This is a genomic window from Streptomyces sp. NPDC017246, assembly GCF_044331325.1.
Classification (GTDB): domain Bacteria; phylum Actinomycetota; class Actinomycetes; order Streptomycetales; family Streptomycetaceae; genus Streptomyces.
Genome location: NZ_JBIRMW010000002.1, coordinates 213,950 through 329,292, shown reverse-complemented (window position 1 = coordinate 329,292; position 115,343 = coordinate 213,950). Strand labels below are relative to the sequence as shown.

The 115,343-nt window shown below is 70.9% G+C and carries 92 protein-coding genes and 1 riboswitch; of the genes, 48 read left to right on the top strand and 44 right to left on the bottom strand.

Annotation, left to right across the window (positions count from 1 at the left end):
- Positions 1-41 precede the first annotated feature (41 nt).
- From ACH4MY_RS06200 to dnaA, 5 genes are all read right to left on the bottom strand, one after another.
- Positions 42-596: a DUF721 domain-containing protein gene (locus tag ACH4MY_RS06200; protein WP_397998245.1), complete on the bottom strand. Its 555-nt coding sequence runs from the start codon at positions 594-596 to the stop codon at positions 42-44.
- A complete protein-coding gene (recF, locus tag ACH4MY_RS06195) occupies positions 593-1,714 on the bottom strand; it encodes a DNA replication/repair protein RecF (protein ID WP_397998242.1) in 1,122 nt (373 codons plus the stop codon). Before recF ends, ACH4MY_RS06200 begins: the two co-directional genes overlap by 4 nt.
- Positions 1,715-1,774: 60 nt before the next feature.
- Positions 1,775-2,653, bottom strand: a complete 879-nt coding sequence (gnd, locus tag ACH4MY_RS06190) for a phosphogluconate dehydrogenase (NAD(+)-dependent, decarboxylating) (RefSeq protein ID WP_397998239.1) — start codon at positions 2,651-2,653, stop codon at positions 1,775-1,777.
- A 109-nt stretch (positions 2,654-2,762) separates the two neighbouring features.
- Positions 2,763-3,893 (bottom strand): DNA polymerase III subunit beta, encoded by a 1,131-nt coding sequence (gene dnaN / locus ACH4MY_RS06185; protein ID WP_030205035.1) that lies wholly within the window; start codon positions 3,891-3,893, stop codon positions 2,763-2,765.
- Between the two features lie 830 nt (positions 3,894-4,723).
- The gene (dnaA, locus tag ACH4MY_RS06180) at positions 4,724-6,484 is read right to left on the bottom strand and encodes a chromosomal replication initiator protein DnaA (RefSeq protein WP_397998236.1); all 1,761 of its coding nucleotides are present in this window, start codon (positions 6,482-6,484) and stop codon (positions 4,724-4,726) included.
- 396 nt (positions 6,485-6,880) lie between these two features.
- On the opposite strand from dnaA, the gene rpmH reads away from it, so the two are divergent.
- The 9 genes from rpmH to ACH4MY_RS06135 all read left to right on the top strand — a co-directional run bounded on the left by rpmH (position 6,881) and on the right by ACH4MY_RS06135 (position 13,611).
- Positions 6,881-7,018 (top strand): 50S ribosomal protein L34, encoded by a 138-nt coding sequence (rpmH, locus tag ACH4MY_RS06175; protein WP_030205020.1) that lies wholly within the window; start codon positions 6,881-6,883, stop codon positions 7,016-7,018.
- A gap of 20 nt (positions 7,019-7,038) precedes the next feature.
- On the top strand, positions 7,039-7,410 hold the full coding sequence (gene rnpA / locus ACH4MY_RS06170; RefSeq protein ID WP_397998233.1) for a ribonuclease P protein component: 372 nt from the start codon (positions 7,039-7,041) through the stop codon (positions 7,408-7,410).
- Positions 7,407-7,733: a membrane protein insertion efficiency factor YidD gene (yidD, locus tag ACH4MY_RS06165; protein WP_215065479.1), complete on the top strand. Its 327-nt coding sequence runs from the start codon at positions 7,407-7,409 to the stop codon at positions 7,731-7,733. The genes rnpA and yidD overlap by 4 nt, the downstream gene beginning before the upstream one ends.
- 3 nt (positions 7,734-7,736) lie before the next feature.
- Positions 7,737-9,062, top strand: a complete 1,326-nt coding sequence (yidC, locus tag ACH4MY_RS06160; RefSeq protein WP_397998230.1) for a membrane protein insertase YidC — start codon at positions 7,737-7,739, stop codon at positions 9,060-9,062.
- A gap of 29 nt (positions 9,063-9,091) precedes the next feature.
- Entirely contained in the window at positions 9,092-9,601 is a 510-nt protein-coding gene (locus ACH4MY_RS06155) for a protein jag (RefSeq protein WP_397998228.1), read from the top strand.
- Between the two features lie 117 nt (positions 9,602-9,718).
- Positions 9,719-10,435: a 16S rRNA (guanine(527)-N(7))-methyltransferase RsmG gene (gene rsmG / locus ACH4MY_RS06150; RefSeq protein WP_397998225.1), complete on the top strand. Its 717-nt coding sequence runs from the start codon at positions 9,719-9,721 to the stop codon at positions 10,433-10,435.
- A 236-nt stretch (positions 10,436-10,671) separates the two neighbouring features.
- Positions 10,672-11,745 (top strand): ParA family protein, encoded by a 1,074-nt coding sequence (locus ACH4MY_RS06145; protein ID WP_397998222.1) that lies wholly within the window; start codon positions 10,672-10,674, stop codon positions 11,743-11,745.
- The gene (locus tag ACH4MY_RS06140) at positions 11,742-12,833 is read left to right on the top strand and encodes a ParB/RepB/Spo0J family partition protein (RefSeq protein ID WP_397998219.1); all 1,092 of its coding nucleotides are present in this window, start codon (positions 11,742-11,744) and stop codon (positions 12,831-12,833) included. Before ACH4MY_RS06145 ends, ACH4MY_RS06140 begins: the two co-directional genes overlap by 4 nt.
- Before the next feature lie 160 nt (positions 12,834-12,993).
- The gene (locus tag ACH4MY_RS06135; protein ID WP_397998216.1) at positions 12,994-13,611 is read left to right on the top strand and encodes a GNAT family N-acetyltransferase; all 618 of its coding nucleotides are present in this window, start codon (positions 12,994-12,996) and stop codon (positions 13,609-13,611) included.
- 122 nt (positions 13,612-13,733) lie between these two features.
- Here ACH4MY_RS06135 and trxA read toward each other — a convergent pair whose 3' ends face one another.
- The 7 genes from trxA to ACH4MY_RS06100 all read right to left on the bottom strand — a co-directional run bounded on the left by trxA (position 13,734) and on the right by ACH4MY_RS06100 (position 23,480).
- The gene (gene trxA / locus ACH4MY_RS06130; RefSeq protein ID WP_189833694.1) at positions 13,734-14,066 is read right to left on the bottom strand and encodes a thioredoxin; all 333 of its coding nucleotides are present in this window, start codon (positions 14,064-14,066) and stop codon (positions 13,734-13,736) included.
- A 46-nt stretch (positions 14,067-14,112) separates the two neighbouring features.
- Positions 14,113-15,078, bottom strand: a complete 966-nt coding sequence (gene trxB, locus ACH4MY_RS06125; RefSeq protein WP_397998212.1) for a thioredoxin-disulfide reductase — start codon at positions 15,076-15,078, stop codon at positions 14,113-14,115.
- 139 nt (positions 15,079-15,217) lie between these two features.
- A complete protein-coding gene (locus ACH4MY_RS06120) occupies positions 15,218-16,156 on the bottom strand; it encodes a zf-HC2 domain-containing protein (RefSeq protein ID WP_397998209.1) in 939 nt (312 codons plus the stop codon).
- Complete coding sequence (gene sigM, locus ACH4MY_RS06115; RefSeq protein ID WP_397998206.1) at positions 16,153-16,863, bottom strand: RNA polymerase sigma factor SigM; 711 nt, start codon at positions 16,861-16,863, stop codon at positions 16,153-16,155. Before sigM ends, ACH4MY_RS06120 begins: the two co-directional genes overlap by 4 nt.
- A gap of 108 nt (positions 16,864-16,971) precedes the next feature.
- Complete coding sequence (locus ACH4MY_RS06110; protein ID WP_397998203.1) at positions 16,972-18,696, bottom strand: protein kinase family protein; 1,725 nt, start codon at positions 18,694-18,696, stop codon at positions 16,972-16,974.
- Positions 18,697-18,815: 119 nt separating this feature from the next.
- A complete protein-coding gene (gene murJ, locus ACH4MY_RS06105; protein WP_397998200.1) occupies positions 18,816-21,053 on the bottom strand; it encodes a murein biosynthesis integral membrane protein MurJ in 2,238 nt (745 codons plus the stop codon).
- Positions 21,054-21,098: 45 nt separating this feature from the next.
- The gene (locus ACH4MY_RS06100) at positions 21,099-23,480 is read right to left on the bottom strand and encodes a DUF6049 family protein (protein WP_397998198.1); all 2,382 of its coding nucleotides are present in this window, start codon (positions 23,478-23,480) and stop codon (positions 21,099-21,101) included.
- Positions 23,481-23,692: 212 nt separating this feature from the next.
- On the opposite strand from ACH4MY_RS06100, the gene ACH4MY_RS06095 reads away from it, so the two are divergent.
- The gene (locus tag ACH4MY_RS06095; protein ID WP_397998195.1) at positions 23,693-25,159 is read left to right on the top strand and encodes a CCA tRNA nucleotidyltransferase; all 1,467 of its coding nucleotides are present in this window, start codon (positions 23,693-23,695) and stop codon (positions 25,157-25,159) included.
- 81 nt (positions 25,160-25,240) lie between these two features.
- On the opposite strand, the gene ACH4MY_RS06090 is transcribed toward ACH4MY_RS06095, so the two are convergent.
- The 3 genes from ACH4MY_RS06090 to ACH4MY_RS06080 form a co-directional block, all read right to left on the bottom strand.
- A complete protein-coding gene (locus ACH4MY_RS06090; protein ID WP_397998192.1) occupies positions 25,241-26,500 on the bottom strand; it encodes an MFS transporter in 1,260 nt (419 codons plus the stop codon).
- Positions 26,501-26,575: 75 nt separating this feature from the next.
- The gene (locus ACH4MY_RS06085) at positions 26,576-27,658 is read right to left on the bottom strand and encodes an inositol-3-phosphate synthase (protein WP_397998189.1); all 1,083 of its coding nucleotides are present in this window, start codon (positions 27,656-27,658) and stop codon (positions 26,576-26,578) included.
- A 48-nt stretch (positions 27,659-27,706) separates the two neighbouring features.
- Positions 27,707-28,387 (bottom strand): helix-turn-helix transcriptional regulator, encoded by a 681-nt coding sequence (locus ACH4MY_RS06080; RefSeq protein WP_397998186.1) that lies wholly within the window; start codon positions 28,385-28,387, stop codon positions 27,707-27,709.
- 371 nt (positions 28,388-28,758) lie between these two features.
- Between ACH4MY_RS06080 and ACH4MY_RS06075 the strand changes: the two genes are divergently transcribed.
- Together ACH4MY_RS06075 and ACH4MY_RS06070 are read left to right on the top strand one after the other, a co-directional pair.
- Complete coding sequence (locus ACH4MY_RS06075; protein ID WP_397998184.1) at positions 28,759-31,515, top strand: transglycosylase domain-containing protein; 2,757 nt, start codon at positions 28,759-28,761, stop codon at positions 31,513-31,515.
- Positions 31,516-31,626: 111 nt separating this feature from the next.
- Positions 31,627-33,141 carry a glycosyltransferase family 87 protein gene (locus tag ACH4MY_RS06070; RefSeq protein ID WP_397998182.1) on the top strand — a complete coding sequence of 505 codons (1,515 nt, stop codon included), beginning with the start codon at positions 31,627-31,629 and terminating at the stop codon, positions 33,139-33,141.
- 15 nt (positions 33,142-33,156) lie between these two features.
- On the opposite strand, the gene ACH4MY_RS06065 is transcribed toward ACH4MY_RS06070, so the two are convergent.
- The 3 genes from ACH4MY_RS06065 to ACH4MY_RS06055 form a co-directional block, all read right to left on the bottom strand.
- Complete coding sequence (locus tag ACH4MY_RS06065; protein WP_397998179.1) at positions 33,157-34,188, bottom strand: alanine racemase; 1,032 nt, start codon at positions 34,186-34,188, stop codon at positions 33,157-33,159.
- Positions 34,189-34,291: 103 nt separating this feature from the next.
- Positions 34,292-35,410, bottom strand: a complete 1,119-nt coding sequence (locus ACH4MY_RS06060; protein ID WP_189833680.1) for a peptidoglycan bridge formation glycyltransferase FemA/FemB family protein — start codon at positions 35,408-35,410, stop codon at positions 34,292-34,294.
- Between the two features lie 119 nt (positions 35,411-35,529).
- Positions 35,530-35,844 carry a hypothetical protein gene (locus tag ACH4MY_RS06055; protein WP_150268224.1) on the bottom strand — a complete coding sequence of 105 codons (315 nt, stop codon included), beginning with the start codon at positions 35,842-35,844 and terminating at the stop codon, positions 35,530-35,532.
- Between the two features lie 285 nt (positions 35,845-36,129).
- Between ACH4MY_RS06055 and rpsF the strand changes: the two genes are divergently transcribed.
- From rpsF to rplI, 4 genes are all read left to right on the top strand, one after another.
- On the top strand, positions 36,130-36,420 hold the full coding sequence (rpsF, locus tag ACH4MY_RS06050) for a 30S ribosomal protein S6 (RefSeq protein ID WP_015034882.1): 291 nt from the start codon (positions 36,130-36,132) through the stop codon (positions 36,418-36,420).
- Between the two features lie 74 nt (positions 36,421-36,494).
- A complete protein-coding gene (locus ACH4MY_RS06045) occupies positions 36,495-37,097 on the top strand; it encodes a single-stranded DNA-binding protein (RefSeq protein ID WP_397998174.1) in 603 nt (200 codons plus the stop codon).
- A gap of 55 nt (positions 37,098-37,152) precedes the next feature.
- The gene (gene rpsR / locus ACH4MY_RS06040; protein WP_003956534.1) at positions 37,153-37,389 is read left to right on the top strand and encodes a 30S ribosomal protein S18; all 237 of its coding nucleotides are present in this window, start codon (positions 37,153-37,155) and stop codon (positions 37,387-37,389) included.
- Between the two features lie 18 nt (positions 37,390-37,407).
- Positions 37,408-37,854 carry a 50S ribosomal protein L9 gene (gene rplI / locus ACH4MY_RS06035; RefSeq protein WP_364278207.1) on the top strand — a complete coding sequence of 149 codons (447 nt, stop codon included), beginning with the start codon at positions 37,408-37,410 and terminating at the stop codon, positions 37,852-37,854.
- Between the two features lie 85 nt (positions 37,855-37,939).
- Here rplI and ACH4MY_RS06030 read toward each other — a convergent pair whose 3' ends face one another.
- The gene (locus ACH4MY_RS06030) at positions 37,940-39,277 is read right to left on the bottom strand and encodes an MATE family efflux transporter (RefSeq protein WP_397998171.1); all 1,338 of its coding nucleotides are present in this window, start codon (positions 39,275-39,277) and stop codon (positions 37,940-37,942) included.
- Positions 39,278-39,699: 422 nt separating this feature from the next.
- Between ACH4MY_RS06030 and dnaB the strand changes: the two genes are divergently transcribed.
- Both dnaB and ACH4MY_RS06020 read left to right on the top strand, forming a co-directional pair.
- A complete protein-coding gene (gene dnaB / locus ACH4MY_RS06025) occupies positions 39,700-41,181 on the top strand; it encodes a replicative DNA helicase (protein WP_397998168.1) in 1,482 nt (493 codons plus the stop codon).
- Between the two features lie 198 nt (positions 41,182-41,379).
- Positions 41,380-42,831: an amidase gene (locus tag ACH4MY_RS06020; protein ID WP_397998165.1), complete on the top strand. Its 1,452-nt coding sequence runs from the start codon at positions 41,380-41,382 to the stop codon at positions 42,829-42,831.
- Positions 42,832-42,991: 160 nt separating this feature from the next.
- On the opposite strand, the gene ACH4MY_RS06015 is transcribed toward ACH4MY_RS06020, so the two are convergent.
- A complete protein-coding gene (locus ACH4MY_RS06015) occupies positions 42,992-43,717 on the bottom strand; it encodes a dienelactone hydrolase family protein (protein ID WP_397998163.1) in 726 nt (241 codons plus the stop codon).
- Between the two features lie 150 nt (positions 43,718-43,867).
- Here ACH4MY_RS06015 and ACH4MY_RS06010 point away from each other — a divergent pair, with 150 nt between their 5' ends.
- A complete protein-coding gene (locus tag ACH4MY_RS06010) occupies positions 43,868-44,254 on the top strand; it encodes a VOC family protein (protein ID WP_397998160.1) in 387 nt (128 codons plus the stop codon).
- 72 nt (positions 44,255-44,326) lie between these two features.
- A complete protein-coding gene (locus ACH4MY_RS06005; RefSeq protein WP_397998157.1) occupies positions 44,327-45,709 on the top strand; it encodes a serine hydrolase domain-containing protein in 1,383 nt (460 codons plus the stop codon).
- A gap of 67 nt (positions 45,710-45,776) precedes the next feature.
- Here the strand turns inward: ACH4MY_RS06005 and ACH4MY_RS06000 are convergent, their stop codons facing one another.
- From ACH4MY_RS06000 to ACH4MY_RS05990, 3 genes are all read right to left on the bottom strand, one after another.
- Positions 45,777-46,229, bottom strand: coding sequence for a GNAT family N-acetyltransferase (locus ACH4MY_RS06000; RefSeq protein ID WP_397998154.1), 453 nt, complete (start codon positions 46,227-46,229; stop codon positions 45,777-45,779).
- A 153-nt stretch (positions 46,230-46,382) separates the two neighbouring features.
- Positions 46,383-46,841, bottom strand: coding sequence for a MarR family winged helix-turn-helix transcriptional regulator (locus tag ACH4MY_RS05995; RefSeq protein WP_397998151.1), 459 nt, complete (start codon positions 46,839-46,841; stop codon positions 46,383-46,385).
- A gap of 175 nt (positions 46,842-47,016) precedes the next feature.
- The gene (locus ACH4MY_RS05990; RefSeq protein ID WP_397998149.1) at positions 47,017-47,880 is read right to left on the bottom strand and encodes a GNAT family N-acetyltransferase; all 864 of its coding nucleotides are present in this window, start codon (positions 47,878-47,880) and stop codon (positions 47,017-47,019) included.
- A gap of 99 nt (positions 47,881-47,979) precedes the next feature.
- Here ACH4MY_RS05990 and ACH4MY_RS05985 point away from each other — a divergent pair, with 99 nt between their 5' ends.
- Positions 47,980-48,633 (top strand): HAD family hydrolase, encoded by a 654-nt coding sequence (locus ACH4MY_RS05985; protein WP_397998146.1) that lies wholly within the window; start codon positions 47,980-47,982, stop codon positions 48,631-48,633.
- A gap of 107 nt (positions 48,634-48,740) precedes the next feature.
- Positions 48,741-50,027, top strand: a complete 1,287-nt coding sequence (locus ACH4MY_RS05980; protein WP_397998143.1) for a globin domain-containing protein — start codon at positions 48,741-48,743, stop codon at positions 50,025-50,027.
- Here the strand turns inward: ACH4MY_RS05980 and ACH4MY_RS05975 are convergent.
- From ACH4MY_RS05975 to ACH4MY_RS05955, 5 genes are all read right to left on the bottom strand, one after another.
- Positions 49,970-50,449, bottom strand: coding sequence for an NUDIX domain-containing protein (locus tag ACH4MY_RS05975; protein WP_397998140.1), 480 nt, complete (start codon positions 50,447-50,449; stop codon positions 49,970-49,972). The genes ACH4MY_RS05980 and ACH4MY_RS05975 overlap by 58 nt on opposite strands.
- Before the next feature lie 56 nt (positions 50,450-50,505).
- Positions 50,506-51,402, bottom strand: a complete 897-nt coding sequence (locus ACH4MY_RS05970; RefSeq protein ID WP_397998137.1) for a LysR family transcriptional regulator — start codon at positions 51,400-51,402, stop codon at positions 50,506-50,508.
- 234 nt (positions 51,403-51,636) lie between these two features.
- Positions 51,637-52,770 carry a cystathionine gamma-lyase gene (locus tag ACH4MY_RS05965; RefSeq protein WP_397998134.1) on the bottom strand — a complete coding sequence of 378 codons (1,134 nt, stop codon included), beginning with the start codon at positions 52,768-52,770 and terminating at the stop codon, positions 51,637-51,639.
- Positions 52,767-53,258, bottom strand: a complete 492-nt coding sequence (locus ACH4MY_RS05960) for a low molecular weight protein-tyrosine-phosphatase (RefSeq protein WP_397998131.1) — start codon at positions 53,256-53,258, stop codon at positions 52,767-52,769. Before ACH4MY_RS05960 ends, ACH4MY_RS05965 begins: the two co-directional genes overlap by 4 nt.
- Before the next feature lie 9 nt (positions 53,259-53,267).
- Positions 53,268-53,645 carry a phage holin family protein gene (locus tag ACH4MY_RS05955; RefSeq protein ID WP_397998128.1) on the bottom strand — a complete coding sequence of 126 codons (378 nt, stop codon included), beginning with the start codon at positions 53,643-53,645 and terminating at the stop codon, positions 53,268-53,270.
- A 51-nt stretch (positions 53,646-53,696) separates the two neighbouring features.
- Here ACH4MY_RS05955 and ACH4MY_RS05950 point away from each other — a divergent pair, with 51 nt between their 5' ends.
- The 4 genes from ACH4MY_RS05950 to ACH4MY_RS05935 all read left to right on the top strand — a co-directional run bounded on the left by ACH4MY_RS05950 (position 53,697) and on the right by ACH4MY_RS05935 (position 55,966).
- A complete protein-coding gene (locus ACH4MY_RS05950) occupies positions 53,697-54,014 on the top strand; it encodes a cupin domain-containing protein (RefSeq protein WP_397998125.1) in 318 nt (105 codons plus the stop codon).
- A 143-nt stretch (positions 54,015-54,157) separates the two neighbouring features.
- Entirely contained in the window at positions 54,158-54,376 is a 219-nt protein-coding gene (locus ACH4MY_RS05945; RefSeq protein WP_386474668.1) for a DUF5326 family protein, read from the top strand.
- 237 nt (positions 54,377-54,613) lie between these two features.
- Positions 54,614-55,384, top strand: coding sequence for an IclR family transcriptional regulator (locus ACH4MY_RS05940; RefSeq protein WP_397998122.1), 771 nt, complete (start codon positions 54,614-54,616; stop codon positions 55,382-55,384).
- 138 nt (positions 55,385-55,522) lie between these two features.
- Positions 55,523-55,966 carry an SsgA family sporulation/cell division regulator gene (locus ACH4MY_RS05935; protein ID WP_055599121.1) on the top strand — a complete coding sequence of 148 codons (444 nt, stop codon included), beginning with the start codon at positions 55,523-55,525 and terminating at the stop codon, positions 55,964-55,966.
- 40 nt (positions 55,967-56,006) lie between these two features.
- Here ACH4MY_RS05935 and ACH4MY_RS05930 read toward each other — a convergent pair whose 3' ends face one another.
- The gene (locus ACH4MY_RS05930; protein WP_397998119.1) at positions 56,007-57,407 is read right to left on the bottom strand and encodes a YibE/F family protein; all 1,401 of its coding nucleotides are present in this window, start codon (positions 57,405-57,407) and stop codon (positions 56,007-56,009) included.
- 71 nt (positions 57,408-57,478) lie between these two features.
- A riboswitch (TPP riboswitch) is annotated at positions 57,479-57,625 on the top strand.
- Between ACH4MY_RS05930 and thiC the strand changes: the two genes are divergently transcribed.
- A complete protein-coding gene (gene thiC, locus ACH4MY_RS05925; protein ID WP_397998116.1) occupies positions 57,619-59,421 on the top strand; it encodes a phosphomethylpyrimidine synthase ThiC in 1,803 nt (600 codons plus the stop codon). It overlaps the preceding riboswitch by 7 nt.
- Positions 59,422-59,484: 63 nt before the next feature.
- On the opposite strand, the gene ACH4MY_RS05920 is transcribed toward thiC, so the two are convergent.
- From ACH4MY_RS05920 to ACH4MY_RS05910, 3 genes are all read right to left on the bottom strand, one after another.
- Entirely contained in the window at positions 59,485-60,150 is a 666-nt protein-coding gene (locus ACH4MY_RS05920) for a hypothetical protein (RefSeq protein ID WP_397998113.1), read from the bottom strand.
- A 160-nt stretch (positions 60,151-60,310) separates the two neighbouring features.
- Entirely contained in the window at positions 60,311-61,786 is a 1,476-nt protein-coding gene (locus ACH4MY_RS05915) for a metallophosphoesterase (RefSeq protein ID WP_397998110.1), read from the bottom strand.
- A gap of 392 nt (positions 61,787-62,178) precedes the next feature.
- Positions 62,179-63,285 (bottom strand): LacI family DNA-binding transcriptional regulator, encoded by a 1,107-nt coding sequence (locus ACH4MY_RS05910; RefSeq protein WP_397998107.1) that lies wholly within the window; start codon positions 63,283-63,285, stop codon positions 62,179-62,181.
- 393 nt (positions 63,286-63,678) lie between these two features.
- On the opposite strand from ACH4MY_RS05910, the gene hisC reads away from it, so the two are divergent.
- Entirely contained in the window at positions 63,679-64,776 is a 1,098-nt protein-coding gene (gene hisC / locus ACH4MY_RS05905) for a histidinol-phosphate transaminase (RefSeq protein ID WP_397998104.1), read from the top strand.
- Between the two features lie 72 nt (positions 64,777-64,848).
- Here the strand turns inward: hisC and ACH4MY_RS05900 are convergent, their stop codons facing one another.
- Positions 64,849-65,229, bottom strand: coding sequence for a cyclophilin-like fold protein (locus ACH4MY_RS05900; RefSeq protein ID WP_397998101.1), 381 nt, complete (start codon positions 65,227-65,229; stop codon positions 64,849-64,851).
- 203 nt (positions 65,230-65,432) lie between these two features.
- Here ACH4MY_RS05900 and ACH4MY_RS05895 point away from each other — a divergent pair, with 203 nt between their 5' ends.
- The 4 genes from ACH4MY_RS05895 to ACH4MY_RS05880 are packed head-to-tail and all read left to right on the top strand — an operon-like array spanning position 65,433 to position 73,386.
- Complete coding sequence (locus ACH4MY_RS05895; RefSeq protein ID WP_397998098.1) at positions 65,433-66,941, top strand: cytochrome ubiquinol oxidase subunit I; 1,509 nt, start codon at positions 65,433-65,435, stop codon at positions 66,939-66,941.
- An 18-nt stretch (positions 66,942-66,959) separates the two neighbouring features.
- Positions 66,960-67,961, top strand: coding sequence for a cytochrome d ubiquinol oxidase subunit II (gene cydB / locus ACH4MY_RS05890; protein ID WP_397998095.1), 1,002 nt, complete (start codon positions 66,960-66,962; stop codon positions 67,959-67,961).
- Between the two features lie 29 nt (positions 67,962-67,990).
- Complete coding sequence (cydD, locus tag ACH4MY_RS05885) at positions 67,991-71,653, top strand: thiol reductant ABC exporter subunit CydD (RefSeq protein ID WP_397998092.1); 3,663 nt, start codon at positions 67,991-67,993, stop codon at positions 71,651-71,653.
- Positions 71,654-71,673: 20 nt separating this feature from the next.
- A complete protein-coding gene (locus ACH4MY_RS05880) occupies positions 71,674-73,386 on the top strand; it encodes a GAF domain-containing sensor histidine kinase (RefSeq protein WP_397998089.1) in 1,713 nt (570 codons plus the stop codon).
- A 9-nt stretch (positions 73,387-73,395) separates the two neighbouring features.
- On the opposite strand, the gene ACH4MY_RS05875 is transcribed toward ACH4MY_RS05880, so the two are convergent.
- The 4 genes from ACH4MY_RS05875 to ACH4MY_RS05860 all read right to left on the bottom strand — a co-directional run bounded on the left by ACH4MY_RS05875 (position 73,396) and on the right by ACH4MY_RS05860 (position 76,714).
- A complete protein-coding gene (locus ACH4MY_RS05875; RefSeq protein WP_397998086.1) occupies positions 73,396-74,277 on the bottom strand; it encodes a Cof-type HAD-IIB family hydrolase in 882 nt (293 codons plus the stop codon).
- A 118-nt stretch (positions 74,278-74,395) separates the two neighbouring features.
- Positions 74,396-75,046 (bottom strand): NAD(P)-dependent oxidoreductase, encoded by a 651-nt coding sequence (locus tag ACH4MY_RS05870; protein ID WP_397998084.1) that lies wholly within the window; start codon positions 75,044-75,046, stop codon positions 74,396-74,398.
- Positions 75,043-75,987 carry an SGNH/GDSL hydrolase family protein gene (locus ACH4MY_RS05865; RefSeq protein ID WP_397998081.1) on the bottom strand — a complete coding sequence of 315 codons (945 nt, stop codon included), beginning with the start codon at positions 75,985-75,987 and terminating at the stop codon, positions 75,043-75,045. Before ACH4MY_RS05865 ends, ACH4MY_RS05870 begins: the two co-directional genes overlap by 4 nt.
- Before the next feature lies 1 nt (position 75,988).
- Complete coding sequence (locus ACH4MY_RS05860) at positions 75,989-76,714, bottom strand: hypothetical protein (protein ID WP_397998078.1); 726 nt, start codon at positions 76,712-76,714, stop codon at positions 75,989-75,991.
- A gap of 69 nt (positions 76,715-76,783) precedes the next feature.
- On the opposite strand from ACH4MY_RS05860, the gene ACH4MY_RS05855 reads away from it, so the two are divergent.
- Entirely contained in the window at positions 76,784-77,299 is a 516-nt protein-coding gene (locus ACH4MY_RS05855; protein ID WP_397998075.1) for a MarR family winged helix-turn-helix transcriptional regulator, read from the top strand.
- 107 nt (positions 77,300-77,406) lie between these two features.
- Positions 77,407-77,622 (top strand): hypothetical protein, encoded by a 216-nt coding sequence (locus ACH4MY_RS05850; protein ID WP_397998072.1) that lies wholly within the window; start codon positions 77,407-77,409, stop codon positions 77,620-77,622.
- Between the two features lie 143 nt (positions 77,623-77,765).
- Here ACH4MY_RS05850 and ACH4MY_RS05845 read toward each other — a convergent pair whose 3' ends face one another.
- Both ACH4MY_RS05845 and ACH4MY_RS05840 read right to left on the bottom strand, forming a co-directional pair.
- Complete coding sequence (locus tag ACH4MY_RS05845; protein ID WP_397998070.1) at positions 77,766-77,906, bottom strand: hypothetical protein; 141 nt, start codon at positions 77,904-77,906, stop codon at positions 77,766-77,768.
- A gap of 139 nt (positions 77,907-78,045) precedes the next feature.
- Complete coding sequence (locus tag ACH4MY_RS05840) at positions 78,046-78,357, bottom strand: hypothetical protein (protein ID WP_397998068.1); 312 nt, start codon at positions 78,355-78,357, stop codon at positions 78,046-78,048.
- 158 nt (positions 78,358-78,515) lie between these two features.
- Here ACH4MY_RS05840 and ACH4MY_RS05835 point away from each other — a divergent pair, with 158 nt between their 5' ends.
- From ACH4MY_RS05835 to ACH4MY_RS05825, 3 genes are all read left to right on the top strand, one after another.
- Positions 78,516-79,511 (top strand): helix-turn-helix domain-containing protein, encoded by a 996-nt coding sequence (locus ACH4MY_RS05835; protein ID WP_397998065.1) that lies wholly within the window; start codon positions 78,516-78,518, stop codon positions 79,509-79,511.
- 218 nt (positions 79,512-79,729) lie between these two features.
- Complete coding sequence (locus tag ACH4MY_RS05830) at positions 79,730-80,314, top strand: response regulator transcription factor (RefSeq protein WP_397998062.1); 585 nt, start codon at positions 79,730-79,732, stop codon at positions 80,312-80,314.
- Positions 80,311-80,523 (top strand): MbtH family protein, encoded by a 213-nt coding sequence (locus ACH4MY_RS05825; protein WP_397998059.1) that lies wholly within the window; start codon positions 80,311-80,313, stop codon positions 80,521-80,523. The genes ACH4MY_RS05830 and ACH4MY_RS05825 overlap by 4 nt, the downstream gene beginning before the upstream one ends.
- On the opposite strand, the gene ACH4MY_RS05820 is transcribed toward ACH4MY_RS05825, so the two are convergent.
- Entirely contained in the window at positions 80,483-81,292 is an 810-nt protein-coding gene (locus ACH4MY_RS05820; protein WP_397998056.1) for a 4'-phosphopantetheinyl transferase family protein, read from the bottom strand. The two genes, ACH4MY_RS05825 and ACH4MY_RS05820, sit on opposite strands and share 41 nt — an antisense overlap.
- A 346-nt stretch (positions 81,293-81,638) precedes the next feature.
- Between ACH4MY_RS05820 and ACH4MY_RS05815 the strand changes: the two genes are divergently transcribed.
- The 11 genes from ACH4MY_RS05815 to ACH4MY_RS05765 all read left to right on the top strand — a co-directional run bounded on the left by ACH4MY_RS05815 (position 81,639) and on the right by ACH4MY_RS05765 (position 111,280).
- Positions 81,639-82,460: a TauD/TfdA family dioxygenase gene (locus ACH4MY_RS05815; RefSeq protein WP_397998053.1), complete on the top strand. Its 822-nt coding sequence runs from the start codon at positions 81,639-81,641 to the stop codon at positions 82,458-82,460.
- 31 nt (positions 82,461-82,491) lie between these two features.
- Positions 82,492-83,859 (top strand): serine hydroxymethyltransferase, encoded by a 1,368-nt coding sequence (glyA, locus tag ACH4MY_RS05810; RefSeq protein WP_397998050.1) that lies wholly within the window; start codon positions 82,492-82,494, stop codon positions 83,857-83,859.
- Positions 83,860-83,977: 118 nt separating this feature from the next.
- Complete coding sequence (locus tag ACH4MY_RS05805; RefSeq protein WP_397998047.1) at positions 83,978-98,791, top strand: amino acid adenylation domain-containing protein; 14,814 nt, start codon at positions 83,978-83,980, stop codon at positions 98,789-98,791.
- The gene (locus tag ACH4MY_RS05800; RefSeq protein ID WP_397998044.1) at positions 98,788-103,362 is read left to right on the top strand and encodes an amino acid adenylation domain-containing protein; all 4,575 of its coding nucleotides are present in this window, start codon (positions 98,788-98,790) and stop codon (positions 103,360-103,362) included. Before ACH4MY_RS05805 ends, ACH4MY_RS05800 begins: the two co-directional genes overlap by 4 nt.
- Positions 103,359-104,636, top strand: coding sequence for a diaminobutyrate--2-oxoglutarate transaminase (locus tag ACH4MY_RS05795; protein ID WP_397998041.1), 1,278 nt, complete (start codon positions 103,359-103,361; stop codon positions 104,634-104,636). The genes ACH4MY_RS05800 and ACH4MY_RS05795 overlap by 4 nt, the downstream gene beginning before the upstream one ends.
- A gap of 55 nt (positions 104,637-104,691) precedes the next feature.
- Complete coding sequence (locus ACH4MY_RS05790) at positions 104,692-105,741, top strand: cupin-like domain-containing protein (RefSeq protein ID WP_397998038.1); 1,050 nt, start codon at positions 104,692-104,694, stop codon at positions 105,739-105,741.
- Positions 105,742-105,743: 2 nt separating this feature from the next.
- On the top strand, positions 105,744-107,090 hold the full coding sequence (locus ACH4MY_RS05785) for an MFS transporter (protein ID WP_397998036.1): 1,347 nt from the start codon (positions 105,744-105,746) through the stop codon (positions 107,088-107,090).
- A complete protein-coding gene (locus tag ACH4MY_RS05780; protein WP_397998033.1) occupies positions 107,087-107,278 on the top strand; it encodes an MbtH family protein in 192 nt (63 codons plus the stop codon). Before ACH4MY_RS05785 ends, ACH4MY_RS05780 begins: the two co-directional genes overlap by 4 nt.
- Before the next feature lie 9 nt (positions 107,279-107,287).
- Positions 107,288-108,034, top strand: a complete 747-nt coding sequence (locus ACH4MY_RS05775; RefSeq protein ID WP_397998031.1) for a thioesterase II family protein — start codon at positions 107,288-107,290, stop codon at positions 108,032-108,034.
- Between the two features lie 2 nt (positions 108,035-108,036).
- Complete coding sequence (locus ACH4MY_RS05770; protein WP_397998028.1) at positions 108,037-108,903, top strand: alpha/beta fold hydrolase; 867 nt, start codon at positions 108,037-108,039, stop codon at positions 108,901-108,903.
- A 154-nt stretch (positions 108,904-109,057) separates the two neighbouring features.
- Positions 109,058-111,280, top strand: a complete 2,223-nt coding sequence (locus tag ACH4MY_RS05765; RefSeq protein ID WP_397998025.1) for a M28 family peptidase — start codon at positions 109,058-109,060, stop codon at positions 111,278-111,280.
- Between the two features lie 69 nt (positions 111,281-111,349).
- Here the strand turns inward: ACH4MY_RS05765 and ACH4MY_RS05760 are convergent, their stop codons facing one another.
- The 4 genes from ACH4MY_RS05760 to ACH4MY_RS05745 all read right to left on the bottom strand — a co-directional run bounded on the left by ACH4MY_RS05760 (position 111,350) and on the right by ACH4MY_RS05745 (position 115,117).
- Entirely contained in the window at positions 111,350-112,927 is a 1,578-nt protein-coding gene (locus tag ACH4MY_RS05760) for an aldehyde dehydrogenase family protein (RefSeq protein ID WP_397998022.1), read from the bottom strand.
- Between the two features lie 81 nt (positions 112,928-113,008).
- Entirely contained in the window at positions 113,009-113,461 is a 453-nt protein-coding gene (locus ACH4MY_RS05755) for a hypothetical protein (protein WP_397998019.1), read from the bottom strand.
- A 15-nt stretch (positions 113,462-113,476) separates the two neighbouring features.
- Positions 113,477-114,037: an RNA 2'-phosphotransferase gene (locus ACH4MY_RS05750; protein ID WP_397998017.1), complete on the bottom strand. Its 561-nt coding sequence runs from the start codon at positions 114,035-114,037 to the stop codon at positions 113,477-113,479.
- 132 nt (positions 114,038-114,169) lie between these two features.
- Positions 114,170-115,117, bottom strand: coding sequence for a MerR family transcriptional regulator (locus tag ACH4MY_RS05745; protein ID WP_397998015.1), 948 nt, complete (start codon positions 115,115-115,117; stop codon positions 114,170-114,172).
- Positions 115,118-115,343 lie beyond the last annotated feature (226 nt).

Below are 115,343 nucleotides of genomic sequence, written 5' to 3'. Positions count from 1 at the left end.
CGCACCGGACAGCCGGCCCCGCGCTCCAGCCCGCCGGCCCTCTAGCCGTACGTGTCTCCCGGCCCCACGGACCCCGGCGCCCGCAGCGGCCCGTACCCCCGCCGCGGCGCTCCCGGCCCGAGCACCTTGATCACCCGCACCGTCCCGTGCCCGAGGTCCTCGTTCAGCCGCGCCACAAGCCGCGGCGCGAGCAGCCGCAGCTGTGTGGCCCACGCGGTCGAGTCGCACTGCACGGTGAGCACGCGCGCGTCCGGCTCGTCGTCGAACTTCAGCGGTACGCAGTGCTTCGCCAGGTCCTCGCCGACGATCTGCGGCCAGCGGCCCATGACCCCGCCGACGGCGGCCGGTGTCTCCCAGCCCCGCTCGGTGATCAGCCGGTTGATCGCCGCGCCGAGCGCCATCGGGTCGCGGCCGTCGGCGCGCGCGCCGGAGCGCAGTCCGCCCCCGCGCCGGGCCTGCTTCTTCTGCTGGGCGGCCGCGCCCTTGGCCTTGGCCTGTTCCTTGGCGGCGCGCAGCGCGACCCGGGCGAGATCGACACCCGAGGGTTCGGGGACCGAAGGCTTGTCCACAGGCTGGGGAAGCTTTTCCTCGCTCATACGCGCTCCACCGTCCCTCCGGCCACCTCGTACCGCGTCCCCGCGAGGACTCCCGGTACGTCGTCGTCCACCGCGGCCGTCACCAGGACCTGCTCGCCGCCGGCCACCAGCTCGGCCAGCCGCTCGCGCCGCCGCGCGTCCAGCTCGGCGAAGACGTCGTCGAGGACGAGGACGGGCTCGTTGCCCTCGGACCGCAGCAGGTCGTACGAGGCGAGACGCAGCGCGAGGGCGTACGACCAGGACTCGCCGTGGCTCGCGTACCCCTTGGCCGGGAGGTCGCCGAGCTTCAGCAGCAGTTCGTCGCGGTGGGGGCCGACCAGCGTGACGCCCCGTTCGATCTCCTGCTTGCGCACCTCGGCGAGCGCGGCGATCAGCTGGGCGTACAGCTCCTCGCGGGTGTGCCCGGTGCCCGGCGCGGAGGGCCGGTACTCCAGCAGGATCGGTCCGCCGCCGGGTGCGAGCTGTTCGTACGCCTTGTCGGCCAGCGGCTGCAGTACGGCGATCAGATCGAGCCGCTGGGCGAGCAGCTCGGCCCCGGCGTGTGCCAGGTGCTGGTCCCAGACGTCGAGGGTGGAGAGGTCCATGCCGCGGCCGCCGTGCCGCCGGGCCATCGCGGCCGACTTGAGGAGCGTGTTGCGCTGCTTGAGCACGCGCTCGTAGTCGGAGCGCACGCCCGCCATGCGCGGCGTGCGCGCCGTGATCAGCTCGTCGAGGAAGCGCCGGCGCTCGCCGGGGTCGCCCTTCACCAGGGCGAGGTCCTCGGGCGCGAACAGCACGGTGCGTACGATGCCGAGCACATCACGCGGTCTGACCTGCGAGGACCTGTTGATACGGGCGCGGTTGGCCCGGCCAGGGTTGAGTTCGAGCTCGACCAGCTGGGAGCGCTCGCCCTGGGTGACGGCGGCGCGGACGATCGCGCGTTCCGCGCCCATCCGGACGAGCGGGGCGTCGGAGGCGACGCGGTGGCTGGAGAGGGTCGCGAGATAGCCGACGGCCTCGACCAGGTTGGTCTTGCCCTGGCCGTTGGCGCCCACGAAGGCGGTGACGCCCGGGTCGAGCGGGACCTCGACCCGGGCGTAGGAGCGGAAGTCGGCCAGCGACAGATGCGTGACGTGCATGGTTGGGCGCCGACCTTCTTCCCCCGGCGGCTGTGCACCGCGGGGTGCACAGCCTGTGGATTACTTCTTCGTCTCGACCGCGTGGCCACCGAACTGGTTGCGCAGCGCGGCGATCATCTTCATCTGCGGGGAGTCGTCCTGGCGGGAGGCGAACCGCGCGAAGAGCGAGGCGGTGATCGCCGGCAGCGGTACGGCGTTGTCGATGGCGGCCTCGACGGTCCACCGGCCCTCGCCGGAGTCCGACGCGAAGCCGCGCAGCCCGTCCAGGTGCTCGTCCTCGTCCAGGGCGTTCACCGCGAGGTCGAGCAGCCAGGAACGGATGACCGTGCCCTCCTGCCAGGAGCGGAAGACCTCACGCACGTCGGTGACGGAGTCGACCTTCTCCAGGAGCTCCCAGCCCTCGGCGTAGGCCTGCATCATCGCGTACTCGATGCCGTTGTGGACCATCTTCGCGAAGTGGCCGGCGCCGACCTTGCCCGCGTGGACCGAGCCGAACTCGCCCTCGGGCTTGAGCGCGTCGAAGATCGGCTGGACCTTCGCGACGTCCTCGGCGGAGCCGCCGTACATCAGCGCGTAGCCGTTCTCCAGGCCCCAGACACCGCCGGAGACGCCGCAGTCGACGAAGCCGATGCCCTTGGCCGTGAGCTCCTCGGCGTGCTTCTCGTCGTCCGTCCAGCGCGAGTTCCCGCCGTCCACGACGATGTCGCCGGGGGAGAGCAGTTCGGCCAGCTCGTCGATGGTCGACTGGGTCGCGGCACCGGCCGGAACCATGACCCACACGACGCGGGGCCCCTTGAGCTTGCCCACAAGCTCTTCGAGGCTGTGGACATCGGCGAGGTCCGGATTGCGGTCGTATCCGATGACGGTGTGGCCTGCGCGGCGGATGCGCTCACGCATGTTGCCGCCCATCTTGCCGAGACCGACGAGACCGAGCTCCATCAGAGATTCCTTAAGCGTCGTGTGCGGTTTACCCGGGTCCGAGCCTACGCCGGGACCCGGGTGCACACCTGTGGGGTCAGCCGCTCAGGCGACGCCCCGGAGCAGGGGCTCAGCCGCTGAGGCGCACCGGCATGATCAGGTACTTGTACGCCTCGTCCGCCTCGGCGTCCACGGCCGGCTTGCCGCTCAGCAGCGCGGGCTTGGTGGAGGTCGTGAAGGAGAGCTGGGCGACCGGGGAGTCGATCGCGCTCAGGCCGTCCAGCAGGAACGTCGGGTTGAAGGCGATCGAGATGTCGTCGCCCTCCAGCTGCGCGTCCACACGCTCCACAGCCTGTGCGTCGTCGCTGGAGCCGGCCTCCAGGATCAGCACGCCCTGCTCGAAGCTCAGGCGGACCGGGGTGTTGCGCTCGGCCACCAGGGCCACACGCTTGACGGCCTCGACGAACGGCGCGGTCTCGATCACCGCGACCGAGTTGAACTCGGTGGGGAAGAGCGTCCGGTACTTCGGCAGGTCGCCCTCGAGGAGACGGGTGGTGGTGCGGCGGCCCGCGCCCTCGAAGCCGATGAGGCCCTCGCCCTTGCCGGAGCCCGAGAGCGCCAGGGTGACCGTGTCGCCGCTGGTGAGTGCCTTGGCGGTGTCCAGGAGGGTCTTCGCGGGCACCAGGGCGACCGCGGAGGCGTCCGGGGACTCCGGCTTCCACAGGAACTCGCGGACCGCGAAGCGGTAGCGGTCGGTGGAGGCCAGGGTGACCGTGTCGCCCTCGATCTCGATGCGCACACCGGTGAGGACGGGCAGCGTGTCGTCACGGCCGGCGGCGATGGCCACCTGGGCGGCGGCGGAGGCGAAGACCTCACCGGGGACGGTGCCGGTCGCGGTGGGCATCTCCGGCAGCGCCGGGTACTCCTCCACGGGGAGGGTGTGGAGGGTGAAGCGGGAGGAGCCGCAGACCACGGTCGCCCGTACACCGTCTGTGGAAATCTCCACCGGACGGTTGGGGAGGGCGCGGCAGATGTCGGCGAGCAGCCGGCCGGAGACCAGGACGGTGCCGTCCTCCTCGACCTCGGCCTCGACGGAGACACGGGCCGAGACCTCGTAGTCGAAGCTCGAGAAGCTCAGCGCGCCGTCCTCGGCCTTCAGCAGAAGGCCTGCGAGAACGGGAGCCGGCGGACGGGCCGGGAGGCTGCGGGCCACCCAGGCCACCGCCTCGGCAAGTACGTCGCGCTCCACCCGGATCTTCACCGGAACCGCCTCCTGCTTGTTGCTGGCTCTTCGTCGACTGCGGGAACCAGTCTGACGTACGCCGCCGACACTCGGTGCTGCTCGGGGTCAAGTCGCGACAAGAGCGCGTCGGAGCTCCGGCGCCGAGTTGTGCACAGGTCCCACTTCGAAGCGAATTCCGGGCTAACTCTATGTGGGAGTAGTAGTAGGGCCTGTGGAAACGGTGGATAACGTCGTTTTCGCAGGTCAGGCCCGGTTTTTTGTCCACTGCGCCTGTGGGTGGAGCCGGTGGACAACTGGGGTTCTCTGTGGACACCCGAAAGTTCTGCACACCCGGTACACAGGCCATGGGGAGTTCTCCCCAGCGCTGTCCCCAGCTTTACCCACGTTCCCCACAGCCCAACCGTCCCCCTTGGTGTGACGGCTTTCACTCGACGCGGTGAGCGGGGGTGATTCGTTGCCGAACAGTGGACAGGGGTGTGGAGAAGCTGTGGGCAACGGACCCCTCCCTGTGGGCAGCCAGTGGACAACCCTCGGGGCCCCCTGTGGACGAAAGATTCATCCACAGGCTGTGGAGATCTTTTACCAACAATTCCACAGGGGCCTGACCTGGGGTGATGATCTGTCAGCAGGTGGACCTGTGGACACAATCCGGATAACTCGACAGTCCCCACCCTGTGGACGGGAGATCATCCCCCAATCTGTGGAGAACCCGCCACCGGAACGGAGTAATCGAACACCCCGGTCGGCGCAACGGGTCCCGGCGAGGCCCCGGGGAGCGTCCGGGAACGCCGAAGGGCGCCCCGGGAAGGTGTCCCGGAGCGCCCTTGGGAGGCCGCTGAGGCGGTTCGTCAGCCGTTCTTGATGCGGTTGGTGAGCTCGGTGACCTGGTTGTAGATGGAGCGCCGCTCCGCCATCAGAGCGCGGATCTTCCGGTCCGCGTGCATCACCGTCGTATGGTCGCGGCCGCCGAACTGCGCGCCGATCTTCGGCAGCGACAGATCCGTGAGCTCACGGCACAGATACATGGCGATCTGCCGGGCCGTCACCAGGACGCGGCTGCGCGAGGATCCGCAGAGGTCCTCCACCGTCAGACCGAAGTAGTCGGCGGTGGCCGCCATGATCGCCGGTGCGGTGATCTCCGGCGACGAGTCCTCGCCGCCCGGGATCAGGTCCTTGAGGACGATCTCGGTGAGCCCGAGGTCCACCGGCTGCCGGTTGAGGCTCGCGAAGGCCGTCACCCGGATCAGCGCGCCCTCCAGCTCACGGATGTTCCGCGAGATCCGGGAGGCGATGAACTCCAGCACCTCCGGCGGGGCGTTCAGCTGGTCCTGCACCGCCTTCTTGCGGAGGATCGCGATACGCGTCTCCAGCTCGGGCGGCTGCACATCGGTGGTGAGGCCCCACTCGAAGCGGTTGCGGAGCCGGTCCTCCAGGGTCACCAGCTGCCGGGGCGGCCGGTCCGAGGAGAGCACGATCTGCTTGTTGGCGTTGTGCAGGGTGTTGAAGGTGTGGAAGAACTCCTCCTGCGTCGACTCCTTGCTCGCGAGGAACTGGATGTCGTCGACGAGCAGGATGTCCACATCGCGGTAGCGCTTGCGGAAGGCGTCGCCCTTGCCGTCGCGGATCGAGTTGATGAACTCGTTCGTGAACTCCTCGGAGCTCACGTACCGCACGCGGGTGCCCGGGTAGAGGTTCCGCGCGTAGTGCCCGATCGCGTGCAGCAGGTGGGTCTTGCCGAGGCCCGACTCCCCGTAGATGAAGAGCGGGTTGTACGCCTTCGCCGGCGCCTCGGCCACCGCCACGGCGGCCGCGTGCGCGAAGCGGTTCGAGGAACCGATGACGAAGGTGTCGAAGAGGTACTTGGGGTTGAGCCGCGCGTGCTGCTCGCCGGGAGCGCCGGCGCCCTGACCGGAGGACGGGGAGCTGTGGCCGCCGCCCGGGACACCCATCGGACCGCCCGGCCGGGGGCCGGGACGGGCGCCGTGGTTCTGCGGGTCGGGGAGCTCGGCGCGCTCGGGCCGCTGCTGCTCGTAGCCCCGGGGCGGCTCGTCGTAGCGCGACTGCCGCGGTTGCTCGGGGCCGGTGTACGGAGCCCGCTCCTGGTAGCCGCCCAGCCGGGGCTGCTGCCAGGACAGGTCCTCCTGGGTGCGCGGCCACGAGCCGGGGTCGGGTCGCTGCTGCGAGTAGTCGGGGTAGGCGGGACGCGCGGTGGGCAGCCCGTCGTCGGGCATCGGCCGGTGGCCGTAACCGTCGTACTTCTCGTACGGCTCGGGCTGCTGGCGCTCGTCGTAGCGGGACTGCTGCTGCGACGGGGGCGCGGGGGGCGTCGGCTCGCCGACGGAGTCGTCGACGGTGATCGCGATCCGGATCGGCCGGCCGCACTCACGGCTGAGGGTCTCGCTGATCAGCGGGGCGAGCCGGCCCTCGAGGACGCGCTTGCCCCATTCGTTGGGCACCGCGAGGAGCGCGGTGTCGGCGACCAGGGCGAGAGGCTGGCAGCGCTCGATCCACTGCTTGTCCTTGGGCTCGATTCCCTGCTGGCCCTCGGCGAGGAGCTGCTCGAGGACGCGTGGCCACACTGCGGCAAGATCGGCAGGTACGTCAGCCACAGGGCACGCTTTCTCGCAGGTCCCGCGATGGTGTGGTTCTCGGGGGACAGTGGGTCGATGTCCGTGAGGACAGGTCCGTGAGGACAGGTAAGGACAGAACGGAAAAGATTGTGGAGTCCATCCACGGTAGTCGCGGCGGCTGACGTGGTTCAAGTTGTTGTCCACAGCCTGTGCACAATGGGAGGCGGCGACAGGTCGGTTTGACCGGATGGCGTAGCCGCGCGTACCGTAACCAGGTCGAGTTGTCGATGGCTGCTGCCGCCTGCCTCCGATGGGCAAAGATCACGGTCTGTGATCGTGAAGCGGTGCACTCGGGCGTATTGCGAGCTACTCGTGGGCGCACGGTGACAGCCAGGCGATGTCCCGCCATCTACGAATCATTTCTGGAGCCCCCGAGTGAGCAAGCGCACCTTCCAGCCGAACAACCGTCGTCGCGCCAAGACCCACGGCTTCCGCCTGCGGATGCGTACGCGTGCCGGCCGAGCCATCCTTGCGAACCGCCGTTCCAAGGGTCGCTCTGAGCTGTCCGCCTGATCTGCTTAACAGGTCATGACGTGCTGCCTACCGAGAATCGGCTGAGGCGGCGCGAGGACTTCGCAACCGCGGTACGCCGAGGGCGCCGGGCCGGTCGCCCGCTCCTCGTCGTCCACCTACGCAGCGGTGCAACGAACCCGCACGCGCCTGGGGAGAGCGCTCCCCCGACGCGTGCGGGTTTCGTCGTGAGCAAGGCCGTGGGTGTTGCGGTCGTTCGCAACCAGGTGAAGCGTCGTCTGCGCCATCTCGTCCGCGACCGACTCACCGAGCTGCCCCCCGGTAGCCTGGTGGTCGTACGGGCGTTGCCCGGAGCCGGTGACGCCGACCACGCACAGCTGTCCCGAGACCTGGACGCCGCTCTCCAGCGGCTGCTGGGAGGGGGCGCGCGATGAAGTACCCGCTGCTGGCTCTCATCAAGCTGTACCAGTGGACGATCAGCCCTCTTCTGGGACCCGTCTGCCGGTACTACCCGTCGTGTTCCCACTACGGATTCACGGCCATCGACCGGCATGGCGCGATCAAGGGCACGGCCCTGACCGCCTGGCGCATCCTGCGGTGCAACCCGTGGTCGCCCGGCGGTGTGGACCATGTCCCCGCGCGCAAGCGCCCCCGCTGGCACGAAATGCTGAGGAACGCGCTGCGCGGCGACAAGGGCGGGTCCACCGCCGAGACGAGCCCGGCCGCAGAGACCTCGCCCAATGCTCAAGGAGCCTGATTAGTGGACACGATTGCCAGTCTGTTCAGCTTCATCACCTGGCCCGTTTCCTGGGTCATCGTCCAGTTCCACAAGGTGTACGGGGCGATCTTCGGCCCGGACACAGGCTGGGCCTGGGGCTTGTCGATCGTGTCCCTTGTGGTGCTGATCCGTATCTGCCTGATCCCGCTGTTCGTCAAGCAGATCAAGTCGACCCGGAACATGCAGGCGCTCCAGCCGAAGATGAAGGCGATTCAGGAGCGCTACAAGAGCGACAAGCAGCGTCAGTCCGAAGAGATGATGAAGCTGTACAAGGAGACGGGTACCAACCCGCTCTCCTCGTGCCTTCCCATCCTTGCTCAGTCGCCGTTCTTCTTCGCGCTGTACCACGTGCTCTCCGCCATCGCCTCCGGCAAGGAGATCGGTGTCATCGACGGGCCGCTGCTGGCCAGTGCCCGTCAGGCGCACATCTTCGGTGCTCCGCTGGCCTCGAAGTTCACGGACAGCGCCGCCGAGGTCGCCGCTCTCGACGCCTCGATCACCTCGGTCCGTATCGTCACCGCGATCATGATCGTCATGATGTCGGCCTCGCAGTTCTTCACCCAGCGCCAGCTGATGATGAAGAACGTCGACCTCTCGGTGAAGACCCCGTACATGCAGCAGCAGAAGATGCTCATGTACATCTTCCCGGTGATCTTCGCCGTCATGGGTATCAACTTCCCCGTCGGTGTCCTCATCTACTGGCTGACCACCAACGTGTGGACCATGGGTCAGCAGATGTACGTGATCAACCAGAACCCGACGCCGGGCAGCAAGGCGCAGGACTCCTACCTCCAGCGCCTGCTGAAGAACGTCACGCAGCACGGTGAGGTCCGCGGCCGTCGCCGCAAGACCATCGTCAAGGTGATCGTCGCCAAGGGCAGCGACCGCAACGACAACGAGCGCCGCTTCTTCGCGGGTCTGAACAAGGCCGGCTTCGCCGCCCAGGCCGACGGCACCGTGATCAAGAGCGACACGCTCGTGGCCGAGGCCGAGGGCGGTGCCGCCGCGAAGCGTCAGCAGCCCAAGCGCCAGACCAAGGCCCAGCGCCAGGCCGCCGCGGCCCAGCACGCCGTGGTGAAGGACACCGAGGAAGTCTCCGAGCCGGCCGCCGAAGAGGCGCCCACCACCTCGCTCGAGAAGAAGCCTCAGGATCCGGCCGAGACCGCCGCCAAGGATGAACCGCAGGACGAGGCGCCGGGCGAGAAGCCCACGCGTCCGAGCCGCGCCAACTCCGGAGGCTCCCGTCAGGGCAAGTCCGGTCAGCGCAAGGGCCAGCAGCGGCCCAAGCACCCGTCCTCCAAGAAGTAAGCCTCGCCCAAGCAAGAAGGAGTCCATCCGTGACGGAAGGCACCATCTCCGCCGCCGCCGAGGGTGGCGACACCCTGACCCGCCTGGAGCAGGAGGGTGAGATCGCGGCCGACTACCTCGAGGGTCTGCTCGACATCGCCGACCTCGACGGCGACATCGACATGGACGTCGAGGCGGACCGGGCCGCGGTTTCGATCATCAGCGAATCGGCCCGTGAGCTGCAGAAGCTCGTGGGCCGCGACGGTGAGGTCCTGGAGGCGCTCCAGGAGCTGACCCGGCTGGCCGTGCACCGGGAGACCGGTGACCGCAGCCGTCTGATGCTCGACATCGCGGGCTTCCGCGCCAAGAAGCGCGCCGAACTCGCCGAGCTGGGCGCCAAGGCGGCGGTCGAGGTGAAGTCCACCGGTCAGCCGGTGAAGCTGGACCCGATGACGCCGTTCGAGCGCAAGGTCGTGCACGACGCGATCGCCGCCGCCGGTCTGCGCAGCGAGTCCGAGGGCGAGGAGCCGCAGCGCTTCGTCGTTGTGCTTCCGGCCTGAACCCTCACGTAGTGTCGGCCCCGTCTGTTCGCAGGCGGGGCCGATCTTTGTCAGCCTGATAGTCAGCCACCACAGTGCGCTCGCACGCGATGCGTGCGGTACGGAAGGACGGTTCCCGTGACGGAGGCAGCGGAGCTCCCCGAGGCTCCGGAGCAGGCGCGGACAGTCTTCGGTGAGTACTTCCCGGAGGCCGTGCGGTACGCCGAGCTCCTCGCGGACGCGGGTGTGAAGCGCGGCCTGATCGGCCCGCGTGAGGTCCCGCGACTGTGGGAGCGCCATCTGCTGAACTGCGCCGTCCTCTCGGAGGTCGTCCCCGAGGGCGTCACCGTCTGTGACGTGGGCTCGGGCGCCGGTCTTCCCGGCATCCCCCTGGCTCTGGTCCGCCGCGATCTGAAGATCACGCTCCTGGAGCCGCTTCTTCGTCGGACGAACTTCCTCCAGGAGGTCGTCGAGCTGCTCGGTCTCGACCATGTGACCGTGGTCCGGGGACGCGCCGAGGAGATGCTCGGCAAGATCACGCCGGTGCATGTGGTGACCGCCCGCGCGGTGGCGCCGCTCGACCGGCTGGCCGGCTGGGGAGTTCCCCTGCTGCGTCCGTACGGGGAGATGCTGGCGCTCAAGGGCGACACCGCAGCGGAGGAGATCGTCGGTGCTCGCGCCGCGCTCTCCCGGCTCGGTGTGGTGGAGACCTCGGTGCTGCACGTGGGCGAGGGGATCGTCGATCCGCTCTCCACGGTCGTCCGCGTGGAGGTCGGGGAGAGCCCGGGTGGTGTGAGGTTCGCCGCCAAGCGGGCGAAGGCTGCCCGGACCAGCAAGACCCGCCGACGCCGCTGAGCGTCGCATTCGTACCATTTCGGAGTGTCGAACGGTCCCGGCCGGGCAGCAGGGGCATGGTGTTTCACGTGAAACGTCGCTCACTGCTGCAGGGGATCATCAGCCGCGGTCGCGCGGCTGCCGTGCCCCGGGACCGTAGACCCCGCGTGAAGCCACCCGCGAGGGTTACGGAGATGTCCACAGAGGTGGATTCACCCACAGAACCACCGACCTCGCTGGTTCGCGACCCCGAAAGCATGGCAGGCTCTCCCCATCGCGAGCCTGAAGCCGAGGAGAGTGAATCCTTGCGGTCCGACGCCAACATCGCGGGACCGATGACCGATCCGGTCCCCGGTCCCCGAACCGAATCGGTGGGGGAGGATGTTTCACGTGAAACACCGCCCCCGATGGACGACACCCCCATTGGTCGTGCTGCCCAACTGGCAGTAGAAGCCTTGGGTCGTGCCGGTGAGGGACTTCCCCGCCCGGCTCAGACTCGCGTGATGGTGGTCGCCAATCAGAAGGGCGGCGTGGGCAAGACGACCACGACGGTCAACCTTGCCGCGTCCCTGGCCCTGCACGGTGCTCGGGTCCTGGTCATCGACCTCGACCCGCAGGGCAACGCCTCCACGGCGCTCGGCATCGATCACCACGCCGAGGTCCCCTCGATCTACGACGTTCTCGTGGACAGCAGGCCGCTCTCCGAAGTGGTCCAGCCGGTCATGGACGTCGAGGGCCTCTTCTGCGCCCCCGCCACCATCGACCTCGCCGGCGCGGAGATCGAGCTGGTCTCGCTGGTGGCGCGTGAGAGCCGCCTGCAGCGGGCGATCCAGGCCTATGAGCAGCCGCTCGACTACATCCTGATCGACTGCCCGCCCTCGCTCGGTCTCCTCACGGTCAACGCGATGGTGGCCGGAGCCGAGGTACTGATCCCGATCCAGTGCGAGTACTACGCGCTGGAGGGGCTCGGTCAGCTCCTGAGGAACGTCGACCTGGTGCGGGGGCACCTGAACCCCGCGCTCCATGTCTCGACGATCCTGCTCACCATGTACGACGGCCGGACGAGGCTCGCCTCCCAGGTCGCCGACGAGGTGCGGACCCACTTCGCCGAGGAGGTGCTGCGGACCAGCATCCCGAGGTCCGTCCGTATCTCGGAGGCCCCGAGCTACGGGCAGACGGTCCTCACCTACGACCCGGGCTCCAGCGGCGCCCTGTCGTATCTCGAAGCGGCACGTGAGATCGCCCTGCGGGGGGCCGTGCAGGACGACCCGCAACACGCCCATGCAGGGCACCAGAACCACCAGCGCAGCAGGTCGGAGGGGATCCAGTGAGTGAGCGACGTAGGGGACTGGGGCGTGGGCTCGGTGCGCTGATCCCCGCTGCTCCCCAGGAACGGCAGACGTCGGCGGGCGGCGTGGGCGTGGCCTCTCCCGGAGCGGTCCCCGCCATGCCCTCGGACCGAGGGGTGGCCGCCGCGAAGCTGGCGACGCTCCCCCAGAGCCCGAAGTCTCCCGACTCCACGGTGTCGTGGACCGAGGCCGAGCCGGTGGCCGTGGCGGAGTCCCCCGCCGGGGCGCACTTCGCCGAGCTGCCGCTCGACTCCATCACGCCCAACCCGCGTCAGCCGCGTGAGGTTTTCGACGAGGACGCCCTGGCCGAGCTGGTCACCTCCATCAAGGAGGTCGGCCTGCTGCAGCCCGTCGTCGTGCGCAAGGCCGGCGCCGACCGCTACGAGCTCATCATGGGCGAGCGGCGCTGGAGGGCCTGCCGTGAGGCCGGTCTGGAGCGGATCCCGGCGATCGTGCGGGACACCGACGACGAGAAGCTGCTTCTGGACGCCCTCCTGGAGAACCTCCACCGGGCTCAGCTGAACCCGCTGGAGGAGGCTGCCGCCTACGACCAGCTGCTCAAGGACTTCCACTGCACCCATGACCAGCTGGCCGACCGGATCGGGCGCTCGCGCCCCCAGGTCTCCAACACGCTGCGTCTGCTGCGCCTCTCCCCGCCGGTGCAGCGCCGGGTGGCCGCCGGAGTGATCTCCGCCGGTCACGCCCGTGCGCTTCTCGCCGTGGACGAGCCGGAGGCGCAGGACAAGCTGGCGTACCGGATCGTGGCCGAGGGTCTCTCGGTGCGTGCCGTCGAGGAGATCGTCACGCTGATGGCCTCGGAGCCCAGCTCCGCGGTCAAGCCGAAGGGTCCGCGTGCGGGAGGCCGTGTCTCGCCCGCGCTGACGGATCTCGCGTCCAGGCTCTCCGACCGCTTCGAGACCCGGGTGAAGGTCGACCTGGGACAGAAGAAGGGAAAGATCGTCGTCGAGTTCGCCTCGATGGACGATCTGGAGCGGATCCTCTCGACCCTGGCTCCCGGCGAGGGACGGGTCATGGACCAGAAGAACGACGAGCAGGGCGCGGAGGGCTGATTCCTCCTGCTCGCTGAGGCCGCCGAGGGCGGGCCGGGCTCCGGTTTTCACCGGAACGCGGCCCGCCCTTTGCCTGTGAGCGGTGTCCTCCCGATCGCCCGATCGATACGATTCCAAGAGGCGTATCCGTGCGCGATGGCGAGGGAAGTGAGGCGCGGCCGTGGGGCGTCGGCTCGTACCGCTCACACTGGACAACCTTCCGGACCTGCCCAATCGGTGTCGCTCCTGTGTCTTCTGGGAGCTGGACCCGGTCAGCGGCGAAGCAGCGGTGAAGGCGGGGCGTTCGGAGCTGGAGAAGGAAGCCTGGATCTCGGGCGTTCTCCTGGAGTGGGGCTCCTGCGGACGGGTGGTCTATGTCGACGAGGTGCCGGTCGGCTACGTCCTCTACGCTCCCCCGGCCTATGTGCCCCGTTCGACGGCCTTCCCGACGAGTCCCGTGTCCGCCGACGCCGCGCAGCTGATGACGGCCTGGATCATGCCGGGCTACCAGGGGCAGGGGATCGGCCGGATGGTCGTACAGACCGTGGCCAAGGATCTGCTGCGGAGGGGGTTCAAGGCCATCGAGGCCTTCGGGGACGCTCGGTGGAAGGAGCCGGCCTGTGTGCTGCCGGCCGACCATCTGCTGGCGGTGGGCTTCAAGACGGTCCGGCCGCATCCGGCCTTCCCGAGGCTGAGGCTGGAGCTCCGTACGACGCTCTCCTGGAAGGAGGACGTCGAGATGGCACTGGACCGGCTCCTCGGCGCGGTGCAGAAGGAACCCGTTCTGAGGCCGCTCTAGCGTCGGGACACGAGAACGGCCCGCTCCCTTCCGGGAGCGGGCCGCTTCTGTTTCACGTGAAACATTGCGTCTGCGTCTGCGTCTGCGTCTGTTCCTGTTTCACGTGAAACAGGGAGACGGCATCAGGCCTTGGACGGCTCGACGAAGTCCGCGAGGTCGCGCAGGATCGCGGCCTTCGGCTTGGCACCGACGATCGTCTTCACGACCTCGCCGCCCTGGTAGACGTTCAGGGTCGGGATCGACATGACGCCGTACTTGGCGGCCGTGGCCGGGTTCTGGTCGATGTTGAGCTTCACGATCTCGATCTCGCCGTGCTCGGCCGCGATGGCCTCGAGCGACGGGGCGATCTGGCGGCACGGGCCGCACCACTCGGCCCAGAAGTCCACCAGGACGGGCTTGTCGCTCTTGAGGACGTCCTCGTCGAAGGAAGCGTCGGTCACAATCTTGAGGGCCACAGCGGCCTCCTTGATCTCGCGGGGTGTGGGGTGGGGAGTGAAGGGGTCAGACCGCGGGGGTCTCGGCCAGCTTCTCGCTGTCGGCGAGCGCGGCCAGGAAGCGCTCGGCGTCCAGCGCGGCCGAGCAGCCGGTACCGGCTGCCGTGATGGCCTGGCGGTAGGTGTGGTCGACGACATCGCCGGCGGCGAAGACACCCGTGAGGTTCGTACGCGTCGACGGGGCGGCCACCTTGAGGTAGCCCTCCTCGTCGAGGTCCAGCTGGCCCTTGAAGAGCTCGGTCCGCGGGTCGTGGCCCACGGCGATGAAGAGGCCGGTGACGGGCAGCTGGCGGGTCTCGCCGGTCTTCGTGTCGCGCAGGGTCAGGCCGCTGAGCTTCTGCTCACCGTGGATCTCGGTGACCTCGCTGTCCCAGGCGAAGGAGATCTTCGGGTCGGCGAAGGCGCGCTCCTGCATGGCCTTCGAGGCACGCAGGCTGTCCCGGCGGTGGACGATCGTGACGGACTTGGCGAAGCGCGAGAGGAAGGTGGCCTCCTCGATCGCGGTGTCGCCGCCGCCGACGACGGCGATGTCCTGGTCCTTGAAGAAGAACCCGTCGCAGGTGGCGCACCAGGAGACACCGCGGCCGGAGAGCGTGTCCTCGTTCGGGAGGCCGAGCTTGCGGTGCTGGGAGCCGGTGGTGACGATGACGGCCTTGGCGCGGTGCACGGTGCCTGCGGTGTCGGTGACGGTCTTGATGTCACCGGTCAGGTCCACGGCGATGACATCGTCGGGGACCAGCTCGGCGCCGAATCGCTCGGCCTGGGCTCGCATGTTGTCCATCAGGTCCGGGCCCATGATGCCGTCACGGAAGCCGGGGAAGTTCTCGACCTCGGTCGTGTTCATCAGTGCGCCACCGGCGGTGACGGCACCTTCGAAGACCAGGGGGTTCAGCGACGCTCGGGCGGTGTAGAGCGCGGCGGTGTAACCCGCGGGCCCCGAGCCGATAATGATCACGTTACGGACGTCGCTCACGGGTTTCTTCCTCGTCTCTGCAGACTGCTACTGCCTACGGGGGCGGTCGCCTCGGTCACTCTCACCCCACCCAACGGATCCTAAGGGGCGTACATTCCCGAGACCGCCGCACGGCACCGTGGCCGGACGGGAAGCGAGGTCAGGAGCGGGGGTATGTCTCACTGAACAGGAGATCGGCGGCCGGGCTTCTGCTCGCGGTGGTTCGATCCGCGCAGGAGGCATCGAGTACATAGGCCTGGACCCGGCCGCTGTCCGCGGGATCCGAGAGGACCAGCAGATAGGCGGGCGTTCCCTGGTACTCGCCCTTCTCCTGGCCCAGGACCGCGTCGGTGCGGCCCGTGCCGGCCAGGACGCAGCCGGGGACGGCTCCGTCCCTGTTCCGCTCGGGGGCCGTGGTGCCGGCTTCCGCGGACATCGATTCCGGTCCGACTCCCTGGGGAGTCCTGGCCGTGCCGCCCTCGGCGAGGAGCGCGTGGACCCGGTCTTCGACCGGAGCGCCGGAGAAGGGGCTCAGGGCCGCTCCGGCGACGGTGTCGGCCTTCTTGGTGTCGGCCGCGCCCCCGTCGGCGGTCAGGTTGCCCGCCTGGCTGAGGTACAGGCTCGTCCCGAGGACCACGGCTCCGAAGGCGGCGCCGAGCGTGGAGAGCAGAGCGATCCGACGGCGTCGAGGCTTCCCGTTCCGGCCGGGACCGGTGGTGGCGCCGGGACGCCCGGCAGGACGGTCCGTGGCCGGACGGGGAGTGACGGAGGGCGCCGCTTCCGACGGGGTGCGCGATGTTTCACGTGAAACAGGGGCGTCGGAGTCCGGCGTGGTGGCATTGAGAAGGGCTTCGGCGGCCAGGGCGGCATCGATCCGTCCGGCGATGTCCGCGGGCATCCGGGGCGGTCCGGGGAGGGTGCCGAGCAGGCCGCGGATCTCCTCGAGGGAGGACCGTACGTCCGCGCAGAGGGGACAGCCGTCCAGATGCCGCCGGACGGCGGCGGAGCGGGTCGGCGAGAGGAGCCCCTCGGTCAGATCGGAGATTTCCGAGACGTCCGGGTGCTGTGTGGTGTTGGCCCTGCCGGCCGTGGAAGTCACGTGCGCCCACCTCCGCCCTTCACAGCAGCTGGATCAGTCGGTCCGGTGTCCGTCGGCCCCGGCACCGGTGGGACGGATGTCCCCGGCGTCCGGTTCCTTCCCCCATCGGGGGCCTCGTTACCCACCGTGTCGGCGCGCAGATGAGTGACCATCGGAAGCAGCCGTGCCCGTCCGCGCGCGCAGCGGCTCTTCACCGTGCCGGTGGGGACGCCGAGGATACGGGCCGCCTCGGCGACCGGGTATCCCTGCATGTCGACCAGGACGAGGGCGGCGCGCTGGTCCGGGGCCAGTGTGGCGAGCGCGGCCAGCAGCTCCCGGTGGAGGTCCTGGCGCTCGGCGGGGGCCTCGGCGGACTCATGGGGTTCGAGGAGCTGCTCGAACCGGGCGGGGTCGTCGACGGAGGCGGTCTTGCGGGAGGCGGTCTTGCGGGCGCGGTCGATGCAGGCGTTCACCGTGATGCGGTGGAGCCAGGTGGTGACGGCCGACTGGCCGCGGAAGGTGTGGGCGGCCCGGAAGGCCGAGAGCAGGGCGTCCTGGACGGCGTCAGCGGCCTCCTCGCGGTCCCCCAGGGTGCGCAGGGCCACGGCCCACAGCCGGTCGCGGTGTCGCCGTACGAGCTCACCGAAGGCATCGGGGTCCCCGGCGACATGGCGTGCCAGTAGGGCGTCGTCCGTCGCGGTCCGGGGATCGTCAGCCGCTGGTGCCACGGTTCCCCTCCTCGCTCGGCAGCCGTGCAGGCATTCAATCCGGTCCGTGCCCGGAAGTAAATGAGCGCCGAGCTGGGCTCGGCGCTCATCGGTGGGGCGTGGTCGTGGTTAGGGGGTGGTCCCCTCGAAGGAGACGTTCGTGATGGCCTGCTTGAAGCCGGCCCCGAAGTACTCGTCCCCGCTGGAGTACGGCGCGGAGGTCATCCACAGCAGCACATAGCGCGTCTTGACCGGCGTCTTGGTCTCCGGCTTCGCCGTCGAGTCCGAGGTCTCGACCGTGGCGATCTTCTTCATGGAGTCCGGGGTGCCGGAGGGCGACATCGCGTCCGCCGCGTACAGGGTGACGGTCGTGTGCGGGCCGCCGTAGCGGAGAGCTATGGACGCCGACGAGACGTTCCGCTCGCTCCCCAGGTCGTAGACGATCCCGACACCCTGCTTGTACGGCGCAAGGACGGGGCCGCCGACGAAGGTCTTGGTGCGCCAGTACGAGGAGCTGTCGCTGTCGTAGGTGTTGCCGACGCTCTCGGGGTTCTGGGGCTTCCCGTCGGGCGCGTACTCCTCGGCGGACTCGATCGCGAGCGGCTTGGGCGGCTCGGGCTTCTCGTCGTCGATCGTCGGAGACGTGTTCGGAGGCTTGATCGGGTCGTCCTGGCCGAGGAGCCGGTCCGCGATCTGCCAGCTGCCGAGGCCCAGGGCGGCGATCAGCAGGGCGGAGACCGCCCACTTCAGCGCCTTGCCGGTACGGCTCTGCAGCGGGGGCGGCGGGATGACCACCGGCTGGGTGACCGGCGGACGGGGCTGAGGGCGCCCGTACGTGCCCTGCTGGTAGGTCGTGCGCTGGTAGTCGGGCGGGGAGGCGAACTCGGGCTCCGGCGGCTTCACACGGGGCATCGCGGCCACGGCCTTGGCCAGCTCGTCCGGCGTCGTGCAGGGCGGCTCCTGACGCGACGCGGTGGCCCCGTCGTTGGCCAGGGCGCGCATGGCGATCTCGGAGAGGCCCCGGTGGACACCGGCGCGTACCTGGTCGGGCGGGAGCAGGCCGACGCCCTTGGGCAGGCCGGAGAGTCCGTAGGCGTCGCTGTCGTACGGCCAGCGCTGGGTGAGCGCGGCGTACAGGAGTGCGCCGATGGCCTCGGTGTCGTTGCGCTGCGGACGTTCGGCGGTGATGCCGCGCAGGGCGGCGTTCACGGCGAGTCCACGGATCCGGTACTGGCCGGTGGAGCTGCGCAGGACGGCGCTCGGCGTGAGCCGGAGGTGGGCGAGGCCTTCGCGGTGGGCGGCGGCCATGGCCTGGGAGACCTGGCTGACGAGTTGGTAGGCGTCGTGGGGCTCCAGCGGGCCGGCCGCGAGCAGGGCGGTCAGCTCGGTGGAGTCGGGCAGCCACTCGTGCACGACGTACACGAGGTCGTTCTCCTCGACGGCGTCGAGGACCTGCACGAAGCGAGGGTCGCCGAGGAGGGCCGAGGAACGGGCCGCGGCCAGAACCGAACGTGCCCTGGGGTGGTCCGCGGGCAGCAGATGCACCCCGACGGCACGCCGCAGTTTCTCGTCGACGGCACGCCAGCTGCTGAAGCCGTCCAGACGGGTGACGCACTCCTCCAGCCGGTACCGTCTGGCCAACTTGTGGCCGCTGTGCAGTTCCGGTGCCGTGATGGAGGGTTGTTCGCCGCTCTGTCGTTCGACCGCCTTCTTCTCCGTGGCCTCGGCGGACTTCTCCGCCGTCTTCTGCTTGTCCGCCACCCCGTCGGTCGCGGCCGTGTCCGCCTTGGCGGTCAGCGGGTCGTCACCGCTGTTGTCGGCCACGTCGACGGCAGCCGTGCTACGTTCCGCCACCGTCGTTCCCTGCCTCCCCATCCGTTGCGCCACATCCAACAGCCAAGCCAATTGTGCCCACAGTTGGACGCTATGCACGACACGCGGTTCCCCCCGATGGTTGTGCGGGTCCCGCCGGTTCAGCGTCCCAGACGTCCGCGCACCATTCCGACCAGGGTGTTCAGCTCCGTGATCCGCATGCGCTTGGCCGCCACGAAGAAGACGCCGAGCAGCACCACTCCGCCGATGAGCAGGGCGACGAGCGAGCCCAACGCGCCCTCGCCGAGGAGCTTCAGCAGGCCGAAGCCGACGGCGCCGGAGACGATGGCGGCGGGCACGGAGGCCATGCAGAGGCGCGCGTAGGTCCGCATCACCTGGGTGCCGTCCAGATCGCCGCCCAGGCGCTTGCGAAGGCGGCGCCAGGCGATGCCGACACCGACGGCGTAGGCGAGGCCGTACGAGGCGGCCATGCCGACGACGGCCCACTGGGCGGGCAGGACGACGTAACAGATCGCCGAGGCGGCCGCGTTGACGGCGGCGACGATGACCGTGTTGTAGAAGGGCGTCCGGGTGTCCTCGTAGGCGTAGAAGCCGCGGAGCACGACGTACTGGACGGAGTAGGGGATCAGACCGAGGCCGAAGGCCATCAGGATGAAGCCCATGCCCTGGGCGGCCTCGACACCGCTGGAGGCGTAGAGCAGCGTGCACATCGGGACGCCGAGCGCCAGGAAGGCGAAGGAGACCGGGACGATCGCGACGGCCGAGTTGCGCAGTCCCTGCGAGATGTCGTCCCGGACGGCACCGGGGTCGTTGTCGTGGGCGGCGCGGGAGATCCGGGGCAGCAGCGCGGCCATGACGGAGACCGTGATGATGGCCTGCGGCATGCCCCAGATCAGCTGGGCGTTCGAGTAGGCGAGGAAGCCCGCACCGTTCTTCCCGGACTCCTCACCGGCGGCCGTGGCGAGCTGGGTGACGACCAGGACGCCCGCCTGGTTGGCGAGGACGAAGAGAACGGTCCACTTGGCGAGCTTGACCGTCTTGCCGAGCCCGTGGCCCTTCCAGTCGAAGCGGGGCCGGAAGCGGAAGCCCGTCTCACGCAGGTACGGGATCATCGCCAGGGCCTGGACGACGAGTCCGAGCAGGGTGCCGATGCCGAGCAGGCGGATGCCGTCGTCCGGGATGGTCTGGACACCCATGTGGGACTCGGCGGAGGTGCCGTAGACCCAGATGAACAGGCCGAAGGTGACGATCATGACGATGTTGTTGAGGACCGGGGTCCACATCATCGCGCCGAACTTGCCGCGTGCGTTCAGGATCTGACCCATCACCACGTGCACACCCATGAAGAAGATCGTGGGCAGGCAGTAGCGGGCGAAGGTCACGGCCACGCTGTTGGCCGCGGCGTCGTCGGCGATGGTGTTCGACATCAGCCGGATCAGGACCGGCGCCGCGAAGACGGCGAGGAGCACGATCGCGCCGAGCGCCACCATGACCAGGGTGAGGAGCCGGTTGGCGTAGGCCTCGCCGCCGTCCTCGTCGTTCTTCATCGAGCGGACGAGCTGCGGGACGAAGACCGAGTTGAGGCCGCCGCCGACGGTGAGGATGTAGATCATCGTCGGCAGTGTGTAGGCGATGGTGAAGGTGTCGCCCAGCAGGGCGGCTCCGAGTGCGCCGGTGATGACCAGGCTGCGGACGAAGCCGGTGAGCCGGGACACCAGGGTGCCGGCCGCCATCACCGCGCTCGACTTCAGCAGCCCGGAGGCGCGCCCGGACTTCTTGGGGGCGGGGGCGGGCATGGGGTCCGGCTCCGGGGCGGGCGGGGGCACCTGGCCTGGCGTCTGCTGGTCCCGGTAGAGGTGCGCGAAGGCGTCCGGCTCGGGCTGCTCCTCGCCGGCCCGGGTCACGAGGTCGTCGACGCCGGTGAACTGGACCGTCCGCGCGTCGTCGCCGTACGGCAGGTGACGCGAGGGGCCCTCGGGCTCCGGTGCCGGGGTCTGTGCCCACACCCGGGGGTCGGGGGCGTGCTGGGGCGCGGCCGGCTGCTGGTAGAGCGGCTGCGGCTCCTGGTAGGTGCCGGGCGGGGGCGGCGGATGCGCGGCGCGGTCGTAGAGCGCCTCGGTCACCGGGTCCTGCGCGGACAGGTCCTGGGCGCGGTAGGGGTCGTGGGTGAAGGCGTCCTGGACGTAGGGGTCCTGGGCGTACGGGTTCTGGCCGTAGGGGTCCTGGGCGTAGGGGTCCTGCCCCTGCGGGACAGGGGCGCCCTGCTGCGGGGGCGGCACCGGCGGGTAGCCGGAGCCGGAGGGTGCCGCGGGCGTCCCACCGGACGGCGGGGTGCCGCCCGCGCCCTGGCCGCGGTCACCGTCGTACGGCGCGTTCATGGTTACCCCACCTCATCGTCCCCGGCCGACCGGCCACGACATCGCTCAACGGTCCACTTTCTCACCCGGGCCCGACGGGCCGCCGCTTTCGTGCCCGGTGTCCGCTGTCGGGTCACTCGGCTGCTCGGGTTCGTCCCTGCCGGGTTGCTCCGAGGGAGCCTCCGCGTCCTCCGGCGCCGTGTCCGTGTCCTCGTCCGGCTCGGGGTCCGTCTCCTCCGGCGCGGTGGCCGCCTCCGCCGCTTCGGTCGCGGCGCTCCGAGCGGCCACCCGCTTGCGCTGGCTGTACATCCGGACACCGGCCAGGACGAGGAGCAGGACGCCACCGGCGATCACGAGCATCACCGTGGCGGTGATCTCGGAGACCTTCACCGTGAAAGTCATCGGCTGCCCGTACGGGGTGCCGTCGTCGGTGTAGAGCTGGGCGGTCATCGGCACCTGGCCGTTGACGTTGGCGGAGGCGGTGAACTTCACCGACTGGCTGTGTCCGCCGCTGATCCTCACGGGCAGTTCGGCGGCCCCTTCGCCGTTCAGCTGCAGCCGGTGCTTGTTGTCGGAGGTGAGCCGCAGGACGAGGTGCACGTCCTGGAGCAGCTTGTTCTGGACGGTCACGGGGATCGTCGCGCTGCGGCCGGAGAGGGTGAGGTCGGACTTGTCGACCAGCTGGACCCCCTCGGTGAGGGTCTGCAGATACTCCAGGACGTTGATCCGGTAGAGCGCCGCGGCCCTGGCCTGTCCCCGCCACGAGGTCGACATCTCGCGGTTGATCGCGTTGCCGAACGGGGTCACCACGCGGTCCTTGGCGCTGAGGATGACCTTGAAGTCGTCCAGCTCGTCGCGGGTGGTCTTCATGTCGCGGAAGGCCTGGACCGGAAGCTCGCTGTCGCGCAGCTTCTTCGGGTACCGGGAGCTGCTGGGCACCGCGGTGGAGGCGTCCGGGTCCGGCTTGGCCGCGGCCGCCGCCAGGAGGTCGCTGGGCTGGCTCCAGCGCTTGGCGGAGAGCCCGCGCAGGGCGGTCGCCATGGTCTGCGCCTGGGAGATGCTCGGGACCCGCTGCGGGGCGACCACGACGCTGCGCTGGTCCTCCGGCTGTTCCAGGGTGATCGCGAGGGACTGGGCGAGGAATTCCTGGACCGCGAGCGTGGATTTCTCCGCCCGGACCATGTCGCCTTCGAAGGCGGTGGACAGGAGGGCGTCGCTCACCACGGCCGTCGTGCTGCCGTCGCCGAAGGGGCGGGCCGCGGTGGCCGTGTAGGAGAGATCGTCGCGGACGCTGTCGCTGCGGGCGATCACCTTGTCGGCGCCGGCCGAGGTCGCCACCGCCAGGATCGACGGGTCGACGGCTCCGTCGGCGGGCCAGGCGAAGTCGGTGGAGGGCTGGACGTGGAGGACGGTCTCGACCGTGGTCCCGGCGAGTGCGGTCGCCGACTGGAGGTGTCCCAGCGAGCCGGGCACGTCCTTGCCGCGGTGGGCGAGGGAGGCGAGGTCGGGGTCCGCGAAGGGAAGGGCGACGACCTTGTGGCCCTGGACCGCCTTCTCCAGCGCGTTCAGCCACCGCTCGGCGACGGCCTGGTTCGTGCCGGGGACGTGCAGGGTGCCTTCCTTGACCTGGTAGCCGTTCGCCATGGCGTCGACGGAGGCCAGCAGGTCGGGGTCGACCACCCAGGTGACCGGGAGGTCCTTGCCCAGCGAGACCATCTGGTCGAGCCGCCCGCCGGGCTTCAGCTCGGTCGCCAGGGCGTCGTCCTCGAAGACCGGGGTCTGCTGGTCGTCGGTGGCCGTCTCCGCCGAGACATGGGCCGAGGAGATCAGCGGCCAGAGGTAGGTGAGCTGGGTCCTCTTCTCGGTGGCCTCGGGCTGGTAGGGCACGAAGGTCCGCTCGATGCCGAGGACGCGGTCGTAGCGCCGGTCCGGGGTCTGCCCGGTGAGGGAGACGCCCAGCTGGTAGACGCCCGCCTCGTCGAAGCCGAGCTCGGAGACCGGCACGGAGAGGGAGAACTCGGTACTGAGTCCGGCGCCCAGCCGGGAGATCTTGACCTCGGGGGTGTCCTCGAGGGGGGCCGGGTCGCTGTCGGGGCGGTAGCCGGTCCGCCCCGTCACCCGCTCGATCTCGCTGCGGCTCGTCATCCGGGGGCCGACGCTCAGCTCCACGGTCGCGTCGGTCACCGTCTTCCTGCTCCGGTTGGTGACCGTTCCGGTGACGGTGACCGTGTCCCCCTCGACGGGGGCGCTGGGGGCCAGCGTGTCGAGAGACACATCGACGGTCTTCGAACCGGTGGGGTCCTCGGCCGCGGATGCGGGGGAGGTCACGGCCGGGGCCTGGAGCAGGCCGGCGAGGAGTGGCGCCCCGACGGCGACGGTGATTGTGCGCCGCAGCCATCGGCGGGCAGGTGAGGGACCGGTTCCCTGGGTGTCTGCCGCCTCGGCCACGCGTTCGCCCGTCCTCGTCGTTGTCTGTGATGCCAGTGGTGTAGATGGTTCCCGGTTGCTGTGTCCAGGCATGGTAACGAGGCACGCTGGGAGCAAGTGCCGGGGACTGCTCCAGCCGATCTTCGACCGGAGCCTGTCCGGGGGCTCCCGAGGCCCGGTCCACGGGAAAACGGGGACGTCGCCACGGGCCGGGGCACGTACCCTTTTCTGTTGTGCCGAACGCCAACGAAGACACCCCGACTGCACTGAGCCAGGTGCAACGCCGCGCGGTCAGCGAACTGCTGCGTGTGTCCCCTGTCGCCGACGACCTCGCCCGCCGTTTCCAGGAGGCCGGGTTCAGCCTTGCGCTGGTCGGCGGCTCGGTTCGGGACGCGTTGCTCGGCCGGCTCGGCAACGACCTGGACTTCACCACCGACGCCCGCCCCGAGGACGTTCTGAAGATCGTCCGCCCCTGGGCCGACGCCGTGTGGGAGGTCGGCATCGCCTTCGGGACGGTCGGCTGCCAGAAGGACGCCCGCGTCGGAGACGCTGATCAGCGCTTCGAGATCGAGGTCACCACGTACCGCTCGGAGGCGTACGACCGGACCTCGCGCAAGCCCGAGGTCTCCTACGGCGACTCCATCGACGAGGACCTCGTCCGGCGTGACTTCACTGTCAACGCCATGGCCGTGGCCCTCCCGGAGAAGGAGTTCATCGACCCGTACGGCGGCCTCGAGGACCTTGCCGCCCGGGTGCTGCGCACGCCGGGCACGCCGGAGGAGTCGTTCTCCGACGACCCTCTGCGCATGATGCGGGCCGCGCGATTCGCCGCCCAGCTGGACTTCGAGGTCGCCCCCGAGGTCGTCACGGCGATGAAGGAGATGTCCGGCCGGATCGAGATCGTCTCCGCCGAGCGGGTCCGTGACGAACTCAACAAGCTGCTGCTCTCCACCCACCCGAGGAAGGGCCTCGGGCTTCTCGTGAACACCGGTCTCGCCGACCATGTGCTCCCCGAGTTGCCCGCCCTGCGCCTGGAGAGCGATGAGCACCACCGTCACAAGGACGTCTACGAGCACTCCCTGACCGTGCTCGACCAGGCCATCGATCTGGAGCAGGAAGGTCCCGACCTGGTGCTGCGCCTCGCCGCGCTGCTCCACGACATCGGCAAGCCGCGGACCCGTCGCTTCGAGAAGGACGGCCGGGTCTCCTTCCACCACCACGAGGTGGTCGGCGCGAAGATGACCAAGAAGCGCATGACCGCCCTGAAGTACTCCAATGAGTTGATCAGGGATGTCTCGCGGCTCGTGGAGCTGCACCTCCGCTTCCACGGCTACGGAACCGGCGAGTGGACGGACTCGGCCGTGCGCCGGTACGTCCGGGACGCCGGGCCGATGCTCTCGCGGCTGCACAAGCTGACCCGCTCGGACTGCACCACCCGCAACAAGCGGAAGGCGGGCGCGCTCTCCCGCGCCTACGACGGCCTGGAGGACCGCATCGCCGTCCTCCAGGAGCAGGAGGAGCTCGACGCGATCCGCCCCGACCTCGACGGCAACCAGATCCAGGAGATCCTGGGCATCGGCCCCGGTCCCGCCATCGGGCAGGCGTACAAGTTCCTGCTGGAGCTCCGGCTGGAGAACGGGCCGATGGAGCACGACCAGGCCGTCACCGCGCTCAAGGAGTGGTGGGCCGCGCAGAGCTGAGCCGTGGCCGGGCGCCTCGTTGTTTCACGTGAAACAACGGCGGACCCGGCACCTGTGAGGGGTGGTGTTTCACGTGAAACATCACCCCTCCATGCGTTCCCCTCGCAGCGCCAGGGCGATCGCCGCGTAGATCGCCGCCACCAGGCCGACCAGCAGGGCGGAACGGCCGTCCGGCGGCAGCATCAGCGCCGCCACCCCCGCCGCGGCCACGAAGGCCACGTTGAACAGCACGTCGTACAGCGCGAAGACCCTGCCCCGGTAGGCATCGTCCACGGAGGTCTGCACCACCGTGTCCGTCGCGATCTTGGCCCCCTGGGTGATGAGCCCGAGGACGAAGGCGGCGACGAGGAAGGGGGCGGGCGTGAAGGTCAGGCCCAGCGCCGGTACGAGCACAGCGGCCGTGGCCGCGCACACCGTCATCCAGCCGAAGGGGCCGAGCCGGCCCACCGCCCAGGGCGAGAGCACGGCCGCCGCGAAGAAGCCCGCGCCCGAGGCGGCGACGGCGAGTCCGAGAAGCCCCAGCCCTTCGGACTCCGTGGAGCTCCACGCGTAGCGGCAAAGCATCAGCACGGTGACGAGCAGCGCGCCGTAACAGAAGCGCAGGAGGCCCACGGCGATGAGGGCACGGGCGGCCGGCCGGCGCTCGGCCAGGTGCCTCAGCCCCGCGGCCAGCCCTCGGGCCGTGGAGGCGAGCGCTTGGGCGAGGCGCTGCGGTACGAGGCCCGGATCCGGCCCGAGGAGCTCCCGGGACATCCTCAGCGAGGCGAGGGCGGCGCAGAAGTAGAGGACGGCCCCGAAGGCCACCACGGCCGCGTCGGACCTGGCGGCGATCAGCTGGATGCCGAACGCGAGACCGCCGCCCAGGGTCGCGGCGAGGGTGCCGGCGGTGGGGGAGAGCGAGTTCGCCACGACCAGCCGTTCGGCGTCGACGACACGCGGGAGGGAGGCCGAGAGCCCCGCGAGCACGAAGCGGTTGACGGCCGTGACGGAGAGCGCGGAGGCGTAGAAGAGCCACTCGGGGACGGAGACGAGGATGAGTACGGCGGTCCCTCCGGCGAGCAGGGCGCGCAGGAGGTTGCCGTACAGGAAGACCTGGCGGCGCTGCCAGCGGTCGAGGAGCACTCCGGCGAAGGGCCCGACGATCGAGTACGGAAGCAGGAGGACCGCCATGGCGGAGGCGATGGCGGCCGGGGAGGTCTGTTTCTCGGGGGAGAAGACGACGTACGTGGCCAGGGCCACCTGGTAGACCCCGTCGGCGCACTGGGAGAGCAGCCGGACGGCGAGCAGGCGGCGGAAGTTCGTCAGGCGCAGGAGTACGCGCAGATCACGTACGACGGACATGGCAGAAAGACTCACATACGAAGAGGGCCCCCGGGCAGTGCCGCGGGGACCCTCGATCGACAAGCGTGCGGCGCTTTAGCGCTCGACCTCACCCTTGATGAACTTCTCGACGTTGGCCAGGGCCTCGTCGTCGAAGTACTGCACCGGCGGGGACTTCATGAAGTACGAGGACGCGGAGAGGATCGGGCCGCCGATGCCGCGGTCCTTGGCGATCTTCGCGGCGCGCAGGGCGTCGATGATGACACCCGCCGAGTTCGGGGAGTCCCACACCTCGAGCTTGTACTCCAGGTTCAGCGGAACGTCGCCGAAGGCACGGCCCTCGAGGCGCACGTACGCCCACTTGCGGTCGTCCAGCCAGGCCACGTAGTCCGACGGACCGATGTGGACGTTCTTCTCGCCCAGCTCGCGGTCGGGGATCTGCGAGGTGACGGCCTGCGTCTTGGAGATCTTCTTGGACTCCAGGCGCTCGCGCTCGAGCATGTTCTTGAAGTCCATGTTGCCGCCGACGTTGAGCTGCATCGTGCGCTCAAGACGGACACCGCGGTCCTCGAACAGCTTCGCCATCACGCGGTGCGTGATGGTCGCGCCGACCTGCGACTTGATGTCGTCGCCGACGATCGGGACGCCCGCCTCGGTGAACTTGTCCGCCCACTCCTTGGTGCCGGCGATGAAGACCGGAAGGGCGTTGACGAAGGCGACCTTGGCGTCGATGGCGGCCTGCGCGTAGAACTTCGCAGCGGCCTCGGAGCCCACCGGCAGGTAGCAGACGAGGACGTCGACCTGGCGGTCCTTGAGGATCTGGACGACGTCGACCGGCTCCTCGGCGGACTCCTCGATGGTCTGGCGGTAGTACTTGCCGAGACCGTCGAGCGTGTGACCGCGCTGGACCGTGACGCCCGCGCTCGGGACGTCGCAGATCTTGATGGTGTTGTTCTCGCTGGCGCCGATGGCGTCGGAGAGGTCGAGGCCGACCTTCTTCGCGTCGACGTCGAACGCGGCGACGAACTCGACGTCACCGACGTGGTACTCGCCGAACTGGACGTGCATCAGGCCGGGCACCTTGGCCGCCGGGTCGGCGTCCTTGTAGTACTCGACGCCCTGCACCAGCGAGGCGGCGCAGTTGCCCACGCCGACGATGGCTACGCGAACCGAACCCATTCCGGTTGCTCCCTGTTAGATCGTGGAAGCCCTGCTGTGCGCAGGGTTTCACTTGGCGGTGTCGTCGGACGGATCCGGCCGGGTACTGCCCCCGTGCCGGGGCAGGCCGCCCGTTTCTCCAGAATCGTTGTCGTGCAGAGGAGGGGCCTCGGGACCGGATCGCTGATCCCGCCCCGCCCGCTCGCTCTCGATGAGCTCGTTCAGCCAGCGCACTTCGCGCTCCACGGACTCCATACCGTGGCGCTGCAGCTCAAGCGTGTAGTCGTCGAGGCGCTCGCGGGTCCGGGCCAGGGAGGCGCGCATCTTCTCCAGGCGCTCCTCCAGCCGGCTGCGGCGGCCTTCCAGGACGCGCATCCGCACCTCGCGCTCGGTCTGCCCGAAGAAGGCGAAGCGTGCGGCGAAGTGCTCGTCCTCCCAGGCGTCCGGGCCGGTGTGGGAGAGGAGCTCCTCGAAGTGCTCCTTACCCGCGGACGTCAACCGGTAGACGATCTTGGCTCGGCGTCCTGCGAGTGAAGCGGCCAGGGCCTCCTCGGGAGCGCTGCCCGGTTCCTCGATCAACCAGCCGTTGGCGACCAGCGTCTTGAGGCAGGGATACAGCGTTCCGTAGCTGAAGGCCCGGAAGACGCCCAGCGAGGTGTTGAGGCGCTTCCGCAGCTCGTACCCGTGCATCGGAGCCTCGCGCAGCAGGCCGAGAACGGCGAACTCGAGGATGCCGGAGCGTCTGCTCATTCGTCGCCTCCTCCTCCGCCTTCGGGGCTCTTATGCCGTGCTGATGTATCGACTCGATACATCAGCACGATAGAACGGCCTCTCTGTCTCGACAAGTGGGACCGCCGTGACCGGCGTCACATCGTCAATTCACAGCGATCGACTTGCCTGATTTGGGGTGAACTCCGGCCCTACGTGGGTTTTGGTCGTGCGTAGTCTGTGCGGCATGCAGAACACCGGGAACCGAGCGATGCCGTGGGGCGTCAGTGCTCCGGGTGACCGGCTGCGGACGGAGGGGCCTCCGATGGGGTCCCAGCCGTGCGCATTTCGGGGGGACCGGAACTCAACTGCCGCTTCCAGGCGTATGTGCCTGCCCGAGGAGTAGTCGTTCGATGAGCGAGCATCGTCGCAAAATGCCGCCGCAGCAGCCGCCGACGGGCGGTCGCGCGGCGGCACGGCGCGCTGCCCAGCAGCCGGTGGGCCGCAGGTCGGCCCCGGCCCAGGACGTCGGTACGGGGGCCCCGTCGGCCTCGTACGGACCCGCTTCCTCCCATGGGGAGGAGCAGCGCCCCTACGGGGGCCGCGCGGAGGCCAGGAGGGCCGCCCAGCGCGGCAGCCGCCGGAAGGGGGCCGAGGCCGGCCCCGGAGGCCCTGGTGGCCCCGGGGGTGGACGGCGTGGCGGCGGCGGTGGAGGCCGCGGCAGCGGTCCCGGGCGTGGCTCCGGTGGGCGCCCGCCGGGCAAGAAGCGGGTGATCGACTACCCGAGGTACGACAAGTACGGCTGGCGTCGCTGGATGCCGTCGTGGAAGCTCGTGACGGGTACGTTCCTTTTCTTCACGGCGAGCCTGATGGGCGCGGCCGCTTTCGCGTATTCGCAGGTCGAGATCCCCAACGAGGCTCTGACCGCGAAGTCGCAGAACAACATCTACTACTGGGCCGACGGGACCCGGATGGTCGCGACGGGCAGTGGTACGAACCGCCAGATCGTCCCGTTCGCGAAGATCCCGCTGTCCATGCAGAACGCGGTGATCTCGGCCGAGAACAAGACGTTCTGGGACGACTCCGGAATCGACCCCATGGGTATCGGCCGCGCCGTGTGGAACATGGCCAAGGGCGGCGAGACCCAGGGTGGTTCGACGATCACCCAGCAGTACGTGAAGAACAACCGTCTTGACGATCAGTCGCAGACCCTCAGCCGGAAGGTGAAGGAACTCTTCATCTCCATGAAGGTGGGCGGCGAGGTCGAGAAGGACGAGATCATGGCCGGCTATCTGAACACCGCGTACTACGGGCGAGGCGCCTACGGTGTACAGGCGGCGGCCCGTGCCTACTTCAACACGGATGCCGAGAAGCTCAACCCCAGCCAGTCGGCGCTGCTCGCCGCGGTCCTCAAGGGCGCGACGTACTACGACCCCGCCGGCTACCCCGAGATCGACCCCGAGGCCACGCCCGAGAAGAACACGGACCGTGCCACCAAGCGGTGGTCGTGGATCCTCGACGAGATGAAGAACGACGGGCACCTCCCCGCCGCGGAGCGCGCGAAGTACACGACCTTCCCGAAGGTCGAGGGGCCCAAGAAGAGCGCCAACCTGAGCGGTCAGATCGGTTACCTGGTCAGCACCGCCAAGGCGAACGTGAACGCCCAGTTCGGCATCACCGAGCAGGACCTCGAGCGTGGCGGCTACGAGATCTTCACGACCTTCCAGAAGCCGAAGGTGAACGCGCTCGAGAAGTCGGTCAACAAGATCCTCGACGAGTACATCAAGCCGAAGAAGCGCCCGGAGACGGACACGCACGTGCAGTTCGGCGGTGCCTCCGTCGACACGGCGACCGGGAAGATCGTCGCCATATACGGCGGTGTCGACGCGACCAAGCACTTCCGGAGCAACGCCGACAACACCGGCGCCCAGGTCGGATCGACGTTCAAGCCCTTCGTGCTCGCCGCCGCGATGAAGTACGGGGTCCGGGACAAGGACCTGGGGCCGACCCAGGACGCCTCCAGCCGCACCCTCGTGGATCCGGACAAGAGCCGCTACTCCGGCAAGGACAAGCTGAAGATCCGGAAGTACAACGGCGACATCTGGCACGACGACAAGGGCGAGGAGTGGCTCCAGACCAATGACGACGGCGCGAGCTACAAGGACATGACCCTGCGCCGGGCCATGATCAAGTCGGCGAACTCGCCGTACGTGCAGCTCGGCATGGACATCGGCATCGACAAGGTCCGCGAGACCGCGGTCGACTCGGGCCTCCGCCCGGACTCGCTCCTGCCGGGCGAGTTCCCGTCCTTCTCGCTCGGTGTCTCCAGCCCGAGTGCCATCCGCATGGCCGGCGCCTACGCGACCTTCGCCAACGAGGGTGAGCAGAACGACCCCTACTCGGTGGAGAAGGTGAAGAAGGAGGGGGTCGTGGTCCACCAGCACAAGGCGGCGCCCAAGACCCCCTTCACCCCTGCCGTCGCCAACAACGTCACCGACGTCCTGCGGGACGTCGTGGAGGACGACGAGGGCACCGGCCGCAAGGCGCGGATCCCGGGCCGGGACGTGGCCGGCAAGACCGGTACGACCGACGGCAACAAGTCGGCCTGGTTCGTGGGTTACACCGCGCAGCTGTCGACCGCGATCGACATGTACAGGTTCGACGACGACGAGACGAAGAAGAACCGCAAGTTCCTGGAGATGTACGGCACGGGTGACCAGCCGAAGATCCACGGTTCGTCGTTCCCGTCGCGGATCTGGCAGGACTACATGACCGGGGCCGTCGAGAGCTACCCGGTCAAGAACTTCCCGGAGCCGGAGAAGCTGGAGGGCGCCGAGCCCGTCTTCGGCGGTGGCGCCAGCAGCCCGACGCCGACGCCGACGGCCACGCCGACGCCCACGGAGACCACGCCGACGCCGACGACGACTCCCCCGGCCACGCCGACGACGACTCCCCCGACGACCAAGACGCCGAAGCCGGGCAAGACGACCTGTGGCGTCTGGGACTGGGACTGCAACAACACCGGTGGCCCGGGCGACCCCGGTGGCAACACCGGACAGCCCACCACCACGCCACCCGCCACCGGCACCGCGTCGCCTACCGGCACACCGACGGACAACGGGCCCGGCGGCGGGAACGGCCGACCCGATGACGGGACCTGGGTTCCCTGATCCTCGACCGGGGCACTCCGTGAGGGCCGCCGCGTCCGCTCCGTACCTTCCGTACGGGCCGGCCGCGGCGGCCCTCGCCGTTTTCCCGGAGACGTACGGCAGGATGTCCCCATGCCGAGCCTCCAGAAGACGAGCGCGCCGCAGGACCGGCCGAAGGGCCGCTCGCAGACGGTCATCCCCACCCACCGGGACAAGGTGGCCGCCGCGGGCAGCGAACTGATCGGCGGACCCTACGGCCGCCGGGCGGCGACCGGTACCGGGCAGCTGACGCCGGTGCGGGTGATCGCCCTCGTGGCCATCGGCATGTTCGCCCTGGGCATGGTGCAGAAGCTGCCCTGCTACAACTGGGCCTGGTTCCGGGGCACGACCTCCCAGTACACCCACGCCTGTTACTCGGACATCCCGCACCTGTTCTCCGGGCGGGGGTTCGCGGACGGTCTGGTGCCCTACTTCGACCGGCTGGGCGGCGACATACCGTTCCTGGAGTACCCGGTCCTGACCGGTCTCTTCATGGAGGTCGCGGCCTGGCTGACGCCGGGCGGCGGTGACACCATGCAGCAGGAGCAGTCGTTCTGGCTGGCCAACGCGGGGCTGCTGATGGTCTGCGCGGCCGTCCTGGCGGTCTGTGTGGCCCGTACGCACCGTCTGCGTCCCTGGGACGGGCTGCTCGTCGCCCTGGCCCCCTCGATCGCGCTGACGGCGACGATCAACTGGGACATACTGGCCGTCGCGCTGACCGCCGCCGCGATCCTGATGTGGTCGCGCGAGCGCCCGTTGGCCTTCGGGATCCTGCTCGGCCTCGCCACCGCCGCCAAGCTCTACCCGGTCCTGCTCCTCTGCCCGTTGCTGCTGCTCTGCTGGCGGGCCGGGAAGTGGCGGGAGTACGGCGCCGCCGTCCTCGGGTTCGCCGGTTCGTGGCTGGTGGTCAACCTGCCCGTGATGCTGCTGGCCCCCGAGGGCTGGAAGCAGTTCTACCTCTTCAGCATGCGCAGGAACGTCGACTTCGGCTCGGTGTGGCTGCTGATCAGCCAGCGGACGGGCCATTCGATCCTGCCGGACCGGGCCAATCTCTACGCCCTGCTGCTGATGCTGATGGCGGTGGCCGGTCTCGCCCACCTGGCGTTCACGGCGCCCCGCAGGCCCCGGTTCGTCCAGCTGGCGTTCCTGGTCGTCGCCGCGTTCGTGCTGACCAACAAGGTCTACTCACCGCAGTACGTCCTGTGGCTGGTGCCGCTGGCGGTGCTCGCCCGGCCGCGCTGGCGCGACTTCCTGGTCTGGCAGGCCTGCGAGGTCACGTACTTCGTGGGCGTCTGGATGTATCTGGCCTTCACGACCGGCGGCAACAAGCAGGGACTGCCGGCGGACGGCTACCAGTTCGCCATCCTGCTGCACCTGCTGGGCACCCTGTACCTCTGCGCGATGGTCGTACGGGACATCCTGGCGCCCGAGAAGGACCCGGTCCGGCAGGACGGCGCGGACGACCCCTCGGGGGGCGTCCTGGACGGCGCGGAGGACGTCTTCGTCGCGGGCAGGGCCGCACATCCGGCCCGGCACGCGGCTCCGGCGACGGAGGACGGTCCGAGGGTGGAATGGGGCACCCCCGGGGGCCAGGGCTCCCGGGGGTGAGCGGTACCGACCGGCTCAGCGCTCGACGAGCCGGTCGAACTGCGTCGTGGTGTGGCGCAGATGGGCGACGAGCTCGTCGCCGACCCGGGGCTCCTGGGCGTCGGACGGCACGAACAGGATCGACACCTGCATGTGCGGCGGCTCGGCGAACCAGCGCTGCTTCCCGGCCCAGACGAAGGGCGAGAGGTTCCGGTTGACGGTGGCGAGACCGGCCCGTGCGACGCCCTTGGCGCGCGGCATGACGCCGTGCATCGCCTTGGGGGCCTCCAGGCCCACACCGTGCGAGGTGCCGCCGGCGACGACGACCAGCCAGCCGTCCGAGGCGGCCTTCTGCTGGCGGTAGCCGAACCGGTCGCCCTTGGCGACGCGGGTCACGTCGAGGACCGCGCCGCGGTACTCCGTGGCCTCGTGGTCGCCCAGCCACAGCCGGGTGCCGATGCGGGCGCGGAAGTGGGTCTGGGGGAACTGCTGCTGGAGCCTGGCCTGCTCCTGGGCCCGCAGGTGGCTGACGAACATGGTGTGCAGCGGCAGCCGGGCGGCCCTCAGCCGGTCCATCCAGCCGATGACCTCCTCGACGGCGTCGGTGCCGTCCGGGCGGTCCAGGGGCAGGTGGAGCGCGAAGCCCTCGAGGCGCACGTCCTCGATGGCGGAATGGAGCTGCTGGAGCTCCTCCTCGCGGACGCCGTGGCGCTTCATCGAGCTCATGCACTCGATGACGACCCGGGCGCCCACCAGGGCGTGGACGCCGTCCACGGACGACACCGAGCGGATGACCCGGTCGGGCAGAGGAACCGGTTCCTCACCCCGGCGGAACGGGGTGAGCACCAGCAGGTCGCCGCTGAACCAGTCCTTGATCTTCGCGGCCTCGTACGTGGTGCCCACGGCGAGCATGTCGGCGCCGAACCGGGCCGCCTCGTCCGCGAGGCGCTCATGGCCGAAGCCGTAGCCGTTGCCCTTGCAGACCGGAATCACACCGGGGAACTGATCGATGACGGTCTTCTGGTGCGCGCGCCAGCGAGCGGTGTCGACGTAGAGGGAGAGCGCCATGGCCGGCCCGGAACCTTTCTGATGGCAGCGGTGTATCAAAGGTATGTACGAGACTACGGAAACGTCAGCGACACGACACGGGTCGGTGGCGCGACATCACGGATCAGCGGCGCGACATGTAGATGTCGAGCGCCTTGTGCAGCAGCTTGTTCAGCGGGAAGTCCCACTCGCCGACGTACTCGACGGCCTCGCCGCCCGTGCCCACCTTGAACTGGATGAGCCCGAAGAGGTGGTCGGTCTCGTCGAGCGAGTCGGAGATGCCCCGCAGGTCGTAGACGGTCGCGCCCATCGCGTAGGCGTCGCGCAGCATCCGCCACTGCATCGCGTTCGAGGGCCGGACCTCACGGCCGATGTTGTCGGAGGCGCCGTAGGAGTACCAGACGTGGCCGCCGACGACGAGCATCGTCGCCGCGGAGAGGTTCACGCCGTCGTGGCGGGCGAAGTAGAGCCGCATGCGGTTGGGGTCCTCGTTGTTGAGGACGGTCCACATGCGCTGGAAGTACGAGAGCGGGCGCGGCCGGAAGTGGTCGCGGACGGCCGTGATCTCGTAGAGACGCTGCCACTCGGCCAGGTCCTCGTAGCCGCCCTGGACGACCTCGACACCGGCCTTCTCGGCCTTCTTGATGTTGCGGCGCCACAGCTGGTTGAAGCCCTTGAGGACGTCGTCGAGCGAGCGGTTCGCGAGCGGGACCTGGAAGACGTAGCGGGGCTGCACGTCGCCGAAGCCGGCGCCGCCGTCCTCGGCCTGCTGCCAGCCCATCTTCCGCAGCCGGTCCGCGACCTCGAAGGCACGCGGCTCGATGTGGGTGGCCTCGACGTCCTTGAGGCGCTTGACGTCCGGGTCCTGGATGCCGGACTTGATGGCGGCCGAGTCCCAGCGCCGGATGACGACCGGCGGGCCCATCTTCACCGAGAAGGCGCCCTGCTGCTTGAGATGCGCCAGCATCGGCTGCAGCCAGTCGTCGAGGTTGGGCGCGTGCCAGTTGATGACCGGGCCCTCGGGCAGATAGGCGAGGTAGCGCTTGATCTTCGGGAGCTGGCGGTAGAGCACCAGGCCCACGCCGACGAGTTCGCCGTTCTTGTCGAACCAGCCGAGGTTCTCCGAGCGCCACTCGGTCTTCACATCAGCCCACGCCGGGACCTGGCAGTGGCTCGCGGCGGGCTGGCTCTGGATGAAACCCAGATGCTGCTCGCGGCTGATGGTCCTCAGGGTCAGGCTCATGCGGGGCGCTCCTCGGCAGGTGTGTCCCCATCGGTCAGGGGCTCCGGCTCTCGCGCCGAAGCCTACTGTGACCGAGGAGCGCCCCGAATGGGTGCGTGTGCCCTGACGTGCCGCTGGGCTCAGCTGATGACGCCGCCGAAGAGGCCTCCGTGGGCCATACCGAGGTAGAAGCCGAACGCCGACGCGCCGAGTCCGAGGATCAGCAGGAAGCGTTCGCGGGTCGTCACGGAGATGAACTGTCCGTAGGCGCCGGTCAGGATGCCGATCAGGCCCGACCAGGAACTCAGCAGGTGCAGGTTGTCGAACTGAGCGGTGACGAAGGCGAGGACGCCCAGCACCAGTGTCACTCCGACCAGGGTGTCCTGGAGCGGATGGGGTTTGCCGTCGGTGGCGAAGAGGGAGTGGCCGGGGTCGGGTCGCATTGCCTGTGCCATGGGGCACCTCCTGGCGTGCCTGCCGGAAGGCGGCGCATCGTAGCGCCGCCTACATCCGATGTGTACAGATTGCGTCCCCTCACCAGTGAATTTCAACCGGAGGGGGATGACCGGGTACTCTGTACGGTCTGCACCGGTGTCTGCCCTGGTCCGTCTCGGATCCCGACGGTGACCCTCGTTCGTCGAGGGGGACTGTCAGTGGTGGCGGTTACCGTTGCTTACGCATCACGACCCTCCTGCCACGGAACGACCGTGGCCGCTGAGTCCAAAGGAGGTGGGTTCCACATGCGTCACTACGAAGTGATGGTCATCCTCGACCCCGATCTCGAGGAGCGCGCTGTCTCCCCGCTGATCGAGAACTTCCTTTCTGTCGTCCGTGAGGGCAACGGAAAGGTCGAGAAGGTCGACACCTGGGGCCGTCGTCGTCTGGCCTACGAGATCAAGAAGAAGCCCGAGGGCATCTACTCGGTCATCGACCTGCAGGCCGAGCCTGCGGTCGTCAAGGAGCTCGACCGACAGCTCAACCTGAACGAGTCGGTCCTCCGGACCAAGGTCCTCCGTCCCGAGACCCACTGAGCATCTAGCTCAGAGGTCATCGGGTCCGAGTAGCAGCAAAGCAGCCAGAAGCAATCCCGCCGAGAGGTTCCCCCATGGCAGGCGAGACCGTCATCACGGTCGTCGGCAATCTTGTCGACGACCCCGAGCTGCGCTTCACCCCGTCCGGTGCGGCGGTCGCGAAGTTCCGTATCGCGTCCACCCCCCGCACCTTCGACCGTCAGACCAATGAGTGGAAGGACGGCGAAAGCCTCTTCCTCACCTGCTCGGTCTGGCGTCAGGCGGCGGAGAACGTCGCCGAGTCGCTTCAGCGAGGCATGCGCGTTGTCGTGCAGGGCCGTCTGAAGCAGCGGTCCTATGAGGACCGTGAGGGCGTCAAGCGCACGGTCTACGAGCTGGATGTCGAGGAAGTCGGCCCCAGCCTCAAGAACGCCACGGCCAAGGTCACCAAGACCACCGGTCGAGGCGGCCAGGGTGGATACGGCGGCGGTGGTGGCGGCCAGCAGGCCGGCGGCGGTGGCAGCTGGGGTGGAAACTCCGGCGGTGGCCAGCAGGGTGGCGGCGGTGCTCCCGCCGAAGACCCGTGGGCGACCGGCGGCTCCTCCTCCTCCTCCTCCGGCGGCGGCCAGCAGCAGGGCGGCGGAGGCAGCTGGGGTGGAAACTCCGGCGGCGGCTACTCGGACGAGCCCCCCTTCTAGGCAAGCCCTGGAAGCAGCTCGTACCCCCACTTCTTGATCACACAGGAGAAACACCATGGCGAAGCCGCCTGTGCGCAAGCCTAAGAAGAAGGTCTGCGCGTTCTGCAAGGACAAGACCGTCTACGTGGACTACAAGGACACGAACATGCTGCGGAAGTTCATTTCCGACCGCGGCAAGATCCGTGCCCGCCGCGTGACCGGCAACTGCACGCAGCACCAGCGTGACGTCGCCACGGCCGTCAAGAACAGCCGTGAGATGGCGCTGCTGCCCTACACGTCCACCGCGCGATAAGGAAAGGGTGACCGACGAATGAAGATCATCCTGACCCACGAGGTTTCTGGCCTCGGTGCCGCTGGCGACGTCGTTGACGTCAAGGACGGCTACGCCCGCAACTACCTGGTCCCGCGTGGTTTCGCGATCCGCTGGACCAAGGGTGGCGAGCAGGACGTGGCGCAGATCCGCCGCGCCCGCAAGATCCACGAGATCCAGACCATCGAGCAGGCCAACGAGATCAAGGCCCGCCTCGAGGGTACGAAGGTGCGCCTGGCCGTTCGCTCCGGCGACGCCGGCCGTCTCTTCGGCTCCGTGACCCCGGCCGACATCGCCTCGGCGATCAAGTCCGCGGGTGGCCCCGACGTCGACAAGCGTCGCGTCGAGCTCGGTTCGCCGATCAAGACCCTGGGCTCGCACCAGGTGTCCGTGCGTCTGCACCCCGAGGTTGCCGCGAAGCTCGGCGTCGAGATCGTCGCCGCGTAACGCTGCCCTTGGCAGACTGCGCTCAGCAGTGAGGAAGGGCCGCACCCCTCGGGGTGCGGCCCTTCCGCCGTTTCACGTGAAACATTCAGCGCGTGGCGCCGGTGACGATCCAGCGACCCGAGCGGGAGCGCAGCCAGAGCGTGGCCATCCGGACCGACATCATCAGCGTCATCGCCCACCAGAGCGCCGTCAGCCCGCCGCCGAGCACCGGGACCAGCAGGGCGACCGGGGCGAAGACCACGAGGGTCAGCAGCATGGCCCAGGCCAGGTAGGGGCCGTCCCCCGCGCCCATCAGGACGCCGTCGAGGACGAAGACGACCCCGGAGATCGGCTGGGACAGCGCGACCACGAGCAAGGCCGGGAGCAGGGCGTCCTGGACGGTGGCGTCGCTGGTGAAGAGCGGGACGAACAACGGACGGGCCAGGATGAGCAGCGCGCCGAGGGCCACTCCGGAGACCACACCCCACTGGACCATGCGGCGGCAGACCTGACGTGCGCCCTCGGAGTCGTCCGCGCCGAGATAGCGGCCGATGATGGCCTGGCCCGCGATGGCGATGGCGTCCAGGGCGAAGGCCATCAGACTCCACAGGGACAGGATGATCTGGTGGGCGGCGACCTCGGCGTCACCCATCCGGGCCGCGACGGCCGTGGCGATCATCAGGACCGCGCGGAGCGAGAGCGTACGGACGAGGAGCGGGACGCCGGCCTGGGCGGAGGCGCGTATGCCGGCCGCGTCGGGGCGGAGGGAGGCACCGTGGCGCCGGGCGCCCCGTACGACCACGACGAGATAGGCGGCGGCCATGCCGCACTGGGCGATGACCGTGCCCCATGCGGAGCCGGCGATCCCGAGACCGGCCCCGTAGACCAGAGCGATGTTGAGCGCGGCGTTGGTGGCGAAGCCGGCGATGGCCACGTAGAGCGGTGTACGGGTGTCCTGGAGGCCGCGCAGGACGCCGGTGGCGGCCAGGACGACCAGCATCGCGGGGATGCCCAGGCTGGAGATCCGGAGGTAGGTGACGGCATAGGGCGCCGCGGTGTCCGAGGCTCCGAAGAGGCCGATGAGCCAGGGCGCCGTGGGCAGGGTGAGAGCGACGACGCCGACGCCGAGGAGGAGGGCGAGCCAGATGCCGTCCATGCCCTGCCGGATCGCGGCCGGGAGGTCGCCCGCGCCCACGCGGCGGGCGACGGCGGCCGTGGTGGCGTAGGCGAGGAAGACGAAGATACTGACGGCGGTGGACAGCAGGGCGGCGGCGATCGCGAGACCCGCGAGCTGAGGGGTGCCGAGGTGGCCGACGACGGCGCTGTCGACCATGAGGAAGAGCGGCTCGGCGACGAGAGCGCCGAAGGCCGGCAGGGCGAGGGAGACGATCTCGCGGTCGTGCTGTCGGCGGACGGCCTTGGAGGTCGCGGGGGCCTGGGTCATGGGGTCAATCTAATCTTCCACAGGTAAGAGATGCAATGCATTAATGATCCTTACTTGTGGAGGGTTGGGTGCTTCGGGTGTGGGTCGTTTGTTCTGATCTTGATCCAGGCGGAAAAGTTTTTCTCCCCCACAGCCCGTCGATGGAAAAAGCGCAGGTCAGAACCGTGGAGTCGGGGGTCTTATGAGTTTGTCCACATGGCTGTCCCCCGCTCCGTGCACAGGTTCCGGCAAGTTCTCCACAGCATCTGGCCCTTCATCCACAGGCCCTGTGGATAACCAGATTGGCTGACGCCTCTCGCGGGCCTACCGTGGTCCGGCGCCCGACGCGCCAGAAGCGGTCGCAAAGCCACTCGTTGATCAAGGCCGTGGCGTAAGAAAGAGTGGCACGGCGAGGTCCGCGGAGCGGACGGAGGAGGTGCTTGGTGAGCGTTCCCGAGCCCATGGACGACCCTTGGGCCGACAGCGGACCGAGCGACCGACTGCCCACCCGTACCCGAGGTGAAGGGCGCGGCCGCGGTCGCGGGCGGGAGGACCAGCACGAGCGGGGCGGCGACGGCCCGTGGGACGGCGGGCTCTCCGGCTTCGAGCGCGTTCCCCCGCAGGACCTCGACGCCGAGCAGTCCGTCCTCGGCGGCATGCTGCTCTCCAAGGACGCCATCGCGGACGTCGTGGAGATCATCAAGGGCAACGACTTCTACAAGCCGGCCCACGAGACCGTCTACGCCGCGATCCTCGACCTCTACGCCAAGGGCGAGCCGGCCGACCCGATCACGGTCGGCGCCGAACTCACCAAGCGCGGTGAGATCACCCGCGTCGGCGGCGCCTCCTACCTCCACACCCTGGTCCAGTCGGTCCCGACCGCGGCCAACGCCTCGTACTACGCGGAGATCGTCCACGAGCGGGCCGTCCTGCGCCGCCTCGTGGAGGCCGGCACCAAGATCACGCAGATGGGCTACGCGGCCGACGGAGACGTCGACGAGATCGTGAACTCGGCCCAGGCCGAGATCTACGCGGTCACCGAGCAGCGCACCACCGAGGACTACCTGCCGCTCGGCGACATCATGGAGGGGGCGCTCGACGAGATCGAGGCGATCGGCTCCCGCAGCGGTGAGATGACCGGTGTGCCCACCGGCTTCACCGACCTGGACTCGCTCACCAACGGTCTCCACCCCGGCCAGATGATCATCATCGCGGCCCGCCCCGCCATGGGTAAGTCGACCCTCGCCCTGGACTTCGCCCGGGCGGCGTCCATCAAGCACAACCTGCCCAGCGTCATCTTCTCCCTCGAAATGGGCCGCAACGAGATCGCGATGCGTCTGCTCTCGGCGGAGGCCCGGGTCGCGCTGCACCACATGCGCTCCGGCACGATGACCGACGAGGACTGGACCCGCCTGGCCCGTCGGATGCCGGACGTGTCGCAGGCCCCGCTCTACATCGACGACTCCCCGAACCTGTCGATGATGGAGATCCGGGCGAAGTGCCGCCGGCTCAAGCAGCGCAACGGGCTCAAGCTCGTCATCATCGACTATCTGCAGCTCATGCAGTCCGGTGGCTCGAAGCGGCAGGAGAGCCGACAGCAAGAGGTCTCCGACATGTCGCGAAACCTGAAGCTCCTCGCCAAGGAGCTGGAACTGCCGGTGATCGCGCTGTCCCAGCTGAACCGTGGCCCCGAGCAGCGCACCGACAAGAAGCCGATGGTCTCCGACCTGCGTGAGTCCGGCTCGATCGAGCAGGACGCCGACATGGTGATCCTGCTGCACCGTGAGGACGCCTACGAGAAGGAGTCACCACGAGCGGGCGAGGCCGACATCATCGTGGGCAAGCACCGTAACGGCCCGACGGCCACGATCACCGTGGCCTTCCAGGGCCACTACTCCCGCTTCGTCGACATGGCCCAGACCTGACCGGGTGGTTCTGCGGGGTCTCGGACGTCGCTTCACCGTCTCCGTGACCCACCACCTGCCCACCTCCTTCTGACCCGGGGGTGGGCATCGTGGTGTACGGGGCGTCGTTGGGGTTTCGGGCAGGTCAGAGAGGCGCCAACCACCCTTGCGCCGAGCGGTATTTCGTGGCTTTCCCCGGAGGCTCGTACCGTCCCCGTCATGGATCGGAATTTTCAGACGGCCGAAGCAATGGCGGCCGCCCTGCGTGCCGGTGAAGTGACCTCGGTGGAACTGACCGACGAGGCGATCGCCCGTATCGAGCGGGACGACAAGGCGATCAACGCGATCTGTGTGCCGGACTTCGACCGAGCGCGGGCCGCCGCGCGCGGCGCCGACCAGGCGCGTGCCCGCGGCGAGGACCGGCCGCTGCTCGGCATTCCGGTGACGGTCAAGGAGTCCTACAACATCGCGGGGCTGCCCACGACGTGGGGCATGCCGGAACACCGGGACTACGTGCCGGACGAGGACGCCGTACAGGTGTCGCGGCTCAAGGCCGCCGGCGCGGTGGTGCTCGGCAAGACCAATGTGCCCTTGGGGCTGCAGGACATCCAGAGCTTCAACGAGATCCACGGCACCACCAACAACCCGTGGGACCACGGCCGCACGTCGGGCGGATCCTCCGGCGGATCGGCGGCGGCCCTGGCGTGCGGATTCGGCGCGCTGTCCATCGGCTCCGACCTCGCCGGTTCGTTGCGCACCCCCGCGCACTTCTGCGGTGTCTACGCACACAAGCCGACACTCGGGCTGGCGGCCAGCCGCGGCATGGTCCCGCCGTCCACGCCGGCCCTGCCGGTCGAACTCGACCTCGCCGTCGTCGGTCCGATGGCGCGCACCGCCCGCGACCTCACGCTCCTGCTCGACGTCATGGCCGGACCGGATCCGCTGACGCGCGGCGTGGCGCACCACGTGAGGCTGCCGCCCGCCCGCCACGAACGGCTCCGCGACTTCCGGGTCTTGATCCTCGACGACCATCCGCTCATTCCCACCGGGGCGGCGGTGCGGGCGGGCGTGAAGCGAGTCGCCGACGCGCTGGTCGCCGGCGGCGCCCACGTCGAACGGCACAGTCCGCTGCTCCCCGATCTGGCCGACGCCGGCACGCTCTACAGCCAGTTGCTGGTGTCGGGAGCCGTCGCGCGTTTCCCCGTCGAACCGTACGAGCGGCTGCGGACCCACGCCGCCGGACTGAGCGCGGACGACCGGAGTCTCGACGCGGCACGGCTGCGCGCCATGGTGTTCAGCCACCGCGACTGGCTCCAGGCGAACAACCGCCGCGAACTGCACTGCCACGGCTGGCGGCAGCTGTTCGCCGAGTTCGACGCCGTGGTGTGCCCGATCACGCCCACTCCCGCGTTCCCGCACGACCACAGCCCCAATCCGATGGAACGCCGGATCGCCGTCGACGGCGTCGAGTACCCGTACTTCGACCAGCTCGTCTGGGCCGGCCTGGCCACCATGCCCGGCCTGCCCGCCACCGCCGTACCGGCGGGCCGGGCCTCCGACGGCCTGCCGGTGGGAGTGCAGATCATCGGCCCGGCGTTCGAGGACCGCACCCCGCTGCGGCTGGCCGAACTGCTGGAGCGGGAGATCGGCGGCTTCCAGGCACCGAAGTAGGGCGTGCTCAGAGCTGCCCGTCTTCGCATGGGAAGGCCATGATCCGGAGGAGCTGACCTCTGATGAGTTCGAGGAGGTCTGGGACTCCGCCCGGCGGCAGATCGCGGGCAGGCTCTCGTGACTGCTTGCCGGGGCTTGAGGGGCCCGTCGTGGTGGCCGGTCAGTCCGTGACGGGAAGGCACTCGGCGAGCAGTTCGACGACGTCGCGCCAGGCTCGTCGCGCGTGCTGTGGGTGGTGGCCGACGCCCGGGAGGACGGTCTGGTCGACCGGCGGGTGGTGGAAGGCGTGAAGGGCACCGCCGTAGACCACCAGACGCCAGTCGACGCCCGCGGCCTGCATCTCGGTGGTGAACGCCTCCCGTTGGGCGGGCGGCATGATGGGGTCCTCGGATCCGACGCCGACCCACACCGGGCAGCGAATGCGCGCGGCCTCGCCCGGCCGGCCGGTGGTGAGTGCGTTGATCGTCCCGATCACGCGCAGGTCGACGCCGTCGCGCCCGAGCTCCAGCGCGATCGCGCCCCCGGTGCCGTAGCCGACGGCGGCGATCCGGTCGGGGTCGGTGCGCGGTTCGGCGCGCAGTACGTCGAGCGCCGCGTGGCCGATGTCCCGCATCCGGTCGGGGTCCGCGAGCAGGGGAGTCGTGTGGGCGAGCATCTCCTCGGGGTCGGTGAACCAGCGCCCGCCGTTGATGTCGAAGGCCAGCGCCACGTACCCCAGTTCGGCCAGGGCGTCGGCGCGACGGCGCTGGAAGTCGTTGAGCCCCGGACCCTCGGGGCCGATCAGGACCGCGGGCCGGAGGCCGTCGCCGGCCGGGAGCGCGAGGTGTCCGATCATCGTCAGTCCGTCGGCCGGGTACTCGACCGTACGCGTGGTAACCGTCGTCATGGGACGGACTGTAATGAGCGTCGGGTCCGGTCGGGCCGGTCTTCACCCTCAGCGGAACAGGGCGGGTGCGGTGCCGTGGCCGAGACCCCGCGAGGGTCGGTAGCGTCCTGCTCGCGACGTCGTCCCGCCGTGTGACGGAGAGGTCCCGACATGACCAGTAGGTTCACCGAGCTTGCGATCGACTGTGCCGACCCGGTGGCTCTCGCCCGGTTCTGGTGCGCCGTCCTCGGCTACGAGGTGCGCGAGGAGGAGGACGGACTCGTCACCATCGGCTCCCCCGCGGTGCCCGAGGGGAAGGACCGTCTCGGTCCGGTGCCACCGGTGCTGACCTTCGCGCGGGTGCCCGAGGGAAAGATCGTCAAGAACAGGCTCCACATCGACGTCAACCCGTCCGACCGGGAGCAGGACGCGGAGGTCCGGCGCCTGCTCGATCTGGGTGCGCGGCGCGCGGACGTGGGCCAGAGTGAGGTGAGTTGGGTTCTTCTCGCCGACCCGGAGGGGAACGAGTTCTGCGTCCTCGCGGGCCGCCGCCCCTGATCCGGGGCCTTCGGGCCGGCTCGGATGAAACGGGGAGGCTCCGCTCGGGGCCATCGCGTTGGATGGGGTCCTATGACGACATCTTTCGAAGTTCTGCTGCCCGGTACCGAGCGAGCTCTCCTCCACCGGGTCGCGGTGGCCCAGTCCGAGGGGCGGACGCCCTCTTTCGTCGGGGCGGTGGTGCGCGACGGAGCGCTGGTGTGGAGCGGGTCGCGCAGCTGTGTGGACGGGCATGCGCCCGACGCCGACACGCAGTTCAGGATCGGATCGCTCACCAAGGTGTTCACCGCGGTGCTGGTGATGCGGCTGCGGGACGAGGGGCTTCTCGGTCTCGACGACCCGCTGGAGCGGCATCTGAAGGGCACCGGGGTGGGCGAGGTGACGATCGCTCAACTCCTCGGCCACAGTGGCGGTCTCGCGGCCGAGACGCCCGGCCAGTGGTGGGAGCGTTCCTCCGCCGCGCTGCGGCCCGAGCTCTCCGACGTGCTGGGGGAACAGCCCTTCCTCCAGGCGCCGGGGCGCCGTCACCACTACTCCAATCCCGGTTACACGTTGCTCGGTTCGCTGGTCGAGGCCGTGCGGGGGGTGTCCTGGAAGGAGGCGCTGCGGCGCGAGATCCTGGAGCCGCTGGGGATGGGCCGTACGACGGTCGACCCCGTCGCCCCGCACGCGGGCGGCTGGGCGGTGCACCCGTGGGCCGATGTGATGCTGCCGGAGCCTTCGGAGGACCTGGGGCTGATGGCGCCGGCCGGTCAGCTCTGGTCGACGGCGGGGGATCTCGCCCGGTTCGCCGCGTTCCTCGCCGCGGGTGACGCGCGGGTTCTCGCCGCTGCCTCCGTGGAGGAGATGCGGGCCCCGGCCGCCGCGGTCGGGGAGGGGGACTGGGAGGGGAGTTACGGACTCGGTCTCCAGCTGCTCCGTAAGGACGGCCGGACCCTGATCGGCCACACCGGTTCGCTCCCCGGCTTCGTCGCCGCCCTCTGGATCAGCGTGGAGGACGGGCTGGCGGCGATCGCCCTCTCCAATGCCACCTCGGGGCCCCTGGCGGCGGCCGTGGCCGCCGATCTCGTGCGGATCGTGGCGGAGGCGGAGCCGAGGTTCCCGGAGCCCTGGCGCCCGCTTCCGGAGGCGGAGGTCGACGAGGAGCTGCTGGCTCTGACGGGGCCCTGGTACTGGGGGACGTACGCCTATGGACTCCGGCTCGGTGCCGAGCGGAGTGTGGTGCTCGAACCCCTGCGCGGAGCCGGGCGGAGGGCTCGTTTCCGGGCGCTGCCCGAGGGCGGCTGGGTCGGGCTGAACGGGTACTACGCGGGGGAGACGCTCCGGGCCGTGCGGCGCGCCGACGGCAGCGTGAGCCATCTGGACCTGGCCTCGTTCGTCTTCACACGGGAGCCGTACGCGCCGGCTGACGCGGTGCCGGGCGGGGTGGACGAGGCGGGCTGGCGCGGTCTCTGAGCCGTTCCGCGGTGTTTCACGTGAAACAGCGCGCCGGGGCACGGTCCCGGCGCGCTGTTCTCCCGCTTCAGAGGTTCTTCTTGAAGCCCACGTGGGAGGCCTCGAAGCCGAGACGCTCGTAGAAGCGGTGGGCGTCGGTGCGGGTGGCATCGGACGTCAGCTGCACGAGTCGGCAGTCCTGGCGCTCGGACTCCTCGACGGCCCACTCGATCAGCTGTGTACCGAGGCCGCTGCCGCGCTCGTCGCTGTGGATGCGGACGCCCTCGATGATCGAACGCGTGGCGCCCCGACGGGAGAGCCCGGGGATGAACGTCAGCTGGAGGGTGCCGACGACCTTGTCCTCACGGACGGCCACGACGACACGCTGGTGAGGGTCGTTCGCGAGGCGCTCGAAGGCGGCGAGGTACGGGCCGAGGTCGTCCGGGGATTCGCGCTGCGCGCCCAGGGGGTCGTCGGCGAGCATCGCGACGACGGCGTCGATGTCCTCCGCGGTGGCGGGGCGTATCTCAAGATCGCTCATGCTCCGCAGCGTACGCCGGGGGCCGGTTTCGCGGCCCGGATGCCCGCGGCGTGCGCCGGGCTGTCTCCGGGCTCGCGCTCAGGCGTCTCGGCGCTCTGGCGTTCTCACACGCCCAGGCGTCCTCGCAGCCAGGCGTCCTCGCCCGTTCCCGCGTCACGCGGGAACGCTCACGCCTTCCACGACCTGGACCAGCGGGGCCAGCTCGGGGTTCTTCGCGGCCTCGTCGAGGGCATCGCGCAGCGCGCTGTCGTTGGTGGGGCGAGCCTCGGTCAGGAGCGTGAGGCCGGCCTCGGTGACATCGGTGTAGATACCGCGCCGGTCGGTGGCGCAGAGGTACCGGGTGAGCAGACCGCGGTCCTCGAGCCGGGTGACGAGCCGGGTCGTGGCGCTCTGGCTGAGCACGACCGCGTCGGCGACCTGCTTCATCTGGAGGTGGCCGCCCGGCCCGCTGTGCTGCCGGCTGAGGACGTCGAGGAGGGAGTACTCCCGCACGCTCAGACCGTGCCGGCTCTCCAGGGCGCGCTCGATGTGGGACTCGATCCTGCCGTGCAGCAGGGAGAGGGCGCACCAGCGCTGGGAGAGCGCGGTGAGTGCGGGGTCCGTCGCGGTCATGGTCTCTCCTCGGTCTCTCCTCGGCACCGGAGTGGCTCTCGCCCCAGGGTAGTCGATGCGACGCAATAATGCGCGTCTGCAAGTAAATTCTCTCCTGGGCCGGACCTGGGCCGGACCTGGGCCGGACCTGCGTCGGACCGGGCCCGGAGGGAGAGTGAGGCCGCCGCCCGCCGGGTTATCCGGCCGCGACCGTCAGAGGAGCGAAGCGGCGGCGCCAGTCGCCGGGGAGGTCGGGCAGGGAGCGGACCATCACCGAGTTGGAGGCGATCGAGTCGATGCCGTTCTCCTTCACCCAGCTCAGCAGGGCCGTGTGCCGCACATCGATGTCCGTGCGCAGCGGGCGGTCGGTGGCGGCCGCCAGTGAGTCGATCAGGGCCTGGGCGGTGGCCGGGTCCCGGGCGATCAGTGGTCCGACGACATGGGTGTCCATGTTGGGCCAGGCCGCTCCGAAGCCGGTGATCTCGCCGTCCTCCTCCGCGACCCGGAGATGGTCCGCGAACGCGGGGAGCCGGGTGATCATGTGGGTCCGGTCGAGGCCGAAGATCTCGTGGTCCAGACGCAGGATCGCCTGGAGGTCCTCCGCGGTCGCAGGGCGGACGGGAACGGCCGGGGCGGGCGTGGTGAAGGTGAAGCGCCCGCGCACCATCTCCGAGCGGCTCGTCTCCGTGAAGCCCAGCTCCTCGTACAGGGGCTGTCCGTTCGGTGTCGCGTACAGGGTGAGCGGGGTGTCTCCGGCCTCCGCCAGGACGTGGTGCATGAGCCGACGTCCCACGCCTTGGCGTGCGTACCGCTCGGCGACGAGCACCATGCCGATCGCGGCGATCCCCGGGCCGTACGAGGTGACCACGCAGCAGGCGAGCAGCCCGGCTCCGGACGGGTCGTCGATGCCGTAACCGGTCCCCGCGGTGAGCAGCAGACCCCATTTGTGTTCCTCGCGCGGCCAGCCCCGGTTCTCGGAGAGGTCGGAGCAGGCGAGGAGGTCCTCCGAGGTCAGGCGGCGGACGGGGAGCTGTGCGAGGGGGGAGGGGGAGATCGGCATGCTTTCAGGCTGTCCGACGCGACGATCTTCCGTCCACCGCTTTACCGGATCTGGCCGATACCCGAGGGGACATTGATTCCACCTCGTGGCATGAGGACGATGTTTCACGTGAAACCCAAAAACCAGCGCCTGCACCTCTTCGACCTCGACGGCACCCTGATCCGGGGGTCGGCCGCGGCAGTGGAGATCTCCCGGCAACTGGGTGTTCTCGACGAGATCGCCGCCCTGGAGGAGGGCTTTCTGCGGGGGCTCACCCCGGACGAGTTCGCCGTCCGTGCCCATGCGCTGTGGTCCGCGCTCACCGTGGAGCAGGTCACGGCCGCCTTCGACGGTGCGCCGTGGCTTGCGGGCATCCGCGAGGTCTGGGCCGACATCCGGGACCGGGGTGACCGCTGCGCGGTCATCTCCCTCTCTCCCGACTTCTTCGTCGAGCGGCTGCTGGACTGGGGTGTGGACGCGGCGCACGGTTCGCGCTGGCCGGCGGTGCCCTTCACCGAGCCGATCCACCGGCCCGGCATCCTCGACGCGAAGGCGAAGGTACGGATCGCGCGGCAGCTCTGCGCGGAGTTCGGGGTCGACCCGGCCGACTGCGTCGCCTACGGAGACTCGATGTCCGACGCGGCGCTCTTCGCGATCGTGCCCGAGACCGTGGCCGTGAACGCGGATCACCATCTCGCCGGGCTCTCCCTCCACAGCTACACCGGAGGAGATCTGCGCGAGGCCTATGCCCTGGTCCGAAACAGCGCAGCTTAGCCAGAAACCCTGCCCTATGGCCCGAGAACGCCGCTTTCCGTCCGAAGCGGTGGACAGAGGGGTCATGCTGCGACCCACGGAAGCCGGCCAGCGCGAGGGCGAGGCACATGATGGATGCTCCGACCACCCCGAGGGCGACGGAGGGCGCGGACGGTCGCGAGCCCGGGGCGACGGACGGGCAGGAGCCGAGGGCGGGGGAGGGAAACGAGCCCCGAATACCCGGAGAAGCCTCCGCCGACGCGGTACTCGTCCGCCGCACCCTGGCGGAGATCGCGCCCGTCGCCGACCGGGTGACCTCGTACTTCTACGCCCTGCTCTTCATCCGGAACCCCGAGCTGCGCGAGATGTTCCCCGCGGCCATGGACACCCAGCGGGACCGGCTCCTGAAGGCGCTCCTGACCGCGGCGGAGCATCTGGACGACACGTCGGTGCTCACCGCGTACCTGGAGAACCTCGGCAGGGGGCACCGCAAGTACGGCACCCACTCCGCCCACTATCCGGCCGTCGGTGAGGCCCTCATCGGTGCGCTCGTCCGCTACGCGACGACGACCTGGGACGCGGAGACCGAGGCGGCGTGGGTCCGTACGTATACGACGATCTCCCAGATCATGATCGACGCGGCGGCGGAGGACGAGCGGTCGGCGCCCGCCTGGTGGCAGGCCGAGGTGGTCTCCCACGATCTGCGCACCCCGGACATCGCGGTCGTCACGCTCCGGCCCGACCAGCCGTATCCCTTCCTCGCGGGGCAGTACACGACGCTGGAGACCCCGTGGTGGCCACGGATCTGGCGCCATTACTCCTTCGCGGCGGCACCCCGGCCCGACGGACTGCTCTCCCTGCACGTCAAGGCGGTGCCCGCCGGCTGGGTGTCCAACGCGCTGGTCCACCGGGCGCGCCCCGGGGACGTGCTGCGTCTCGGCCCGCCGGCCGGGTCCATGACGGTCGACCACGCCACGGACACGGGGCTGCTCTGTGTGGGCGGCGGTACCGGGATCGCGCCGATCAAGGCCCTGGTGGAGGACGTCGCCGAGCACGGGGACCGGCGCCCGGTCGATGTCTTCTACGGAGCGCGCAGCGGCCAGGACCTCTACGACATCGACACGATGCTGCGGCTCCAGAAGACCTTTCCCTGGCTCTCGGTCCATCCGGTCACCGAGGAGCAGGGGCGGCTCCCCGAGGCCGTCTGCCGTTACGGCCCCTGGGGCGAACGCGACGCCTATCTGTCGGGGCCGCTCGGCATGGTCCGTCGAGGGGTGGACGCGCTGCGGGGAGCGGGGGTCCCCGCGGAGCGCATCCGTCACGACTTCCTCGCCGAGCTCGCCCCGGCCGCGGCCGATCAGCCCAGGTCGGGGGCGTGCATCGCGCGGACACCCTCGATGTTGCCGTCGAGGTAGTGGCGCAGGGAGAGCGGGACGAGGTGCACGGCGGCGATGCCGACCCGGCTGAAGGGCACCCGGACGATCTCGTACTCGCCGACCGGTTCGTCCATCTCGGGGCCGTGCCGCAGCGAGGGGTCCATGGAGTCGAGCCGGCACACGAAGAAGTGCTGGACCTTCACCCCGGAGACCCCGCCGTCGACGATGTGCTCGACGGTGTCGACGAAGCAGGGCACCACATCGGTGATCTTGGCGCCGAGTTCCTCGTGCACCTCGCGGTGCAGGGCCTCGACGACGGTGGTGTCGGAGGATTCCACGCCGCCGCCGGGCGTGAGCCAGTAGGGATCCATCCCCGGCTTGGTGCGCTTGATGAGGACGAGATCGTCCCCGTCGAGCAGGATGGCGCGTGCGGTGCGCTTGATCACGGGCCGTTCGTTCATGGGAAGAAAATGGCCCGTGTGAGGTGTCCTGAAACGCACTGACGGCCGGTGGGGACTCACCAGGCCCCGGCGGCCCTCAGCAGTTCCTCGTGAGCCCGTGCGATCGGCGACAGCGCGAGTGTGCCCGTGCGCACGACCAGGAAGTAGGTCCGCAGCGGTGGGACCGGCGGATCGAGCAGCGCCACGAGCCGGCCCTGCTCCAGGGCCTCCTCGCAGAGATAGCGCGGCAGGACGGCGAGCCCGGCACCGGAGGCGGCGGACTCCCGCACGGCCCGCAGATCGGGGGCGATCACCGTGGCGGCGACCGCCGGTCTGGTCTCGAAGACACTCGCCCAGTAGCGGGCGACGAACGGCAGCGACTCATGGACCTCGACCACCGGAAGCTGCTCCAGCACCACCGCGCCCTTGCGCAGGAGTACCTCGGGGGACAGCCGGGCCGCCCAGCGGGGCGCCGCGACCAGGACGTACTCCTCGTCGCAGAGCGGGGTGGAGACGAGCAGGCCGCCCCGGGGGCGGGCGGTGGCGACGGCCAGATCGTGGTGGCCCGCGGCGAGTCCGTCGAGGATCTCCTCGGTCTTGCCGAGGAACGACGCCCGCACGGCGAGGCCCTGGCCGACCAGCGGGGTGAGGGCGGGCAGGACGCGGAGGGCGGTGAACTCCGGAGGCCCGGCGACATGGAGGGTACGGGTGCCGTTCTCCTCGTCGAGCCCTGTCTCGGCGATCTCCACGAGGGCGTCGAGATGGGGAGCGGCGCGGTGCGCGAGTTCGTCGCCGATGGTCGTCGGCGTGACCCCGCGGGCCTGTCTGAGGAAGAGCGGCCGCCCGAGCTGCCGTTCGAGGGTCCGGATCTGGCTGGTGACGGCGGGCTGGGAGAGGCCGAGGAGCGCGGCGGCGCGGGTGAAGGAGCCGGCCCGGTGCACCGCGACGAACGTGCGCAACAGGGCCAGATCCATGTCCGCCCCCTCCCGGCCGTGCGGCCGTTCGACTCAGGCGGTCGGCTGACTGCGCCTCAGGACCGTCCAACTATAAATAAGTCGATAGGTCTCTGTCGCTACCGTGATTGGACACTGACGCACAGTCAACTAGCCTTGTTCAGGCGGTCTCCGCGCGTGGAACCGAGGCGTTCCGAGCCACGAGGGGGGAGGCTCGGAGCGCCTCGTTCCGTGCGCCACGGGAGGGGACCCGGCCTAGGCTCCGGCCTCGTCGAGGGCGCGCAGCACATCGGCGATCAGGTCCTCCGGGTCCTCGGCGCCGACGGAGAAGCGGATGAAGCCCTCCGCGACCGCGTCCCCGCCCCAGCGTCCGCGCCGCTCCGCCGTGGAGCGCACGCCACCGAAGCTGGTGGCGTCGTCGACGATCCGGAGCCCATCGAGGAACCGCTCGGCCCGCTTCCGGTCCGCCAGCTCGAAGGAGACCACGGGCCCGAAGCGCCGCATCTGCCGTGCGGCCACCGCGTGCGAGGGGTCGTCGGGCAGGCCCGGGTAGCGCAGCCCGGTCACGTCCGCGCGGCCGGCGAGCGTCTGCGCGAGCGCGAGCGCCGTGGAGCACTGGCGGTCGATCCGCAGCTGGAGCGTGGCGAGGGAACGGTGGGCGAGCCAGGCCTCCATCGGGCCGGGGATCGCGCCGACGACCTTGCGCCAGCGCCGTACCTCCGCCGCCCGCTCGGGGTCCCGGCAGCTGACATGGCCGAGCAGGATGTCGCCGTGCCCGGTCATGCCCTTGGTGTCGCTGGCGACGGAGAAGTCCGCGCCCAGTTCGAGCGGGCGCTGGCCGAGCGGGGTGGCGAGGGTGTTGTCGACGGCCACGAGTGCCCCCGCGGCATGCGCCTCGCGCACCAGGCGACGGATGTCGCACACGTCGAGACCCGGGTTGGACGGGGTCTCGATCCACAGCAGCCGGGCTCCTTCGAGGACGGCGAGCTGGCCGTCGCCGCCGGTGGGCGCGGCGCGGACCTCGATGCCGAACGCGCGCAGCTGCTCGTGCAGCAGCGGGAGGGCCTGGTAGCCGTCGGTGGGCACCACCACGACGTCGCCCGTCTTCAGCTGGGAGAGCAGGACGGCGGAGATCGCGGCCATGCCCGAGGCGAAGACCAGCGTCTCGACGCCCTGCTCCCCCGGCGCCTCCAGCTCGCCGATCGCCCGCTCCAGGTGGGTCCAGGTGGGGTTCTCGTCGCGGCCGTACGCGTATCCGCCGGTCGGCTCGCCCGGCAGATGGAAGTGCGCGGCGAAGACCGGCCCCGGCAGGGTGGGCTCGTACTTCACGGGGTCGGGCAGTCCGGCCCGCACCGCGCGGGTGCCGTCGCCGTAGTGCTTGTCGGTCACGGTGTCTGATCCTCCAGTTCGAGGCGGACGGCAGCGAGGAGTCCCTCGCTCGCGGCCTCCACCATCTCCAGGCACTCCTCGAAGCCCTCGCGGCCCCCGTAGTAGGGGTCGGGGACGTCGAGTGCGTCCCCGGCGGCCGGGTCGTAGGAGCGCAGCAGTCGTATCCGCGCCGCTTCCTCGGGCGTCCGGGCGAGCTCGCGGAGCTCCCGCAGATGCCCTTCGTCCAGCGCGATCACCAGGTCGAGGGCGGGGAACCACGAGGACCGGAACTGACGGGCGGTGTGCGCGGAGGTGTAGCCGTTCTCCTCGAGAACGGAGACCGTGCGCGAGTCGGCGCCGTCGCCTTCGTGCCATCCTCCGGTGCCGGCGCTGTCGACCTCCACCAGCTCGCCGAGGCCGGCCTCCTCCACATGCCTGCGGAAGACGTGCTCGGCCATCGGCGAGCGGCAGATGTTGCCGGTGCAGACGAAGCAGACGCGGTAGGTCATGGTGCCCACTCAGTCGGCGTCGGGGAGCACGACGTTCAGTGCCCACGAGACGACGGAGATGATCAGGCCGCCCAGGACGGCGGTCCAGAAGCCCTCCACGTGGAAGCTGAGATTGAACTGCTCGGCCAGCCAGGAGGTGAGGAGCAGCATCAGGGCGTTGACCACGAGGGTGATCAGGCCGAGCGTCAGAATGAAGAGCGGCAGTGTAAGAAGCTTGACGATCGGCTTGACCAGGACGTTCACGAGCCCGAAGACAAGGGCGACGAGAATGAGGGTCAGGACCTTCTTGCCGGTGCTCTCACCGGTCAGGGTGATGTCCTGGAGCAGCCAGATGGCGACTCCCAGGGCGCCCGCGTTGGCGAGCGTCTTGACTACGAAATTCATCATGTGTCTGATCGTGGCAGACACGATCGGGCCGAGGGCAGGGGCTGACAGGCGATGAAGGCATTCCGACTGGATGAACTGGAGGCGGAGCGTGCCGCGAACAAGGGCGCGTACCTCCAGTTCCTGCGGGAGCGGAACATGTCGGTGGGCCTGTACGCGCTGGAGGCCGGGGAACTCGACCCTCAGCAGCCGCACGCTCAGGACGAGGTGTACTTCGTGGTGAGCGGCCGGGCGGCGATCACGGTGGGGACGGAGACGACCCAGGTGGCGCGCGGCAGTGTGGTCTATGTGCCGGCGGGGGTGGAGCACAAGTTCCACCACATCAGCGAGGACCTGCGGGTGATGGTGGTCTTCTCCCCGCCGGAGAGCTGAGGGTCGGGCGTCCGAAGCCCCTAGGGGTCGGATCAGGGGAGAGCGGGGGCCGCACGGCCCCCGTGCGTCTCTTCCGGCCCCTAGCCTTGAGGATGTTCGGCGCGGAGTGCGCGGAACGGATCTTCGAGAGCGAGGTAGGGACGATGGCCGTACAGGAGATTCTCGCGGGGATGCCCTGGTGGGTGAAGTGGGTCGCCATACCCGTACTGGCCCTGCTCGTCTTCGGCGGACTGATCACCAGCGTCCTGGCCTTCGTGGTCGGACTGCTCTTCAAGGTGCTGCTCTTCGTGGCCCTCGTCGCCGGACTGATCTACGTCGTACGGAAGTTCAGCTCCTCCGACCGGTCGCGTGAGGACTGGTAGCACAAGCTACCGATCGGTATGAAGCCGATGGAGCGTATTAGCCCGGCCGGGGGAACGCGCAGGTCTAATCAGGACGTGGGCCCGGGGGCTGCCACTAGAGTGGAATCCCTCCGCCGCGTTGGGGACTACAGGCGTAGACCTCCCTACTGACCAGCGGTTTCCCAGGCCCGGCGGGCGCGCGGGGGCGGCCCCCGCGGGCGGATGCACTGCATCCGTCGTCACGCCTGGGGGTGACCTTTGGCCACGGCTACGCAGACGGCTGCGCCTACCTTGATCGGCTCGGTGCAGCGAGCGCTGAGACTTCTGGAGGCCGTGTCCTCCCATACGGAAGGCGCCCCGGCCAAACAGCTGGCCCGTGAGACGGGCCTTCCGCTGCCCACCACGTACCACCTGCTCCGCACCCTGACGCACGAGGGATACCTCGTCCGTGAGAAGGGTGTGTTCGTCCTGGGTGACGCCGCCGTCCGACTGGCCGGCGGCGGAGCTGTGCAGAATCGTCGCATCAAGATCGAAGACTCCCTTGCCCGCTGGCGGGACGAGATCGGTGTGCCGGTCTACTTCGCCCTCTATCGCGAGGGGGAGATCGAACTCGTCGCGGTCGCCGACACCCCTTCCGCCCCCGCAGTGGAGGAATGGGCCGATTTCCGCGAGACCGCGCACGCCCATGCGATCGGGCAGTGTCTGCTGAGTCAACTCGATCTGAAATCTCGTCAAGACCACCTTGATCGCCACCCGGTGGAAGCCATCACTCCGTACACGGTGCGTAACCGCCGTGCGCTTTTGGAGCGTTTGGGCGGTTTGGGGCGAATGGAGCCCCTGGTGGAGCGTCAGGAATATGCGCTCGGCACGGTCTGTGCCGCAATCCCCATCACAGCGGGTTCCGCGGCGGCCGCAATGGCCATTTCCCTCCCCCTTCACCAGGAAGAACGGTTGCTCCCAGCAGTCGAGCGGCTACGCACGGAGATCGGGAGGCTCTTCAGTTCACTCGCGTTCTCTATCAGTATCTGAAAAATCACTCCTTGTGATCTTCTAGCGCTTACAGCACGATTGCGTCAAGAGGGCCACGGGGGATCATTCCTGGCCGTTTCGGTCACAGCTTTCAGCAGCTGTGTTTACACAACTGCTTCATCTACTGCGGGGTACATGATGCGAGAGTCGGTTCAGGCCGAGGTACTGATGAGCTTCCTGGTCTCCGAGGAGCTCTCCTTCAAGATCCCGGTCGAACTGCGATATGAGACCCGGGATCCCTACGCGGTGCGGATGACCTTCCACCTCCCCGGAGACGCGCCGGTTACCTGGGCGTTCGGCAGGGAGCTGCTCCTCGACGGGATCAACAGGCCGAGTGGGGACGGCGATGTGCACATCGCCCCGACGGAGCCCGAGGGGCTCTCGGACGTCTCCATCCGGCTCCAGGTCGGTGGTGACCGCGCCCTGTTCCGGGCCAGCGCGCCACCGTTGGTCGCCTTCCTCGACCGGACGGACAAGCTTGTTCCGCTCGGTCAGGAACGGACACTGGGTGACTTCGAGGACAATCTGGAGGCCGCGCTGGGGCGGATTCTGGCCGAGGAGAACGCGGGCCCGGCCGCCTGAGTCCCCACCTCGCTCGGGCCCGGCCGCCTGAGTCCGTACCTCATTTGGCTCGGCGGCGGCGTCCGCCCCGTGCGACAGCGGGCTTCCCGCTCCCGGCCTCCGTCCGGTCGGCGGAGACCACCAGGGCCGCGAGCGCCGTGGTGACCGGCACGGAGGCGACCAGGCCGATCGATCCGACGAGCGTCCGGACGATCTCCTCGGCGACCAGTTCGCTGTTGGCCACCGTCCCCATGCTGCTCTGCGCGATGGTGAAGAGCAGCAACAGCGGCAGGGCGGCGCCCGCGTAGGCGAGCACCAGGGTGTTCACGACCGAGGCGATGTGGTCCCGGCCGATCCGGATCGCGGCCCGGTACAGCGCGCGCGGCCCCATGCCCGGATCGGCCTGGCGCAGCTCCCAGACCGCGGAGGTCTGGGTGACCGTCACGTCGTCGAGCACACCGAGCGAGCCGATGATGATGCTGGCCAGGAGCAGGCCGGACATGTCGATGCTCGGGTAGAGGCCGTGGATCAGGCCGGTGTTGTCGTCGGTGTTGCCGCTCAGCGACGCCCAGTCGATGAAGACCGAACCGAGCAGACCGATCAGCATCAGCGAGATCAGCGTCCCGAGCACCGCGACCGAGGTACGGGCCGAGAGCCCATGGCACATGTACAGCGCGATCAGCATGATGGCGCTCGATCCGACCACCGCCACCACCAGCGGATTCGATCCCTGCAGGATCGCCGGCAGGATGAAGAACGTCAGGATCAGGAAGCTCACGGCGAGCGCGATCAGGGCCATCACACCCCGCATCCGGCCGACGCCCACGACCACGAGGGCGAAGAGCCCGGCGAGGACCGCGATCGGGACCTTCCGGTTCACGTCCGTCACCGAGTACTGCAGATCGCGCGGGGCGTCGGGGGCGTACGCCACCACCACACCCTGCCCCTCGTCCAGTTGGCGCGGCGCGTCCGGCTGCACGATCTCGGTGAACGTACGGCCCTTCTCCGGACCGCTGGTGACCTCGATGGTCGCCTTCGCGCAGTCCCCCTGCCGCGCCTGGACCGCCTCGCGTCCCTCCGGGGTCGAGGTGTCCCCGGTCGGCGGGACCTGCCCGGCGTTCACGTCCTTGCAGTCGACCTGCTCGACGGCGACGACCTCGCCCTGTTCGGTCTGCCGGTCGAAGCCGACCCCGGTGCGCTCGTGCGCCGGGGTGCCACCGGGCCACAGGACCACGAGCCCGACCACGACGGCCGTGGCGAAGGGGATCAGGATCGCGGCGATGACCTTGCGCAGATGACGGGACACCGGGGCGGCGGGTCCGTGGCTGTGGCTGTGGCCGTGCCCTTGGCCGTGCCCGTGGCCGTTTTCGTGGGAAGGATGGTGCCCCTGGCCGTGCCCGTGGGAGGGGCCGGGACCGTGGTGGTGGTCGTGCGGCTCGGGAGTCTGCTGGGGGGAAGTCACCGACCGATCATCGCAAGAACGACGGGGGCCCACTGTTCAGCACGCCAGCATTGACGCTAGCGTGGTGGCACCTTTGCACACGCGGGAGCTCGGAGCACCGGGCTGAGAGGGCGCTGATCACCGTACGCGCGTACTGACGTACGTACGGGAGGAGGCTGCGCCGACCGCCGAACCTGTTACCGGGTAATGCCGGCGTAGGGAGATCGGTCTCATGACCATTCAGGATGCACGCACGCCTGCCTCCAACCAGGACGACGCCTCCGTCGACCCCGTCGACGGCGCGCGCACGCCGGGCTGGCACAAGGGGTATGTCCAGGGTTCGCGCCCCGACCTCCGGGTGCCGGTCCGCCAGGTGCACCTCACCAATGGCAAGGACGTCACGCTGTACGACACGTCCGGCCCGTACACCGACCCCACCGTCGACACCGACGTGCGGCGGGGGCTTCCGCCGCTGCGCGAGAACTGGATCATCGCGCGCGGCGACACCGAGGAGTACGCGGGCCGCCCGGCCCGCCCCGAGGACGACGGCATCAAGCACACCTCGCCGCGCGGCGGCGGGCTGAAGAACCTCGACGCCGTCTTCCCCGGCCGCCCCCGCCTGCCCCGCCGCGGCCGCGACGGGCAGGCCGTGACGCAGCTCGCGTACGCGCGCCGGGGGGAGATCACCCCGGAGATGGAGTACGTCGCGATCCGGGAGAACGTCTCCCCCGAGGTCGTACGGGAGGAGATCGCGGCGGGTCGCGCGGTGCTCCCGGCCAACGTCAACCACCCGGAGATCGAGCCGATGATCATCGGCAAGCGGTTCCTGGTGAAGGTCAACGCCAACATCGGCAACTCCGCCGTGACCTCCTCCATCGAGGAGGAGGTGGAGAAGATGACCTGGGCGACCAAGTGGGGCGCCGACACGGTCATGGACCTCTCCACCGGCCGGAACATCCACACCACCCGCGAGTGGGTGCTCCGCAACTCCCCCGTGCCCATCGGCACCGTGCCGCTCTACCAGGCGCTGGAGAAGGTCGACGGCAGGGCCGAGGACCTGACCTGGGAGATCTACAAGGACACGGTCATCGAGCAGGCCGAGCAGGGCGTGGACTACATGACGGTGCACGCCGGCGTACTCCTGCCGTACGTGCCGCTCACCGCGCGCCGCAAGACCGGCATCGTCTCGCGCGGCGGCTCGATCATGGCCGCCTGGTGTCTCGCGCACCACAAGGAGAACTTCCTCTACACGAACTTCGAGGAGCTCTGCGACATCCTGGCGACGTACGACGTCACGTACTCGCTGGGCGACGGCCTGCGCCCCGGCTCGATCGCGGACGCCAACGACGCCGCGCAGTTCGCCGAGCTGAAGACGCTGGGCGAGCTCAACACGATCGCCAAGCGCCACAACGTGCAGACGATGATCGAGGGCCCGGGCCACGTCCCGATGCACAAGATCAAGGAGAACATCGACCTTCAGCAGGAGATCTGCGAGGAGGCGCCGTTCTACACGCTCGGCCCGCTGACCACGGATGTCGCGCCCGCGTACGACCACATCACCTCGGGCATCGGCGCCGCGATGATCGCCTGGTGGGGCACGGCGATGCTCTGCTACGTCACGCCCAAGGAGCACCTCGGCCTGCCCAACCGCGACGACGTGAAGACCGGCGTCATCACGTACAAGATCGCGGCTCACGCGGCCGACCTCGCCAAGGGGCACCCGGGCGCGCAGGAGTGGGACGACGCGCTCTCGGACGCCCGGTTCGAGTTCCGCTGGGAGGACCAGTTCAACCTGGCGCTCGACCCGGACACCGCGCGTGAGTTCCACGACGAGACGCTGCCGGCGGAGCCCGCGAAGACCGCGCACTTCTGCTCGATGTGCGGTCCGAAGTTCTGTTCGATGAAGATCTCGCAGGACATCCGGCGGGAGCACGGCGGCGATCTGAAGGCGGAGGAGATCGAGGCGGGCATGGCCGCGAAGTCCGCCGAGTTCGCGGCGACCGGCAACCGGGTGTACCTCCCCCTGGCGGAGTGACCCGGACGCCCCGGTAGGCCGCCGGCCCGCGACCCACGGGGGGTGTCGCGGGCCGGCGGTGTGTCAGGGGACGGGTGGGCCCGGGGGTGGGGCGGTGGCCGCGAGGACGTCGCGGAGGAACGGCAGGATGCCGCGCTCCACCAGGGCGCGGCGCCAGGCCTCACGGGCGAGGGACAGCTCGTCGTCCGGTGCGGCGGCGGGCAGACCGCCCACGCCCACCTCGGCCGGGCTGTTGCGCAGGGCCGTCACGAGGAGCCCGGCGGCCGCGCAGAGCAGTCCCGCGGCGGCCACGGCGCCGAAGACCAGGCCGGCCGTGAGGAGGGTCGCCCCGAACACCACGGTGGGGGCGAGGGCGTGCAGGACCGCGCCGACCAGCAGGAATATGACGGCGGCAGCGCCCGCGAGGACGGGCACCAGGACGGTGAGGATCGCGACGACGCCCGGGCCGGGACCGGGACCCGGCCGCTCGGAGGACGCCGGTGCCCGGGTCCCCGGGGCCGAGCGGTTCTGCTCCCGGACCTTCACGAAGTGGTCGTACTCGCTCGCCGCCGCGCTCGTGACCAGGGTCGTCGCGTTCAGCGTCAGGGAACGCAGCTGCGCGAGCGTGAGCCGGGTCCCGGCTCCTTCGAGATCCGGACGTGTGTGGGCGGTGCTCAGTGCGTCGTCGAGGAGCCGCTCGTACTCGGCGCGGTCCTCGGTCAGCAGGTGCGGAGCCACGTTCATCTGCATCCCCCGATGCTCCGTAGGCCCGGCTCAGCCGTGGGAAACGGTCGGTTGGGCGGAAACGGAGGAGAGCCTGCTACGGATGGATCCGATGGTATTGCGGCGGTGCCACGCGCTGACAGGGTGTTTCCGGAATTCGCCTTCCCCGGATGCGGAGGGTTATGCGTCAGCCGTTCAACGGGAGTTGGACGACCAGTAGCTTTCCGGCCATGGTCACTCCGCCGTCCATGGCGATCGCCAGACCCTCGGCGTAGACGTGCGGTCCGTCGACGATCGGGCCCGAACTCCCCTCGCCCTCCTCCGTGCCGACCTGGCCGAGGAGGTACGGGATGGGGCTGTGACCGTGCACGATCCGGTGGCCGCCGTAGGTGGAGAGCAGCTCCTGGACGGCCTGCGGCCCGCCTTCGTCGCGGAAGGCGAAGCGCTTGGTGAACTTCCGGAAGACGTCCCAGACCTCGTCGGCGTCGTTGCGGTTGAGGATCTCGTGGACCGTGTCGTTGACGTCCTCGATGGTCTCGCCGTATTCGAGGTACGCGGTGGTGTCGGAGTGCAGGAGGAGATGGTCGTCCTCGAGCACCACGGCGTCGAGCCGGGACATCCACTGCAGATGGACGTCCTGGAGCCGGTCCATGTCGTGCTTCTGGCCGCCGTTGAGCAGCCAGGCGGCCTGGAAGGTGGCGGTGCCCGCGCCGGAGTTCACCGGGGTGTCGCCGAAGCGCTTGGCGCCGATGAGCAGCAGTTCGTGGTTGCCCATGAGGGCCTTGCAGTAGCCGCCGGCGGCGGCGGCCTCGGCGGAGAGCCGCATGACGAGGTCGATGACGCCGATGCCGTCGGGGCCGCGGTCGGTGAAGTCGCCGAGGAACCAGAGGCGGGCGTTGCCGGCGGCCCAGCCGCCGTTCTCGTCGATGAGGCCCTGGGCGCGCAGGGCGGCCACGAGTTCGTCGAGGTAGCCGTGGACGTCGCCGACGACGTAGAGCGGGCCGGGGCCCTCACCGCTGGCGGGGGCGGGCTCGGCGCCGGGGGCGGACTCGGGGGTGACCGGGACCTGGACGGTGTCGCCGCGGTTGATGACCGGGAGGTCGCGCTCGGTCGGGGTGTATCCCTCGGGCATCCGGTCCTCGGGGAAGCTGTTGCCGGGGTGACCGGTGGCGACGGAGACGATGGAGGAACCGGCCGCGGCGGGGTACGCGGGGGCGGCGGTCCGGTGCCCCAGGTGCAGGGTCGGTTCGGCGGGCATGGGCGCGGGGGGAGCCGACGGTCGCGGGGGGACCGCCGGGGCGGTCGCGGGCGCGTGCTCGGGTGCGGCGGCGCTCTCGGCGGGGAGGGGAGCGGCGGGGTTCGCGGCGCTCTCGGCGGGGAGCGGAACGGATGCGGCGAGTGCCGCCGTGGCCGCCCGGGCGGCCGCCGCCTGTGCCGCCACGGCCTGCACCGGCACGGACTCGACCGGCGCGGGCGCGACGGGAGGCAGCTGCTCGGCCGGGGGCGCGGGCGGGTTCTCCGCCGGTGCGGGCACCGGCAGAGGCTCTGTGGTCGTCGGATCGGCGGCATGGCCCTGTACGGGCACCCGGGCGTACGGCGGTACGCGGAAGTCACGCAATGTCGCCGTGCGCACCACGGGCTCCTGCCCGGCCCCCTGAGTCATGGACCCCTCCACCACCGTCGCGATGCCCTGCACATCGCGGACCGGCCTGGTCGGGGAGGTCCGCGGTGTCGTGCGCCCATCATAGGAATGAGCGTCCTCCTGTGTGACGCACCAGGGGTGGTGAATCCGGGTCCACTCCGGGTTCACCGGTTGTTTCGCCCGAATTGAGAAGGTCGAATCCAGGGTTGAGGCCGGATAGGTGGCCGGTTTCGCCGCCCTGGCCCACGGGCAGGGGCGAGGACGGCGGATGGGGTGGCGCCGGTTGACGGGGTGTCGGTCCTTCGTCGATCTGTCGTGCGCGGATCGGTGATGCGGAGGTCGGTGATGCGGAGGTCGGAGATGCGGAGGTCGGTGACGCGTAGTCCGTGACGCTGAGGTCGGTCGCCCGTGGGTCAGTCCTTCGCGGGTGAGCGCGGCGGGCTGACGGTCGTGCGCGGCGAACGGCGCTGCGAGGAGGTGCGCACGATGAGTTCGGTCGGTATCACCTGCTCGACCGGGCCGTCGGTGTCGATCCCCTCGATGGCGTCGATGAGGAGCTGGACGACGGCCGTGCCGATCCGCCGCGGTTTGAGCGACAGTGTCGTGATGGGCGGTTCGGTGGTGGCGTAGACGGTGGACTCGCTGCAGCAGACCAGCAGCAGGTCGTCCGGGACGCGCAGTCCGTAGCGGCGCGCGGCCGCGAGGAGGTCGGTTCCGTTGGGGTCGAAGAGGCCGTACACGGCGTCGGGCCGGTCCGGGCGGGCGAGCAGCCGGTCGGCCGCGACGGCGCCCGCGCACGGGTCGTGCGCCGGATAGGCCTCGTAGACGGGGTCCTGGCCCACCCGCTCGCACCAGTTCAGGTACGCGGTGGTGGACAGGCGGGTGTACGTGTCGGTGGTGGTTCCGGTGAGGAGGCCGATACGGCGGGCGCCGGCGGCGGCGAGATGGTCGAGCAGATCGAGGACGGCGGCTTCGTGGTCGTTGTCGACCCAGGCGGTGACCGGAAGGGTGCCGGCGGGGCGTCCGTCGGAGACGACGGGCAGGCCCTGCCGGACCAGTTCGGTGACGACCGGGTCGTGGTCGGAGGGGTCGATGACGACGGTGCCGTCGAGGGCGACGTTCGACCAGACGTCATGTCGGGAGGTGGCGGGGAGGATGACCAGGGCGTAGCCCCGGGCGAGCGCTGCCGATGTGGCTGCTCTGGCCATCTCCGCGAAGTACGCGAATTCGGTGAAGGTGAAAGGTTCATCCCCGTACGTGGTCACGGTCAGGCCGATGAGTCCCGACTTCCCGGTGCGGAGCGTGCGGGCCGCCGCGGATGGGCGATAGCCCAGCCGGTCGGCGACCTCGCGCACGTGACGGCGGGTGGCGTCGGGGAGTCGGCCCTTGCCGTTGAGCGCGTCGGAGACAGTCGTGATGGAGACCCCGGCGGCGGCGGCCACGTCCCGGATGCCTGCCCGGCCCTGCCGGCTTCCCCGGGTCTGTGCCCGGCTCACCTGGTGCTTCCCTGCTGCTGTCATGGCGAGCCGATAGTAGGGCGATGAGGGGTGCTTGGGCCGGTCGCATATGCAGGCATTGACAGGCACGTTTCTGCATGGCTGATTGGCATCAAGAGGCCTTGAATCCAAGGCAGTTAGGGCCTTTTGCATGGGACCTGTGGTTGTCGAACGGCATAGGCCTGGCGAGGGGGCGAGGTCTCGAAGAGGTCTCAACTCACCTCTACGGGGGATGCGCGCCACGGCGCCCGCCACCGGCGCGCGCCACCCGGGCGCGCGCTCCCCCTCTTCGGGAGCGCTCCGAGGGGGCCGTGTCCACAGCGTGTCCCTCCTGTTGTCCACAGCCCATTCGCAGCGGGCGGGAATCCTCTTAAGGTGAGCAGTATTGGCGGTACGGACGGTCGAGGAGGCCACACAGTGAGCGAGACCAGCGGGACGAGTACGGGCAGCCCGAAGCTGCGCGCCGAGCTGGACGGCGTCCCCACCTACAAGCCGGGCAGGCCGGCCGCCTCGGGCGGTCCCGTGGCTTTCAAGCTGTCCTCCAACGAGAACCCGTATCCGCCGCTGCCGGGGGTCATGGAGACCACGCTGGCCGCCGCCGCGAACTTCAACCGCTACCCGGACATGGCCTGCACGGGGCTGACCGAAGAGCTGGCGGACCGCTTCGGCGTGCCCGTCTCGCACATCGCGACCGGCACCGGTTCGGTCGGCGTCGCCCAGTCGCTGCTCCAGTCGACCTCGGGCCCCGGTGACGAGGTCATCTACGCCTGGCGCTCCTTCGAGGCGTACCCGATCATCACGCAGATCAGCGGGGCCACCTCGGTGCAGGTGCCGCTGACCGACGGCGAGGTGCACGACCTCGACGCCATGGCCGAGGCGATCACCGACCGGACCCGGCTGATCTTCGTCTGCAACCCGAACAACCCCACGGGCACCGCGGTGCGCCGGGCCGAGCTGGAGCGCTTCCTCGACCGGGTGCCCTCCGACGTCCTGGTCGTGCTCGACGAGGCGTACCGCGAGTTCGTCCGCGACACCGACATCCCGGACGGCATCGAGCTGTACCGCGACCGGCCGAACGTCGCGGTGCTGCGGACCTTCTCCAAGGCGTACGGCCTGGCGGGGCTGCGGGTCGGCTTCGCGGTCGCCCACGAGCCGGTGGCGGCGGCGCTGCGCAAGACGGCGGTGCCGTTCGGCGTGAGCCAGCTGGCGCAGGACGCGGCGGTGGCCTCGCTGCGCGCGGAGGACGAACTGCTCGGGCGGGTCGGCTCGCTGGTGGCCGAGCGCGAGCGGGTCCATGCCGGGCTCGTGTCCCAGGGCTGGACCGTGGCGGACACCCAGGCGAACTTCGTCTGGCTGCGGCTCGGTGAGCGGACGCTGGACTTCGCGGCGGAGTGCGAGCGCCACGGTGTGATGGTGCGGCCGTTCGCCGGAGAGGGCGTGCGCGTCACGATCGGCGAGACCGAGGCGAACGACCTGTTCCTGAAGGCGGCGGAGGGCTTCCGCAAGGAGGGCTGATCAGCCGCTGACGAGCTCCATGCGGAGGGGCGGCCGGTCAGCCGCCGCCCGGCTCCACGCCTGGGCGGCCGGTCAGCCGCCGGCGAGCTCCACGCGGATCGGGTCGCCGTCCCGGACGGTGGCCAGGATCCGGGGGTCGCCGTCGAGCGCGCCCAGCAGGTTGCACGGGCTCGCGAGCCGGCATTCGTCGCCCCGTGAGACGGGGGTGGGGCCGTAGGGGAGGGCGAGCGCGTCGCCCTCCGTCCAGAAGGCCACCGTGCCGGGGTCGACGACCTGGCGCGCGCCGTCCTCGACGGAGGCGGAGACCGGAGTGTCGAAGTAGACCTCCTCGCCCCAGGTCCGGGCGGTGGAGGAGATCGGGAGAGCCCCCGCGAGCGCCTTGCTCGTGGGGGTTTCCTCAAGGGTGGCCGTGGTGTGTCCGGCCGGCCAGACGATGCGTATCCGAAGGGTCATGCCCGGGATTCAACAATATGTTGAAGGCCCTGGGAAGGGGTGGCCTTCGGTAGAGACCCCCCGACCGAAGGTACGGATTTCGTATGAGCCATAATGCTTGTGAATGTGAACGCGTTCACAAGCGTGTCCTGTTCATCCCGTATTGAGTGGGATAAGCAGGGCAAACTGCCGATGTGACCACGGCGATGTAAGGAGAAAACGACGTGGACCTCGCTCTGGCGCCAGAGACCTTGGCGCGCTGGCAGTTCGGCATCACCACCGTCTACCACTTTCTCTTCGTCCCTCTGACGATCTCCCTCGCCGCGCTCACCGCCGGGCTCCAGACCGCATGGGTCCGGACGGAGAACGAGAAGTACCTCAGGGCGACGAAGTTCTGGGGCAAGCTCTTCCTGATCAACATCGCCATGGGTGTCGTCACCGGCATCGTGCAGGAGTTCCAGTTCGGCATGAACTGGTCCGACTACTCCCGGTTCGTCGGTGACATCTTCGGAGCGCCGCTCGCCTTCGAGGCGCTCATCGCCTTCTTCTTCGAGTCGACCTTCATCGGTCTGTGGATCTTCGGCTGGGACAAGCTCCCCCAGCGGATCCACCTCGCCTGCATCTGGATGGTGTCGATCGGCACCGTCCTCTCCGCGTACTTCATCCTCGCGGCCAACTCCTGGATGCAGCACCCGGTGGGGTACCGCATCAACGAGGAGCGCGGCCGGGCCGAGCTCACCGACTTCTGGCACGTGCTCACCCAGAACACCGCCCTCACCCAGTTCTTCCACACCATGACGGCGGCCTTCCTGGTCGGTGGCGCGTTCATGGTCGGTATCTCCGCCTTCCACCTGGCGCGCAAGAGGCACATCCCGGTGATGCGGACCTCGCTGCGGCTCGGCCTGATCACCCTGATCATCGCGGGCCTCGGCACCGCCATCAGCGGTGACCTGCTCGGCAAGGTGATGTTCAAGCAGCAGCCGATGAAGATGGCCGCCGCCGAAGCGCTCTGGGACGGCGAGGCGCCCGCACCCTTCTCGGTCTTCGCCTACGGAGACGTCGAGAAGGGCCACAACACCGTCGCCATCGAGATCCCCGGCCTGCTGTCCTTCCTCGCCAACGACGACTTCACCTCGTACGTCCCGGGCATCAACGACATCAACAAGGCCGAGCAGGAGAAGTTCGGCCCAGGCGACTACCGGCCCAACATCCCGGTCGCGTACTGGGGCTTCCGCTGGATGATCGGCTTCGGCATGGCCTCGCTGACCATCGGCATGCTCGGCCTCTGGCTGACCCGCAAGAAGTTCATGCTGGCCCCCGGGATGCGGACCGGTGAGGACGAGGTGCCGAACCTGGTCCTGTTCAAGCGGAAGGCGCTCAGCCCCCGCCTGGGCAAGTGGTACTGGATCGTCGCCCTCTGGACCATGGCGTTCCCGCTGATCGCCAACTCCTGGGGCTGGATCTTCACCGAGATGGGCCGTCAGCCCTGGGTCGTCTACGGCGTGCTGCGCACCCGGGACGCCGTCTCCCCCGGCACCACCACGGGCGAGGTGCTCACCTCGATGATCGTCTTCACCGCGCTCTACGCGGTTCTCGCCGTGATCGAGGTCAAGCTCCTCGTGAAGTACATCAAGGCGGGCCCGCCGGAGCTCACCGAGGACGACCTCAACCCGTCCACCAAGATCGGCGGGGACTCTCGTGACCCCGACCGCCCCATGGCCTTCTCGTACTGAGGCTCAGGAGATCGAGGCATGGAACTCCACGACGTCTGGTTCGTACTCATCGCCGTCCTCTGGATCGGCTACTTCTTCCTCGAAGGCTTCGACTTCGGGGTCGGCATCCTGACCAAGCTGCTCGCCCGTGACCGGCCCGAGAAGCGCGTCCTCATCAACACCATCGGACCCGTCTGGGACGGCAACGAGGTGTGGCTGCTCACCGCCGGCGGCGCGACCTTCGCCGCCTTCCCCGAGTGGTACGCGACGCTCTTCTCCGGCTTCTACCTGCCGCTGCTGATCATCCTGGTCTGCCTGATCATCCGGGGTGTCGCCTTCGAGTACCGGGTGAAGCGGCCGGAGGAGAACTGGCAGCGCAACTGGGAGCAGGCCATCTTCTGGACCTCGCTCATCCCCGCGTTCCTCTGGGGCGTGGCCTTCGGCAACATCGTCCGGGGCGTGAAGATCGACGCGGACATGGAGTACGTCGGCACCTTCTGGGACCTGCTCAACCCGTACGCGCTCCTCGGCGGCCTGGTCACGCTCACACTCTTCACCTTCCACGGCGCGGTGTTCGCCTCGCTCAAGACGGTCGGCGACATCCGGGAGCGGGCGCGGGCGCTGGCGTTCAGGCTGGGCCTGGCCACGGCGGTCCTCGCGCTCGGCTTCCTGATCTGGACCCAGGTCGACACGGGCGACAGCTGGAGCCTCGTGGCGATGCTGATCGCCGTGGTGGCCCTGGTCGGTGCCGTCGGAGCGATCAAGGCGGGGCGCGAGGGCTGGTCGTTCGCGCTCTCGGGCGTCACCATCACCGCCGCCGTGGCGATGCTCTTCCTCGCCCTGTTCCCGGACGTCATGCCGTCTTCGCTCAACCCCGAGTGGAGTCTTACCGTGACGAACGCGTCGTCGAGCCCCTACACGCTCAAGATCATGACCTGGTGCGCGGCGATCGCGACCCCGCTGGTGCTGCTCTACCAGAGCTGGACCTACTGGGTCTTCCGCAAGCGGATCGGTACGCACCACATCGCCGACGCTCACTAGCCGGCCCTTCCCAGGGGAGCATGTTTCACGTGAAACCGATCGATCCGCGCCTGCTCCGGTACGCCCGGGCCACCCGTGTCTTTCTGATCGCGGTGGTCGTCCTCGGCCTCGTCGGGGCGGCGCTGGTCATCGCCCAGGCGATGCTCATCGCCGAGATCGTGGTGGGGTCCTTCCAGAAGGGCCAGTCGGTTTCCGATCTGACCACCGCCCTGCTGCTGCTCGTGGGAGTCGCCGCGGCGCGGGCGCTGGTCTCCTGGCTGACCGAGCTCGCCGCCCACCGGGCGAGCGCGGCGGTCAAGTCCGAACTCCGCGGCCGCCTTCTCCAGCGCGCGGCCGCGCTCGGGCCGGGCTGGCTGAGCGGCCAGAAGGCCGGCTCGCTGATCGCCCTCGCCACACGAGGTGTGGACGCCCTCGACGACTACTTCGCCCGCTATCTGCCCCAGCTCGGTCTCGCGGTGGTCGTGCCGGTGGCGGTCCTGGCGCGGATCGTCACCGAGGACTGGGTGTCGGCGGCGATCATCGTCGTCACCCTGCCGCTGATCCCGGTCTTCATGATCCTCATCGGCTGGTACACCCAGGCCCGGATGGACCGGCAGTGGAAGCTGCTCTCCCGGCTCTCCGGGCACTTCCTGGACGTCGTGGCGGGGCTCCCCACCCTCAAGATCTTCGGCCGGGCGAAGGCCCAGGCCGAGTCGATCCGCGCGATCACCTCGGAGTACCGCCAGGCGACGATGCGCACGCTGCGGATCGCCTTCCTCTCCTCCTTCGCCCTGGAGCTCCTCGCGACGCTCTCGGTCGCGCTCGTCGCCGTGACCATCGGCATGCGGCTCGTCCACGGCGACCTCGATCTGTACACCGGGCTCGTCATCCTGATCCTGGCGCCCGAGGCCTACCTCCCGCTGCGGCAGGTCGGAGCGCAGTTCCACGCGGCGGCGGAGGGCCTCGCGGCGGCGGAGGAGATCTTCGACGTCCTGGAGGAGCCGGTACGGGACGGGGGCACGGGCGCCGCCCCGGACTCCGTACGCCTGGAGCTCGAAGCGGTGACGGTACGCCATGCCGGGCGGGCCGAGGCCTCGCTCGACGCGGCGACGCTGACGGTCGAACCGGGCGAGACGGTGGCCCTGGTCGGGCCGAGCGGAGCCGGGAAGTCGACGCTGCTCGATGTCGTGCTCGGATTCGCCGTACCGGAGGAGGGCGGTTCGGTCCGCGTCGGCGGCGAGGACCTCGCCTCGCTCGACCTGGAGGCATGGCGGTCGCGGATCGCCTGGGTGCCGCAGCGGCCGTACCTCTTCGCGGGGACGATCGCCGAGAACGTCCGCCTCGCCCGCCCGGACGCCTCCGACGAGGCCGTACGGGAAGCCCTGCGCGACGCCGGGGCGGACGGGTTCGTCGCGGGCCTGCCGCAGGGGCTGGACACCCCGCTCGGCGAGGACGGTGCCGGGCTCTCGGCGGGGCAGCGGCAGCGGCTCGCGCTCGCCCGGGGGTTCCTTGCCGACCGGCCGCTGCTGTTGCTCGACGAGCCGACGGCGGCGCTCGACGGTGAGACCGAGGCGGGTGTGGTCGACGCGGTTCGCCGGCTCGCGGTGGGCCGGACGGTGCTTCTGGTGGCGCATCGGCCGGCGCTGCTCGCGGTGGCGGACCGGGTGGTGCGGGTGGGGGCGGAGGCCGTGGCCGCCGGTGCGAGCGCCGGCGCTGCCGGTGCGGGTGCTGCCGATGGTGCGGGTGGGGAGCAGGAGCGCGGCGCCGCCGCGGGGTTGTACCCCCCCGTTCCGCCCCGGGCGGAGCACGTGCCCGCAGCCGGTCCGGGAGGTGGCGGCGCGGAAGCGGCGCTCAAGACCGGTCCGGGTGCCGGCGCGGAGCACGTACCCGGCGCCGGTGGGTCGGTGTTGACGCGGGTTCGGGGGATGGCCGGGGAGCTCAAGGGGCGGATGGCGCTCGCGCTGCTGCTCGGGAGCCTCGCGCTCGGCTCGGCCGTCGGGCTCATGGCCGTGTCCGGCTGGCTCATCTCCCGTGCCTCCGAACAGCCGCCCGTGCTCTATCTGATGGTGGCCGTCACCGCCACGCGCGCCTTCGGCATCGGGCGGGCCGTCTTCCGGTACGCCGAGCGGCTCGTCTCCCACGACGCCGTGCTCCGGATGCTCGCCGAGCTCCGGGTCTCCGTCTACCGGCGCCTGGAGCGGATCGCCCCGGCCGGGCTGCGCCGCACACGCCGAGGAGACCTGCTCGCCCGGCTCGTCCAGGACGTCGACGCGCTCCAGGACTACTGGCTGCGCTGGCTGCTCCCCGCGGGCGCCGCGCTCGTCGTGGGCGTCGCCTCCGCCGGATTCACCGCCTGGCTGCTGCCCGAGGCCGGTGCCGTCCTCGCCGTGGGCCTGCTGATCGCGGGCGTCGCCGTCCCGGCGATCGGCGGATCGCTCGCCCGCCGGGCCGAACGGCGGCTCGCCCCCGCGCGCGGCGCCCTGGCCACCGCCGTGGCCGATCTGCTGCGCGGCTGCGCCGAACTGACCGTGGCCGGTGCGCTGCGCGGCAGGATCGAGAGGGCCCGGGACGCCGACCGGACGCTCACCGGAATCGCCTCCCGGCAGGCCGCGGCCGCCGCGCTCGGCGCCGGTCTCTCCGCCCTGGTCTGCGGCCTGACGGTCGTCGCCGCCGCGGTCGTCGGCGTCCAGGCCGTACAGGACGGGCGGCTCGACGGGGTGGCCCTGGCCGTGGTCGTCCTCACGCCGCTCGCCGCCTTCGAGGCCGTCACCGGACTTCCGCTCGCCGTCCAGTACCGGCAGCGCGTCAAGCACAGCTCCGAGCGGGTCTTCGAGGTGCTCGACGCCCCCGTGCCCGTACACGAGCCGGCCCGGCCCGCGACTCCCCCGGCGAGCCCGTTCCCGCTGGAGCTGTCCGGGCTCTCCGCCCGGCACGCCGGGCAGGACCGGGACGCGCTCGCCGACTTCCGGCTGACTCTGGAGGCCGGGCGCCGGGTCGCCGTCGTCGGCGCCTCCGGCTCCGGCAAGACCACGCTCGCCCAGGTGCTGCTGCGGTTCCTGGACGTGGAGAGCGGCGTGTACCGGCTCGGCGGTGTGCCCTCCTGGGAACTCGACGGTGACGCCGTCCGGCGCCTGGTCGGCCTGTGCGCCCAGGACGCGCACCTGTTCGACAGCTCCGTCCGCGAGAACCTGCGGCTCGCCCGTACCGGCGCGGGCGACGAGGAACTCCGTGCGGCGCTGCGCCGGGCCAGGCTGCTCGACTGGGTGGACGGACTCCCGCAAGGACTCGACACGCTCGTGGGCGAGCACGGCTCCCGGCTCTCCGGCGGTCAGCGACAGCGCCTGGCCCTCGCCCGCGCCCTGCTCGCCGACTTCCCCGTCCTCGTCCTCGACGAGCCGGCCGAGCACCTGGACCTGGCCACCGCCGACGCCCTCACCGACGATCTGCTCCGGGCCACCGAAGGCCGTACGACCGTCCTCATCACCCACCGGCTGCACGGACTCGACGCGGTCGACGAGGTCCTGGTCCTCGACGAGGGCCGGACCGTACAACGCGGCCCGTACGCCGAGCTGGCCGAGACGGACGGGCCACTGCGCCGGATGCTGGAGCAGGAGCGGGCGACCGATCTGCTCGTCGTCGGCGCGGGGGCGGAGACGACGACCGGAACCAGGGATCCGCACAAGGGAGACCGGCCGACTTTTCTCGCCAAATAGGACTTACTAGGCTCAAGCCCATGACCGCCGCAGAGTCCGACGCCCCGGACCCCCTGGAAGCCGCCACCCAGGCCACCCGCAGCCTCCAGGGGCTGTCCACGGAGCTCACCGCCCGCGTGCCACAGCTCCTGGAAGCCATGCGCTCGGTCGGTACCGGGCTCGAACTCCACTCCACCCTCGACCGCATCTGCGAGACCGCCGCCGAACTCGCCGACGCCCGCTACGCCGCGATCGGCGTCGTCGACGAGGAGGGCAAGGGCCTGTCCGACTTCGTCACCTTCGGCGTCGACGAGGAGACGGCCGACCGGATCGGCCGTCGGCCCGACGGCCACGCCGGGCTGCTCGGCGCGCTCATCCGCGACCCCCGGACGATCCGTCTCGCCGATCTGTCCACCGATCCGCGCGCGGCGGGCTTCCCGCCGGGACATCCCCCGATGCGAACCTTCCTCGGCGTCCCCATCCGGGTCCAGGGCGAGATCTTCGGCAATCTGTACCTCGCGGAGAAGCACGGCGGGGGCGAGTTCAACGACTACGACGTGCACATGGTCCGGGTGCTCGCCACCGAGGCCGGCATCGCCATCGGCAACGCCCGCCTGTACGAGGCCGCCCGGCAGCGCGAACGGTGGATCGACGGCTCCGTCGCCGTCACCACCGCGCTGCTCTCCGGCGGTGACGCGGACGACGCCCTCACGGTCGTCGCCGAACAGGCCCGGCGCCTCGCCGGCGCGGACGCGGGGATCGTGCTGCTGCCCGCCGAGGAGGGCGGTCTGGAGATCGTCGCCGTCTCCTCGCCCCGGTCCACGAAGTCGCTCGGCGTGGTGATCCCGCCGGAGAGCGCCGTGGTGCAGCGGCTCCTGGAGGGCGAGGCGGTCTTCGTCGCGGACGCCTCGGCGGACCCGCGCATGATCAGCCGGCTGACCTCCCCGTACGGGCCGAGCATGATCCTGCCGCTGCAGAGCGGCGGGCGGGTGCTCGGCGCGCTCGCCACGCCCCGGCTGCGGGGCGCCCGTCAGTTCACCGAGATGGAGCGGACGCTCGCCACCCAGTTCGCCTCGCAGGCGGCCCTCGCCCTGATGATGGCCGACGCGCAGCGGGACCGGGAACGCCTCGCCGTCTACGAGGACCGCGACCGGATCGCCCGTGACCTGCACGATCTCGTCATCCAACGCCTCTTCGCCACCGGCATGATGCTGGAGAGCGCCCAGCGCAGGTCGATCGTGCCGGCCGTGCGCGACGGGGTCGGCAAGGCCGTGGACGAGCTGGACGTCACCATCCAGGAGATCCGTACGGCGATCTTCGCGCTCCAGCAGGGGCCCGCCGAGGCCCCGTCGGGGCTGCGGACCCGTGTCCTGCGGGAGATCAACATGGCGGCCGTGCCGCTCGGCTTCAAGCCCGCGCACCGCTTCCTCGGCGCGGTCGACGCGATGGTCGGCGAACTCACCGGCAAGAACCTCGTCGCCGCCCTGCGCGAGGCGCTGTCCAACGCCTTCCGGCACGCGGAGGCGGGCCGGATCGAGGTGGTCGTCGACGCCGGGGTCACCCTCCCCGACGGCTCCGCCGGGGTACGGCTGGAGGTCGCGGACGACGGCATCGGCATCCCGGCGGGCGGGCGCCGAAGCGGCCTGCGCAATCTGGCCCGGCGGGCCGAGTCGCTGGGCGGCGCGAGCTGGTGCGGGCCGGGCATCGGGGAGGACGGCGGCGGGACGACGGTGGTGTGGGAGGCCCCGCTGTAGCGGGCGCCCTCAAATCTGTGCCGGCTCGTCCCCGGTGGCGGCGAGCCTCTCCGCCACCAGCTGTTCGATGACGACGGCGACCCCGTCGTCGTTGTTGCCGACCGTACGGCCGGAGGCGGCGGCGATCACGTCGGGGTGGGCGTTGCCCATCGCGTACCCGCGGCCCGCCCAGCTCAGCATCTCGATGTCGTTGGGCATGTCGCCGAAGGCGACGACCTCCTCCGCCGTGATGCCGCGCTCGGCACAGCACCGGGCCAGGGTGGACGCCTTGGAGACGCCGAGTGCGCTGATCTCGATGAGGGCGGTCGGGCTGGACCGGGTGAACGAGGCCCGGTCGCCGGCGGCCTCCCTGGCCACCGCCAGGAACACGTCGGGGTCGAGCTCAGGGTGCTGGGCGAGCAGCTTCAGGACCGGGGCCGCGGCGCCGGGCGCCTCCTCGAAGAGGAGTTTCTCGGCGGTGGCGACGGTCGCGCCGGGGTCGAGGAAGAACGGCGGGTACTGCGGCTCGTAGTGGATGCCGGTGGTGAGCTCGACCGCGAAGGACGTCCCCGGCGCGGCGGCGCGCAGGGCCCGGACGACGGCGAGGGCGACCGGCCGCTCCAGCGGCCGCACCTCCAGGAAGGTGCCGCCCGCGTGGAGGTCGACGACGGCGGCGCCGTTGGCGCAGATCGCCAGGCCGTGGCCGTGGACGTGGTCGCTGACGACATCCATCCAGCGCGCCGGGCGGCCGGTGACGAAGAAGACCTCGATTCCGGCCTGCTCGGCCGCGGCGAGGGCGGCGACCGTGCGCTCGGAGACGGACTTGTCGTCGCGGAGCAGCGTGCCGTCGAGGTCGGTGGCGATCAGCCGGGGCGCCGGGGCGGACGAGTGCGGGGAACGGGGAGAGGTCACCGCACCATTGTTCCGCACCGAGCGCACGTGCGTGCGGGGAGCCGCACATATGAGTGCGCTGGTTCCGGCCTTCCCGTGCGTGGTCGTCAGCTCCTTCCCCTGCGGCCCCCCGGCCCGCTCAGTACGCGACTTCCACGACGGCGCGGTGGGCGCGCGCGTCGCCGGCCCCGGTCAGGAGGTAGTGGGCGAGATCGGCGCGGGAGAGGGACTTGGGCCGGTCGAGGTGGCCGTTCTCCGCGGTGCGGTAGCGCCCGGTCAGCGGGCCGTCGGTGAGCATCGGCGGCCGGACCACGGTCCAGGCCGTGTCGCCGGCGGACCTCGACGCCAGGAAGGTCTCCATCCGCGCCATGTCCGCGTAGCCGTGGCGGTAGAGCCGCTGGACCACGTGCCGGGTGACGAGGCGTTGCGCCGGCCGCACGCCGGGGGTGATCTCCAGGCCCGCCGAGGAGAGGCAGAGCAGCCGGCCGACACCGGCGGTGTGCATGGCCTCGACGATGTTGCGGGTGCCCTGGGAGTAGACGGTCGTGGGGTGCCTGCGGTCGGTGCTGCCGAGACAGGAGACGACCGCGTCGTGTCCGGGGACGGCCTGCCACCAGCCTTCCGGCGACAGGACGTCCCCGGGCACGACGGTCAGCCGCGCGCCGGGGTCCGTGACCGGCACCCGGGCGGGGCGGCGGGCGACGGCGGTCACCTGATGGCCGGCGCCGAGGGCCTGGTCGAGGAGCCGCGCGCCCGTACCGCCGGTGACGCCGAAGAGCAGGAGCTTCATGATGTCTCCGCCTCCGTTCGCGCTGTCGCTGTGGTTGCCGCTGCCGGCGTCACCGCTGTCGGCGCCGTCGCCGTCGTGCTCTCCGTCAGGGTGTCGACGAGGGCGGTCACGACGGCTCGCTGGCCGTCCGGAGTGAGGTGGATGCCGTCGTCGAGGTGCAGTCCGGCGGTGGCCCGTCGGGTGTCGACCGTGGGTTCCGGCCGTCGGAGGAGGAAGTCGGCGACGCCGTCCACGTCCTCGCTCGACCAGCCGACCCCGGCGCGGTGGAAGTGCGGGTAGGCGTCGGCCCGCTCCTGGTCCACGGAGCTCGGGGTGAGCCAGATCCAGCGGTTCTCGGCGGAGAGGGCCTGCCCGCCGAGTTCCCGGAGCGCGAGGAGGTTCCGCGCGGTCTCGGCCTCGCCGACGAGCCGGGTGCCCGGTGTCCCCGCGCCGCGGCCGATTCGCCGGGTGTCGTTCGCGCCGAGCATGCACAGCACCCAGTCGGGGCGCGGGAAGGTCAGTGCGGACAGGTGGGTGAGGGCCTCGGTGGTGGTGAGGCCGGAGATCGCGAGGTTGACGAGTTCGACGCCGTCCGGGAGGAGGTGGCGCAGGATCGAGAACCACGAGAGCCGGTCGGCCGTGGTGCTCTCGCCGAGGGCCACGATCCGCTGCCCGGGCCGGAAGGGCAGCCGGTCGGCCCGGTCGGCGAATCCGGGGTCCTTCAGCAGCTCGGCGGCGGTGGACCTGGCCTGTTCGTCGAAGTCCCTCAGCAGCGCGCGGTAGTCGTCGGTGTCCAGGCCGAAGAGGCCGGCCAGCCGGGTCTCGGGCAGCTCTCCCAGGTAGCGCAGGGTCTTCTCGGGCTGCTGGAAACGGACGAGCTTCTCGGTCAGTTCGCGGGGCGGCTTCCGTGCCGCGGCCCCGGTCGGCCTCCCGGGCGTGTTCCCGCTCGTGTTCTCGGTCATGTCAGTGCTCCTTGCGGGTGCGGTGACGGGGGAGCAGGAACCCGGCGGCGATCAGCCAGCCCAGGCAGGCGAAGCGGGCCAGCGGCAGCAGCAGGGCGGCGCCGTCGAGGAGCAGGGTGAGGGTGGCCAGCTCGGCGAGGGTCGCGAGGACGAGGCCGGCGACGGCGAGCGCGCGGGGCAGCAGTCCGGCGAGCAGGCCGGGGACGGCGATGCCGGCCACGAGCAGGCCGAGCGTGACGACGTGCCCGGGGCCGCCGGTGGCGAAGGCCAGGTACTGCAGGGTCCGGACGAGCGGCGGGAGTTCGAGCACCTCCGGACGGGAGAGGGTCCAGCTCACCAGTCCGCAGCAGGCCAGGAATCCGGCGGCGAGCAGGCCGCCGGCCAGGGCGATGGTGGCGCCGGGGGCGCGGACGCCGAGCTTGTGCAGCCGGGCCGAGACGGTGGCGGCGTAGACGGCCAGCGGGATCGCGGCGGCGAACTGGAGGGCTCCGGAGACCTGGACGGCGTCGGAGTGGGCGCGGAAGTACGCCACGATCTCGCCGGTCTCACCGAAGGGCGAGGGGAAGGGATCACCGCCGGCGAGCACGGTGCCGAGGACCAGCCCGGCCAGGAACAGCGCGGTGAACACCACGGCGAGCACGCCCGGCGGCGGCCCTCCCTGGGCTTCCCGGCGCTCCCGGGGGGCGACGGTCGGGTGGCGGGGGTCGGTCCGGGTCTCTGCAGACACGAGTCCTGTCCGTTCTCTAAGGTGAATAGTTCACTGGAGAGAATCATTCTTGTCTCGTACCATAACCCTGTGAGTACCGACCGGCAACCACGCGAAGATCCCGAAGCGGCCGCCGCCGCGCCCCCGCGCTTCGGCGCCTTCCTGCTCGCCCAGCTCGGAGCCCACGCGGCCGGGCGTTTCGGGGAACGGGTCGGCGAACTCGGCCTCGCGCCGCCGGACGTCGGCCTGCTGCGGATGATCGCCATGGACCCGGGACGCAGTCAGCGCTCCCTCGCGGCCGACCTCGGCGTCGTCCCGAGCCGGGTCGTCGCGCTCATCGACGCCCTGGAGAAGAAGGGGTTCGTGGAGCGCCGTCGCAGCACCGAGGACCGCCGCCACCACGAGCTGTACCTCTCCGACGACGGGCGCCGCGCGCTCGGACGCGTCCGCGAGGTCGCCGCGCTGCACGAGGACGACCTGTTCGCGTCGCTCGACGCGGAGGACCGGGCCCGGCTGACGGCGCTCCTCGGGCGGATCGCCGAGCAGCAGGGCCTCACCCCGGGCGTCCACCCGGGCTACCGCACTCTGCCGAAGCGCCCGGGCTGAGCGGTGGGCGCTCCGGGGCGCCGGGACGTGGCCGTAAAACGCCGTTCGTTTTCGACGTGACGGGGAAGACCCCTGGGAGCTGACGGCGTCTCCAGGGAGGGCGGGACATGGTCGCGGGCCGGCGAAGCGCGGAGTGCGACTCCTGCGGCGTTCCGCACGGGACGTGGGTCGCGAGCCTCGGGATGGCCCTCTGCGCGGAGTGCGAGCAGGCCGGAGCGGCGCAGCCGGCGCGGGACCCGGTCCTCGTGGGCGAGGTCCTGGACGACTTCCCGGTCCTGCTCGCCCGGTGGCGAAGCCGCGAGCGGGAGCGCCGCACGGCCTGAACGGGCCTGCGGCGGAGGGGACCGCACAACGACGGAACGGCATCGAAGACTCTGTCTTCGATGCCGTTCGGCGTTTCTGGAAGGGGCACCTCGGGCGCCCGCGTCCCGTTCCGGAGATCGACGCCGAGGCGTCGGGGCGGGCGTCAGCCCCAGATCATGTCGTCCAGGACGGCGGCGGTGACCACGGTGTCGGCCGAGTCACCGGCCTCGTCGAACACCGGGACCAGCAGAGCGAGAGCCGTGAGGAGAACTGCAGCCCAGCGGGTGGAACGGAAGCGCAGCAAGGTATGAGTCCCTTACGAGTCGGTGGGGATGTTCCTTCGATGCGACAAAGCTTCGCCAATCCGAAAGACGTTCGGAAGGGACTTCCGGTGGACGGAACGGGCCCTGGACCGAAGAGGTCAGCGGGCCACGTCCAGGGGCTCAGCCCACGAATCCGTCGAAGCCGTACGGCGCGAGCAGCGGCGCCTCCGAGCGGCCGACCCGCCACCCCGGCAGCGGACCGATCTCGGCGACCGCGCGCAGGCACAGCCGCGCAGCCGTCTCCTCCGCGACCCGGAGACGGTCGGCGAGCAGATAGACCCCCACCGTCACTCCGTTGTCCGGACGGGTGTGCACCACCACGTGCTCCACACCGTCGCCGGGAAGCGCCAGGTCACGGAGGAGATCCGCGAGGTTCTGAGGGATGCACAACTCCACCTTCCTATTGAGGAGTTCGGTGTGAACGAGATACACACCCGGCATTTTCCCCAAAGGACGAACCAGGAAGAAGAAGAACAGAAGTCCCATTCCGGCAATGGCCGGTACAGTCCAGGCCGCCTTCTGTAGAAAACGCGCCACGCGTGTGATGATGGAGCCTCTAAACCGCAGGATCTCCGGGGGGGAGATGAGCTGTGCTCAAGTCGCTTGGTCTTGACTCCATGGCCGAGGCTGTCTACCGGGGTCTCCTGGCACGGCCACGTGACGGTGTGGCGGACCTGGCAGAGCGGCTGGGACTCACACAGGAGCAGGTCCGGCACGGTCTCGACACCCTGAGCGAACTGGCGCTGCTGCGTCCCTCCTATGACCAAGAGGGCAAGCTGTGGCCGGTATCGCCCGAGGTCGGCCTCGAATTGCTCATGGCGCGCCAGCAGGCCGAGCTCGCGGCGCACCAGAAACAGCTGGAGGAGTCGCGGGCGGCCGCGGCCCGGCTGATCGCGGAGTACGAGGAGATTCGGCCGGCCGACACCCGGCCGCACAGCGAGCGGCTGACCGGGATAGACCAGATCCGCGACCGGCTCGCCGCCCTCACCCGGGACACCCGGGAAGAGGTCATGACCTTCGCCCCGGACGGGCCCCAGCGCCCGGAGCACATCGAGGCCGCGAAGCCGCTCAACCAGGAGCTCCTCGACCGGGGTGTCCGGATGCGGACGGTCTACCTCAACAGCGCCCGCAACAGCCCGCACACCCTCCAGTACGTGAGCTGGCTGTCCAAGCTGGGCGGCGAGGTGCGCACCGTCCCGACCCTGCCGACCCGGATGATCGTCGTCGACCGCAAGGCCGCTGTCATCCCCGTGAACAGCAACAACAGCGCCGAGGGCGCCATGGTGCTGACCGGCCAGGGCACGCTGACCGCGCTGTGCGCGCTGTTCGACAGCGTCTGGAACGACGCCCGGCCGCTGAACGAGGAGAGCAGGGCCGATGATCAGGGCCTCACCGACCAGCAGGCCACCGTCGTGGTCCTGCTGGCAGAGGGCCACACGGACGAGACCATCGCGAAGCGGCTCGGGGTGTCGCCGCGGACCGCGCGGCGGCTGGCCTCCGAGCTGATGACCCGGCTCGGGGCGCGCAGCCGGTTCGAGGCGGGCGTCCGCGCCGCGCAGAACGGCTGGATCCCCGAGCAGCGCTGACACCGTGACCGTCCAGGGGACCGGCCCTTCGTGGGCCGGTCCCCTCGGCGTACTCCCGTGATCCCGCGTGCCGTGTCCCGTACCGCCGCGCCTCGATGTCCCTTTGTGTCCAGGGCCCCAACGGGCCACCGGAGTTGCCTTCCGGTGGGTGCTCCGATCACGGAGATTGGTCCTGTGGAGCCGGAGTGGACCGGAACCAGCGCAGACGAGGAGTCGACATGACACGTGCCGGAATCTTCGTCGAGAACCAGCTCGCCCTGCTCGGCATCCGCTATCTGCTCGACGCGGAGGCCGACATCCAGGTCGCGTTCGCCACGAGCACGCCGTTCGCGGTGGCGCCCGGCTCGGTCGACTGCCTCGTGCTCGACCGGCGTCTGCTCGGTGAGCTGCCGTCGGCCGTCCCCGCCGCCCGCACGGTCCTCCTGACCGAAGGACCGGGAACGGGCCTGGGCGCGGGATCGGAGCGGACGGGCGCGACCCTTCCGTTCGACGACGCGCCTCTGATGCTCGTGGACGCCATCCGGCGGGTGGCGGCTCCGGGGCCGGCCCCTGTCCGGCAGGGCGTCGCCACGCTCTCCCCGAGGGAGCGCGAAGTGCTCGGGCACCTGGTCGAGGGCTGCACCCACGACCAGGCGGCCCGGCGGATCGGCATCAGCCAGCACACGGTCGACACGTACGTGAAGCGCATCCGCTCCAAGCTCGGTGCGCACAACAAGGCGCAGCTGGTCCGCGCCGCCCTGACCACCCCGCGCGTACCGACCGCGCACCCCGAACCCCGACAACGACAGCAGGTGGAGACATGACGACCGAAGGCACCGGCACCCAGCTCGTGGTCCGCAATCACGAACTGCAGTACTCGCTCTGGCCCGCCGACCGCGAGCTGCCGGCCGGCTGGGAGCCGGAGGGCTTCAGCGGCGAGCGGCAGGAGTGCCTCGACCACATCGAGCGGGTGTGGACGGACATGAGGCCGCTCAGCGCCCGGGCCCCGCAGCCCGCAGGGGCCCCGAACTGAACGTGGCGGCCGAGGGACTGCTCCGGGAGTAGGCGGTGAAGACGGGCCGCCCGCCGCCGATCACGGCGACCGCGGCCGCGCAGCCCGCACCGGCCTCCAGGTCGGCCAGGACGAAGTCCTCGGCGGGCCTGGCCGCGGGACCGCCCAGGAACAGCACCCTCGGGTCCTCCTCCGGAGCCGACACCCCCACCTCGGACAGCGGCACCCGCAGTCCCTGGCCCGTCGCCTTGAGCACCGCCTCCTTCCGGGTCCACATCCGGTGGAAGCCGCTCGTGGTGGCGTGGGCGGGGGTACGGGGCTCCGCGGAGCCGAGGACGTGGGGGAGCAGCTCCGTGGGGGACACGGACGCGCTGATCTCCTCCACGTCGATCCCGACGGGACCCGCGCGGGTGACGCCGACGGCCACCCGGGAGCCGGAGTGCGACACCGACACCTGGAGGCCGGTGCCCGGCAGTTCGGGCTTTCCGTGGTTCCTGGCGCAGTCGGGGCATCGGGCGACCACCTCGACCGACCTCGGTGGCAGGCCGAGATAGCCGGCGGCCGCGGTGCGCAGCAGAGCCCGGCCGGCGATGAACCGCTGCCGGTCCTCCGTCCGGCGCAGCTGCGGGATCCGGCTCCGTTCGGTCTCGTCGAGCAGGGCCAGGCAGGCATCGGTGACGGTGGCCGGATCCGCCCACCAGACATGGCAGTCGGCCGGGCCGAGCACCGGGACCGCCGGGAGCGGGTCAAGCCGGGAGCCGGCCGCGTACGGCGTCGAGCACGAGGTCATCGTCCACCGCCCTGCCTTCCAGTGCTGTTCGCCGCCGTTCCGCTGGCCGGGACGGGGAGGTACCGCGTGTGGCGGTCGGCCTCCCATGCTCGCGGCAGGAGGGCGTGAACACACGCCCCCGAAAGCCGTGACACCTGTTCCGGGGACATCGTGTCCGGTGCCGGTGGACGGAATTGGACACCCCCTGCAATGACCGGATCAGTCCAGGAGACCGGTATTGCCCACCGTATGAACGCCCGCCTAACGTCACGGTCGTGATGAAAAGCCAGGGCCTCTCTCTCACGTAGGAATTCACATGGCGATAACCCCCTTCAAAACTTCTCCCCTTTCCGAACACCACGGTCTGGTGATCGAAAGCGCAGACCTTTCCCTCGCCGAACTCCCGCACTCCGAGATCGCCGAACTCTTCAAGCAGCACGGCACGCTGATGTTCCGTGGATTCGGTGCCACCGCGGATGATTTCCGCGCGGTCGTCCAGAAGTTCTCGTCGAAGCTCTTCTTCCACCAGAACCCCAACCGGGAGACGATCTCCGACGACGGCGCCGTGCTCCTCGTCGACGCGCACCGGAATCCCATTCCCGCGCATTCCGAGATGAGTTACTGCCCGCTGCACCCCGGTCTCCAGTGGTTCTACTGTGTGCGGCCGGCCGACGAGGACGGCGAGACGACGGTCTACGACGGCGTCGAGGCGTACAAGCGGCTCGCCCCGGAGACCCGCGAGCTGTTCGACAAGCTGCGGCTGACCTGGCGTCTGCCGTTCCCGACCGCCCCCGAGCACCAGGAGCGCGTGTTCGGCACGGCCGACCGCGCCGAGCTGGAGGCGCTGTTCGCCACCTTCGACGACTTCGAGTACGACTTCGACGAGGCCGGCAACCTCAACTGGAAGTGGACCGTCTCCGCGGTCCCGCAGGCCCCCTACGTGGACGCGCCCACGCTGTGCAACAGCTACCTGGGCTCCGGGGCGCTCGTCTCCTTCGAGGACGGATCGACCATCCCGCAGCACTGCCGCTGGGACGCGCTCGATGCCACCGAGGAGGTGCGGGTCGACCTCCAGTGGCAGGCCGGCGACATCGTCATGATCGACAACAAGCGCGTGATGCACGGCCGGCGCGGCTTCGAGGACCCCGACCGCAAGGTCGCGGCGATGCTCTCGACGCCGAACTTCTGACCCCTACCCCTCACAGTTTGGATTCGGCCCCATGACCCAAGCCGTCGGACTGCCCACGCTGACCCCTCCGACCGCCCCGCTCTCGGCCTTCTACGAGAACGCCCTGCACACCATGGAGCTCGGGGACCCGGCCCTGTACGGGCTCCTCGACGACGAGCTGCACCGGCAGCGCGAGACCCTCGCCCTGGTCGCCTCCTGCAGCCCCGTGAACCCCGCGGCGCTGCTCGCCGAGGGAAGCTTCTTCGCCAACGTCACGGCCGAGGGCTACCCCGGCCGCAGGTTCCACGCCGGCTGCGTGAACGTCGACAAGGTCGAGGAACTCGCGGTAGAGCGCGCCAAGCACGCCTTCGGCGCCCGCTACGCGAACGTCCAGCCCCACTCGGCGAGCACCGCCAACCAGGTCGTCATGAACTCGCTCCTGAAGCCGGGCGACCCGATCCTGGGCCTCGACCTGGATGCCGGCGGCCATCTCAGCCACGGTGCCAAGGTCAACCTCTCCGGCAAGATCTTCGAGGCGCACAGCTACGGCCTCGGGGCCGACGGGCTGATCGACTACGAGGAGGTCCGCGCCCAGGCGCTCGCGCACCGGCCGAAGCTGATCATCGCGGGCACCACCGCCTACCCCCGTACGCTCGACTGGGCCGCGTTCCGCGCCATCGCCGACGAGGTGGGCGCGTACCTGCTGGCCGACATCACCCACATCGCCGGTCTCGTGGTGGCCGGGCTGCACCCGTCGCCGCTGGCCCACGCCCATGTCGTGACCACGTGCACGCACAAGCAGCTCTACGGCCCGCGCGGCGGCCTGATCATGCTCGGCGACTCGGCCGACATGGTGCTCCCCACCGGCCGCACGCTCCAGCAGACCCTGAACAGCGGGCTCTTCCCGCTGATCCAGGGCGCGCCGGTGGTCAACAGCATCGCCGCCAAGGCATACGCCCTGGGGGCCGCGACCACGCCGGAGTTCACCGCCCGGATCCACCGGGTCCGCGACCTCGCGGCCGCGCTCGCCGATCAGCTCGTCGCGCGCGGAGTGCGGGTGATCTCCGGCGGAACCGACAACCACATCGTCGTGGCCGACGTCCTCACGTCGTACGGCGTCACCGGTGTCAACGCCGAGAAGGCGCTGGAGCAGTGCGGTGTGCTCGTCAACAAGAACCGGATCGTCGGCGACGCGCACTCCGCCTTCGTCACGTCGGGCGTGCGGTTCGGCAGCAACAGCATGGCGGCCCGCGGTTTCGACGAGGCCGACGTCGCGGAGGTCGCGGAGCTCGTCCACGAGGTGCTCACCGACCTCCAGAACACCTCCAACAACACCTACGCCCTCGACCCCGCGCTGCGGGCACGCGTCCAGGAGCGGATCCGCAGCATCTGCCACCGCCGGCCGGTCGCCGGCTACTGACCGCGATTCCCGGTGGGCCGGCGCACCCCCATGACGCCGGCCCACCCCCGCGGTGTGCCCTCAGTGCCACTCGGCGCCGTCCGGGCTCCGAAACTCCACGCCGATGTGAGAACGGTCTATGTACGCAAACAATTCTGTCGTTGATGTCATCCGCCGCAACGTTTCCGAGCGCGGTGTCGACGCAAGCTACGAATTCCTCGCCGACGCCGGTGGTGTCGACACGAAGCTCAGCATGCTCGAGATCGACAGGCGTGCGCGGGCGATAGCCGTCTCCCTTCTGGAGCGGGCGAAGCCGGGCGCGCGGGTCATGCTGCTCTACCCGCCGGGCGAGCACTTCGTCGTGGGCTTCGTGGCCACGCTGTACGCCGGCATGGTCGCGGTCCCGGTCTACCCGCCGGACCCGATGCGCATCGCCCGCACGCTGCCCCGGCTTCGCGCGGTGGTGAAGAGCTCCCACGCCGAGATCGTCCTCACGGACGGCCTGGTGCAGGCGTTCACCCGCGAGCTGTTCGAGCAGCACGCGCCCGAGGTGGCCCGACTCCCCTGGATCGTCACCGAGGAGGCGATGCTGGAGGGCGCCGACGACTGGCGCATGCCGGCCGTCGCCCCCGACTCGGTCGCCCTGCTCCAGTACACGTCCGGCTCCACCGGCACCCCGCGCGGTGTCGTCGTCACCCACGCGAACCTGCTGTCCAACGGCTCCGCGATCGCCGGCGCCTTCGGCCTCGCCGACGGCGACATCGTCGCCTCGTGGCTGCCCTTCTACCACGACATGGGTCTGCTGGGCGGAGTCCTGCAGCCGATGCTGTCCGGCCTGTCCAACGTCCTGATGTCCCCGCTGGAGTTCATGCGCCGGCCGATGCGCTGGCTGGAGGCCATCTCCAGCCGTGGCGCGACCGTCAGCGGCGGCCCGAACTTCGCCTTCGACCTCTGCGTCAACAAGAGCACCCCCGCCGAGCGGGAGGCCCTCGACCTGTCGTCCTGGCGGGTCGCCTTCTGCGGCGCCGAGCCGGTCCGCGACCGCACCCTGGAGCGCTTCGCCGACGCCTTCGCCGTCAGCGGCTTCGACCGGTCCGCGCTGCTGCCCTGCTACGGCCTCGCCGAGGCCACCCTGTTCGTCGCGGGCAGCGGCCGCGGCAACGGCGCGCACAGCATCCGCATCGACCGCCCCGCCCTGGAGCAGGGCCGCGCCGAGGTGCGCGCGGACGGCGACCACCTGGTCTCCTCCGGTCTCGTCGCGGACCGCCACGAACTCACCGTCGTCGACCCGGAGTCCGGCGAGCGCGTCGCGCCCGGCACGGTCGGCGAGCTGTGGGTGCGCGGCAGCTCCGTCGCCTCCGGCTACTGGGAGGACGAGGCCGCGACCGAAGCGACCTTCGGCGCCCGCCTCGCGGACGACCCGAAGCCGTACCTGCGCACCGGCGACCTCGGCTTCGTCCTGGACGAGCAGATCTTCGTCACCGGACGCCTCAAGGAAATGATGGTCGTCCGCGGCCGCAACCTGTACGCGCACGACCTGGAGGAGACCGCCGTCGCGGCCTCGCCGCTGGCCCGCCCCGGCTGCGGCGCGGCGTTCTCGGTGGAGACCGGGGACGGCGAGGAGTGCGTGATCCTGCACGAGGTCGCCGCCGCCACCGTCGAGGAGGAACTCCCCGGGATCGCCGACGCGATCGCCGCGGCCGTCCAGCAGGAGCACGGCATCGCCCTGCACGACGTGGTCCTGCTCGCCGCCCGCAGCCTCGCCAAGACCTCCAGCGGCAAGATCCAGCGCCTGGCCGGCCGCGCGGCGTACACCGCCGGTCAGGTCGAGGGCGAGATCTACCGCCGCTCCACCACCGCCGCCGCCCGGGGCGAGCGGCGCGAGCTCGCGCTGCCCTCGCGCGCCGCACTCCTCCCGCTCGCCCGCGAGGAGCGCGTCGACGCGATCGAGCGCGCCCTGAGCCTGGTCGGCCGGGGCGAGGGCGACGCGCCCGCCACGATGGTCGCCGACCTCGACCTCGACTCGCTGGCCGCGGTCGACCTCGCCTTCCGTATCGAGGAGCAGCTCGGTGTCGTCACCGACCCGGGCCTGCTGCTGCAGCCGACGAGCCTGCGCGAGGTCGCGGTCGCGGTCGAGGAGCGCCTGGAGTCCGCCCCCGAGGCGCCGACCGGGCAGACGTCCGGGCAGCGCGGCGGAGCCGTACCGCTGTCGGCAGGTCAGCAGTCGCTGCTGTTCATGCGGGACCTCGAAGGACCGGACTGCCGGCAGAACGTCTCCGTCGCGGTCCGGCTGTCGGAGCCGGTCGACGCCGCGGTGCTGGCCGCCGCCGTGCGCCACATCGGCACCCGCCACCCCATCCTCACCGCCGGTTTCGGCGTCGACGGCAGCCGGCGCGTGCAGATCGTCGACCCCGCCGTGCCGTTCGAGCTCGACGTCGTCGACCTGACGGGCGAGACGGAGCAGGTGCTCCGGGCCCGCGTCGACGCGTGCGCCCTCGACCCCTTCGGCATCGAGCACGGCGACGTCGCCCGCGCGAAGCTGTTCACCGGGTGCGGCGCACCGGTCCTCGTGCTCGCGCAGCACCACGCCATCACGGACTTCTGGTCGGTGGTGACCCTGCTCGACGAGCTGACCACCGTCTACGGCGACCTGCTGCACGAGCGCGCCCCCGAGCTTCCGGCGGCCGTCGGCTACGAGGAGTTCGTCCGCTGGCAGCAGGACTACGAGCGCTCCCCGCAGTGGCAGGCCGACGAGCGCTACTGGCTGGACCTCCTCGCCGGTGACGTCCAGGCGCCGACGCTCCCCGTACGGGAGGTGCCGCAGCCGGACCAGGGCATCGCGAGCCACCGGGTGACGGTGGACGCCGAACTGCTCGCCGCGCTCGAACGGGCCGCCGGCGAGAGCGACACGACGGTCTTCTCCGTCCTCATGGCGGCCTTCGAGGTCCTCGTCGCCGCGCACAGCGGCGCGCGCGACTTCGTCGTCGGCGCCACCACGGCCGGCCGGCCGCAGGCCCGCTTCCGCAACACCCTCGGCTACTTCGCCAACACCATCCCCGTACGCGCCGAGCCCGGCGCCCACCCGACCGTCGCCGAGCTGATCCGCAGCACCGGACAGCAACTGCGCCGGTCCCTCGGCCACCAGCACTTCCCGGTCAGCCGTCTCGTCGAGCTGCTGCGAGCCCAGGGCAACACCGCGGCCGCGATCAACACGGCGGTCGTCTTCGAGCGCCCGCACAACGCCATCGCCGACGACGTCACCTCGGTCCTCTTCGGCGCGGGCAGCACCGGCGCGGTCCTCGGCGACCTCACCCTGGAGCCGTTCCCGGCCGGTGAGCTGGCCACCCAGTTCGACATCACCCTGCACGCGATCCCCGCCGACGGCGGCCTGCTCGCGCACATGCTGGTCCGCGCGGACCGCTTCGACGAGGCCCTCGCCGGGCAGCTGGGAGAGCAGTTCCTCGAACTGCTCCAGCAGATCGTCGTCCACACCGGGTCCCCGGTCTCCGCGCTGCGTCTGACCGGCGCGACCGAGTCCCTCACCCGGGCCGACGTCCCGGCCCGCACCCTGCCGGGCATCACCTCCGTCCACGAGCTGTTCGAGGCGACGGCCGACCGCACCCCCGACGCGACCGCCCTCGTGGCCGGCGCCGAGGAGCTGACGTACGCCCAGGTGGAAGCCGCGGCGAACCGTCTCGCGCACCGGCTGCGGCAGGACGGCCTGCGTCCCGAGCAGACCGTCGGCCTGTGCCTGGAGCGCTCCCCCGAGCTGATCGTCTCGATGCTCGCGGTCATGAAGTCCGGGGCCGCGTTCGTCCCCCTGGACCCGACGCTGCCGCCGAACCGTCTCGCCGACATGGTCGGCGACGCCCGGTGCGCGCGGATCCTCTGCCACGGCGCCACCGCCGCACTCGCGTCCTCCCTGGGCGAGGCGACCCGCGTCGACGAGGAGTCCGGCGCGGACCTCCCCGAGGACCGTCCCGCGCTCGCCGTCACCGGCGACAACCTCGCGTACGTCATCTTCACCTCGGGCTCGACCGGCCGCCCCAAGGGCGTGCAGATCGAGCACCGCTCGCTCGTCAGCTACCTGCTGTCCTTCCTCGACGCCTTCGACGTCGCCGAGGGCGACCGGGTGCTGCAGTTCGCGCCGCTCACCTTCGACCCCTGCCTGGAGGAGATCTTCTCCGCGTGGACCCGGGGCGCCGCCCTGGTCCTGCGCGACGAGTCGGTGCTCGGTTCGCCCGAGCGGTTCTGGGCCTGGTGCGAGGAGCAGCGGCTCGCCCTCGTCGACATCCCCACGGCCTTCTTCCACGTCCTCGTCACCGCCCTGGAGTCCGGGGTTCGGGTGCCGCCGGCACTGCGCTCGATCCTCATCGGCGGCGAGGCCGCGCACCCCGACAAGCTCGCTCAGTGGTTCGCCGCCGACCGCGCCCACGTCGAGCTCTACAACCGCTGGGGCACCACCGAGACCACGGTGTGCTCGACCGTCGCCCACCTCGGCCCGGAGTCGGGTCAGGTCTCCCGCGCCCGGGACGTGTCCATCGGCGCCGACATGACCGACGCGGTGATCCACGTCCTCGACGCCGAGCTGCGGCCCGTCGCCGACGGCGTCGTCGGCGAGGCGTACATCGGCGGCATCGGTGTCGGACGCGGCTACGCCTCCGAGCCCCGCAAGACCGCCGAGCGCTTCGTCCCGGACCCGTTCGCGACCGAGCCGGGCCGCCGTCTGTACGGCACCGGCGACCTGGTGCGCCGCGCCGCCGACGGCGAACTGCGCTACGTCGGCCGCGCCGACCAGCAGGTCAAGGTACGCGGCTACCGCATCGAGCTCGGCGAGGTCGACGTGGTGCTGCGGCGTCACCCCGAGGTCGCCGAAGCGGCCGTGGTCGCCACCCGCGGCGCGGGCGAGACCGAGCTGATCGCCGCCGTCACCGGCGCGGGTGTGAGCACCGACGGGCTGCGTGACTGGCTCAACCGCGAGCTGCCCGGCTACATGGTCCCGAGCCGCCTCCTCGTCCTGGACGCCATCCCGCTCACCTCGAACGGCAAGGTGGACGCGCACGCCCTGCGCGAGCTGGCCCTCGACGTGTCCCGCTCGGCCGGGGCGGCGGACATGTCGCCGCTGGAGAGCAGGCTCGCCGCCCTCTGGTGCGCGGTGCTCGAAGTCGCCGGCGTCGGTCCCGACGAGGACTTCTTCGCGCTCGGCGGCCACTCGCTGCGCGCCGCCGACCTGAACACCCGGGTGCGCCGGGAGTTCGGCGTCCAGCCGCCGCTGCGGATGTTCTTCGAATCCGTCACCATCCGCGCCCAGGCGGCGCGGATCGCCGAACTGGCCGCCGCCGCGCCGGCCGAGGCCGAGGCGCCCGCCGCGCCCGCCCCGGTCGACCCCGCCCTCTCGCTCGGCCAGCGCCGGCTGTGGTTCCTGGAGAAGTTCGCGCCGGGCTCCCGCGCCTACGTCGTCCCGGGTGTGCTCCGCCTGTACGGCGAGCTCGACCGGACCGTCCTGCGCGGCGCGCTCGACGCGATCGTCGAACGCCACCCCGCGCTCCGTACCGGCTTCAAGGACGAGGGCGGCCGCCCCGTGCCCTTCGTGCACACCGGCCCGACCTGTCCCTTCGAGGTCCTCGACCGGACCGGGGTCGCGCCCGCACAGCGCGAGGCGGAACTCGCCGGACTCGTCGACGGCCACGCCCGGCAGCTGTTCCGGCTGGACGAGCCGCCGCTGATGCGCGCCGCCCTGGTGGAGTTCGGGCCCGACGAGCACGCCCTGCTCCTGGCCTTCCACCACATCGTCTCCGACGGCCGCTCGATGGAGATCATCGCCGGTGAGCTGGCCGAGCTGTACGCGCAGGGCGCCGGCACCGGTGCCGAACCGCCGGCGGTCCTCCACGACTACGCCCGGTGGGCCGTCGACGAGGGCGTCCGCCTCGACTCGGCGGAGGGCCGGCAGGGCCTGGAGTTCTGGGCCGAGCACCTCAGCGGTGCCCCGCTCGCCCTCGACCTGCCCTTCGACCGGTCCCGGCCGGCCGTGCAGAGCTTCGACGGCGCACGCGTACCGCTGACGCTGGGCCAGGCCGACTCGGACCTGCTGCGCTCGCTCGCCCGGGACCGGCAGGCGACCGTCTTCATGACGCTGGCCGCGTGCATGTCCTCGACCCTGGCCCGGCTGACCGGCCAGGAGCGGGTGGTCATCGGCGTGCCCGACGCCAACCGTCCGGGCGACGGCGCGTACGACGACGTCGTCGGCTTCTTCGTGAACACCGTCCCGCTCTGCTTCGACGTGCCGGCCGGCGCCACCGGCCGCGAGCTCGTCGACCGCGCACGGGCCACCACGCTGGAGACGATGCCGTTCAAGTGGGTTCCGTTCTCCGCGATCGTGGAGGCGAGCGGCCAGGACCGCGATCCGAGCCGCAGCCCGCTCTTCCAGGCGATCCTCGACGTCCGCGCCGGCGCGCTGCCCACGCCGGCCCTGCCCGGCCTGCGGGTCGAGACGGCACCGGCGTACACCGGCACCGCCAAGACCGACCTGACCTTCGAGATCACCGACGACGGCGGCCCGCTGACGGGCTGGCTGGAGTTCAACTCGGACCTGTTCCGGCCCGAGACCGCGCAGCTCATCGCCCGCCTGTTCGGCGAGACGGCCCGCGCGATGGCACAGCGGCCCGACGACCGCGTCGAGACCCCCTCGGCGGCGGCCACCCTCGACCGCTGGCCGGCCGTGGCGGTCGAGCGCGGGCCCGACACCTTCTGGGCGCGGTTCGAGCGGATCGCCGCCGCCCACACCGACACGATCGCCCTGGAGAGCGCCGACAGCGCGCTCACCTACGGCGAGCTGCGCACCCGCGTGGACCAGGTCGCCCAGGTCATCGCCCGGCGCTTCGAGGTACGCCCCGGCGACGTCGTCGCCGTCTCGGTCGAGCCGTCCGTCGAGGCGGTCGTCGCCGTCCTCGCCGCGCAGCGCTGCGGAGCGGCGTACCTGCCGATCGACCCCGCCTACCCGGCCGAGCGCAAGGACTTCATGCTGGCCGACTCGGGGGCGCGCGGTCTGGTGACCCGCGAGCTCGTCGAGGAGGCGCTCCGCGAGACCCCCGCCGAGAGCGTGGCGCTGCCGCAGGCCGAGCCGGACGCGCCCGCGTACCTGCTCTACACCTCGGGCTCCACCGGCCGCCCCAAGGGCGTCCTGGTCTCCCACCGCTCGCTCGCCAACCTCACGGCGGCCCAGGCGGGTGTCTTCGGGATCGACGCCGGCTCGCGCATGCTCCAGTTCGCCAGCCTGAGCTTCGACGCCTCCGTCTGGGAGATCTTCTCCACGCTCGCCGCGGGCGGCACCCTGTGCGTCGTCGAACGTGAGCACGCCCTGGTCGGCGAGGCCCTCGCCGACGTCCTCGCCGAGCGTGCCATCAGCGTCTGCCTGCTGCCGCCGTCGGTGATCGCCTCCCTGCCCGTCCGCGAACTGCCGGAGCTCCGCACCCTGGTGTCGGGCGGTGAGGCCCTGCGGGCCGAGCTGGTCGAGCAGTGGCAGCCGGGCCGGCGCTTCGTCAACGCGTACGGCCCCACCGAGTGCACCGTCGTCATCACGGCCGCCGACTGCGCGCCGGGGCGGCCCGCCTCGCTGGGCGCGGTCCTGCCGGGCGGGACGGCGTACGTCCTGGACGGGGAGCTGCGACCCGTGGTCGCCGGCGCGGTCGGCGAGCTGTACGTCGGCGGCGCGGGCCTGGCCCTCGGCTACCACGGCCGGGCCGCGCTGACCGCCGGGCACTTCCTGCCCGACCCGTTCTCCGCCGTCCCCGGCGCCCGCATGTACCGCACGGGCGACCTCGTCCGGCTCCGCGCCGACGGGACCCTGGACTACTGCGGCCGTCGCGACAGCCAGATCAAGCTGCGCGGCTACCGCATCGAGCCGGCCGAGATCGAGTCGGTGCTGCTCGCCCAGGCCGGGGTGACGCTGGCCGTGGTCAAGGGCCTCGACGGGGTCCTGGTGGCCCACGTCGAGTCCGCCGACCCGGAGCTGACCCCGCAGGAGCTGGCGAAGCGGTGCGCGGCCGAGCTGCCCCCGCACATGGTGCCCGCCGCGTTCGTGGTCCGCGGGGAGCTCCCCCGCCTGCCCGGCGGCAAGATCGACCCGAGCCGTCTCGGCCGCCCGCGCCGCGCCGACTTCGCGCACGCCGACTTCGCCGAGCCGGAGACGGAGACCGAGCGGACCGTCGGCCGTGTCTGGGCGCAGGTGCTCGACGTCGACATGGTCGGCGCCGGTGACGACTTCTTCACCGTCGGCGGCCACTCCCTGCTCGCGACCGTGATCACCTCGCAGGTGAGCGAGGAGCTCGGCAAGGAGATCCCGCTGCGGGCCCTCTTCGAGGCGCCCGTGCTCCGGGACTACGCCGCGCTGTGCGACACCGCGGCCGCCCGGGACACCTCCGGCGGGCTCGCGTCCCACGCCGCCACCGGGAACGACGCACCGCTCTCGGTGATGCAGGAACGACTGTGGCTCCTGGAGGAGATCGAGAACGGCTCCGGCCAGAACGCCTACACCGGGCGGTACCACCTGGCCGGCGCGATCCGGCTCACCGGCGACCTCGACGAGGCCGCCCTCCAGCGGGCCGTCACCCGCCTGGTGGACCGCCACAGCACGCTGCGCACGGTGGTCGCCCACCACGAGGGCGTTCTGACGCAGGCCGTCCTGGCCGGCGCGGACGTCACGCTGTCACGCACCGAGCTCCTCGGTGTGACCGCCGAGGAGCGCGTCTCCGAGGCCCTCGCCCTCGTGGCGCGCGAGGCGGCGCAGCCGATGGACCTGGCCGGCGGCCCGCTGCTGCGGGTCCGGCTGCTCGAACTCGGCCGCGACGACGCGGTGCTCGTGCTGACCCTGCACCACATCGTCGGCGACGGCTGGTCGATGGAGATCCTCAAGCGGGACCTCACGCACTTCTACGCGGAGGAGACCGGCCACGAGCCGAGCACCCCGCTGCCCCCGCTCCAGGTCACCTACGAGCAGTTCTCCCGCTGGCAGCGCCACCAGCTGGACTCCGGCGCGCTCGACGCCTCCGTCGGGTACTGGTGCGAGCAGCTCGACGCGCTGCCCTCGCTGACCCTCCCGATCGCCCGCGGCGGCTCCGCCCCGGCGGACGACGATCGGGGCCACCGGGTGCGGGCGACCGTCACACCGGAGCTGCGCGAGGCGATGGAGCGCCTCGCCGCCGGGTCCGGGGCGACCCTGTTCATGGTGCTCGCCGCCACCCTCCAGCTCACCCTGGGACGGCTGGCCGGCCAGCGCGACTTCGCGATCGGCGTGCCCATCGCGGGCCGCCGCCACCGCGAGGTCGAGGACCTGATCGGCTTCTTCATCAACTCGCTGGTGCTGCGCGCCGACCTGTCCGGCGACCCGACCTTCGCCGAGCTGCTCGGCCGGGTCCGTACGACCACCCTCGACGCGTACGAGCACCAGGACGTCCCGTTCGAGACGCTGGTCGGCAAGCTGGCCCCCGAGCGCGACCTGTCCACCACGCCGCTGTTCCAGGTCTACCTGAACCTGCTCAACATCCCGCCGCGCCCGTCCGAGCTTCCGGGCATCGAGGTCGACACCTTCGCCGTCCCCGACCTCGGCGCGAAGTTCGACCTCACCTTCTACGTCGACCCCGCGCAGCCGGGCCTCTCGCTGGACCTCATGTACGCCGGCGAGAAGTTCGACGAGGCGACGATGGGCGAGCTGCTCGCCCAGTGGATCAGGGTGATCGAGCAGGCCGTCGCCGACAGCGACAGCCCGATCGACGCGCTGCGCCTCGACACGCCGATGGCGCGCCGCGAGCTGCCCGACCCGACCGCACCGCTGGACACCACCTGGTACGGCTCGGTGGTCGAGCAGTTCGAGCGGCGGGCCGCCCGTGAGCCGCGACGGATCGCGATCAGCGAGCCCGGCCAGGAACTCACCTACGGAGACCTGGCCGAGGCGACGGCGGCCATGTCGGGCCTGCTGACCCGGCAGGGCGTCGCCAAGGGCGATGTGGTCGCCATCTACGGCGAGCGCAGTGCCTCGCTGGTCTGGGCGATCCTGTCCGTGATGCGCGCCGGTGCCTCCTTCGCCATCCTCGACCCGAGCTACCCGGCCGACCGCATCGCCGACTGCCTGGCGGTGGCCCGCCCGAGCGCCTTCCTCCAGCTGGAGGGCGCCGGAGCGGTGCCGCTCGCGGTGGACACCGCGCTCCAGGCGTTCGCCCCGCGCTGCCGCTTCGAGCTGCCGGCCCGCCTGGAGGCCGCCCGGCACATGGTGCCGCAGGGCACCGAGCCGGCCCCGGCCGTCCCGGTCGGCCCGCGGGACTGCGCGTACATCGCGTTCACCTCGGGTTCCACCGGCAAGCCGAAGGGCATCCGGGGCGCGCACGGGTCCCTGACCCACTTCGTGCCCTGGATGGTGGAGACCTTCGGGCTCCGTGAGACCGACCGCTACAGCCTGCTCTCCGGCATCAGCCACGACCCGCTGCACCGCGAGGTGTTCACGCCGCTGGTCACGGGCGCCACGATCTGCGTGCCCGACCGCCTCGACGTCGAGACCCCGGGCCGGCTGGCCCAGTGGTTCCGTACGGCCCAGGTCTCGGTCAGCCACATGACGCCTCCGATGGCGCGGCTCTTCGACCAGCTGTCGGTCGCCCCGGGCACGCTGCCGCTCCTGGAGCGGGTGTTCTTCCTCGGCGACACGCTGACCAGCCGTGACGTGCGGGCCATCACCCGCATGGCGGGCTCGGCGACCTGCGTCAACCTGTACGGCTCGACCGAGACGCAGCGCGCGGTCGGCCACTACGTGGTCCCCGCGGACCACGGCGTCGCCGAGACCGACCCGGGCGTCACCTATCCGCTCGGCCACGGCATGAAGGACGTCCAGCTCCTCGTACTCAACGAGGCGGGCCGCCAGGCCGGCGTCGGCGAGCCGGGCGAGATCGTCATCCGCTCCCCGCACCTCTCGCTGGGCTACGCCCACGACGAGACGCTGACCGCCGCCAAGTTCGTGCGCAACCCGTTCGGTGACTCCGACGACGACCGCATGTACCGCACCGGCGACCTCGGCCGCCATCTGCCCGACGGCTCCGTCACCCCGCTCGGCCGCGCCGACAACCAGGTCAAGATCCGCGGCTACCGTGTCGAGACCGACGAGGTGCAGCACGTGATCTGCGCCGCCCCGGACGTCCAGGACGCCCTGGTCATGGCGCGGCCCGACGCGAGCGGCGAGAACGCGCTGGTCGCGTACGTGGTGTCGCGGCCCGGCACCAAGGCGGTCGCCAACGAGGTGAAGGCATTCGTCCGCAAGGCGCTGCCGGACTACATGGTCCCGGCGTTCGTCGTCGCGCTCGACGCCTTCCCGCTGACCCCCAACCGCAAGATCGACCGGGCGGCGCTCCCCGAGCCCTCCTCGGTGACCGGCGTCCACGAGGACGGACCGCGCACGCCGCTGACGCCCACCGAGGAACTGGTGGCCGGCCTGTGGCAGGACGTGCTCGGCGCCCACCAGGTGGGCCCCGAGGACAACTTCTTCAACCTCGGCGGGCACTCGCTGATGGCGACCCAGGTCGTGTCCCGGATCCGCCGGGTCTTCGGCTGCGAGATCGCGCTGCGCACCCTGTTCGAGAAGCAGACCGTGCGGGACCTCGCCGCCCACATCGACGGCGTCGCCGGCGGCACCGCCGTCGCCGCACCGATCGTCGCCCTGCCCCGGACCGGCTCCCTGCCCGCCTCGTACGGCCAGGAACGCCTGTGGGTCCTCGACCAGCTGGAGGGCGACACCGGCGCCTACAACAGCCCGACGGTCGTGCGGATGCGCGGCCCGCTGGACACCGAGGCGCTGGCCGCCACCCTGGACGACCTGGTCGCACGGCACGAGGTGCTGCGCACCCGGATCGTCATGGACGACGGGCGGGTCGGCCAGATCGTCGAGCCGGCCGACCAGGTCACCATGCCGTTCACGGTCGTCGACCTGAGCGACGAGGCGGAGGACGACGCCGAGCAGCGCATGTGGCAGCTCGTCGACGAGGCCGCCCGGCACCGCTTCGACCTGGCCCAGGCGCCGCTGGAGCAGGCCACCCTGATCAGGCTCTCCGACGAGGACCACGTCTTCGTCCTCACCGTGCACCACGTCGTCGCCGACGGCTGGGGCCTGCAGATCGTGGTCCGCGACTTCGCGGCCCTGTACCAGGCACGACGCCAGGGAACGGCCTCGCCGCTCCCCGAGCTGGAGGTGCAGTACGCCGACTGGTCGAGCTGGCAGCGCGACCGGGTCGAGGGCGGCGACTACCAGGGGCAGCTGGACTTCTGGTGCGAGACGCTGTCCGCGCCGGCGTCCGTGCTCGAGTTCCCCGCCCAGCGGCCGAGGCCCGCGGCGATGACCAACCGCGGCCTGACGGTCCGCCGGATCCTCGACGCCGAACTGGTCAACGGGGTCCGGCACGTGGGCCGCGAGCACAACGCGACCCTGTTCATGACCCTCCTCGCGGCCTTCAACGCCCAGCTGCACCGCTACAGCGGCGCCGCGGACATCGCGGTCGCCACCCCGGTGGGCACGCGCTCGGTCGAGATCGAGGACGTGGTCGGGTTCTTCGTGAACACGATCGTCTTCCGCAACAAGCTCTCCGCGGAGGAGTCCTTCACCGAGCTGCTCGAACGCGTCCGTGCGACGACCCTGGCGGCCTACGCCAACCAGGACGTCCCCTTCGACCGGGTCGTGGACGCGCTCCAGCCGCACCGCGACCTGAGCATGAGCCCGCTCTTCCAGGTCATGTTCACCCTGCACAACGCGCCCTACTCGGAGATCGACCTCGGCGACCTCAGGCTGGAGCGGCTGCACGCCCCGGCCGGCACCGCCAAGTTCGACCTCAGCCTCGACCTGGCCGAGGAGAAGGACGGCCTGCACGCGACCCTGGAACTCAACGCCGACCTGTTCGACGCCGAGACCGGCGAGCAGCTCCTCGACCACTTCGAGGCCCTGCTCGGCAGCATCACCGCCACCCCGACGCGGCCCGTGGCCGACCTGGAACTGCGCTCGGCCGCCGAGGCCGCGGCCCAGGACGCCCTGAGCGCCGGACCGGCCGCCCTCACACCGAGGACCACCGCCGAGTCGCTCGAACACTGGGCACGGCACACCCCGGACGCCCCCGCCGTCATCGACGGCGACACCGTCTGGACCTACCGGGAACTGCGGGACCGCGTCGCGGCGCTCGCCGAGCGGCTGACCGCGGCGGCCACCGGCCCCGAGCCGGCCGTGGTGGTCTGCGCCGACCGCTCCGCCCGGCACATCGCCGCCGCCCTCGCCTGCGGCGTGGCCGGCGCCACGTACGTGCCGGTCTCCCCGGCCGTACCGGACCGGCGGATCGCCACGATCCTCGACCGGCTCGGCGAGGTCGTCGCGGTCACCGACGACGAGCGGGCGGACCGATTCGCCGCCCTGCTCGGCGACGGCACGGCGCGCGGCAGCCACCTCGTCCTCGACGACTCCGCCGCCGCGGACCGTCCGCTCGACGCCGCCGGTGCGCACCCGTCCCGGCGCGCGTACGTCATCTTCACCTCCGGTACGACCGGTGAGCCCAAGGGCGTGGAGATCGAACAGGCCGGGCTCCTGGGCCACCTCGAACTGATGGCCCACGACCTGGAGCTGTCGGCGGGCGACGTCGTCGCCCAGACCGCCTCGCAGTCCTTCGACATCTCCGTCTGGCAGATGCTCGTCGCGGTGACGCGCGGTGCGACCACGGTGGTCAGCCCCGACGCCACCAGCCGGGACGCCGAGGCGCTGCTCGCCCTCGTCCGGGAGCGCGGTGTCACCGTGCTCCAGCTGGTGCCCGGCATGATCAGGGCGCTGCTCGACCACGCGTCGGGCGGCGACCTGGCGAGCCTCAGGTTCCTGATCGCCACGGGCGAGGCGCTGCCGCCGGACCTCGCGGCGGACTGGCTGCGCCGCTTCCCCGGGATCCCGATGGTCAACGCCTACGGCCCCGCGGAGTGCTCGGACGACACCCACCTCGCGGTGCTGTCCACCCCGCCGCCGCTGGACCGCCCGGTCCCGCTCGGCAGCCCCGTCGCCGGCGTGATCTCGTACGTCCTCGACGCGCAGGGACGGCGTGTGCCGTTCGGCGTGCCGGGTGAGCTCGCCATCGGCGGCCCGGTGGTCGGCCGCGGCTACCTCGGCGACCCGAAGGCCACCGCGGACCGCTTCGTCCCCGACCCGTACACGACGGTCGCCGGCGCCCGGCTCTACCGCACCGGCGACCGGGTGAGGCTGCACGCCGACGGCCGGCTCGAGTTCCTCGGCCGCCTCGACGACCAGCTGAAGATCCGCGGCTTCCGCATCGAGGCCGGCGAGGTCGAGACGGCGCTGTGCGAGCTGCCGGCCGTACGGGAGGCGGCGGTCGTCCTGCGCGACTGCGACGGCGAACCCACCCTGGTCGCCTGCGTGGTCGGCACCGAGCACGACCCGGCCGTCCTGGCCGCCGCGCTCGGCACCCGCCTGCCGCGCTACATGGTCCCCACCGGCTACGTCTTCGCCGACCGGCTGCCGCGCAACGCCAACGGCAAGGTGGACCGGGCCGCGCTCCAGCGCGACGACGTCACCGTCGAGCGGGTCCGGCAGCGCTTCGAGGCGCTGTCCGGCCCCACGGAGCGGCTCGTGGCCTCGGTCTTCGAGGAGCTGCTCGGCACCCCGGCGGTCGGCGCGCTGGACGACTTCTTCACCCTGGGCGGCCACTCGCTGCTCGCCACCCGTCTGGTGGCCGAACTGGCCGCGCAGACCGACATCGAACTGCCGCTGCGCATCGTCTTCGAACAGCCCACCGTGCGCGGTGTCGCCGAGGCCCTGGAGGAGTTCCAGATGGCCGGGCTGAGCGAGGCCGAGCTCCTCGAACTCGAGGTGCTGCTCGACGGTGTCACCGACGACCAGGCACGCGAGCTCCTCGCGGCCGGCGAGGAGAGGGACGCATGACCGTGGAAGCGACCGCCACCGGGCGGGAGACCTATGAGGGCCTGTCCGCGGCCAAGCGAGAGCTGATGGCCCAGCTCCTGCTGGCCCGCGGCAGGCAGCGGGCGGCGGCGCGCACCATCCGGCGCCGCGACCCCGCGAAGCCCGGCCTGCTCTCCCGGGGGCAGGAGCAGCTGTGGGTGGCCGAGTCCCTCGCGGACGGCCGGCCCCTGTACAACGTGCCGTACGGCGTGCGGCTGCGCGGTGCGCTCGACATCGCCGCGCTGCGCGCCGCGCTCGACGGGCTCGTCGCCCGGCACTCGGTCCTGCGCACCGTCTACCGGCAGCTGCCGGACGGCGGCCTCGAACAGGTCGTGCGGGAGGCCGAGCCGGTGCCGCTGCCGGTCGAGGAGACCGCAGGCGAGGAGGCCGCGATGGCCGCCGCGCAGCGCGAGGCGGCGCGGCCGATCGACCTGGCCGCCGGGCCCGTGATGCACGGCCGGCTGTTCAGGATCGCCGCCGACGACCACCTGCTCGCGCTGGTCGTGCACCACATCGCGACCGACGCCTGGTCGGTGGGCGTCCTCCTGGAGGACCTCGCGGAGCTGTACGACGCGGCCCGGGAGGGCCGCTCGCCCCGGCTGCCCGAGCTCGGCATCGACTACGCCGACGCGGCCGTGCACGAGCGGGCCCAGGAGCCCGAGGACTACAACTGGCTGGTCGCGCAGTGGCGCGAGCAGCTGGCCTGGGCCCAGCCGCTCGGCCTCGCGGCGAGCGGCGACCGGGGAACGGCCCGCACCGGGCGGCGCATCCGCTGCCAGTGGGACGGGCAGTTCGGCCGCGAGCTCCAGCGCACCGCCGAGGCACACCGCACGACCGTGTTCAACGTGATGCTCAGCGCGTTCGCGGTGCTCCTGCACCGGTACACGGGCACCTCCCGGTTCGCCATCGGCACGGTCATGGCCAACCGGAACCGGCAGACCGAGCGACTGGTCGGCTACTTCGCGAACACCGTTCCCGTGGTCGCCGACCTGTCCGCCGGGGCCGGCAGCCTGGGCGACGTGCTCGCCGGGATCAGCCGCGAGTCGCTGTGGGCGCGCGAGCACCAGATCCCCTTCGACGTGCTGGTCGACAAGGTCGCGCCGCAGCGGACCCTGGCCGAGAGCCCGCTCTTCGAGGCCATGTTCGTCTTCAACAACGGCCCCGGCCACGAGATGCGGCTGCGCGATCTGTCGCTGACCCCGACCCATCTGCACTCCGGCACCGCGAAGTTCCCGCTGGACCTGTCCTGCGCGGTGACGGACGACGAGGTCATGGTGTCGCTGGAGTTCGACGAGTCGGTCATCGACACCGACGCCGCCGAACGCCTGCTCGGCCACTACCGGCGGCTGCTCACCGGACTGTGCGAGACCCCGGACGTCCACGTCGACAACGCGGACCTGCTGACCCCGGCCGAGTGGGAGCTCGTCGTCGGGGAGTGGAACCGCACGGGTGAGGCGTACCCCGAGGACGCCACCGCGCACGGCCTGTTCGAGCAGTGGGCGGACGTGGATCCGGACGCCGCCGCCGTGGTCTGCGGCGACGAGGCGGTCGACTACGCCGAACTCGACGCCCGCGCCAACCGCCTCGCCCACCTGCTCATCGAGCGGGGCGCCGGCCGCCACGAGCGCGTCGGCGTCTGCCTGGAGCGCGGCATCGACCTGGTCGTCACCCAGCTCGCCATCGCCAAGGCCGGCGCGGGCTATGTGCCACTCGACCCGGGCTACCCGGCCGAGCGTCTCCAGTGGATGCTGGCGGACTCCGGCGCCCGCCTGGTCGTCACCCGTGACGACCGGCTCGCCGGCGACGGCGTCACGGCCGTCGACCCGGCGTCCGCCGGGGACTTCCCCGCGACCCGGCCGGAGCGCGAGGTCCGCCCGGACGACCTGCTGTACCTGATCTACACCTCGGGCTCGACCGGTCTGCCCAAGGGCGTGCTGCTCGACCACCGGGGCCGCGTCAACAACTTCACCGACTTCAACCGGCGCTTCCTGGTCGGTCCCGGCGACAAGGTCTTCGGCGTCTCGGCGCTGGCCTTCGACATGAGCGCGTACGACGTGTTCGGCACGCTGATGGCCGGTGCGACCGTGGTCTTCCCGGCGCCCGAGGACGAGCGCTCGCCGCACCGCTGGATCGAGACGATCGAGCGCGAGTCCGTCACCGTGTGGCACTCGGTCCCCGCGCTGTTCGGTCTGCTCGTCGAGGAGGCCGAGGTGCGCGGCGGCGAGCGGCTGCCGATCCGGCTGGTGCTGCTCGGCGGCGACTGGATCCCGCTGGCCCTGCCGCAGCGCGGTGCGGCCCAGCTCGCCGAGTCGGCGCAGCTGGTCAGCATGGGCGGCGCCACCGAGGTCTCCATGGACTCGACGATCCACCTGATCGGCGAGGTCCTGCCGGAGCAGCGCAGCATCCCGTACGGCGTCCCGATGGCGAACCAGACCTCGTACGTCCTCGACGCCTCGCTGTCCCCGCTGCCCGTCGGCGTCCCCGGCGAGCTGTACCTCGGCGGTGTCGGGGTCGGCTGGGGCTACCACAACCGGGCCCGACTGACCGGCGAGAAGTTCCTGCCGGACCCGTTCGGCCCGCTGCCCGGGGCGCGGATGTACCGCACGGGCGACCGGGCCCGCTGGATGCCGGACGGCAACCTGGAGCTGCTCGGCCGCATCGACTTCCAGATCAAGATCAACGGCTACCGGGTGGAGACCGGTGAGATCGAGGCAGCCCTGCGGGACGTCATCGGCGGCGGTTCCTGCCTGGTGGCGGCGCACGGCCCGCGCGACGGCGCGAAGACGCTCGTGGCGTACCTGGTGGCGCCGCCCGGCGGGGAGATCCCCGAGGACGCCGAGCTCAAGCGCCGGCTGGCGGCGCAGTTGCCCCAGCACATGGTGCCCGCCTCGTTCGTCCGCATGGACGCCTTCCCGCTGACCCACAACGGCAAGGTCAACCGCCGCGAGCTGCCGGCGCCCACGGTCGCCGCCGTCACCGGGCGGGCCGCGGGCACCGACACCGAGCGGGCCCTGGTGGAGCTGTGGCGCGAGGCGCTCGGCCGCGACGACGTCCCGGTCGACATCGGCTTCTTCGCCCTGGGCGGCAACTCCATCGCCGTGATCCGCATGGTCAGCGCGGCCCGCCGCGTGGGCCTGGAGATGACCCCGCGCATGGTGTTCGCCCACCAGACGATCGAGTCGCTCGCGAAGGCGATCGACGAGCGGGAGGCCGCCCCGGTCGCCGAGTCCGTCCGGCCCCGCCCCGCCGGGCCGACGGTGACGACCGGTCAGCAGCACATGCTGGACGTCCTGGAGACCGACTGGGTGCCCGGCCTGTACCAGATGCAGTCCACCACCGAGCTGCCCTTCGAGATCGACCCGGACGGCTTCCGGGCCGCCTGGCAGGCGCTCGGCGACCGCCACCCCGCCCTGCGCACCGGCTTCCGGCGCGACGGCGACGGCGCCTGGACCCCGGTCGTCGCGGCCGAGCTCGCCCCGGTGATCGAGGTCCTCGACTGGAGCGACCGCGCGCCGGACACGGTCGCGGACGAGCTGATCGCCCTCCTGGAGGCCGAGCGGGCCACGCCCTTCGACGTCTCCGAGCCGCCCCTGTGGCGGGTGTGGCTGGTGCGCGGCCGGTCCACCTGGTGGCTGGGCCAGATCCAGAGCTATCTGCTGGCCGACGGCTGGTCGAACCTGGTGCTGCTCGACGAACTCCTCGCGCTCTACGTCGCCGCCCTCGAAGGACGGGACGCCGGCCTCCCGCCGGCCCCCGAGCTCGACGCCGAGCACACCGACCCGGAGGCGGACACCGCCTTCTGGCGGGACCAGCTCGCCGGGGCCCTCCCGTCCCGGCTGGCGGCGCGGCCGGGCCTCCTCGGCCCGTCCCGCTTCGCCAGGGTGTCGGGCCGGCTCGACCCGGCGGTCGCCGAGGCGCTGCGCGAGCGGGCCGCCGAGCACGGGCACACCTTCTCCACCCTGGCCTGCGCCGGCTGGTCGCTCCTCGCGGCCTCGCGTCTGGAGCGCGCCGACGTCACGGTCGGTGTGGTCTCGGCGGGCCGCGACCGGGCCGTCGACGGTCTGGAGCGCGCGGTCGGCCTGTTCATCGCCGCTCTGCCCGTACGGGTGGAGGTCGACCGGGAAGAGAGCCTGACCGCCCTGTTCGACCGCTTCCAGCTGGCCCGCGTCGAGGGCGCCGAGCACACCTCGGTCCCCACCGGCACGCTCCAGCGGATGGGGGCCGGCGAAGGACCGCTGTTCGACTCGGTCGTCGTCGTCGCCAACTACCCGGTCTCCTCGGCGCTGCGCGCCCAGCAGGCCGCGAGCGTCCACGAGGGCGCCGAGAGCGACGGCACCCGCAACCAGACCGAGTACGCGCTCCGCCTCGACGTCACCGACGACGCCGAACCCCGTATCGCCCTGTCGTACTACGGCGACCGCGTCGCCGACACCGACGCCCGGCAGCTGCTCGACGACTACCTCGCGCTGCTCGCCTCCGTCGCCCGTACACCTGCCGCCACCGTCGGCCAGGTGCTCCCGCTCTCCCCCCACCCGATAGGAGAATCCCGATGACGGTCATGGCAGATCTCGCCACTTCCACCCAGGTGTTCGAGACCCGAGAGTCCGCCGTCCGGTCGTACTGCCGGGCGTTCCCCATCCTGCTCAGCTCGGCACACGGCACCACGCTGGTCGCCGAGGACGGCACGGAGTACGTCGACTTCTTCTCCGGCGCCGGCGCCCTCAACTACGGCCACAACCACGACCACATCAAGCGCCAGGTCCTCGCCTACCTCCAGGGCGACGGGCTGCTGCACGCCCTGGACTTCCACACGGCGGCCAAGCGCGAGTTCCTGGACCGCTTCGGCCGGGAGATCCTGGAGCCGCGCGGACTGCACCACCGCGTCCAGTTCTGCGGCTCCACCGGCACCGACGCCGTCGAGGCCGCGCTGAAGCTGGCCCGCAAGCACACCGGCCGCTCCCAGGTGATCGCCTTCTCCGGCGCGTACCACGGCGTCAGCCGGGGCAGCCTCGCGGCGACGGCGGACAACTCGCTGCGCAAGGTGGCCGGTACGGCCCTCGGCGAGGTCACGCACCTGCCGTTCCCGGTCGGTCCGCGCGGCCACTTCCCGACCATCGACCTCCTCGAGCAGTTCCTGAGCGACGACCTGTCCGGCGTCGACGTGCCCGCCGCGGTGATCCTCGAGGTCGTCCAGATGGAGGGCGGCGTCTACCGCATCCCCGACGAGGACCTGCGACGCCTGCGCGAGCTCTGCGACCGGCACGGCATCGTGCTGATCGCCGACGAGATCCAGGCCGGCTGCGGCCGCACCGGCGGCTTCTTCTCCTTCGAGCAGGCCGGGGTCGTCCCCGACCTCATCACCGTCTCGAAGTCGATCGGCGGCCTGGGCCTGCCGATGTCGATCCTCCTCATCCGCGAGGGCCTCGACTCCTGGCAGGCCGGCGACCACCCGGGCACCTTCCGCGGCAACCAGCTGGCGTTCGTCGCCGCCTGCGCCGCCCTCGACCTGTGGCGGAGCGAGGCGTTCCTGGACCAGGCCCGGCAGGGCGCCGAACTGCTCCGCTCCTTCTGGGAGAGCCACCCGCTGTCCGGCGTCGAGGTGCGCAGCGAGGGCCACGCGATCGGCATCGACCTGACGCACGCCGGCGGCCGCCGGGTCGCCGACGAGGTCGTCGCCTGGTGCTTCGAGCGCGGCCTGATCGTCGAGTCCACCGGCCGCGACAAGGCCGTCCTCAAGCTGCTGCCCGCTCTGACCATGGAACTCGACGTGCTCCGGTACGGCTGCGAGCTGATCCACGAGGGCCTGCGCACGGCGCTCTCCCACTGACGCGGCCCGCAGTCCCTCCTTCCGTCACCCCACAGACTTACGAACAGGACCCACGATGACCATCAACCAGGCCGAGCAGGACGCGACCGTCGCCGGCACGATCTTCCCCGAGGCGACGGTCAAGGCCGACGCGATCGACCGGCTCCACAACCCCGACCCCGAGATGTTCAAGCGCGAGTACGTGTACAAGCGCAAGCCCGCCATCATCACCGGCCTGATGGACAACTGGCCGGCCATGGAGCGCTGGAGCCTGGACTACTTCCGCGAGCACTTCGGCGACCTGGACATCCACGCCAACCTCCAGCGGCTCGACAACGAGCTGATCCTCGGCAACGTCGGAGGCTTCCGCGGGATGAAGCTGTCCGCGCTCCTCGACGAGATCGAGAAGAACACCGACGACGGCCGCGCCTACTACCTCCGCGCCTACCCGGTGCACCGGATGGTCGAGCACTACCCGGGCCTCGAAGAGGACTACGACCTCCCCGACCTGGCGCCGAACTGGGCCGACATCCGTTTCAAGGCGAAGCTGCCGGCCGGTACGGTCAACCCGGCCAGGCTGTTCGGCCTGTACCTCGCCAAGATGTTCCTCAACCGCGGCAGCAACAAGCCCGCTTCGCGTTCCACCGTGTCCTCCCGGGTCGCGTCCGTGATGTTCATCGGCAGCAAGGGCACCGTCACCCCGTTCCACAGCGACGGCATGCAGACCGCGGCCTACCTGAGCCAGGTCGTCGGCCGCAAGCGCTGCTACTTCGTCTCCCCGGACCAGCACGCGAAGCTGTACCCGCGCCCGTTCCGCCGCCAGTTCGGCATGGCGCAGGTCGACTACCGCCGCCCCGACCTGACGCTCCACCCGCGCTTCAAGGACGTGGTCGTGGAGGAGACCGTCCTGCACCCGGGCGAGACGCTGTACGTCCCCAGCGGCTACTGGCACGCCATCGAGGCCATGGACACCTCGATCTCGTACAGCCACCAGATCGTCGGCGAGGACAACGCGCTGGGCTGGCTGACCTGCATCCCCGAGCGCTACCTGGCGCAGATGTACTTCAAGTCCCAGGGCGGTCTGCGCAACGTGACCGGCGCCAAGGACTGGGACGACTGGGCCTGATCGTGAGCACACCTGCCACCCCGGCCACGCCCGCGGGCCACAACCTGCTGCGGGACCGCGACTTCCTGCTGTTCGCCGGCGGACAGGGCGCCTCGGCACTCGGCGACGCGCTGAGCAAGACGGCCCTGCCGCTGCTGGTCCTGGCCCTCACCGGCTCCGGACTGCACATGGGCCTGATCGCCATGCTGTCGGCGCTTCCCATGATGCTGATCGGTGTCCCCGCGGGCGCCTGGGCCGACCGCCTCGACCGGCGGCGGATGATGCTCTGGTCGGACGTGGGGCGCGCGCTGCTGGTCGGCGCGGTGCCACTGGCCGCCTGGCTGGGGCTGCCGATGCTGCCGGTGCTGTACGCGGTGGCCGTGCCGGTCGGTGTGCTGTACGCCGTCTTCGAGGCGGCCTGCCTGTCCTGCGTGCCCTCGCTGGTCGGCCGCGACCGGCTCGGCGAGGCCAACTCGCTCCTGTCGATCGGCAACGCGCTCGGCTACATCGTCGGTCCCGCGCTCGCCGGTGTCCTGGTGACGGGCATCGGCGGGGCCGGCACCCTGGGGGTCGACGCGCTGACCTTCGCGGTGTCGGCGGTCTCCCTGATGCTGATCCGCCGCCCGATGCAGACGGCGCGGGAGCAGTCGCCCGCGCCGATGCGCCGGCAGGTCGTGGAGGGCTTCCGGTTCATCGCCGGGCACCGCCTGCTGCGGGCGGCGCTCCTCTACTGGGCGGCGGTCACCTTCTTCACCTCGCCGGTCGTCATCTGCGCCACGTACTTCATCCGTGAGGACCTCGGCTGGTCGCCCGGCGTTCTCGGGTCGATCATCGCGGTCTACGCGGTCGGGGCGATCGCCGGCGCGGTGCTCGCCGGGCGGATCAGGACGGCCACCGTCGCGGTCATGTGCGCCGGCACGGTCCTCGGGAGCGTCGCGCTGCTCGTCCTGAGCGCCACCGCTTCGCTGCCGCTGGCCCTCGGCGTCGTCCTGCTCGCGGGCGGCGGGGAGTCGCTCTCCGCGATCGTCTACAGCACGCTGCGGGCGCGGCTCACCCCGGACGAGCTCCTCGGCCGGGTGACGACGACCGCGCAGGTCGCCGCGTTCAGTCTGAAGCCCCTGTCCGTCCTCGCGGCCGGCCTCGCCCTGGAGGCGACCTCCGGCTCGGTGACCCTGGCCGTGATCGCGGTCTCCAGCATCGCGATCAGCCTGGTCTTCGCCGGTTACGGCCGCCGGCTCTCCACGGTGGCCGGACCCGCCCCCGCCGCACCCGCCCCCGCCGCACCCACCTCCGCCGGACCCACCTCCGCCGCACCCACCCCCGTACATCGCACACCCGCACATCCGACACCCGAAGAGGTATCCCCATGAGCGTGATCACCGCAGAGCCCGACTACGTCGTCGTGGTCAACGAAGAGGAGCAGTACTCGATCTGGCGGAGCGACCGCGAGCTGCCCGCCGGCTGGGAGGCCGACGGGCCGGCCGCCAGCAAGGACGACTGCCTCGACCGCATCGAGACCGTGTGGACCGACATGCGTCCGCGCTGCGCGCGGGGCTGATCGCCCGCCATGACCCTGCTCCGACGGCTCAGCGCCGGTGAAGGAACCAGCCGGATCGTGTGCCTGCCCTACGCGGGCGGCAACGGCACGGTCTACGAGAGCTGGACCAGACGGCTTCCCCCCGAGGTGGAGCTGTGGGCACCCCATCTGCCCGCACGCGAACACCGGATGCTCGAAGAGCCCCTGGAGGACATGGGGCTGCTCGTCCGCACCCTGGCCGACGAGCTCGGCGCGGACGAGCGGCCGACCACCCTGTTCGGGCACAGCTTCGGCTCGCTGGTCGCGTTCGAACTGGCCCGGCTGCTCCAGGAGCGTGCGCTCCCGGTCGACTGCCTGATCGCGTCCGGGATGGTGGCGCCGAAGGTGCTGCCGCCCAGGCCGGTGCCCACGGACGCCGAGATCCTCGCGAGCCTTCGCTCGCACGGGGTGACGCCCCCGGAGTTCTTCACCCAGCCCGACCTGCTCGAACTCGTCATGCCCGGTGTGCGGGCCGATTACCGGATGGCGATGGGGTACCGGTACGCGGAGGGCCCGGAGCTCTCGGCCCGGGTGTACGCGATCGGGGGCACCGACGACCCCGGCGTGCCCGCCGAGGGCCTCACGGCCTGGGCGTGGCACGGGCAGGGCGACTGCCCGACCCGGATGTGGGAGGGCGGTCACATGTTCCTCCTGCACCACGTCGAAGAAGTCGCCGCGTTCGTGGTCGGCTGTCATCAGCGATCCGGCACCCGAACCCTGCAGTCAATCGAAGGATGAACATGGAAACGCGTACCCTCACCGTCCCCGGCGGCACCCTGCACACCGTGAGCAGCGGCGCCCCGGCCGGCCCCGCCGCCGTCCTGCTCCACTCCGGTATCGCCCACGGGCAGATGTGGCACCCGCTGATGGAGGCACTGAGCGACGAGATGTACTCCGTCGCCTACGACTCCCGCTGCTTCGGCCGTTCGACGACCACGCTGGACGGCGAGTTCTCCGACCTCGCCGACCTCGGGGGCGTCCTCGACGCCTACGGTCTCGAGTCCGCCGTGCTGGTGGCCGAGTCGCGCGGCGCGCGCCTCGCGATCGACTTCGCCCTCGCACACCCCGAGCGGGTGGACGGTCTCTTCCTGCTCGCGCCCGACGTCTCGGGCTTCGACTCCCCGGTCGCGGACGAGGAGCGTCCGCTGCTCGAAGCCGTCGGGGCGGCCGAGGAGGCATGGGACACCGCCGACCCGGCCGACGTCCCCCGGACGGTCGAGGAGCTGATCGCGCTCGAGGTGCGGCTCTTCGTCGACGGCCCCGGCCGCGAGCCGGCGCCCGAGCGGGCGGCCCTGCGCGAGGCGGTCGCCGAGATGCTGCGGCTCAACTACCCGCAGCAGAAGGACACTCCGGACTTCGTGCGGCCCGAGCCCGCGGCCGACCGGCTGGGGAAGATCGACGTGCCGGTCCGGGTGCTCGTGGGCGACGCCGACACGCTCGGCATGCGGGCCACGGCCGAGGAGATCGAGCGCGCCTGCCCGCAGGCCGCGCTCGTCCGCGTCCCGGACGCGGCGCACGCGCTCACCCTGGAGCGCGAGGAGACGGTCGTACGCGAACTGCGCACGTGGTGGCGGGAACTGCGGCAGCAGCCGCAGCCCGGGGAATAACCGAGGAAAGGGCTCTGCGGTGAGCATGTTGAAGTCCCGGCCGGCGACGGCCGACGCGCCCGCGGGGGAGGACCTCCGTCCCTCCGGGCCAGGCGCTCGGTCCGGAGCTTCGGCCGGAGTCCGGTCCGGCGCTCCGTCCGGCGCTCCGTCCGGTGTGAGGCGGTTCGCCGGCACCTGGGCGGTCCTGGTGCTGCTCCTGGCCGGCTCCTTCTCCCTGGCGTACGGGGCGACCCGCCCGGCAGCCGACGGGGAGGCGGGCCGGGGTGCGCTGGCCACGGCCCAGCGCCTTGAGGACCTCGGCACGCACGTCGCCGCGAGCCCGCAGCTCGCGAAGGGGCTCGACCTCGTCTCCCGCGAGCTGGAGGCGATTCCGGGCCTGGAGGTGGAGCGGCAGCGCGCCACCGGCTCGTACCGCTTCCACGACCGTGCCGTCGACTACGCCGTCGAGAACGTGATCGCCCGCCAGCCCGGCGACAGCAAGGACGCCCTGCTGGTGAACGTCCACGTCGACTCGGCGATGGAGGGCCCCGGCTCCGCCGACGACGGCGTCAACGTCGGCGCGGTGCTCCAGGCCGCCCGGCAGATGGCCGGCAAGGACCACCACCGCACGGTCGTCTACCTCTTCAACGGCGGCGAGGAGGTCGGCCTCACCGGGGCCGACGCCTTCACCGGGCACCCGTGGGCGAAGGACGTCCGATGGTTCCTGAACCTGGAGGCCGTCGGCTCGGGCGGACTGCCCATCCTGTTCCAGGCGGGCGAGGACGACGGCCGGCTGATCGAGCTCGCGGGCGAGACCGCGCGGCCGTACGGCTCGGTCCTCGGCCAGTGGCTGTTCCAGGCGGGCCTCATCAACTCCGACACCGACAGCCGGGTGTGGCGCGCCCAGGGCTGGTCGGGCCTCGACTACGCCCTCTTCGAGGACGGCTACCGCTACCACACGCCGAACGACCGGGTCGCCGGGATCGAGGACGGTTCGGCGCAGGCGGTCACCGATCTGACCGTCCGGTTCGCCTCCGACGTCACAGGGTCCGCCGACGCGGCCGGCCGGAAGCCCGCCCCGTACTACTTCGACGTGCTGTCGCGCTGGTGGGTGACCCTGGACCCGCTGCTCGTGAAGTCCGGCACCCTCGCCCTGCTCCTCCTCCTGGCCGCGCTGACCTGGCGGGCCCGCACGGTCTGGGACCTCCGTCCCGGCCGGGTGGCGGCCACCGCCGGGGCCGCGCTCCTCGGCCTGCCGGCGGCCGTGCTCACGGGTGTGCTGGTGGGCGGTGCCCAGTCCCTGATCGGTCCGCACGCCTGGTACGCGAACCCCTGGCTGATGTACCTGGTGCCGCTGCCCCTCACCGTCCTCGGCGCGCTCGCCCCGCAGCTGCTCCTGGAGCGCCGGCGTCGGCGCCGCGCCCCGGACGGCGCCGGGCGGCCGGATGTCCGTACCACCCTGCTCGGCAACGCCTGGGCGGTCGGCGTGCTCGGGGTGCTCACCGCCTGGCTCGGCGTCGGACCCGGCTATCTGCTGTGGATCGGCTCCGCCCTGTCCGTCCTGTCCATCGGCGGCTTCCTGGTGCTTCCGGGCCGCTCGCGGGCGGTGCCGCTGCTCGTGAGCGCGGTCGTGTCGTTCGTGCTGATCGCCCAGTTCACCCGGAACCTGTTCGAGCTGGCAGTCCCGATGATGGGACGGCTCCCCACCGCCATCCCCATGGACGCGGCCCTCGCCGTGGCGTGTGTCCTGGTCGCCGTCCCGCTGGCGCTGGTCCTCGCGCCGTTCGCCGCCCACGCCGGCCGCCCGCCGCGCCGGTCCGGCCTCGCCCTGGCCGCGTACACGGCCTGTGGACTCCTGGTCGTCGGGCTCGTCCAGCCGTACGACAGTGCGCACCCCAAGCTGGTCAGCGCGTTCCAGGAGCAGACCGACGGCAAGGACCCGCGGATCGTGCTCGAAGGCCGCGACTACCTCACGCCCGAGAGCCTCGGCGTCCTCGACGGGGTCTCCCGCGACACGGGTCTGCGGGTCGGCGACGGCGGGCTCGCCGCGCGGAAGGTGTCCGTACCGGAGGGGAAGGTCTCCGTCGACACCGCCGGTGCGACCGCGCCCGTCCGGATCACGCTCGGCGCGAACCGCGCGGAGCTGGTCAGGATCACGGTGACGGGCCGCGGCCTCTCCGTCGGCGGCCGGCCCTTCGAGAGCGAGGAGGCGGTGATCGACGTCGTCGGCCGCTTCGACGGCCACACGCTGACCGTCGACCGCTCGGGTCCCGTCGAGATCCAGGTCGACCAGGTCTTCCTGAAGACCGGCGAGGACGCCGAGCGGGCCCTGGCGGCGCTGCCGGACTGGACGGTGGGCCACGCGAGGACGGTCGTCACGCACACGTACACGTCCTGAGGGGTCACCAGGAGTGCGGGGCCGGGGCGGTGTTTCACGTGAAACACCGCCCCGGCCCCGTTCGCCGTGTCAGACGCCCTCGGTCCAGTCGGACGGCAGGCGGTAGTCGAGGTCGGCCTCGACGGTCGTCACGTCCATCTGGGCCTTCTGCAGCGAACCGGAGAAGTCCCAGTTCATCGACTGCCAGCGGGTGAACTGGTCGAGGACCCAGACGCCGGACTGACGGCTGCCGTTGCCGGACTTCCCGTTGCCGCCGAACGGGAGGTGGGCCTCCGCGCCCGAGGTGGAGTTGTTCACGCTGACCATGCCCGCGCCGATGCCCTGCCGGAAACGGAACACGGTGGCCGGGTCGCTCGTCCAGACGGCGGCGGAGAGGCCGTAGCCCGGGGTGTTGGCCAGCTCGATCGCCTCGTCGAGCGTCCGGTACGTGGTCACGCCGACGACCGGCCCGAAGGTCTCCTCCAGGAAGATCCGGTCCGTCGCGCGGACCCCGTCCACGAGCACCGGGTGGTAGTACAGGCCGTCCGAGGGGTCGCCGACGAAGCCCTCACGGGGCGACTCGGCGGTGATCCTGCCGACCGCGCTCGAACCGAGCACCGTGTGGTGTTCCTCGATCCAGCTCAGCGCTTCCTCGTAGGAGCGCGCGAACTTCTCGTCGAGCAGCGGGCCGTAGACGACGCCCTCGGCCGGCTCGCCCACCGTCGCGGCCCGCACGGCCTCGTCGAACTTGCGGACGAACTCCTCGTGCACGTCCTCGTGCGCGATGACCGTGCCCAGCGAGGTGCAGCGCTGGCCCGCCGTGCCGTAACCGGAGAACAGCGCGGCCTGCACGGCCAGGTCCAGGTCCGCGTCGGGCGCGAGGACCATCGGGTTCTTACCGCCCAGCTCCAGGCACGGGGTCTGGAGGTGGCGGCCGCACAGCTCGCCGATCCGCCGGCCGACCAGCGTCGAGCCCGTGAAGCCGACCTTGTCCACCAGGCCGCGGCCCAGCGCGGCGTCCAGGCCCTCGAAGGTCGTCTCGCCGTCCGCGTAGACCAGGTTCAGCACGCCGGCCGGCACGCCCGCCCGCCAGGCGAGCTCGGCGAGGGCGCGCGCGGTCGCCGCCGCGTACTCCGCGGGCTTCCACACCACCGCGTTGCCGCACAGCAGCGCCGGGGCGATGTACCAGGACGGCACCGCCACCGGGAAGTTGCCCGCCGTCACGATGACGGACACACCGACCGGCATCCGGAAGGTGAACAGCTGCTTGTCGGACATCTCGGAGGGGACCGTCTGCCCGTACAGACGGCGGCCCTCGCCGAGGAAGAAGTCGCAGGTGTCGATGATCTCCTGGACCTCGCCCAGCGCCTCGGCGTACGTCTTGCCCACCTCGCGGGTGACGAGGCGCGCCAGGCTCTCCTTGTTGGCCTGGACGAGACGTCCGAAGGCCCCCACGACCTGGCCGCGCACGGGGGCCGGCACCCGCGCCCACTCGCGCTGGGCCTGCCGCGCCGCCGCGCAGGCATCCTGGAACGCCGCCGAGTCGGCCAGCCGGACCTCGGCGACGACATCGCTCAGGCGCGCGGGGTTGAGGGAGGCGTAGGTGTCACCGCCGCCGGGGACCTCCTTGCCGTCGATCACCGAGTTCAGCGCAGTCGGAGCCACCACTTCGAATTCCTCTCACCATCTGGGATGCGGTGGGTCAGAGTAGCCGTTGACCTGCGCGACCGGGCCGGTTCATGGGGGGCGTCAGCGGACCCGGCTGTTCATCCAGGGCGTGAGCGAGGCGCCGGGGACCAGTTCCTTGTACGTCTCGTCGCCGGGCAGCGGGACGACCAGCCACCAGCCGGGAGGGAAGAAACGGCCCTTCACATGGGCCAGACCGCCGTGGACCGAGCGGACGAAGGCGGGGACTGCGTCGCGGGGGACATCCGCGAACTCGATGCCGTCCACCATGATCCTGGCGTCGTCCTCGGGGAAGATCTGGACCGTGACCAGGGGGGAGCCGCCGAGCTCGACGTAGGCCTCGTGCGGCAGCGAGCCGTCCGGGTCCAGGACGGCGAACGCGCCGGACGAGGTGCGCCGCGAGGTCTGGTCCGCGCCGATGTCGTCGGTGACCGTCATCTCCAGGTTGAACTCCCGGGCGACCTCGCGGATCGCGGTGACGGCTGCTTCGGTACTGGGCAGTTGCGGGTGAGCCATGGAATCGATCATGCCTCAGCCGGGAAAGCGGAGGAACTCCGGCGGAACGGCGCTCGCCAGCCAGACCCCGTTGGCGCTGACGTGGAAGACGTGCCCGGCCCGGTGCATGGCCCCGGCGTCCACGCTGATCACGACGGGCCGTCCGTGCCGTGCGCCGACCCTGGTCGCGGTCTCCCGGTCGCGGGAGAGGTGCACATGGTGGCGGGCCATGGGGCGCAGCCCTTCCGCCCGGATCGCGGGGAGCCGGTCGGCGACCGTACCGTGGTAGAGGTACGCGGGCGGCTCGGCGGGCGGCAGGTCCAGGTCCACCTCGACGGTGTGACCCTGGCTGGCGCGGATGCGGGTGCCCTCGATCGCGAAGCGCTTCTTGTCGTTGGTCGCGACGACGTGGTCGAGCTCCTCGCGGGTGATCGGGAAGCCGTTTCGCGCGGTGGTCAGGAGCAGTGTGTCGATCTCGGTCCAGCCGTGGGTGTCGAGGACGAGACCGATGCGCTCCGGCTGGTGGCGCAGGTGCTTGGAGAGGTACTTGGAGACTTTCACCGTGCGGCGCTCGTCCGGCGGTTGTTGTCGGGTCATTCCGTCAGGATGACGGAGCTCGGATCGCTCGGCCATCGATTTTGGATGGGTGGCGATGGAATGTTTGATCCACAGCCAAAGTGACTTATCCACAGGGTAGTTGGCGATTCTGTGGACAACGCGCCTCTGTTTTCAGGTGGATTGAGTAAATTCGTCCCCGATTGGGCGACTTGAGGTGAGAGCGTCCAATGTCCTTTTGTGGACTTCCCGTTCGGTGGCGGCGGCGACGAAGGTCGCGACCCCCTCCGGACCGACCAGACTCTGAACGGCCCGTATCGTCGCGGCCGGTAGGGCCACCGCCCGAGGCTCGTCGTCCCTCGTCGGCGACGCGTCGGGCGACAGGTGCAGCTGAAGGTGCCGGGTGGCCAAGAGGCGCATGGCACGCGCCAGTTCGGCGTCCACCGTCTGCTGGGCGAGCGGCCGAAGACGTCGCACCATCGACGCCGCCTCGGTCGCGTCCGCGTCCGTCGGCGGCCGGTGCTCCAGATAGCGCGCGAAGACGTGCTCGGTCGTGAACTCCAGGAAACGGGAGGCGATGTGCTCCACCTGATCCCGAAGCTCCCTCAGATGCCCGGTGATCGCGGCGAGCGGCACCCCCGCCGCGTACAACTCGGCGGCCACCGCGAGCTCCTGGGGGCTCGGCACGAGGTACTCCTCCGTCTCCCGGTCCGGAAGCGGCTCCAGCACACCGAGCTCGACGGCCTCCAGAATGGCCGCCTCGTCCGGTGTGCCGCCGAAGCGGGCGTCCAGTTCCGCGCGGGAGATCCGGTCCGCCCGCTCGTCCGTCCACGGCCCGTGGACCTCCGCGACCAGGCCGAGCACACCGCCGAGCCCCCGGCCGGTGTCCCAGGCCTCCAGAAGCTCCTTGATCGAGGCCAGGGTGTAGCCCCGGTCGAGGAGGTCGGCGATCTGCCGGAGCCGTGCGAGGTGCGCGTCCCCGTACACGTTCGACCTGCCCCGCCGCTCGGGGCGGGGCAGCAGCCCCCGGTCCTGGTACGCGCGGATCGTCCGGACCGTGGCCCCGCTGTGGTGGGCGAGGTCCTCGATCCGGTACTCCGGCTGTGCTGACTGCTCGGACAAACCCGCTCCCACCGACCGCTCGCTCCACCCCGCCGGCGCGGGGCCCCTCCTGGGAGGGATCGTACGACCGCCGCGCGGGGGCCGGCCCCCGCGCGGGCGGGTAGGACCCCGGCCCCACCCTGCCTCGCGCCCGGCCCCACCCTGCCTCGCGCCCGGCCCCACCCTGCCTCGCGCCCGGCCCCACCCTGCCTCGCGCCCGGCCCCACCCTGCCTCGCGCCCGGCCCC

Excerpts from the sequence above, each read along its gene's own strand:
- ACH4MY_RS06080 (WP_397998186.1), bottom strand. The coding sequence starts at position 28,387 with ATGAGCAGACGCTCCGGCATCCTCGAGTTCGCCGTTCTCGGCCTGCTG.
- ACH4MY_RS05945 (WP_386474668.1), top strand. The coding sequence starts at position 54,158 with ATGGCCGTACAGGAGATTCTCGCGGGGATGCCCTGGTGGGTGAAGTGG.
- cydB (WP_397998095.1), top strand. The coding sequence starts at position 66,960 with ATGGAACTCCACGACGTCTGGTTCGTACTCATCGCCGTCCTCTGGATC.
- ACH4MY_RS06020 (WP_397998165.1), top strand. The coding sequence starts at position 41,380 with ATGGATCGGAATTTTCAGACGGCCGAAGCAATGGCGGCCGCCCTGCGT.
- rpsF (WP_015034882.1), top strand. The coding sequence starts at position 36,130 with ATGCGTCACTACGAAGTGATGGTCATCCTCGACCCCGATCTCGAGGAG.
- ACH4MY_RS05825 (WP_397998059.1), top strand. The coding sequence starts at position 80,311 with ATGACGACCGAAGGCACCGGCACCCAGCTCGTGGTCCGCAATCACGAA.
- ACH4MY_RS05865 (WP_397998081.1), bottom strand. The coding sequence starts at position 75,987 with ATGACCGAGAACACGAGCGGGAACACGCCCGGGAGGCCGACCGGGGCC.
- ACH4MY_RS06085 (WP_397998189.1), bottom strand. The coding sequence starts at position 27,658 with ATGGGTTCGGTTCGCGTAGCCATCGTCGGCGTGGGCAACTGCGCCGCC.
- ACH4MY_RS06145 (WP_397998222.1), top strand. The coding sequence starts at position 10,672 with ATGGCAGGCTCTCCCCATCGCGAGCCTGAAGCCGAGGAGAGTGAATCC.
- ACH4MY_RS05795 (WP_397998041.1), top strand. The coding sequence starts at position 103,359 with ATGACGGTCATGGCAGATCTCGCCACTTCCACCCAGGTGTTCGAGACC.
- ACH4MY_RS05830 (WP_397998062.1), top strand. The coding sequence starts at position 79,730 with ATGACACGTGCCGGAATCTTCGTCGAGAACCAGCTCGCCCTGCTCGGC.
- ACH4MY_RS05955 (WP_397998128.1), bottom strand. The coding sequence starts at position 53,645 with ATGATGAATTTCGTAGTCAAGACGCTCGCCAACGCGGGCGCCCTGGGA.
- ACH4MY_RS05935 (WP_055599121.1), top strand. The coding sequence starts at position 55,523 with ATGCGAGAGTCGGTTCAGGCCGAGGTACTGATGAGCTTCCTGGTCTCC.
- ACH4MY_RS05970 (WP_397998137.1), bottom strand. The coding sequence starts at position 51,402 with ATGGATCTGGCCCTGTTGCGCACGTTCGTCGCGGTGCACCGGGCCGGC.
- ACH4MY_RS05920 (WP_397998113.1), bottom strand. The coding sequence starts at position 60,150 with ATGCAGATGAACGTGGCTCCGCACCTGCTGACCGAGGACCGCGCCGAG.
- ACH4MY_RS05770 (WP_397998028.1), top strand. The coding sequence starts at position 108,037 with ATGGAAACGCGTACCCTCACCGTCCCCGGCGGCACCCTGCACACCGTG.
- ACH4MY_RS06065 (WP_397998179.1), bottom strand. The coding sequence starts at position 34,188 with ATGGCGCTCTCCCTCTACGTCGACACCGCTCGCTGGCGCGCGCACCAG.
- ACH4MY_RS05790 (WP_397998038.1), top strand. The coding sequence starts at position 104,692 with ATGACCATCAACCAGGCCGAGCAGGACGCGACCGTCGCCGGCACGATC.
- ACH4MY_RS06010 (WP_397998160.1), top strand. The coding sequence starts at position 43,868 with ATGACCAGTAGGTTCACCGAGCTTGCGATCGACTGTGCCGACCCGGTG.
- ACH4MY_RS05960 (WP_397998131.1), bottom strand. The coding sequence starts at position 53,258 with ATGACCTACCGCGTCTGCTTCGTCTGCACCGGCAACATCTGCCGCTCG.
- ACH4MY_RS06070 (WP_397998182.1), top strand. The coding sequence starts at position 31,627 with ATGCCGAGCCTCCAGAAGACGAGCGCGCCGCAGGACCGGCCGAAGGGC.
- ACH4MY_RS05910 (WP_397998107.1), bottom strand. The coding sequence starts at position 63,285 with ATGACAGCAGCAGGGAAGCACCAGGTGAGCCGGGCACAGACCCGGGGA.
- ACH4MY_RS06075 (WP_397998184.1), top strand. The coding sequence starts at position 28,759 with ATGAGCGAGCATCGTCGCAAAATGCCGCCGCAGCAGCCGCCGACGGGC.
- ACH4MY_RS05820 (WP_397998056.1), bottom strand. The coding sequence starts at position 81,292 with ATGACCTCGTGCTCGACGCCGTACGCGGCCGGCTCCCGGCTTGACCCG.
- thiC (WP_397998116.1), top strand. The coding sequence starts at position 57,619 with ATGACCATTCAGGATGCACGCACGCCTGCCTCCAACCAGGACGACGCC.
- gnd (WP_397998239.1), bottom strand. The coding sequence starts at position 2,653 with ATGGAGCTCGGTCTCGTCGGTCTCGGCAAGATGGGCGGCAACATGCGT.
- ACH4MY_RS05750 (WP_397998017.1), bottom strand. The coding sequence starts at position 114,037 with ATGACCCGACAACAACCGCCGGACGAGCGCCGCACGGTGAAAGTCTCC.
- ACH4MY_RS06005 (WP_397998157.1), top strand. The coding sequence starts at position 44,327 with ATGACGACATCTTTCGAAGTTCTGCTGCCCGGTACCGAGCGAGCTCTC.
- ACH4MY_RS05800 (WP_397998044.1), top strand. The coding sequence starts at position 98,788 with ATGACCGTGGAAGCGACCGCCACCGGGCGGGAGACCTATGAGGGCCTG.
- yidD (WP_215065479.1), top strand. The coding sequence starts at position 7,407 with ATGAAGTACCCGCTGCTGGCTCTCATCAAGCTGTACCAGTGGACGATC.
- ACH4MY_RS05900 (WP_397998101.1), bottom strand. The coding sequence starts at position 65,229 with ATGACCCTTCGGATACGCATCGTCTGGCCGGCCGGACACACCACGGCC.
- murJ (WP_397998200.1), bottom strand. The coding sequence starts at position 21,053 with ATGAACGCGCCGTACGACGGTGACCGCGGCCAGGGCGCGGGCGGCACC.
- ACH4MY_RS05870 (WP_397998084.1), bottom strand. The coding sequence starts at position 75,046 with ATGAAGCTCCTGCTCTTCGGCGTCACCGGCGGTACGGGCGCGCGGCTC.
- ACH4MY_RS06030 (WP_397998171.1), bottom strand. The coding sequence starts at position 39,277 with ATGACCCAGGCCCCCGCGACCTCCAAGGCCGTCCGCCGACAGCACGAC.
- ACH4MY_RS06200 (WP_397998245.1), bottom strand. The coding sequence starts at position 596 with ATGAGCGAGGAAAAGCTTCCCCAGCCTGTGGACAAGCCTTCGGTCCCC.
- rplI (WP_364278207.1), top strand. The coding sequence starts at position 37,408 with ATGAAGATCATCCTGACCCACGAGGTTTCTGGCCTCGGTGCCGCTGGC.
- ACH4MY_RS05805 (WP_397998047.1), top strand. The coding sequence starts at position 83,978 with ATGTACGCAAACAATTCTGTCGTTGATGTCATCCGCCGCAACGTTTCC.
- ACH4MY_RS06015 (WP_397998163.1), bottom strand. The coding sequence starts at position 43,717 with ATGACGACGGTTACCACGCGTACGGTCGAGTACCCGGCCGACGGACTG.
- ACH4MY_RS06045 (WP_397998174.1), top strand. The coding sequence starts at position 36,495 with ATGGCAGGCGAGACCGTCATCACGGTCGTCGGCAATCTTGTCGACGAC.
- ACH4MY_RS05990 (WP_397998149.1), bottom strand. The coding sequence starts at position 47,880 with ATGCCGATCTCCCCCTCCCCCCTCGCACAGCTCCCCGTCCGCCGCCTG.
- rpsR (WP_003956534.1), top strand. The coding sequence starts at position 37,153 with ATGGCGAAGCCGCCTGTGCGCAAGCCTAAGAAGAAGGTCTGCGCGTTC.
- ACH4MY_RS05915 (WP_397998110.1), bottom strand. The coding sequence starts at position 61,786 with ATGACTCAGGGGGCCGGGCAGGAGCCCGTGGTGCGCACGGCGACATTG.
- ACH4MY_RS05950 (WP_397998125.1), top strand. The coding sequence starts at position 53,697 with ATGAAGGCATTCCGACTGGATGAACTGGAGGCGGAGCGTGCCGCGAAC.
- ACH4MY_RS05755 (WP_397998019.1), bottom strand. The coding sequence starts at position 113,461 with ATGGCTCACCCGCAACTGCCCAGTACCGAAGCAGCCGTCACCGCGATC.
- ACH4MY_RS06055 (WP_150268224.1), bottom strand. The coding sequence starts at position 35,844 with ATGGCACAGGCAATGCGACCCGACCCCGGCCACTCCCTCTTCGCCACC.
- ACH4MY_RS05995 (WP_397998151.1), bottom strand. The coding sequence starts at position 46,841 with ATGACCGCGACGGACCCCGCACTCACCGCGCTCTCCCAGCGCTGGTGC.
- recF (WP_397998242.1), bottom strand. The coding sequence starts at position 1,714 with ATGCACGTCACGCATCTGTCGCTGGCCGACTTCCGCTCCTACGCCCGG.
- ACH4MY_RS05985 (WP_397998146.1), top strand. The coding sequence starts at position 47,980 with ATGTTTCACGTGAAACCCAAAAACCAGCGCCTGCACCTCTTCGACCTC.
- ACH4MY_RS05980 (WP_397998143.1), top strand. The coding sequence starts at position 48,741 with ATGATGGATGCTCCGACCACCCCGAGGGCGACGGAGGGCGCGGACGGT.
- ACH4MY_RS05975 (WP_397998140.1), bottom strand. The coding sequence starts at position 50,449 with ATGAACGAACGGCCCGTGATCAAGCGCACCGCACGCGCCATCCTGCTC.
- ACH4MY_RS06090 (WP_397998192.1), bottom strand. The coding sequence starts at position 26,500 with ATGTCCGTCGTACGTGATCTGCGCGTACTCCTGCGCCTGACGAACTTC.
- ACH4MY_RS05780 (WP_397998033.1), top strand. The coding sequence starts at position 107,087 with ATGAGCGTGATCACCGCAGAGCCCGACTACGTCGTCGTGGTCAACGAA.
- ACH4MY_RS05880 (WP_397998089.1), top strand. The coding sequence starts at position 71,674 with ATGACCGCCGCAGAGTCCGACGCCCCGGACCCCCTGGAAGCCGCCACC.
- ACH4MY_RS06000 (WP_397998154.1), bottom strand. The coding sequence starts at position 46,229 with ATGAGCGATCTTGAGATACGCCCCGCCACCGCGGAGGACATCGACGCC.
- ACH4MY_RS06060 (WP_189833680.1), bottom strand. The coding sequence starts at position 35,410 with ATGAGCCTGACCCTGAGGACCATCAGCCGCGAGCAGCATCTGGGTTTC.
- ACH4MY_RS05775 (WP_397998031.1), top strand. The coding sequence starts at position 107,288 with ATGACCCTGCTCCGACGGCTCAGCGCCGGTGAAGGAACCAGCCGGATC.
- ACH4MY_RS05850 (WP_397998072.1), top strand. The coding sequence starts at position 77,407 with ATGGTCGCGGGCCGGCGAAGCGCGGAGTGCGACTCCTGCGGCGTTCCG.
- glyA (WP_397998050.1), top strand. The coding sequence starts at position 82,492 with ATGACCCAAGCCGTCGGACTGCCCACGCTGACCCCTCCGACCGCCCCG.